The sequence below is a fragment of the Treponema parvum genome, from assembly GCF_017893965.1.
In the GTDB taxonomy this organism is placed as follows: domain Bacteria; phylum Spirochaetota; class Spirochaetia; order Treponematales; family Treponemataceae; genus Treponema_D; species Treponema_D parvum.
Genome location: NZ_CP054142.1, coordinates 576,002 through 691,344, shown reverse-complemented (window position 1 = coordinate 691,344; position 115,343 = coordinate 576,002). Strand labels below are relative to the sequence as shown.

Here is a 115,343-nt window from a genome sequence, read left to right as displayed (position 1 = left end):
TTAACTACATAACAAATGTCTACACGCACTTTTCAACACACATGGAATTTGATATTGAGGGTATCACTCAAAAAATCAAAGATCTGTGCACGTTCATAGACGATAACGGCAAATATATCCTGCGGATAACGCAGAGAAAAGACGCGCCTTCAAGAACTTATCTCGTAAATCATGCTATGCGATGCATAGTCCTGTCTCTCGCAATAGGCTTGCAGTTAAGAATGTCGCTTCAAAAACTTGTCGAATTGGGCGTTACGGCCATGTTGCATGAAATAGGAATGCTCCGCATTCCTCCTCAGCTTTATTTAACGGACAAACCTCTAAAGCCCAAGGACAAGAACCAGCTTATGACGCACCCACTGCTCGGCTTTCAGATATTAAAAGATTCCAATTTTCCTTTAAGTATTCAGCTCGGAACACTTGAACACCATGAACGCGAAAACGGAACGGGATATCCGCGGGCGCTTACAGGTGAAAAAATATCTCTTTACGGAAAGATAGTTTCCGTTACCTGCGTTTACGACGCGATAGTTTCGCCGCGAACATACAAAATACAAAAAACTTCGCATCAAGCCATACTTGAACTGCTTCGTAACGAATCCCGCCAGTTTGACCCGACAATCATAAAAGCCCTTTTGTTCTGCCTGTCTTTGTACCCCATAGGCACTTACGTCTTTATGGAAAACGGAAAGATCGCCATGGTTACGGACGCAAATCCTCTAAACTTCAAAAACCCTGTAGTTCAGATCGTAGGGGAAACAGACCAGCAAGGCAACCCGCTTACAATCCAGACAAACGAAAACATGAAAATAAGCCGAGTTTTGACGGACAAGGAAATAGAAGATTTAAAAGACGCCGCTAAATAGGCGCGGCGCTTTTAACTTCGGGTTTCCCTTTGGGAAACCTGTTTATAACTGTGCGCAGAGTGCGCACGAATGCGGCATTTTCGAAAATCGATATTTTTTGCAATGCCGCATTTTATAAGAAGATTTAACTTCGGCCGCTGGAATATCGCGGCCTAGTTGAAAAAATCACTTAAACGCTTTAATTCCGCTTTGAAGTTGTCGTCTATGACAGGCGGATGCGAGGCAAAGTAAAGGATCTGTTGCAATTCGCTGCTGGTGCGTACGCCCCATACGGGAACCACGTTTTCAAATTGATATAAAAACCCGAACGCCAGCGAGATATTTTGCACAAGCCCCGAAAAAAGCGGCTTCATGGCTATAAACCCTACGTCACGTTCTTCACAGTTTTTAACTATTCCGGATGCGGTGTCGCCGAGCAATAAGTTAAAAGGATACTGCAAAGTTTCAAAAAGGGAACTTTCGGCGATCATCCTTGAAGCCACAGCCTCTGTCTGAGTGGTAAGTCCTATGTTTAAGATTTTTCCCGCCGAACGAAATTTTTCCAATTCGTCGTAAATTCCGTCGGCGCCGTCCGGAGAAGGAATGAGACTTTCCGTTTCATACTGAAAAAGATCTATGTAGTCGGTATGCAGAGCGTCAAGGCTTTCTTCAAGATCGCGCGCAAGCTGTCTGGCGTTCAAAGCGGAACTTTTAGTTGCAAGGATGACGTCCTGCCTTATGCCGTGCAGACAGTCTCCCAAGAGCTTTTCGCTCTCCGGCGCCGAGTGCGACGTGTCGAAAAAATTTACGCCGGCCTCGTACGCTTGACGGACAAGAATGGCGGCGCTCTCTTCGTCGCCGACATCTTTTAAAGACATTGCGCCGAAGGCTGTGCGGCTTACCATCAAATTCGATCTGCCTAAAGCTATGTAGTCCATTTATTTACGGTCAACTCAATAATTGCGTACGAATTTGTACGATTTTATCGCTTTAAACAATTCGTTTACCAAATCCTGCCTTTTTACACGAATCTGTTCCATAGAATCTCGGAAGCGGATCGTTACGGTATCGTCGTCCTTTGTCTGATAGTCGACCGTTATACAAAAAGGCGTTCCTACTTCATCCTGCCGGCGGTAGCGTTTTCCGATCGTTCCGCTTTGATCGTAATCGGTTACAAAATCTTCTTTAAGCTCATGCTGAATTTCTTTTGCTATTTCCGCAAGTCCGTCTTTTTTCATTATAGGAAGAACCGCAACGGTTATGGGCGCAAGGCGCGGGTCAAGGTGAAGGACCGTCCTGTAGTCTTCCGTTCCGTCGGATGCGACGTTCTGCTCTTCATACGCTTCGCACAAAAACATTAGAAAGTTGCGGTTTAATCCGGCGGAAGTTTCAATTACATAGGGAATAAAGCGCTCGTTGCCGTTATCCTGATCGATATAAGACATATCCTTCTTGCTGTATTTTGAATGCTGCGACAAATCAAAATCCGTGCGGTTATGAATTCCTTCGATTTCTTCAAAGCCGATAGGATAATTATACTGAATATCGTAGGCGTCCTTTGCGTAATGAGCAAGTTTGTCGTGGTGATGCCACGCAAGATTTTTTTCCGAAATGCCGTATTTTAAATAAAAATTCCAGCGGTCGCGCCGCCAGCGTTCAAAAGTCTCTTCATCCGTTCCGGCCTTGCAAAAATATTCCATTTCCATCTGCTCGAATTCACAGGTACGGAAAATAAAATTTTTAAAAATGATTTCATTGCGAAACGACTTGCCGACCTGCGCCACACCGAAAGGTATTTTCATGCGGTTAGACTGGACGATATTCTTAAAATCTACAAAAATTCCCTGACAGGTTTCAGGACGAAGATAAACTATGCTGGTGTCGTTTTGAACCGGGCCGAGATGGGTTTTAAACATAAGGTTGAATTCCCGAACATCGGTGTAATTCTGTTTGCCGCAAATGGGACAAGTGATTTTATTATCTTCGATAAAGGCTTTCATCTCTTCGTGGAGCATGGTATCTACCGGTTTTGAAGGAGAAATGGCGTTTTTGCTGCAATATTCTTCGATGAGTTGATCCGCACGGAAGCGCGACGAACATTCTTTGCAGTCGATCATCGGATCCGAAAAATGCGCTACGTGCCCTGACGCTTCCCAAGTCGTGTGATGCATAAAGATTGCGGAATCCAAGCCTACGACATCGTCGTGCAGCTGCGTCATTTCTTTCCACCACGCCGTCTGAATGTTTTTCTTTAATTCCACTCCCAAAGGTCCGTAGTCCCATGCTCCGGCTTGACCGCCGTAAATTTCGGAAGACTGGTAAACAAAGCCGCGTCTTTTGCAGAGACTTATGATCTTATCTAACGTGCATTTGTGTTCATCATCTTTTGCCATATCATTCACTCCTATAACCTTTAGACAACCTTTAGGCCGATCGCATATAAAAAAGGTTAGTTAAAATAAACTTTTTAGGGTTGTAAGACTTTATCATAAAAAAGAGACGATGTATAGCGATTTTTTCACGAATGGATTCAGCCCAGTATCATTCAGTCATCGGCAAGCGATTTTTCGCAACGGATTTTTTTTGACAGCGGTTTTCTCGCGCCGGCAAGCGATTTTTCGCGCTTTAAAACTAAAAACGGCGCAAATTGTATGTGTGCGTTGCACGGACGGCGCGCCGCAAAAACAAAAATGCGCGACAAAAGCCTTTCAGCCCAATATCATCCTGTCGTTGGCAAAGCCGCCGCCGCTTACGGTTTCGAATTTTTTAAGAAGATCCGCAACTTCAAGTTTTTTCTTTTCTTCCCCGCGAACATCGTAAATTATACGGCCTTCATTCATCATGATAAGCCTGTTTCCTAAACGTATAGCATCTCGCATATTGTGCGTAACCATAAACGCGGTAAGTTTATCTTCCAAAATAAAGGACTCTGTCAGTTCCAAAACCTTACGAGCGGTCTTAGGGTCAAGGGCAGCGGTGTGTTCGTCAAGCAAGAGCAGTTTCGGCCGCTGCAAGGTAGCCATAAGAAGCGTAAGCGCCTGTCTTTGGCCGCCGGACAAAAGACCTACCTTATTTTTCATTCGGCTTTCAAGACCCAGCCCCAAAAGAGAAAGCTTTTCTTTGTACAAATTGCGTTCGCTCGATCGTATTCCCCAAGCAAGACCGCATCTTTTTCCGCGGCGCATGGCCATAGCAAGGTTCTCTTCGATCTCCATATTGGCGGCCGTTCCCATCATAGGATCCTGAAAAACACGGCCGAGATATTTCGCCCTTATATGCTCCTTTACCACGGTTATATCAATACCGTCAAGAATTATGGATCCGGAATCCGCAAAATGGACTCCCGCTATGAGATTAAGAAGCGTAGACTTGCCTGCCCCGTTGCCGCCGATCACGGTAACAAAATCTCCGTCTTCAATCGTAAGGTTTATTCCGCTAAGCGCGTTTTTTTCGGTGATCGTTCCTTTTCCGAAAGTTTTTGAAATATCTTTGAGAACAAGCATCACATACCCTCCTGCGAGGAGGAGATATTCTTTGCGCGTTTTTTTACATTAGAGCCTATAACCGGAAGAGCAAGAGACGAGGCGACTATAACGGCCGTGAGGAGCTTGAGGTCCGTAGATTTAAGACCGAGCTGCAAAACTACCGCAATTATGATTCTGTACACAACGGAACCGAGCACGACGGAAATCAAATAACTGTAAAATGAAATATGCCGTCCGCGCAAAACTTCGCCGATGATGATGGAAGCGAGCCCTATCACTATTGTTCCGGTTCCCATGCCTACATCGGCATATCCTTGACTTTGCGCTACGAGCGCGCCGGAAAGAGAAACCAAACCGTTGGCAATCATAAGCCCGAGAATTTTCATCAAATCCGTGTCTATGCCGAGCGCGCGCACCATATTTTCATTGTTTCCGGTTGCCCGTATGGCGCTGCCTATTTCGGTGCCGAAAAACCAGTATATTATTCCGATGATGAAAATACAAAAAATTATTCCGACCAATAACGACGCCGTATTCGGAGAAAGGCCGAACTTTTCCTGCAGACCGTTCATAATCGTAGGAACCCCTATGATCGGAGTGTTCGCCCTGCCCATTATACGAATGTTGATCGAATACAAGGCTATCATGGAAAGAATACCCGAAAGTATGACGGGAATTTTCAATTTGGTGTGCAACAGTCCCGTGCAAAGCCCTGTGATCATTCCAACGGCAAACACAAATACAAGCGAAAACAGCGGATTCATTCCCCGCACGATCAAAACCGCAGTTACCGCCCCGCCGGTGGCAAAGCTGCCGTCAACCGTCATGTCGGCTATGTTAAGAATTCTAAAAGTTAGAAGGACCCCCAGAGTCATAATTCCCCATAGAACGCCCTGAGCGACGGCCCCCTGCATTGCAAGTAAGATTCCCATACCGTATCCTATTTATAGAGACAAATTTAAAACTAATTAGCCCTAACTTTTAATTTTCGGGCGGCTTTTTGCGATAAAATCGCAAAAACCAGGCTTTTCGGGGCTACGGCTTTCGCCTCCGAACAAACGCATAGCGTTTGTTTTCGCTCCGCTCACCCCTCCAATCCTTGCCGCATTTGCCGCACACGGAAAATTTTGCGGCCTCTCAAAAGCGCCGTTCGGCAAAGACTACTTTAAATCCGCAGGAACGGTTATTCCTATTTTCTTGGCAGTCTCTTGATTTATTTTAAGATCGCATACTGAAAGATACTGAATCGGCATTTCATCGGGCTTTTTCCCGTTTTTTAAAATATCTACGGCCATCAAAGCAGTCTGCTTGCCGAGTTCATAATAATTTATTCCGTAAGTGGCAAGTCCGCCCGCGTCGACCATTCCTTCTTCCCCGCAGATAGTGGGAATTTTATTTTGGTTTGCAACCATCGCAACGGTCGCCATTCCCGCAGAGACCATATTGTCCGTAGGAATGTAGATCACGTCAACCTTTCCCGCAAGACTTTGCGCTACCTGCTGAATTTCATTCGAATTTGAAACCGTCCCGTCAATGTATTTCAATCCGAGTTCATCGCATGCGGCTTTTGCAATGGCAATTTGAAAGAAAGAATTCTGTTCGTTTGAAGAATACATCATACCGACGGTCTTTGCGTCGGGTACAATTTTTTTAAGAAGTTCCATTTGGGCTGCGCACGGAGTAAGATCGGACGTTCCCGTCACATTAGTGCCGGGCGAAGCGTTCGATTTTACAAGCTTTGCGCTTTCAGGATCCGTTACGGCCGTCACCAAAATCGGAATTGTCTTTGTCAGATTCGCTACAGCTTGCGCGGCGGGAGTCGCAATTGCAAGGATCAAATCATCTTTGTCGTTGATGAGTTTTTGCGCAATGGTTACGCAGTTGGCCTGTTCCCCCTGCGCGTTATGATGATCGATTTTTATATTCCGTCCGTCGACAAAACCGGCCTCTGAAAGTCCGTCGACGAATCCCTTATAAGAAGCGTCAAGAGCCGGATGTTCCACAAGCTGAATTATACCTATTTTGATCACTTTTTCACCGGAAGAAGCCTTGCAGCCGGCTGCAAATAAAAGAGCCGCAGCGACCGTCAAGCAAACCAACGAAACCTTTTTTTTCATATACACTCCCATTACCGCGTTTCAGCAGCGGCTTTCATACTCTATTTAAAATTGCGTCGCCGCAGAAAGCTTTCGGCTTTTTAGGCTTAACCGCAACCAACAATAACTATACATGAATAAAAAAGCCTGCGTCAATAAGACGGGCCGACGTACAAGGCGCAGGCAGAGCCTTGACGTTGCGCGGAAAATAAAAAAGACTCCGGCAGCGTCCGCCGTTTATATGAGGAACTTGGGGCTGGCTTAAAAGACGGTTACTTTTTGGACAGTCGCCCTAATCACACTTTAAACTTTCCGACTTCTGTCGCCAAGCTTTGAATGCTAGTTTTATTTTTTTGAGAGATCTCGTTTACTTCCTGTACGGCGTTGTTTATCTGAATGGCGCCTGCAGCCATCTCGTTCATGCTCTCCGTGATAACTCTTGTCATTTCTTCCAGTTTTCTCATCTCCTGAGCGACCCCTTCCCCTCCTTTAAGCATCTCCTCAGAGCCCTGTTTTACCTCTATCGTTACGGTATTTATGTTTCGGATTGCGGCAAGCATTTCTTTGCTGCCGTTTTCCTGTTCGCGCATAGCTTCCGTTACGCGGTAGCTCATAGACTTTACCTGTTCGGTCAGGTTGAAAATGGTATTGAACTTTTCTTCCGCCGTTTTGGCAGAATCTGATAAAGCTTCAATTTCACCTGAGAGGTTTTTAAGAGTGTTCGTTATCGTTTTACCGTGTTCTGCAGAATCTTCGGCGAGCTTTCTTATTTCGTCCGCGACGACTGCAAAGCCTTTCCCTGCATCTCCTGCGTGAGCGGCTTCGATCGCTGCGTTCATCGCAAGTAAATTTGTCTGTGAAGCTATGTTCTGAATAACCGTACTTGCTTCGATCAGACCGCCGGATTCTTCTGCGATCTTTTGGGTTATGCTGTTTGCACTGACGACGGTACTTTTACCGTCAGCCGTTGCGTCTGCAAGAGTTTTAACCACGTTGTCGGTTTTTTCAAGCGTCTGCCCTATGGACGCAATGTTGCCCACCATCTGCTCGATTGCCGAAGACGATTCTGCGACGCTCGCCGCCTGATTTTCAATACTTCCATTTAATTGGTTTATCGTGCGGACTATTTCTTCGATCGTAGCGGCGGTTTCCGTAACGCTTGCGGACTGTGTCAGAGCCTGCTGTTTTACGCCGTCAATATTGGAGCTGATTTCGTGTACCGCGCTTGCGGTTTCGGTCATGTCGCTGGCAAGTTCAGTTCCTATCTCTTCCATAATGTTACTGTTTTCACCTACCGTTTTAATTGACGAGCCGATCTTTTCGATTGTTTGATTGAAGTAGTTGGAGAGATCCGTAACTTCGTCATTGCCGTGCAATGGAAGGCGGACTGTTAAATCTCCTTCGCCCTGCGCGATGTTTTTAAGAGCGGAAACGACAACTTGTACCGGCCGCACCATTGCGCGGGCGATAAAGTAGACGATGATGAGAGCGACGGCTAAAATTATTGCGCCGATAATAATCATTTCAAGCCGCAATGCGTTTACGGCTCCCAAAAACTCTTCTTCGGGGGCAGTTATGATAACTGTCCAATCGGTGGTTTTCATCGTGGCATACGAGGCGATTTTGTTCACACCCTTGTACGTATAAAAACCGATGGAAGGTTCATCGATTTCTACCGCCATTTTTTCGAAAGCAGCAAGGGATTCCAAACTTGTATCGGTTTTTGCCATCTCTTGTGCATTTTCCATTTTTTCAACTCGAGTAAACTCTTTTGCCGCAACGGTAGTACCCGTACGTCCCAAAATGTAACAATAGCCGGTTTTGCCCACGACTATATCTGCAATTTCTTCGGAAAGCTTTTGGGCAAAAAGATCGGTAGCCAATACTCCCACGATTTTACGATTGTTATCATAAATGGGAACGGCAAAAGTAGCCGAAAGACTGCCGTCTGCACGGGATACCATAGGTTCGGTTATAAATGTTTTACCTTTAATTGCAGACTGAAACCATTCACGGTCCGTTATCGATACAGTTTCAGTAACGGATACATAGGCGTTACCGTTTGTATCACAGAACACAAAGTTCTTTATAAGAGGATTAAAAGCCTCTTCTTTCTTTAACATAGCGATTTTATCCGCATAAGACCTCGCAGGGTCTGTTAAAACGGGCATACGTGCGATGCCTTCCAAAAATTGACATATGGTGTTTGCTCTTCCGTCAATTATTTCCGCCGTATCAGTCGCCTTGTCGATAAGATGTGTTTCCACCTTTTCAATGACCGCTTTGTGAGCCGAAAATACTGCAAGCGTGATTTCAACCGACGATGACACGGCGATTAAAAGACCGAAGATAATGATGAGTTTGTAACGCAAGGAAAATCTCTTTTTCATATAAAGCCTCCAAAACGAAAATTCCTATATTTTTAAGTAATTATCATTTAAATTTGCATATGCATATTTCAGTTTGATCATCTGATAAGTGACGATATTGGATGGGTTTTTCTTTTGTATTTATGGTGTTTACGGTAAAAAATTGCCGTTTGTAGATAGAAAGGCAGGAATTGATAAGATCCTTGTTTTTTAATAAAAGCTCTTGATATTTTGTTAGAAGATCGTTGTATTTATAAATTAAGGATTTATAATTTTTTAATAAATGGGTGCAAGAGTAAATTAAATCATCATAGCTTTGTACCGTGCTGTTGACAGTAACTGGCTCATTTTTCGGGGGGGGGGGGGGGTAAATATATTACCAAGCAATTTGGAAAATTTCAATTGTATTCTCCTAATCTCACAATAGTATACCACATAATATATGATTATGGAAAAGAATTTGTTTGTTTTTACAAAGCATAAAAGCGTTTTTACGAGGTTTGCTTTTATGCAGCGATATATATAGCGGCGGAGCTTAAAACGAATAGGGAATAAAATCTATCCCCGAAGTTTCTTCAAATCCGAACATCAAATTCATATTCTGCACGGCCTGCCCCGAAGCACCTTTGACCATATTGTCAAGGGTCGAAATTATTTCAAGCATCTTTGAATCGTTTACGGTATAGACTTGAATGTCGCAAAAATTGGTAAAACGCACGTTTTTGCTTTGCGGATCCGTGCCGGGCGGCAGAATGCGCACAAATGGTTCCTTTGCAAAAAAATCCCTGTACATATTACGTACGACGTCTGCAGCGCCTATGCCCGCGGTTTTTGCCTGAAGCGCGATGCGTTCCGAAGCCGGCACGGTAAAATTTGCATAAACGGTGCTTACGATACCGCGACTCATGGGCACAAGATGCGGAGTAAAAATTATGTTTACTTCTTTGTTTGCGGCGAAAGAACAATTACGCTCGATTTCAGGCTTGTGCCGGTGAGAGCCTATTTTATAAGCGCTTAGCGATTCGCCGCAGGAAGAAAAATTATTCGTATCCGTAGGAGTCCGTCCGGAACCGGTAACCCCGCTCTTGCTGTCAACAATTACGGCCGAAGTATCGATAATGCCCGCCTTTAACGCGGGAAGCAAAGCCAGCGTAGCCGACGTTACATAACAGCCCGGATTTCCGATGATCCTAGCGTTTTTTATTTCTTCCCTGTTCATTTCCGGAAGCCCGTAAACGCTTTCCTTATGAACTTCAGGAAATTTCCAGTCTTCTTTGTACCACTTTTTAAAAGTTTCTTCGTCCGTTCCAAATCTGAAATCGGCGCTTAGATCTATAAGTTTTTTTCCGTTTTTTACACAGTAGTCGGCATATTTTTCTGCAATTCCGTGCGGCAGGGCCGTAAACACTATGTCGGATCTTTCAGCAACTTCTTCGGGAGTGAGCAAAAGTCCGTCCGTCTTGTTCCTGTACCGTCCTATAAGAGCCGGATACACATCCGTTAAATTTTTGCCTTCAAAGTTCACGGAACCTGTAAATATTTTTTCAACCTCAGGATGACCTAAAAGTATGCGGACAAGTTCTATTCCCGCATATCCTGTCGCTCCGATAACGCCTGCTTTTATCATTGTTTCCCCTTCGCTTCAAACATATCATGCATATTGGAAAAATCAATATCACCTTGAAACAGAAGCAGGGTAATGTTACACTACCGGCATGAAACTTGCAATATTTAACAAAAAAATCACTATGTGCCTTGCGGCGGTCGCAACGTTTTTTTTGACCGCGGCATGCAGATCAACGCCCGTTATCATAGACAGCTCAATGACTTCACAGGAATTGATACAAAAAGGTCAGGATTCTTATCAAAACGGAAAGTATAAGGCTGCATTTAAATATTACCAGGCCGTTATCGACATGTACGGCAGCGACAACGCTTCTTACGTGGAAGCCAGATACGAAATAGGCCACCTTTATATGAAGAAAAAAGATTTCAAGTCGGCAAAACCGATATTTGAAGAGATAGTAGAGATTTTCAAAAACTCTATTCCGGGCACGCTGCCGGCAGCGTATAACAAGCTTGCAGAAATTGAGCTTGCAAAAATCCCGGTTAAAGCCGCTCCTTCGGAAAAAACACAATACGAATAATATGTCGGATCTGTTTGACAGCGCAAAAAAAAGCAAAGAACCGCTTGCCGCTCGCATGAGACCGCGGAACCTTGACGAATACATCGGACAAGACCACATCGTAGGCAAGGGAAGGCTTTTACGAAGAGCGATAGCGGCGGATCAGCTTTCGTCGGTAATATTTTACGGTCCTCCGGGATCGGGGAAAACAACTCTCGCGCGGGTCATTGCAAATCACACGAAAAGCAATTTTATTACACTCAACGCTGTTCTTACAGGCGTTCAGGATATCAGGGTAGCGATAAAACAGGCGGAAGAGTACTATAAATTGTACAACCGCCGCACAATCTTATTCGTCGACGAAGTTCACCGCTGGAACAAATCGCAACAGGACGCTCTTTTACCGTGGGTTGAAAACGGCACTATAATACTTGTAGGAGCGACGACGGAAAATCCTTTTTTTGAAGTAAATAAGGCGCTTGTAAGCAGAAGCCGCGTCTTTCAGCTCAAACCTTTAACAAAGGAAGATCTTGCGCATGCGGCGAAAATGGCGCTCGAAGATGTGGAACGCGGTTACGGCCACTGGAAGATCCAATTCGAACAGGGAGCTTTGGAGCATCTTATCGACACGGCAAACGGAGACGCAAGAAGCCTTCTTAACGCCCTTGAACTTGCGGTAGAGACCACCCCTGAAAAATGGCAGCCTGAAGCCGATCCTCCGGTTCCCGCATGGGGATCTACAATATATATCAGCAAGGAAGCGGCGGAAGAATCGATACAAAAAAAAGTCGTATTGTATGACCGGGACGGGGACTATCACTATGACATAATAAGCGCCTTTATAAAGAGCCTTCGCGGGCGCGACCCCGACGGCGCCATGTACTGGCTTGCACGCATGGTAAGGGCGGGAGAAGATCCTGCCTTTATCTTTAGGCGCATGCTTATTTCCGCCTGCGAAGATACGGGACTCGCCGATCCTAACGCAATTACGGTAGTGGTAAGCTCTGCCGAAGCCTTTGACCGGGTAGGACTTCCGGAGGGGCGGTACCATTTGGCGCACGCCGCCTTGTATTTGGCGACTGCGCCTAAATCAAACAGCAGCATGGCGTTCTTTGACGCGCTTTCCTCCGTAGAAAAAGACGGAGCGGAAGTTCCCAATCACTTAAAAGATCCCAGCAGAGACGAAGAAGGATTCGGACACGGCAAAGGATATTTATATCCGCACGCATACCGCGATCACTGGGTTGCCCAGCAATACTTACCCGACGCGCTTGTCGGCCGGATATTTTACACGCCGAGCGATCAAGGCTATGAAAAAATAATAAAAAACGAAGTGCTTTCACGAAGAGAACTTCAGATAGCTTCAATTTTGGGCGGTAACAATGCGCAAAATGCGTCAACCGCCGATACACATGCCGAATCTGTGTCAGATCATTCCAGCGGAAAATCCGGCGGAGAAAAAGAAAAACTTTTTAAAGCCGATTTAAACGAATGGTGGATATCAGGTCAGCCTAAAAACGTCAGAAGCAAGAGCGAAGAAAATCTTACCTATACTCCGCCGGACAGCCACAAAGAAACGGCTCTGGACAAAGCCGACATGGCATGGCGGCAGCGGCTGGATTCAAACCGGGCTGAAAACCTGCTTGGGATCCGCGACACAATGACGTCTCTTGCAGAACTATCACGCCATCACCGCTGCCTTATCTGGGACGCCGACGACGGACTTTTACTCTGGGAAATAGCGCGCAAAACGCCCGAAGGAGTTACGTGCGGAGTTTGCAGAAACAAGCAGGGAAAAGAAATTCTTGAACAATACGCGCGAACTCTCGACAACCTTGACAAGCCTGTTTTGGATTACCGCCCCGAAACCGATTCCCGCGATCCTATAGACCCCAAAGCGTTTAAAGACATTTTTTTACGTTTCCAATACAACGGGGCTATTTTTGACAGAGTTTTTTTTAGAGATCCTTTTACGAGCGTAAAAGCGATAAAATCCCTCGCCGATTCTTTTAAAGCTCTTTTATCCGCCCCCTCCGATGCGTCGCCTGACGGCAAAAAAACGGAAAGTCCTCTGGCGCCCATGTGGAAGGCGATCGTCGCGCAGCGTATTCCCTGCAGTTCGCAGCACATAGGAAAACTTGTGGAAAGACAGGTTCTCACTTCGTCCGGTGCGGAATCGTTCAGAGAAATTCTTGTGAAAATGGAAAAGGCTGAAACGGAATTCTTTAGCGACAAAGAAAACCCGCTTTTTAACTGGAACGCGAATACGATTTCACAAATATTCGGAGAAAAAGGATTCCTAACAACTTCGGATTCCCGCGTCATAAGCGAAAAGCGCCGCATTTCACAACAGGAAATACAAAGCTGGTTTAACGCCGAAAATTCGGCTTACGGCTCTTACATATCGAATGCGATAGGAAAAGTTGACGCGGATAAAATAAAAAATCTTCTGGAAACGGCGGCAAAAACCACGATTTTTAACTGGGAAACGGAAACTGCGTTTTTTACGATAAGTTCTGTCCGATGAACCTTTGCCGTTTGATTAACCGCCGAATTTGACAGCACGGTTCAATTTGCCGGCTTGAAATTTCAGCCTGAAATTTTTACTTGAATTTTCCACTGCAAGGCTTATACTTTAATTTATGTCAATAATAAGCAATTCAAATAATTTTATCTGTGAATTCCGTTTTATTTTCCGTGAAAATAATATACTGCTTGAAACGCAAAAAAACGTCCCCTTGCAGGAACAAACAGCGAACGGCACGGTCATGCCGTCGGAAAAGATTTTCAGAAAATGCATTGAATTTCAGGCTGCGACGGACTGGTTCAGCGAACCCGAATATAATTTTTCCGCCATGCAGCTTGAAAGCTCATCCCCCGCTCCGGCCGGCTGCGAGTTTATTCCGCTAAGAGATTTTTTTAATATGAGCGACGAAAAACACATACTGCTTTCCACCCGAGCGAAGGGGCTTCTTGCATGGCGCGAAAAGATGCGTTTTTGCCCGCGTTGTTCTACAAAACTTGCAGACGACCAAACCATGAGCGCAAAAATCTGCCCGAAGTGCGGCCACCAATATTTTCCGCAGATCGAACCGGCCGTCATAGTCTTAGTGAGCGACAAAGACAAGTATCTTCTTGTGCGGCACGCACAGCGAATCCAGAATCTTTATGCATGTATTTCCGGCTTTGTTGAAATAGGCGAAACCGCAGAACAAAGCGTAGTCCGTGAAGTAAAAGAAGAAAGCGGAGTGGACATAAAAAATATACGGTATGTGGGAAGCCAGTCATGGCCGTTTCCGGACCAGCTTATGCTTGCCTTCCGCGCCGAATATGCCGGCGGGGAAATAAAAATACAGCCGGAAGAAATAAGCGAGGCCGCATGGTTTGACAAAGACGATTTGCCGACCATTCCGCAGCCCGGCTCAGTCGCGCACAATCTCATAACCGGCGTGTTCGGATAACCGGGAACCTTCACCGAGCACTGCCGGCCAAGCGCCTGCCGCCCACACATTCTCCCGCAGCAGCCTTCAATATCTGTTGCCGCGCACCGCCGCCCAGGCGCCTGTCGTCGCCGCTATCTATCCGCACTATCTTGCAACTTTTTGCAGAATTCGCTAGATTATTATGCATAAATATGCAATTTTAACGGCACACGAATTCAACAGTCTCCAAAATTGATATTTTGTTCCACTGTTGAATTTAAATGAGGAAGGAATTTTATGGCGAAAGACAAGGTAGTATTGGCGTATTCCGGCGGACTTGACACAACGGTTATCATTCCGTGGCTTAAAGAAAATTATAATTACGACGTAATAGCCGTATGCATAGACGTCGGTCAAGGAGACGACTGGAAGGCGATTAAAGACCGCGCGCTTCGTACGGGAGCCGCAGCCTGTTATGTCGTAGACGCAAGAGAAGAATATATCGAAGAATACATATGGCCGGCTCTGAAAGGTAACGCAATTTACGAAGACAGGTATCTCTTGGGTACTTCTACCGCCCGGCCGCTCATAGGAAAGATTTTAGTCGAATATGCACGGCAGGAAAAAGCCATAGCGATCTGCCACGGGGCTACGGGAAAAGGCAACGACCAGGTTCGTTTTGAACTTGCCATAAAAGCCTTCGCGCCGGATCTCAAAGTGATCGCCGCATGGAGAGACGACAAATGGACTCTAAAAAGCCGAGAAGATGAAATCAAATACCTTGAAGACCGTAATATTCCGGTTCCGGTAAAAAAATCTTCTTCTTACAGTGCGGATGAAAATATCTGGCACATAAGCCACGAAGGGCTTGAACTTGAAGAAACAAAGAACGAGCCGGATTGGCAAAACATGCTTAAAAACACCGTCCGCCCCGAAGACGCTCCCGATAAGGCCGAATACGTAAAAATCGAATTTGAAAAAGGAATTCCCGTAGCTTTAAACGATAAAAAAATGAGCGGCCTTGAAATCATAACGGAACTCAATAAGATCGGCGGAAAAAACGGCATAGGCCTCGTGGATCTCGTTGAAAACCGCTGCGTAGGAATGAAAAGCAGGGGCATTTACGAAACTCCGGGCGGAACGATTTTGTATTACGCTCACGAGCAGATGGATCATCTTTGCCTCGACCGAGACACATATCACTTTAAACAGCAAGTCGCGCTTAAACAGGCGGAACTTATTTACAACGGGCTTTGGTTTACCGCGCTCATGGACGGAATCAAAGCTTTCAACGACAAGATCGAAGAAAACGTTACGGGCTGGGTAAGGTTAAAACTGTACAAGGGGACTATACACGGCGCGGGAGCCGACTCAAAATACAGTTTGTACAATGAAAGCATTGCAAGTTTTACTACGGGGGAATTGTACGATCACAAGGACGCACAAGGCTTTATAACGCTTTTCGGATTGCCGCTTAAAGTGCGTGCCATGATGGAACAAAGCACGGGCAAGGGACAGGCGGTTCTCGACAGCAAAAGCTTAAAAAAACGCCCGACAGAATAAGAGACGGCATTGCTTTTTTAAGCTTTAAGGGCAAGTGTACGGCGAATGAAAAAGCTATCGTTTCATAAGCTGCGATTTTTATTTACGGTCTTTATTATATTCCGTTATCAAGTTGCCCAATGCTTTTATAAAAATTTCCGAATCGGTTTTCATTTCTTTCGTTATATTGAAGCAAAAATATTTATCAAGATCCGTATTTGTTAATGTCTTAGGTTTTTTATTTCTTTCGGCATAACTATATGGATCGGATGTGAGCATTAAATAAACGTCAAATTCCGCCTCATTATCATTATTTCTACGCCACCACTGAAAGTAACGGCTTTTATATTCAAAATCGATATTAATTCCCTCATAGAAGTTTACATTTTTAAGTTTTGAATCGGTCTTAATTTTTTCATTTGTAAGCAGCTTGTTTCTTATATGACCTATAACAACATTTCCCCGAACCGGATTTCCATAAGTTTGGGTTACGCAGCCTGAAGTTCCCCACAAGACAAAGGAATCTCCGTATTTAGTTACAATCTTACCGTCTTCACGGCTGTTATTCAGCAAATCCGTTGAACATAAATCATTGATCCAAGGAATTTTAGATCTTTTTATTTTATCGCTTTCAATCAGCTGGAAAGTTTTAAATAAATCTTCCGTCAATAACCTTTTCCAATTATTGTCCGTTCTTTTTAAGGCTAAACGCTTGGTTAGCGACTTATCTTCATAATATGAAAGCAATACTTTTACAAAATGATATTCGTCATTATTTTCATAAATCTTAATCAACAAATCCAACCTGTCCGAAAAATCCTTGTACGTCGTTTTTTCTCCGTGAATAAACAGAACATTGATTTTCCCCTTAAGTAAAGCAAACCCTTCCGCTTCGATTATCCTAGTTTTCCAATCTCTGCCATTTCTTGAAAGAATTTTTTCAGCTTTCAGTTTTTCTTCCGAAACTTGAATTTTCCCCGCAAAATCGTTCGGAAGGTTTATATCCCCATAGTGATCGGCTAATCCGTCAATAATTGAATTTGAAAAAACACTCAAAGCCTTTACGACTCGCAAAGCGGCATTATAAGGCATTTCGCTATCGATCGTAGTGTTCTCTAAATAATTCCATATAATGCGCATCCATTCTTTTAATTGTTTAATTTCATAATTTCTATTAAAGAATAAAACCATTGCATAAAATGCGACTCTCGATTTGTATGTTTCTTGGGTGTCTTTGTCTTTTTTCCCTTGTAACGGATTCCAATTTTCCTTTTCTTCCCAGCTAGTTTTGCATGTATTTATGATATTTTCATAATTTATAAGCAGCGCATCAAAAAAATTAAAAATCGGTTCCACAGTATTTTTCAACGTACAATTATCAAAAATATTTTTATATAAATCCCAACTGATAAAATTTTCATCCGTCGGATATAGTAAAAAATCCGTATCTATTTGAGATTTTAATCGTACTACGGCGTCTTGAAATAACCGTTCTTCATTGCTCAGTCTCTTCAGTTCCGATTTTGTCTTTGCGTTTTCCGAATACCAAATATTCCACGCATTGATAAAATGCCTATTCATTATGCTCTGAATAAGGGAATCGGGAATTTCTTGATTATTCTTATTAAAGAAGAATTCCATCCATTGTCCGTCAATCCCTGAATAAATTCCTTTTTCTTTAATATATTCGCCTTTAAAACGATGATACAATTTATCATCCTTTGTTTCCAAATAATCTTCCAAGCTGGCTTTAAAATTTTCAAAGCTTGTTAAGGATTTGCCTCTGGCATTCATTTTGATATAAGTTTCATCCGGAAGTTTGTTAACTCCCATGTCGACAAAATGAAAAGTAATACAGTCGTCGGAAAGCAAGGAATCTTTTATAAAATTACAGTCGACTGAGGCGTCACTGTCAATTTGTCTTTGTATTTCATCCAAAACGACAAGCATGCCTTCAACAGTCGCATCGCAAGTCCATTCTGCAAAGTACCAGCTCTGATCTTTAATGAACGACGAAATATCTCCGGTTTTTGGAATAATATTGTTTTTTACAATTGCTTCGCAAAATTCTTTGGAAGAAAGACGTGTTTTATATGAAAAATCCAACAACCTATTTACTTCCGGAAAACCGGTTTTTTTAAAAACAAAAAGATGAAATAAGAACAATGTAGTCAATCGCTGTTGACCGTCAAAGGGAATAAAAATTTTATCTTCCGACATCTTTCCGTATGTAAAATCCAAAAATAATGTTTTTCCGGAACTTTTAGTGCATTCGATAAGGGATGCTATAAATGATTTTCTGATATCATGCGCTCTTACATCTTTTCTGCCCTGTGCATATTCGCGTTGAATTACAGGAATTTGGATTTTATATTTTGATATAAGTTTATAAAAAGTATATATGTCGCTCATATTATGCCTTAATTTTTAACCCATAGTTAAATTGCTCACTATCTTTTGGTGAAAGGAGAGCCTCCGCACCTATATAATTTGCTATTACTTTTGTCATGGCAGATACATATTCTATTCCCGCTTCTTTATCCCACATAAGACAATTTGTAGAAGAAGGAGAATAATGTTTAAAAAATACATTGCGGGTACAGATGGGTACGAAGTAAGTGCGTCTTTCGGCATTTTCATATTCTGCAAGAATATTTTTTTTCTCCGGATAAACCTTATTGTTAAAAGCCGCATTTTTATCACCTTGCAAAAGAGCCATATTCATCAATGAATCGTCTTTAGAAAAATCCGAATTAAAAACAATGGTTCCGTCATCATGTTTTTCCATAGTTACAGCTTCGCCCATAAATGCGCCGATAATGGCATTATAGACACCTTCGTCTTTTATAGTATTACCGTCAATGTAATCTCCGAGTTCGGAAATATTGGCAGCCGTAAGGTTTTTAAGATAGGCCTTTAATTTAGAAATTTCCTCGTCACTCCATTCAGCCTTTCTTTCATTCTGTGCGTGAATATGTTCCAAAGACCATTTGGATTTTGTCGCTTGAAAATGCTGATCAAACGGGTATCTGGACATTTCGCTTATTTGATTTTGTGTCGTAGCCAAATTGAACAACAAAAGACAGTTATGAATTTGATTGTTATTTACAGGATACCTTAAATCACCTAATGAAATTTCTTTTTTATTTTCACCGAAAAGCGACTTGCGGCATTCCTGTTTTAACGTATTTTCAAAATTCGATTTGTTAAGATTTTGATACTTTTGCAATAGAGAACAAAGAACTGTCATTTTGTTTTCACCACGCCGATTAATCAGATAACCGACATAATGATAAATTGAACGATCGGTAAACCAGGTCTTAATTGTTCTGTACACATTTTGGATTTTGTGCCAAGCATTTTCCCACCCTTCATTTTTTATTAAACGGCTGTAATAAACAAAAACCAAGTGAGTTTGTACTTCCAACTTACGTTCATAATTTTCTTTTAATTCCGTTCTTACGCTTAATTCCAAAACGTAATCCATTCTTGTTGCGTTGTAAATTACGCTTTCAGGATTAGGGTTAATAAAGTACCAAAAAGGATCATCATGTAAGTTTTTTTCAATTTCGTTCCATTCCGAAGAAAGTTCCGACTGATTGAATTTATCATCTCCGGCGCTGTTGTTTTCTTTTAAGATTAAAGCCTTTACAAGTTCGGCATCGCTTAATTTTATCTTTCCGGAATTTAATCTTTTAAAAACATCGTATGCATTTTCTTTTTCGGAAATTGCATACCAAATAAAAACGGCGTTCTTTTTTTGTTTTAAAAAAAGATTTAGTATTTGAACCTTAGCAGGAGGATTTTTTTCAAACCATTTTTCTATACAGTTATAAACGTTTGAAATATGAAGAAAATCGATATTTTCTTTATTTTCCGTTGTGAACAGTTTTTTGCTAAAAAACAATTCACAATTAGGTCTGGTTTCATATTTTAATGAATATAAATTAATGGGTTGTCCCAAAACATCGGCCACAGGAGCGAGATACGATAACAAAATATAAATCGAAGTTAATCTCTGCTGACCGTCAATAACTTCAAATCCCGCATAATTAACACCTTCCGATTTCCATTCTTTTTCTTTTACGACTAAAGGCTGCAAGCAATAAAATTCGGAAGATTCTCCGCGTTCGACAAGATCGGCATATTCATACAAATCTTCCAATAAATCCGTTATTTCGTTTTTTCCCCAGCGGTATCCTCGCTGATAACTCGGAATATAAAAATTTTTTCCGAATAAATCATTAACGGATACTATACGGATACTACTACTCGCAACAGCCTTACTTTCCATATCTTTGCTATCCTTTTTGCAGCTGCAATAAAAAATGCCGGAGCCCCGACATCCCTAGCGACCGGGCTCCGGCAGTAAATCAATTTTCGCAGCGCTGCCCCCGCCCTGCGGAATAAGTCATCCTTACAAAATCATATCCACATATTCTTGCGGAGCGAGCAGTTTATCCAAATCGGAAGAAATTTTTTCTCTGTCGAGTTTCGTGCCTATGATCACGAGTTTTACCATTCGGTCGCCGTATTTTTCATCCCAATTGCTGCGCATTTTAGGATCGCCTCTTAAAACTCTATCCTGAACTTCTTTGTCTTCCGAGGCGAGCCAATTGCCGCTGTATCCGGCAGAAATTTGGTTTCCGGAAGTTTCAAACACCCATGCCATAGCCGGTTCGTCGGCAAACCACATAACGCCCTTGCAGCGTATGATGTTTTTAGGCCAAGTGTCGGCATATTTATCGAGTTTTTCACGATCGAACGGAAGCCTTCGAGAATAAACGAAGGAACCTATTCCGTATTCATCTTCATCCGCGCCTTCATGGCGATGTTCGTGGTGGTGATGTCCTTCTTCGTGGTGATGATGATGGCCGCCTTTATGGTGATGCTCGTGCTCATCATCATCGTGATCATGATGGTCGTGTTCGTGTTCTTCTTCCTCATGATCTTCATCGTCTCTATTCAATATCGAAACCCAGCCTGCGCTTTCGTAAACTTTTTCAAAATCAAACGAATCCGTACCGATAATGTCGCTTACAGGCACATTGCCTTTCGTGGTTTCAATGATTCTCGCATTAGGCTGAAGAATTTTAACTATAGCGCGGATCTTTTTAAGCTGTTCTTCGTTTACAAGGTCCGTTTTATTTATGATCAAAATATTGCAGAACTCAATTTGCTGAACGAGAAGAGATTCTATATCTTCTTCTTTCATATCCTTTTTTAAAAGTTTATTGCCGTAATCAAATTCCGTAGCAAGCCGCATGGCGTCAACTACGGCGACTACCGCATCGATCTTTCCGCCTTCGACGGTGGTCACCGCCTGCGCGATCGGCATAGGTTCGCAAACTCCGCTGGCTTCTATCAAAATATAGTCGAATTTTCCGGTACGGATCAATTTTTCAATCTGAAGAACCATATCGGACTTTAGAGAACAGCAAATGCATCCGTTTGTGAGCGGAATAAGACTGCTAGAGTCGGTTATATTTGCATCTTTTGCGATAAGATCGGCATCGACATTTATTTCGCCTATATCGTTTACGATTACGGCGACCTTGTATCCTTGCTGGTTGTTCAAAATGTGATTAAGCAGCGTTGTTTTTCCGGCGCCGAGATAACCGGTCAACAGCGTGATGGGTATAGTTTTTTTTGCAGACATTATAAAACCTCTTTTAAATAACATAACGAAAAAACGATAAAAAGAAAAGCCGTAACGTTTTTCACTTACGGCTCTTGAAAAGTGCTTTATCCGCTTTCCTCGTTGTGTCTTTTGGCAACGTTTTGCGATTGTCTCTTCCCTACCTCTTTTTGCTTTCGGCGATGACGCCCGAGCGGACCCACGCGGCAAAAACTTCAGGCCATATGACGCATTCTTTTTGAATGCGCGGAGGATCTCCGGCAGTTTCTTCATTGGCAAGGCTTAACCCGTGCAAACCTTTGGTAAAGATATGATATTCCAGAGGGATATTATGTTTTTTAAGCTCGGTCGCGAACAGTAAAGAATTTTCAACGGGAACAAGTTCATCCTCATAAGTGTGCCACATAAATACGGGCGGAACGTCGTCGTTTACATGTTTTTCAAGCGACACAAAATCCCGCATATTTTGATCATCGGCTTGAGAGCCCAAAAGACAGCGGATAGAATCGTCATGTCTGAATTCCCCCGAAGTAATTACGGGGTAGCACAAACAAAGCGCGTCGGGCCTTATTTGAGCAGGCGTCAGCGGTACGTATTTTTGAATAAAATCCTTATTCCACAATACGCCGAGATTAGCCGCCAAATGTCCCGCAGCCGAAAAACCAAGTACTATGACATTCTCAGGATCGACGAACCATTCGTCACAGTGCCCGCGGATATAGGCGACGGCCTCGCACAGATCAAGAAGCGCGGCAGGATAATCCATAGGAGCGATGCTGTAATCAAGCACGCACGCGTGAAATCCTAGCGCGTTCATACGGATCGCAATCGGTTCCGCGCCTCGCGGACTTCTCCATGAATACCCGCCGCCGGGGCATACGATAATAAGCGGACGCCTTCGGTTCGGGTCGATATATTCGCTGTTGTCAATCAAATAAGTCGTTAAATACGGGATAAAACCGTTATTTTTAATTCCTTTGGAAGCGTACCTAACCGGCAGCTCAATTTTTATGTGTTTCATATGCGTAAATTGTATCGAAGAGCCCTCATCCGGTCAACATAGCGGACAATACGGCGACATCTGTGCTATACTTTTTCGAAGGTCGTCATAACATGAATAAAACCGAACTTCACAATTCCATAATTCAAAATATAAGGTTCTCTTTTTCCCGATCGGGAGGAGCCGGCGGACAAAATGTAAACAAGGTAAACACTAAGGTCAGCGCGTCGCTTCCTTTGGCAGATCTTCACGGCCTTTCAGAGTCGGAATTCTTTGCACTCAGAAAAAATTTGCACAATATAATAAATTCCGACGACGAATTGTTCGTAAGCGTTCAAGACGAAAGAAGCCAGTCGTTAAACCGTGAAAACGCAATCGTAAGGATCGAAGCCAAAATCGCTGCAGCGGCGAAAATCCGTAAAAAAAGACATAAGACCAAACCTACCCAAGCGTCGCGCGAAAAGCGGCTCAAAGCAAAAAAGCTTCATTCCAAACTAAAAAGCATGCGCTCGCACTCATCGGAATTTGACGCACTATAAAAACACACTTTAAATAAGATCGATATTCCGTTAAATTCTTCTTGTAATTTTGTTTCACAGTGTTTATTTTTATTATAAGGGTCATTATCTGTGCGCAAAGAGCGCACAAAATTACAGGAGTTACGAATGGCACAGAGCAATGTCGTCGATCTGAAAAAACTTTCAAATTTTTTTTTAAAGCCTTCAAGGATCTTATGGATAACAGCGGCGCTCATAGCGCTTTGGGCCGCAGGCAGCTGTTTTTTTAAAGTTGATGAAACGGAACAAGCCGTTATAACGCGCTTCGGAAAATATTACGCGACGCTCGGGCCGGGACTGCAACTGAAGCTGCCGTTCGGAATCGACAAAAACTACAACGTCCCCGTAAAAGTCGTCCAAACCGAACAGTTCGGTTTTCAGACTATAAATTCCGGTATCAGAAACGAATACAAAAACAATATCACAGACGAATCCACAATGCTTACCGGCGATCTTAACATAGTCGACGTAGAGTGGATAATCCAATACAGGATAACGGATCCCCGCGCTTGGCTTTTTAACGTGCAGGACAAACGGCAGACAATCCGCGATATTTCGCGTTCCGCAATAAACGTTTTGGTAGGCGACCGCGCCATTTTGGACATAATGGGGCAAGAGCGCACGGCAATCGAAAATCTTGCAACGGAATCAATGAATCAAAAATTTAAAGATTTAGGCTTGGGAATAAACGTAAACGCCGTAAAGCTTCAGAACATCGTTCCGCCCAAAGGAGTTCAAGATGCGTTTGAAGATGTGAACAAGGCCATACAGGACATGAACAGATTTATAAACGAAGGAAAAGAAGCATACAATTCCGAAATTCCCAAAACGCAGGGACAAGCCGATCAGCAAGTGCAGATCGCGGAAGGCTATGCGTCGGAACGCGTAAACCGAGCGCGCGGCGATACGGCGCGCTTTAATTCAGTGTATTCGGAATACAGCCGCTCTCCCGTGATCACAAGAAACAGACTCTATCTTGAAACTATGGAAGAACTTTTCGACGGCGAAGACAAATCGCCCTCGCTCATAGACAAAAAGCTTCAAAACGTTCTGCCCGTAAAAACGCTGACTTCCGGTGCAGGCACCGCAAAATCAGGAGAATAATATGAAAAAGATAAAAACCGCATACAAGATTCTCATAGGACTTGCAGTCCTTGTGCTGCTGGTTATAAAGACGGGGCCCATCTTTATAGTAAACGAAGGCCAGCAAGTCGTAGTGACAAGATTCGGCCAAATCGTAAAAACGCACACGGAAGCGGGCTTGCACATTAAAATGCCTGTCATAGATACCGTCGTAACATATCCGAAATTGATCTTATCTCTTGACGGAGATTCTCAGCGCATTCCCACAAAGGAAAATCAGTTCATAATCGTCGACACCACGAGCCGCTGGAAGATCACGGAGCCGGATAAATTCTACCGCAGTTTTAAAACGCTCGAAGCGGCTTACAACCGTTTAAGCGACATAATAGATTCATCCACAAGAACGGTAATAACGCAAAACAGACTCAGCGAAATCGTCCGCTCGTCAAACATAATCAACGAAAAACCAAACGGATACAATAAAACCGAAAATGATCAGGAAATTGCCGAAATAGAATCGCTCGTAAACGTAAGCACGGTAAACGAATCCGTTTTACGCGGAAGGAACGACCTATGTTTGCAGATGACGGAAGAAGCCAACAAGTCGCTGATTGAATACGGAATAAATCTTTTAGACATTGTGCCGCGACAGATAAAATATTCAAACGAGCTTACGGAAAGCGTCTATAACAGAATGATAAAGGAACGAAATCAGGTCGCGCAGGCTTACCGCTCTTTGGGTGAAGGAAAAAAAGCCGAATGGCTCGGGCGCCTTGAAAACGAAAAACGCCGTATCCGGTCGGAAGCCTACCGCAAATCCGAAGAAACAAAGGGAAAGGCGGACGCCGAAGCCGCGCGCATTTATACGGAATCATATTCAAAAGATCCGGAATTTTATGAGTTCTGGAAGAGCATGGAGTCTTATAAAAATACAATGAAAAATTTTGACGCGACTTACAGCACGGATATGGAATACTTCAAATACCTGTACGCGCCGAACGGCAGACGCTGATGTCAACCTTTATTTCGATAAGTTCAAACGAATTGCGCATGGATTCGGGACTTACAGAATCCGCATTCGGTAAGACAAATCTTGCGCAGTTTTTAACGACCGATAAGGGACTTCTCGTAAAATTCCGCCCGAAAGTTTCGCAGCACGGCGAATGCGACGATGCCGACAAGTACGGCGGCAAACATAGCGGCGGCGAGTTTGACGACAATGCCAAATTCGGCGACAATGGCAAGTGCGGCGACTGTTATCGAACGAATAAAGCTCTCGGCACGTCTTCTGCAGAACCTGCAGCCGCTTCAGGGCTTTTTCAGGAATCGCCGGAGTTCGTAAAATTCAGTCCGTGGACGTTTTCGCACATAGAGGCGGATAAGGATTCAGGCCATGCGATATTCTGCGGACAAATTCCTTCATCAAACGAGGATCCTTTACGCAAAAATCACAATATTTTTTTGATCATCGTCGCCATGACGGAAGCATTGAAAAGATCGATAGACGTGCCTGCGGTAGGGCTCGGCGGTATATTGGCTGGCAACGACTACGTTCTTTTTTTGCCGGAAATCATATTTGAAAACTGCACGAACGCGCTCTCCAAAGAAGAAAAAGCGTTGACGGACGGGGTTTATAAATTTAAAGGACTTTTAGGAGCGAAGGCGGTATATTTTACAAGAGCCGTAATAGTCTACGAGGCCTTGGCGAAAAAACTTCCGTTCGCACGGACGGAAGAAGAGAAAAGGCAAAAAGACATCATCGACGGACTTTTTTTACCTTTGAAATATGCGGTTTTCAACATAGATAAAACTCTCGCCGCCGCAGTGGACGAAGCTTTGTCGCCGAATAAGGTTAAAAACACGGAATTTCAAGAAAATTTTCCTATTGAAATTTTAAAAAAAGAATTGGGAACGGACGGCGGTCACGGCAAACCGGACGGAAAAATCACGGAAAGCGCAAACGGCAACTGCAAACAAGAAACCGGCTCCTCAGTTTTTTCCCTCGACGATGCAGGAAACGCAGAAAGCACGGAGCTAAAAGAATTTGAGCGCGACGGCAAACTTTTTTTTGAAAAACTTAACAAAAAAATAAAATTCAAGCGCGCCGTACACAAAAATAAGGGACTTATCGCAGCAACCGCAATTGCGCTCATAGTCACGGCGTTCGCATCCGCCGATTACGCAAAAAGACTTAACGATCTGCCGACTACAAAGGGACTTACCGCTGCAGAAACCGTAAATCAGTTTTACGCAGGAATTCATTCGCTCGATTCCGAACTTATCAAACAAAGCTGCAAAGGTTCGGAACCCACGGCCGTCCTTAATTCCGTGAGCACCATTTACGTTACCGTAAAGGCTCGTTCGGCTTACGACGGCGGCGACACTTATACGCCCGAACGCTGGGTAAACATCGTCCTTAATCCGAAACACAAAGGTACCGATTGGATGTACGGGCTTTCGCACTTAGTAATGCATAACAGCAACGGCGATACGCTTCCCACGGATCTTTATCCTAAAATAATAAAAAGGAATGAAAAACCCGGCCCCGTAAAAGAAGACGGCGGTATTCCGCAGGAAGGCGCTCAAAAAAACTTTCTGGTCAGCTATTATAAAATTCTCACGTCGGGAGAAAATCCTGTTATCAATGTAGATAAAATCGAAGACCTCGTTCAGTGTTCTTTTATAAAAGACAGATGGCTCGTAACAGGGATAAGAACTGAAATTCTGGAGTCAAGCGAATTTGAAACGGCGCCGGTTATTGAAGATCTTAAAAATTCGCTTTCAAAAACGGATGACGGCAGCGTAATCGCCGACGAACAAAAAACATATCCTTGGCTTCCCGATGAAAAAACAGTATACGCCGAAAAGGAAAGAATGAAGGGTTAAAAGGCGTCGCCAAATAAGTGAGATTATAAACCGACGTACATCCGTGTACATCGATTTATGGCGGATTTCAGACAAAGCCAAAATATCGCTTTTACATATTTTGCCGCTGTTCATGGCGGTACTTGAACTTCGAGTTTGCTTTTAGACAAATGTCGTTTATTAACTGTGCGCAAAAAGCGCAGAATTTTTACTACTCCTCTACCCCGTCCCGTGTCTCTTGACAGACAAAAATACAATTTTTGTCATATTGACAAACCGTGATAAACGTCTTAAAATAAAAATCGTTGAGGTTTTACATGAAATACAATATTGAAAAACAGCATGAAAAAGGAAAACTGCACGCCATAGAGCGTATCAATGCAATATGCGACAAAGACTCGTTCAAGGAGATTTATTCCGGAGTACGCCATAATTGTACCAGCTTCGGTATGGAAAACAAGGATATTCCTTATGACGGCGTCATCACCGGATTCGGAAAGATCAACGGAAGAAAGGTCGCCCTTTACGCGCAGGACTTTACGGTTCAAGGCGGTTCTCTCGGATTAAAACACGGGCAAAAAATTGCAGAACTTATCGATATGGCGATAGAGGCGCGTTGTCCCGTGATAGGAATAAATGATTCCGGCGGAGCACGCATTCAAGAAGGCGTAGACGCGTTGTGCGGATACGGAGATCTGTTTTATCAGAACGTACGCGCCTCAGGTTCCATTCCGCAGATTTCAATTGTAGCGGGGCCTTGCGCAGGCGGCGCCGTTTATTCCCCAGGAATTACGGACTTTATTTTTACCGTCGACAAAGTAAGTCAGCTTTTTATAACGGGTCCTAAGGTCGTAAAATCCGTCATGTTCCTCGACATAAGCACTGAAGATCTCGGCGGAGCGGCGATTCACTCAAAAAAATCGGGCGTAGCGCACTTCCGCTGTGAAAATGAAAACGACTGCTACGCAAGGGTCAGACAGTTGCTGGATTACATTCCGCATTATTACGGCGATAAGCTTAAAAGCGACGAAAAACCCAAATACAATGCAAAAAGAATGCAAAAACAGATAACTGAAATCCTGCCCGACAATTCCAAAAAAGGATACGATATCCGCGAAGTTATCAAGTGCGTTGTCGACGAAGATACTTTTTTTGAAGTTATGGAAGAATTTGCGGCAAACGCAAGCGTAGGCTTCGGAAAGATCGAAGGACGAACGGTAGGAATAGTCGCAAACAATCCGGCCGGTTTAGGCGGAGTTCTCAACTGCGATGCAAGCGATAAAATCGCCCGTTTCGTTCGCTACTGCGATTCTTTTAATATTCCGCTTTTGACCTTTGTCGATGTTCCGGGGTTTATTCCCGGGCCGGAAGAAGAACAAAAGGGAATTATCCGCCACGGTGCGAAGGTTATTTTTGCATACAGCGAAGCTTCGGTTCCCAAGGTGACGGTCATAACGCGAAAAGCTTACGGCGGAGCATACATAGCGATGTGTTCCAAACACCTCGGCGCGGACTTTGTCTACGCGTGGCCGACTTCGGAAATAGCGGTTATGGGAGCGGAAGGCGCGCTCGGTATCTTATATGCAAAAGAAATGAGCGATCCGGCAAAAGCGGCCTTCGTTGCCGAAAAATCTCAGGAATATAAAGATACTATAATGACGCCTACGATAGCGGCCCAGCGCGGGTATATAAGCGAAGTAATCAATCCTGAAGAAACGCGCTCCCGTGTGGCGGAAAGCTTTGCCGTTCTTGAAAACAAAACAGCGATGGATCATCCGTTAAAAAAACACGGAAATATTCCTTTATAAAAAGCACAGAGTTAAGCTATAGACACAGACCGGCGGATTTTGCGATTACTCGCAAAATCCGCCGGTCATTTTTTGCCCCGATAAATTCTCAACATATAAACGCAAAAAAACGAAAATTCGCATAAAAAAACTTTAAAAGCATAGCGAAATAAGCGTAAGAGGCTTATACTTAGCTATCGTTGCCATAAAAAAATTTCTTCATAAATCAAATTTTGAATCGGAGAATAAGTTAAATGAAAAAGATAATTTTAATTCCTGACTCTTTCAAAGGCACCATGAGTTCCGCCGAAATATGCGAAATAATGAAAAAAAGTATTGAAAAATTCCGTCCCGAAACGCCTGTCGTGAGCATTCCCGTAGCGGACGGCGGAGAAGGCAGCGTAGAAGCCTTTCTCGCGGCCTGCGGCGGCCAAAAGAAAAACATAAGGGTAAAAGGTCCGTTTTTTGAAGACGTGCCTTCGTTTTACGGCATTTTGAACGACAAAAAAACCGCCGTCATTGAAATGGCCGCATGCGCGGGGCTCCCGCTCGTAGGAGACGCGCTCGCTCCTGAAAAGACCACAACGTACGGAGTCGGACAACTGATTATCGATGCGGTCAATAGCGGCTGTTCAAAAATAATCATGGGCCTCGGCGGAAGCGCTACAAACGACGGAGGATGCGGGGCAGCGGCGGCCTTGGGCGTAAAATTCTTTGATAAGGACAATAAAGAATTTGTTCCCACCGGAGGAAGTCTGCAGGATATCTGCAAGATAGATATGTCGTCTCTCGCGCCGGAATTGAAAAAGTGTTCGATCGTTACGATGTGCGATATCGATAATCCTCTGTACGGCGAAAACGGAGCCGCCTATGTTTTCGGACCGCAAAAAGGGGCGGATCCTGACGCTGTAAAGCGGCTCGACAAGGGGCTCAGACATCTGGCGCAAATCGTACAAAGCGCTTCAGGCGCCGACGCAGCTCTCACGCCGGGAGCGGGAGCGGCGGGCGGTATGGGCTACGGAATGAACGTATTCCTTAAATCTAAACTGCAGATGGGCATTGAAACCGTTTTGGACACCGTTAATTTCGATTCCATTCTTAAAGACGCCGAGTGTGTTTTTTCGGGCGAAGGGAAAATAGACACGCAAAGTCTTCGCGGTAAGGTGGTCATAGGTATAGCCAAAAGGACAAAAAAGGCGGACGTACCGCTCATAGCCGTGGTCGGCGATATAGGGGACGATATTGAAGAAGCGTACACAAAAGGCGTTTCTGCCATATTCAGCACAAACAGAGTCGCCGTGGACTATTCAAAAGCGAAGCTTAGGGCTAAAAAAGATATGGCGCTGACAATGGAAAATATAATGCGTTTTTCAGACTGTGTTTTACAGATGAGAAAAAAATAAAAACAGACGTAAAGAATTCAGAACGCATAAACCCCATATTTGTCCTGCCAAACGCTTCCGTCCGAGTACTTGATTTCGGACACATATAAAAAATCAATGCGGTAAGGTTCTTCGGGTACGTCGGAAATAAAGTCGTCAAGGTTTATCGCAATATCGCTTACCGATCGGGCGCCGATAATTTCCTTATTTACGGCGATAATTTGATTTGCTCCGATAAACGGATTTTCGCCGTTGTCGTCATACAACCTGAGCGAAACGGTAAATTCCGAAACGGTCTTAGGCTCGGCGTTGTAGAATGTGAAAAGAACGCCGGCAAAACGATATTTTCCCGGAGATTCTCCGTATTCGACCGAAACTTCGCCGATCACATAAGGACAATTCCTTTCAAGAAGGGTTTTGCACGACGGGAAAATCAAGAATAACAACAAACAGCATAAAAAATGTCGGACATTCAGAACGTCCTTTCGAATATTTTTAAAGAACGCCAAAATCTTCCTCTTTGTCACATGTTCCTGTGCATTGCGCTCGGAAAGTCCGTCCGCAGCTGCCTTGTCTATCTTGCCCGTCTTGCCTACTAAGGTCGCATACCTCTCTAAATCCGGCGGCGTCGATTCTGCCGTTTCTGCCGTCTTCAAAACCGCCCCGATCTTGTTATTGCCGTAAGATGACGTCGGAAACCGATTCTTTTTCGCCTTTTTCTTTATCATCGCCCGGTGAAATAACGACAAAGGGGATATTGCGCGGAGTCCTGTCGAAAATGGAAGGATTCGGAATCTGCACGCAGACGGATTCAGCGCCCCAAGCGACTTTCGATATTTTTCTTCCTGCGTATGGTTAGCCCCGGTTATCGGAAACCGGATATAGCCCGGATTTTGCCCGTAAAGATACGAAACATAGCGTAAAAACTGCTGCCGAGACAAAAGAGTAAACGTGATTTTAGGTTCCAAAGGACTTTTTTCATAGCGAAGATACGACGAAAACGCGTGAAATAAACGTAGCCTGAGCGGAGTGTCTTCCGGCCTGGTCAACCCGAAATGAATCCTGTTTCCGTCTTGCTTGATGATCGCAACTCCGTTGTAAATACAAAAGGCGGGCGACAGCATAAACGCGTGAATTTCAGTCATCGATAAACTCCGCTAAAACTTTATAATTCTTACTCGTAATCTTTAATTGTGCGGATAATAAAAAAACTGCAACTTTTTCCCGCGCAATCCGCCCTTCTTGCCTTAAAAGTCCCCACAATCTTTATTGCCCTTAAATCTTTTTTTTGATAGAATAAATGAAATCACATATCCAAAAACATGTCCGCTTTTGCGGATAAAAATTCCACAAGGGAGGTTCGTTTTATGGACAGCGGCGGTAGTCGTAGTTCAGATTATCATTTATGCAGCTTACATTGCATAAAAGCCTCTGCAGGGCTAAGCCGGAATTAAATACCGCAATGTTCTGCACGCTAATCTTCGCGTAAAAGGACATTTTTATGATCACATATTGGCAGCAAATCCACGGAAAGCTTATCCGTGTGAAAAAAGAAGATCTGGATCCTAAGCTGAAAACGTGGGTCGACGCCCGTTCCGTGACGACCGACGACATAAGCGAACTTGAAAACGATTACCTGATCGAAAACGAACACATCCTTGATATTCTCGACCCGGACGAATTGTCGCGAATAGAAGCGGCGGACGAATATACTCTCGTCATAATGCGTCTTCCTATTTTTGAAATGAATGCCGAAATCCCGTATTTTACAATTCCGCTCGGCGTTATAATAAAAGATAATTTTATCATAACCATATGCTGGACCGATTGCGAAGTGCTAAAAGATTTTTCCGCAAACAGAGTAAAAGGCGCGAGGCTTGAAGACTTTCCCGCCTTTATGATCCAAATACTAAGCCGCTCGGACATATTGTTTTTACGCTATCTGAAAGAGATAAACCGCAGGTCTGCAAGCATACAAAAAGAACTGCAGGTTTCGATCGAAAATAAAGAAATAATTCAGCTTTTAAACCTTGAAAAATCTCTTGAATTCTTTACGACCTCTTTGAGCAACAATCAGGTTCTGCTTGAGAAATTCAGAAAGACAAAGCTTCTTAAATTGGACGAAGACGACCAGGACTGGCTTGACGACGTGGACGTAGACAACAGACAGGCCATAGGCATGGCGGACACTTACAGCAACATTCTTTCGGGCATGATGGACGCCTTTGCTTCCGTAATTTCAAATAATTTAAATATAGTAATGAAAAAACTTACGATCATAAACATAATTCTTATGATTCCTACTTTTATAGTAAGTTTTTTCGGAATGAACATTCCGCTGCCCCTCCAAAATTCCGGCGGTCTCGGAATAATTGTGATCATCTTTATCTGCATAGTTTCTACCATGTTTGCGCGTATTCTTTTCGGCGACAGGTCTTCGCTCCAGCAAGTTTCTCCCGCGCTCAGAAAAAGAGCAAAAGAGCGCAAAAATAAAAAAAGACAGCGCGGAGATTCCAAATGAAAAAGCTGCGAGCGTTTTTTTTTACAATCATCCTTTTATTCTTTCCATTTCTCTCAGAGGCGCAGACGAACATTTTCATACAGGATTTCGTCCAGATCGACATGGTAAAGCTCGGCCCCGATGCGAATGCCGTTTACGATGTTTACACTATCGGGGATAACACTCAGTCTTACACCGCCGTCCGCTGGATAACGCCGTTTTTAATGAATAAGTACGAAACGTGCTATGAATTATGGTATACGGTAAGAATTTGGGCGGAAAATAACGGCTATCAATTTCAAAACCTCGGACAGGAAGGCTCCGGCGGGCGGCGCGGACAAGCGCCCACCGAAAAAAAACGTTTTCAGCCGGTCACAATGATAAGCTGGCATGATGCGGCCGTATGGTGCAACGCTTTAAGCGAAATATACGGCAAAACTCCCTGCTACACATACAAGGGCGAGGTTCTCAGGGATTCATGCGATACGGCCGTGCTGGATCTGGCGCAGTGCGGCTGGGAAGCGGACGGGTTCCGTCTACCGTCCGAAGCCGAATGGGAATATGCCGCCCGCCGGACTCAGGCAGGTTTCCAACGCGGAGACTCGGCCAGCGGACAGATCGACCGCTACGGCAACAACGACGAAAGCGTGCTCCAAAACACTGTAGCGTGGTACGACGGCAATTCAGACGGAACAAGAACCGTAGGAACTGCAGGGACGCCTTTTTCGCCCGACGCGCTCCCTGTCCCCGGAAGCGGAAACGCAAACGGATCCGGCCTTTTTGACATGAGCGGGAACGTTCTTGAGTTTTGTTGGGACTGGATGGATACGTACAAGGACATGTCTCCCGGTGAGCGCGCGGCAGGCCCTGAATACGGATTTGAGCGGACGGCGAGAGGCGGAAGCTGGTCGCCTTACACGGGATTCATATTCTGCGGAGACCGCTATTCCTACGATCCGAACGCGATATACAACTATCTGGGATTCAGGTTTTGCTCAAACGCCGAAAACACTTCGAAAAACCTTTCGGAAAATTTTTCGGAGCCTTTAGAACGATCCTTAAAATTGTCCGGCGAATAAATCTTCAGATTTTGGAGCCGGCAACAGGTGCGCTTTTTCGCGCATATGATTTGCGATGTTTCGGCTTTACCCGAAACTCGCGATTTGCAGCTTAAAAGTCGCCGCGGTTCTTTGCTTTAAAAAAATCGCCGCGAAAATTCCGCCTACAGATCTTCCATGGATCTTTGCAAAGCAAGCATTTGAGCCGGAGTCCCTATGGAAATCCTCAAAAAATCTTCAATTCCCGGCGTAGAAAATATCCTGACTAAAATTCCGTCTTCTTTTATTTTCCGATAGGCTTCCTGCCCGCTTACTCCGCTTTTTTTTGCAAATACGAAATTCGTCTGCGAGGGGAGAACTTTCCAACCGTGATTCTGCAAAAACAAAGTAAATTTTTCACGTTCTTTAACGACAGCTTTTGCGCAATTAACATAATACGCGACCGATCTGCATGCGGCGCGGCAGGCGACTTGTGTTATCGCATCTACGGGAAAATGATTCAGCGAATTTTTTACGGTCGTCACGGCTCTTACAACTTCAGGGCTTGCGACTATATAGCCGCTTCTCATTCCCGCTCCGCAAAGACTTTTGCTGAAAGTACGCACTATTATGAGATTGTTAAATTCCGAAAGCAGCGGAATGCAGCTCTCTCCTCCAAAATCCGCATACGCTTCGTCTACGACAAAGGCCTTATCCTTAGGCGCATTTAAAAGCATTTGCCTTATCTGCGAACGGGACAGTCCTACTCCGGTAGGAGCGTTCGGGTTTGCAAAAATCATTCCGGAATTCATTTTATTCGCTTCAAAAACCATCTTTTTATCGTCAACGCTCCAGTCTTCCTTTAGCGGAACGGGACAAAACGGAATATTGTAAAACCCGCAGTAAACCGGATAAAAACTGTAAGAAAATTTCGGAATTATAAGAGGCCTGTCTCCGTCGAAAAAAGCGAAAAATATAAATGAAAGCACTTCGTCGCTGCCGTTTCCCGTGTAGATCATTTCGGGAACGACGGTAAAAGGTATTTTGTCTTTTTCTGAGGGAACGCAGGAAGCGCATTCGATCGGATCGGAGGCGGCGCCGTGATCGCGTTCGGCCGCATCGGAAGAAAAAGACGTTTCCGTCCTTGAAAGAACGCCTCCCGTTTTGTTTATCATGGCGGCTATTTCCGCTCTTAAATCGCCGGAATCAGGGTCGGGATACAGCCCCAATTTTTCAGGGCTTTCGGACAAAAATTTATTTACGGCGGCAGTTACTTCAGGCGACGGGGGATAAGGATTTTCATTTGCGTTCAGTTTTATATAGTCCCTGTCCTTAGGCTGCTCGCCCGGAACATACGGATGTAAAAGGCTCATACGTTTTGACAGCATATTTTTTCCTCTTGTGTATTTTAAATATTCGGCGGGCGGCCGTCAATAATTCGGTCAACAATTTGCCATGTTACCCTTCCCTAACTCCTTGTTTATTGTTATATTAAATTTCACTTATGGCAAATAAATCTATAATTAATATATTGTTAAAATTTTACGCAAACCGTTTAAATACATCGACTGTAGATTACGATGAATTTATCAGTTATGTAAAAAAATATGCACAGATCCATGTTGAAGAGCAGCCCGATCTGGTGATGTATTTGGGAAATGCGGACGCTCAGATTGAAAAAGATCTTGAAGAACTTGAAGCCGCTCGCAAAATACTGATCATTGGCAACGATAAAAAACGTACCATTTTCGTCACAACGATATACGTACAAAAATTCGAAAAACTGTATCAGGAAATTGCAATAAAACCGACGACTCCTTTTCCGACAATATCCGATTTGCCAAAATCCGTGCCGACCGATATTTTGTACAAAAAAAATGCTTCGGACTATCTTCATGCTGCGCTGAAAAAACAAGAAACGGACGACAAAATCTTGTATTGTCTGTCTTTGCCGCATGAAATTCCGCCTATAATAGTGCCTTCGTCTTTAAAAGTTTCCACTCTCGGAGAAATTTGTATGGCAAAGATCCGCATTCTTCTTCAAAAAGAAGAATACCGCGGTTATTTTGCAAAAAAACTGCACATATCAAATCAAGGAAAAGAATTGGCCACAAAAAACTTTTTTGATAAATTCGTAAATTTTTCCAATGATATCATAAACGATCTAAAAGAACCCGGCGATAATTTTTATTTTTGGACGCAGCTGTGCTATTTTATTCGAGAAGATTACGAAAGCATAAAAGACCGTACTTCCGAAGATACAAATGTCTTGCAGGCCATATACATAGCGGAAATAATCATTTCTTTTTATAAGGATAAAATAAAACAGGAAAACCAAAAGCAGGAAGCTCTTGAATATCTGAAAAAAGCGCTCCAAAAACCTCCTTACTATTTTACGATAAACGACATTACGGGCATCGTAAATAAAAAGGGCGTGCCTCTCATAAAATTATATACTGACGAAGACCTTAAAGCGTTCCTTGAAAAAGAGACTTCAAATAATGCTGACGAAGGATCATCTCTCCTTCCGGATCTTTTGGTATTTAAGGTGCAATCGAAAACGCTCTTTTTTATTTACAAGGATAAAATTCTTCCTCTTATTGTCAGACTTTGCAACGAAGCTCACGACACGGTAGGAAAGATTATCACCGACAATTGGATAGAGTTGCTTAGGAATTTCACAAAGGTGCCTGAAATGTACAATCAGGCAAAATACGAAGAACTTTTACGTTCAAAGACTGAAAAAATGGCTCCTATTTTGTACTCCCTGCTTAATGCGAATTTCCTGCTTACTCTCACATACGAACTGCGCTCAAAAAATACGGAAATTCCGCTTTCCTTATTTGAACACGACAGGTTAGTGCCTTACAGCACGCTGCTTTTATTAAAACAACAGGATCTTTTGGCAAACGCAAAGTTCGCACTGCCTTTCTGGTACTCGCTTCCCATCGTAAGTTGGTTAATATCGCTGTTTACAAAAAAACCTGAAAAATTCAAGCAAAACCCTTCTGTGACGGCATTTCAAAAAGTCAATTACGATCAGGAAATTGCCCATGGCGCAAAACAGCCGATGAGCAAAGGCAAAGCTTTGGCACAGGCGGCACAGGCTCTTGAAAAGCACTTTGTTCAGGAAGGTTCTACGGTCGAACGCGACATGGATTCCTATGCTAAAATATGGAATAAGCTGATAGACAAAAAAAACCGCATGAATTTGGAAGAAGACGTAAACGCCCTGATCAGGGACTATATACGAAACGTATTCAGCACTCTTAACGGCATTACATTCGATGAAAACCGTCTGGAAAATCTTGCAAACACGCTGTGTAATACTCCCAACATGAAACGGATCGGAGAACCCGAGGCGCTCAACATGTATGTAAGAATGTACATACTGCATCTTCTAAAGGGACTTACATAAGACCGCCTCTAAAACTTATCTGCAATCCGCTTTAGCGAATATAATGCGTCATTTCCCGCAATTTTATTTTCCGAAATTCAACTTCACAGCAATTAATAACAGTGAGAACCTTTGGTGATCGCTGTTTTTTTTTGCACAGACTGCCGCTAATCACTTATGCAGGAGTTTTTTATCAGGAGGAAATATGAATAAACTCAATTCGACTATTTTGGAAGGGAATGCCGTAAAAAAGCCCGAGCTTAAACTCTCGCCTAAGGGCACGAGCATCTGCGTGCTGCCTCTGGCTGTAGACCGCTATTATAAAAACGCAAGCGGCGGATACGATACGGAAGTTTCATACTTCGACGTGGAAAGTTACGGTAAACTTGCGGAATTTTGCGCCGGCGCAGCCGAAAAAGGCAGAGGTGTACGCGTAGTAGGAAGGTTAAAACAAAACAGATGGAAGACGCCCGAAGGCGAAAACAGAAGCAAGATCATAGTGATCGCCGAACACATCGAGATGAAACCGCTGAAAAAAACCGACGAAATATCAAAAAACACGGAAAATAATTCGGAAGTTAAAGAGGCGAACGAAGCCGATTCCGAAATAATGCAGCTCAAAGAGGCTGGGGAGGTTACTCAGCCGGTATTTTAGCGCGGTGTAATCAACAATCTCGCCTCAGACAGCGAAGCCTCAAGCGGCAGCGAGGTATTGAAATCTCCGCACGAATACCAGACAGCCGGTCGCAATGATGATGATCGATTGGTTCCAGCTTGATCAGTCGATCGATCGGCTGTGCGTTGTGCATTCCGCCCGAAAAAAACCGCAATTGCCGATTACGGGCGGCACATGAGGCTGTCCCAAAGCTTAAGTTTTTGGACAGTTCCCGATTTCCAACAATTATTCACCTTTTACCGAAACGCGTCTTTTTTTTCTTAGAGGCGCCGTATTCAGGACGGAAGGTTCCTGCAGCATAAGCGGCCGCAACAGCCTTGCGCTCATCGATCTTTTCCTGGGAATAAAACCCGTCTTTCCAATTAAAGCGCGACGTTCCCGGCAAAACCAGATGTTTCAAATATGCATTTACAATCTGTTTAAAATCACCTTTGGAAACCCTTGTCTTCGAAAGATCGATGAGCAAGCTTTTAAAGCCTGCCGATCTGATGATTTCAGTCTTATCCAAAATCGAAAAAGGTTCTTCCGGCATGACGAACGAGCCGTCGTTCGTAGAATTCACTTTAAATTCCTTTTCTTCCTTGTCGGTAAAATATGTAAAATCATAGTCGGCGGGAAGTTTAAAACGCATTCTAAACAAGGCCGGATAGGCGAAAACGGGAACCAAAACCCTCTGCCTGAACTGCCTGTCGTAAGTAGCTTCGAGGTTTTTACGGGAATTTTCATAGGGACTTATAAAGGCGCCGATGTTTTGATTTTCAAGCCAAGATACGGCCCACCTGTTAAACGTGTAAAGATAAGGCCCTGCCACGATATTTACATTTTTCCCTCTGAGCATGGAAATGTGGGCGATATTATTGACAACCCAAACGTTAAAACCGTCATTTACAAGAAACTCGATCGTCTCTTTGAGAGTGTCGTACGTTCCTTCGGGAACAAACGGATCCAGCGACAAAAAAATCTGTTTTTTTGAAAACGGCAGAATTATCTTCTTTTCTTTAAGAGCGGATGCCGTTTCGCCGTTCAATTCCAATATAACCCTGACCGGACGGGCCGATTGAATAACAAACAAATCTTCCAATGTAGAAACTTGGACGTACAATCCTTCAGGGAAATACAAGAGCTCGCCTTTTTTTATCGGCGTCAAATCAAGGATAGGAAGCCTTCCCGCTCCCGGCTGGCGCCTGAACGATGAAATGTCGTTGGGCAAAACGCGGGAATAATGTTTTGACATGGCTTTTGTCTGAAGCAGGTAGACGCTGTCCCCCTTTGAAAAATCCGAGGGAATATCTATCCAGCGGCGCCCGTTTTTGTCTACCGTAACGAAACGCACCTTATGGCTCTTTCTGCCGGAATCGTCCTTTTTATGAAGACGTATGGAATCGCCTATTTCAGGGTCATATGTTCCCCCGCTTAAAAGGACCACATATATATCGCCTTTTTTATCATCAGCGGGAAAGTCTTTGTCTTCTCCCGATTCTCTTTCGCCCTCATTCCCGAAGTAAGGAGCCTTAATTTGGGACTTATTTTTAATCACCTTGGAAGATTCTATGGTTCCAAGAAAGATCCCCGTTCCGCCGGCCTGATCGGGATTCAGTATCGCTTTTCCGGCATTTTCCATTCCATCTTTTATGCTTTTAAAACCGTACCAATAAGAAGTTTTACTGCGCGCAAAATCGGTTGCGAGCATACGTTTCGCCGCGGCGACGGTTTCTTTTTTATTGTCTTTGTAATGATCGATCACATACCTGTAGGCGGAAACGACGCTTCCGACATATTCGGCGCTCTTCATCCGCCCTTCAATTTTAAAAGAATCCACTCCGGCTTCTATAAGTTCCGGTATCCGATCGATAAGCTGGAGATCATACGGAGAAAAATAATATCCCTGCTTGTACCCGCCCGGAACGTCGGCCGTATAAAACCTTCGGCACGCCTGAGTGCACATTCCCCTGTTAGCGGATTTGCCGCCGAGAAAACTGGAAAAAAGACACAGCCCCGACTCGCTTACGCACAAGGCCCCGTGAACAAACATCTCGAGTTCAGCGTTAGTTCTTGCCTTTATCGCGCGAATCTCTTCAAGTCCGAGTTCACGGGCGACAACCACGCGTTTTACGCCTTCCCTGCTCAAAAGGTTTACGGCGGCGGCGCTCTCGACGTTCATCTGTGTTGAAGCGTGTAAAACCATATCGGGAAAAAACTGTCTTGCCATGCGCAGCACGGCAAAATCCTGAACGATGAGACCGTCCGGCCCGACGCGATTTAAATATTCCAAAAAGCGATAAAGGCGCTCCGTCTCTCTGTCCTCGACAACGGTGTTAACTGTCACATATATTTTTTTGCCAAGGCGATGCAGAGAATACACGGCGGCTTCAAACTGATTCCATGCAAAATTTGAAGAGCGGAGCCTTGCGTTAAAACTCTTTAATCCCAAATATACTGCGTCGGCTCCTTCGCCTATCGCAGCGTCCAGCGCTTCGACATTTCCGGCGGGCGCCAATAATTCAACCATGCCGCAAAATATATCACAACAGCGAAGAATTTTCTACCTGTATTTCCGCCTGTGCGCAATCGGCTGTCTTTCGTCTACCTTCCGGGAGTTACCGAAGATGCCGTCTTTCTTTCCCAATCTTCAGGAACAACTCTTATTCCCCCTGCAGGCAGTGTTCCGGATTCTGCGGCCGAATCCAACGCAGATAAATTCTTTCGTGCAAAAATACACTGCATGGAATCGCCTGAAACTTTAAAAGCATTATCTATCGAACACCCGTTTTTCCATATGCCGCTTTCATACGCTCTTCGGGCGGCTTCTTCCAAAGGCGCTTTCATCCACTGTGTCTTTGAGTTTTTGGTATATAAAAACGCATCGATCAATGAAGAGCGGTTGCCGTCTTCGAGCAAAAGCACATCCTGCGTGGAACCCAACCGGCTGTCGGTATTAACGATCCAGATGTCGCGTGAAGAACTGCTTCCCTGAGCCGTTGAAAGCTCCAGATCGTCGCCGTATTCCGAAATACAACCGTCCCCCGAATTTCTTAAATGCACGACAACAAAATCTCCGGCATCGACTTCTACGGGCGGAAGGCAGACGTCATAGTCTTTCCCGTCGTTTGCGCTTGAAATTACAAGCCCCGACAGATTGCCCGGTTCCAACACGTAAAGCTCTATAAATTCCACACCGCCTTTTTCGGTAGATCTGTCTTGAATTTCACTGAACACGACTCTCGCCGCACGGGGATTAAATCCTATGACCGGTGAAGAAAAGGTAAGCGTATTGCCGTTTTTATCTTCTATTTCTCCGTATAAAACATATTTTCGCCCTATTTCGGTGGGCATAGCGAGATTGCATATTATGAGCCTTCCGCCTTCTTCGCTTTCTATAGAAATCGGTATCGAATTTTCAACGCCGCACGCAGCGTAAAGCGACGAGGGAAAAAATTCATTATCAGGTTCTCCGCCGAACACGGACGTCAAAGTATCGGATAAAACGGCGGACTGTTTGCTTAAAGTTAAGCCTATCACGTTTACTTCTTCGGAAAGGCTGACCCTTATCTTTTTTTCGGATTCCGCAACTATTGAAAGAATTTTAGGAGACTCGTAATCGCCTGAAAGAATTTGTATTCCTTCGGCGGATATGCGGCACGAGATATTATAAACTGAAGACAGTACCGCAACGCTCCAAAACAGAGTTTGAAAAAAAACAGAAAAGAATCTTTTTAAAAATAATTTCCGGTCTTTCGATCTTGCCGTCTTTTGCATAAGCGCCTCCGCAACAATAATTGCAGAGAAATGCAAAAACGGAAAAAAATCACCGCAAAAATGTGCAAAAATGTGCAAAACACGCGGCGGATCAAGCTTTGCTTACAAAACAGTCAAAATATTTTACAGTTTCAGTGTTTCTACCATGTATCTTATGGAAATTCCGTTTTTATCTTCGACGGTCTTTTCAATTACAAAGACAAGGCTTTTTTGATAATCGTCCCTGAGGATTTTTTCGATATTGTATCCCGATACGCCTTTACGTCTTATGTCGGGCGAACCGGCTTTATATTCTTTTATTACGCGGCCGGAGGCGTCCTGCTTTTTTACGGAAATATAAAATGAGGAACTCGCGTTATCAGCGTTTCCTGAAACGGAAGGAATCAGCTCTACAGACCATTTAACAGGCTCCGCAAGGGTGGACGCTGCAAAATCGGAAAAGACGATCTTTTCAAAACCCTTTTTATTTTCATCGGATGAAACATACAACAGATTATCCGCATTTGTCTTTTTAAGATCGTATTTTTTAAGTTTAAGAAAGTTTTTCGCTTCCAGTTTTTCAAACACGCTCAAGGCGCTTTCAGACACCGAACTCTGCCCTACTTCGCTTTTAAATATTCCGCCTGTAACAAAATCATTTTTAGCGACGTCAACGACGAAAATTTCCGCATACGGCTCAAACGAACGATCTTTTTTACCGTATTGGCCGAAAACATATATCGAACCGTCTTTTGAAAAACCTTCATCCACAAAAACGGCGGCGTCTCCTGCAAATATGTACATCCCTAAAAAGAAAGATAAAAAAGCAAACGGAATGAATTTTTTCATACATCCTCCAAATATTGAAGCGAAAAATTCGGTCATAAACATTATAAGACTTCTATTGTCAGGAGCCTTTCCTATTCCCTTTTATTTTCGGAATTTATAAGTAAGTCTTTACTAAAATAAGGCTAACTATTATGATTTTTACATGACTATAGCGACAAGAGATCGTATGTTTTTATTGCTCAGGATAGCTTCGATTATAAGCTGCGTTGCTATCGCTGTTGTTTTTTTTCTTTTTAATTTCAAGGGAAATATTCTGCTTCCTCCCGAAAGGCAGGGATCCGGCAGCCTGTTCTTATTAAGATATGAATTTTCCGCAGTGATCACTTCGATCTTTGTCTTTATGCTGTATACGATTATTACGCAGATTTTCGTATACAGCAATTTTGCAAAAACAAAGACCATTGAAATACTTTTTTTCAGCGCATTTTTGATCGGATGTCTAACGGAATCCGCAAGGCTTATCATCCCGTTGAACGGATCGTGGGCTTTTACGTCGCCTTTGGTATTGTTTGCCGGAAGGGTGATAGTTTTAGGCAGAATGCTTTGTCCTTTAAGCTTTTTATTCATAGCCTTAATGAGCGATCCTGAACAGCGTCTAAACGAAGAGCGCAATATGACTATGATCTTTTTTACGTCGATGGTATGCTGCGCCATTATTCCCATAAATTCCATACAGGTTACCCATCTGTGCACTATAAAATGGGGCTATCAGACGTTTCTTTTTATCTTCAGATTTTCAGTCTTTTTGCTTTCGGGTGTTTCGATCCTTGCAGCCGGCATACAGCAAGGATCGGAAAGGATAAGGCAAACCGCCGCCGGCTATGCAACTCTCGTCACAGGCTATTTTATCCTTTGCAATACCGACAACTATTTAAAACTTTTTGCAGGAACTTCGCTTATGGCATCAGGTACGTACTTATATCTTTCAAACCTGCACAGAAAATATCTGTGGCAGTGACGGTACGATACTGCGTAAAACACTTACGGCGAAAGGCGCGTTGCAAACTGCATCAAGACCGCAAGGCTCCCCTGCCCCCAAACCTGTAAAAACGGGACTCAAGAAAAAGACCGCAGCATAAAGATCGGTTAAAAAATTTGATTTATGATTATAAACTGGGCGATTCCGCCCAGCACAACGGGAATCACAAGGTTATCCAGATTTTTTAAAGGCAGTATTTCAATTAACATTCCGAAAACGGCTATAAAAAGAGCAGATTTAACGGAACGCAGCACTAAAAACGTAGAACAAAAAATCGCTATAAAACAGGCGAGACTTCCGGCGACGGTCTTTCCCCGTGTAAAAGGAATTTTTATGGAACCCATCAGTTTTCCTACAAGGCTTGCAAGACCGTCGCCGAACGCCAGCGCATAAATGCCGACCGCAGCGGGCACCCTTTCCCAAAGAAGCGCACACGCAATAATTCCCAAAACAAGAGTAACGGGGCCTAGTACAAATTTGTTTTCATCACGCTTTCTCGCAGCTGCGGCGGTGATTGCGGAGACAAGCGGAATTTCGCATCCTCTTATCCTCATAGATTCAAATATCAGGTACAGCGTAAGGCTCAAACACAAAAACACGATCGTAAGCACATAGGCTTTGGCAAGAAAAAAAGGAACAAACCCCGCGCATATATGGATGGATTTTCTGAACACTTCTTTTTTTAGATCAATAATATGCTGTTTTATAAGAATGCCGCTTATTCTATCGCTCATCAATAAATTCCTTTAGTCGATTCCCTTTTCTCCGCTCAATGTCCGCGGTATGTCGGGATAAACGGCCGGTTCAAAATCAGATACTGGTTTTAAAATATATCTTATATTCTCTTCTGCAAGGTTTGTACCCGGAAGCCGCGTCATCGTCACCTGATTGCGCGTAAGGGCGTCCCAAGCTCTTAAAGATTCCGAAAAGTAAACAATGGATCTGGCGTTGAGGTTACTGTTACCTGTGCGTCTTGCAAGATGATATAAGATAACGCCGAGATTATTTGAAGCTTTCATATAGAGCTCTACTATATCGGCATCGTCCGCTTCGACTTGGGGAAGAAGGATTCCGCGGTTTGCACGCAATACGTCCAAATGAGAAAGCAATTCTTCGTAATATCCCTTTGCGGCGTTATAGCTGTTTCTTTCGGAAAGGACGTTTCCCAAAGCCATAAGCAGATTATTGTCGTCCGGAACAAGCTCCGCTACGGCGATAAAAGCGCCCAAAGCTTCAGGGAAGCGGTTTTTTTCGTACAATATTGCGCCTATCCGATAGCGGATTGAAGGAGTGTCGTTTTCATTTTCAAGCGCGGCTCTGTAATATTCGTAAGCGGCGTCCGTATTATTGAACTTAAAATAATCTATGTCCGCCATATCGCTGTAAAGTTTTCCTATTATGTAATTTCCGGGCAGGGATTGGCTTTGCGTCTTATACAGTGAAATTCCTTCAGTATATGTTTCTACGGCCTTTATTATTTCATTCTGTTTTACGTAAATTTCGCCCTTCAATCTGTATGAATCTATTCTGCGGTATGCGTCGGCCTTCGTCGTCTTAGGAACGTTTTTAAAAGCTTCTATGGCGGCGTCAAGAAAATTCAAACCGGCGCTGTTGTTCGCCATATTAAGATAATAACGCGCCATATTGTACAAGGCTGTAGGATTATTGGGATCTGCTTGTATCGCCCTTTCCATAAGAGCCTTTACGTCTTCTATTTTGTCGCGAAGATATTCTTCGGCCGGCGTAAGACCGCCTTGAATTTTATCAAACATGTATCCGCTGAGTTCGGTAAGATCCTGAGCTCCTAAAGATTTTTTCTTCGGGAAGAATACGTCTTTAAGCTGCAAAACTTCGCGTAAATTGTCCGTGCGTATAAAATAACGCAGCATTCGCGAAAGATACAGATCTTTCGCTCCGTAAAGATTCATAAGCGAAGCGTAATTGATCCTGGCTTTTTCATAGTTTTCAGGCTCACCGTTATCGCCCCAGTCAAGGTAAATGTCGCCAAGCTGTAAGAGGGCGTCCGGATCGTTTACATGATATAAAAGCACGCGGTCGTTTATTATCCTTACGGCGCCTTCATAATTGGCAAGATCGCGCCATTCCATATCGGCATACTCAAGCCCCGCAGGTTTGTCGTTGTTAAAGCGCTTTAAAATGTCGTCGTACATTACCCTTGCGCGCTCGTACTGTTTGTGCGCTCTATACGCTCTCGCGTACCTGTAAAACCACTTTTTATTTTCCTTATATGTAACCGCCTCTTTAAATTTCTGTTCGGACTGGGGGTATTCTTCGGATTCCAAAAGCTCATAGCCTTGCCGGTAAAGACTTACCGCCTTAAGAGGATTGTAAACGAACTGTTTTACAGTAAAGAAAAGGAAAATCCCGATTAAGCCTAGCGCGACGCAGATCAATCCTAGGGGAATGATTTTATTTTTAAGCTGATATTCAAACGACGCTTTATACGCTTCATATTCCGCAACGGTGCGGCGCTCAAAATTCCGAGGAACAGGAAGCGAAATATCAAGCATTTTCTCAAGGTGAGAAGCCAACTGCCTGGCGGATTGTTTTTTTAATACCCTTTCTATAACTTCAAAGATCGCATCGTCTTTGAATTCTTCACTTACGATCAGTTCTTCTACGGCAAGTTTTACGTTAAGAGGATAGCCTGAAAGATTTTTTTTGAACCGCTCGTATTCGTCTTCCGTAAGAGAGTTTTCTTGAGATGCGCCGGCATCGCCTGTTTCGGAATCGGGTTCCTTTGCCGGGAAGATCTTCGATGAGACAGTCCTGTCCAGAGCCGCTTCGTCTATGTCCGAAAAACCGGGAATCGAAAAATCTTCGTCATCCATTGAATCGAAATCGTCACCCGGAGAGCCCATGCGGGCGTCGGTTTCGCTTATGTTAAGATCGTCAAGTCCTGAGCCCGTCTCAGGCTTATGCCCGCTCTCAAGCTCATGTCCCTCGCCTCCGCCGTCTTCTATTCCTGCCTTATCAAAATTCTCTTCATCGTTAAAAGAAGCCTCTCCTGCGCTCAGATCCGCAGAATCGGTGCCGGAAAGATCAATATCGTCCAAGGCCGACAGATCTATGTCGTCATCAACGGCGGTTTCATCGGTCGAAGGAGGAGTCTTTACATCCGTATCGATGTCGTCAAGGCCGAAATCTCCGCCGAACACATCCGCGCTCGAGGAAACGGAGTCTTTATCAAAATCGTCTTCGGCATGCGCCGCGCTTGCGCCCGGCGCGGAAGTACCAGTTTCTTCAAGACCGCTGTCTGAGCCGGATTCCTTATCGTTTCCGTCCGCCCCCGCCGCCGTATTTTCAGACGGAACGTCGTAATCCCAAGAAGCGGTATAATCGTCGGGAACCTCTTTCGATTCTTCGGAAATGTCGCCCGTCAAATCTATAGCGGAATCTGTACCGTCAAAATCGTCGTCGGCAAACGGATCGCCTTCCCCGCCGCCGACAGCCGTTTCCCCTCCAGCAGAAGAAGCGTCGGCTTCTGTTTTACCGCTTACCGGCGCATCATCGCCTGCACGCACTGAAGCCGCTCCAAGTTCGTCAACGGCGGGCATATAATCGGCGGACGAGGTACTTAAATTTCCGGCGTTTTCAGCCGCCGCGCCGCCTGAAGGCTCGGCACCTAAATTGCCGGTGTCTTTTGCGGGCGGAACAAGGTCTTCATCGGAAATGTTTTCCAAATCCGGAATATTGTCAAGACCGAAATCCGAAAAAGACGTATCCTGAATCGGAGAGTCAGGGCTCGTTTTTTCTTCGGAAACGGATCGAGGCGCGGAGTTCTGAGATTGGAGATTATCACCAGTCAGATCTTTACCGCGATTGCCCCCTGTTACGCTGTCTAAAAGCTGATCCAGATCTATATCGGCGCTGTCGGATTGCTTTGCGGAACCTGCCTTTCCGGCCGCATTGCCGGAAGATACTACGCCATTTAAGATAGCGTCCAAATCGGGAATATCGGAAGGTCCGGCAACGATATCTTCGCCGGGCAACGGAATGTCGGGAACAAAGGCTCCTGTGTCTCCATGGTCTTCGTTTGTTTCAGTATTTGTTTCGGATGAATCTTGAGTTTTATCTTCTTCCAGCTCTTCCGGCTCAGGCATGCCTATCACAAAGTCCTGAGAATCGTCGGTATCGGCGATATCCGGAGGAATTTCATAGATCGAAGGTTTTTCGCCGCGCGCTGCACGAACCTTAACTTCGTCGCCTATATTGAGTACGTCTGAAGAAAATTGTTGTAAGTTTGTTTTTCCAGGCATTCGACTTTGATTTTACCCCACAAAAGATACCGATACAAGGGCAATATACCCTAGTGCATCTCGAAAAACTCTCTTTTTGCTGTTTTTTCGAGATGCAGACGAGTTTTAACTCGCTGTATTATCGCAAGTTAAAACATCGCATTTTGACGGCTCATGAGCCGCAGTTACCTATAAAAACCGAAGTTTTTATAGGTTCTCCTTATATATTTCTATTAACGGATATTTTTTGTCCCTTTGTTAATAAATTCCGCATCTAAACGCCGCATAAACAAAACCGCCTTCAAAGTCGTTTTAGGGGACTTCCCGGAGTTCCGCTGACGCTACATTGGCGCCAAACCGCCATTCAGGCTATTAATTTTCTTTCGGATATTACCGATATTCAAAATATGAAGCGATCTTTATTCGTATTTTTGACAGCGGTATTGGTTTTAGCCGACTCGTTTTTTTTGTCCGCGCAGGAATTTGACAACACACATACGGCAATCACGGACGAACTTTTATCAAAAATTACAGGAGTAAACAGGCCGCAGATAATAAACGACTGCATCGTCTTTACGGCGCCCCATACGGCTCGTTCCGTAGGAATAGCATTCGACTTTGAAAATTTTAAAAAGATCCACGCATTTAAATTGCGCACCTTTACCGACATCGACGGTAAGCCCGTTGATTCATGGTTCTTTTACATTTTGGATATTCCCAAAAACGCCCTCTCCGTTTCTTACAGATTAATCATCGACGGATTATGGACAATCGATCCTCTCAATCCGGATTCCGAATACAATCTTGAAACGGGCATCCGTCTTTCAAAGGTGAACATAGACCGCACTTCACCTCCGGCAACTGAAACTTCGAAAAACAATGCCGTGCGCTTTATTTACAGAGGCGAAAGCGGACAAAAAATCCGGCTAGGCGGCTCCTTTACAAACTGGGATTCATGGATTTATACGATGGACGAAATAGAACCCGGCCTTTACGCGCTTGATCTGCACTTGCCGGAAGGCACATATTATTATTCGTTTTACAACGGACTAAAGACAATAATAGACAAAACAAATCCCGATCGCGCTTACACTGTAGACGGCAGAGTAGCTTCCGTTCTCAAGGTTCAATACAGAGCGCAAACTTATTGAACGTCTAGAATATCGCCGTTCAATTTAACTTCGAGTTTCGGACAATGCCGAAACATCGCTTATCAACTGTGCGCAAAAAGCGCACGAATTCAACAGTCTCCAAAATTGATATTTTGTTCAACTGTTGAATTTTAATTGAAAAAAATTAAAACGAACCAGGGAAACCGGCGCCCGGCATTCCGCCGGAACCGGCAAGCTGCTGCATCATCTTAGCCTGCATTCCGCGGTTTCTTCCCAGCTTTTTCATCATCAGCTTGGATTTTTCAAACTGTTTTATGAGCTTATTGACTTCCGCTACCGACGTTCCCGATCCTTTTGCAATGCGTTTACGGCGGCTTGGCCCTATTATAAGGTGATTCGCCCTTTCTTTTTTTGTCATGGAAAGAATTATAGCTTCCTGCCTTTTCATACCGCTAGTGTCTATGTCGCGGCCGCCCATCTGAGCGGCAAGCCCCGGCATCATTTCAATTAACGACTGAATCGAACCCATTTTCTTAACGTTGCGGAATTGTTCAAGCATATCGTCAAGCGTAAATTCGTTTCTGGCCATCTTTTGCTGCATCTTTTCAGCGGCGGCCGCGTCTACCGTTTCCTGCGCTTTTTCTACCAAAGAGACAATATCGCCCATGCCCAAAATACGGCTTGCGATCCGCTCCGGATGAAACACTTCAAAGTCTTCGGTTTTTTCTCCCGTACCTATAAATAAAATGGGCTTACCGGTAATGGATCTTAAAGAGAGCGCGGCTCCTCCGCGCGCATCGGAATCGAATTTCGTAAGGGCTATTCCGGTTATACCGAGCTGCTCGTCAAATGTTTTTGCAATGTCGACGGCGTTTTGCCCTGTCATCGCGTCGGCTACAAGTACGGTTTCTTCAGGATTGACGGCTTTTTTTACGGCGGCCAATTCCTTCATCATAACTTCGTCGATCTGCAGGCGGCCGGCGGTATCTATTATAATTATGTCGTGTCCGTTCTTTTTAGCAAAGGCGACTGCATTTTTTGCAACGCCGACGGCGTCTTTAGACTCTTCTTTATAAACCGGAACGCCGATCTTTTCACCTAAAATGCTGAGCTGCTCTACGGCTGCAGGGCGTACCAAGTCGCAAGCGGCCAAAAGCGGACGGCGGCCTTCTTTTTTGAATCTTGCGGCCAATTTGTGCGCGGCGGTAGTCTTACCCGAGCCCTGAAGCCCGAGAAGAAGTATGACTGATTGCGTGTCGGGGCCCTTAAGTGAAAGATCCGTCTTTGTAGAACCCAAGAGCGTGCAAATTTTATCATAAATGATCTTTACGAACTGCTGCCCGGGATCCACGGCTCGAAGAACTTTTTCACCTTTAGCTTCTTCGATCGTACTGTTTACAAAGCGGCGCACTACGCGCAGGTTTACGTCCGCTTCAAGCAGAGCCATCTTGATTTTTTCTACCGTTTCTTCAATATTTTTTTCGGTAATCGACGATTTGCCGCTTATAGTGCGCACAATGTCGCTAAAAGTATTTGTCAGTTTTTCAAGCATATTATCCTCGCATCAAAAGATTCGTTAAAAAGTCTTCAGGCTCTATTTCTCTGTTCAGTATTCTATACAAACCGTTGCATATCGTAAGACGCAGGTTATGTTTTTCCGCGATCTGTGCTACATATTTACAGGCGACGACGCCCTCAGGAAGATAGCCTATCGACGATATGTTTGTTATAAGATCGTCAAGGTTTTTGAACCTCGTGAGAATTGCATTTTTTATTATGTCGTGCCCGAAGCGACGATTCCTTCCGTATTTGCTTTTGCAGCTCACGTAAAGATCTCCCACGCCTGAAATGGAAGTAAACGTTTCTGCATGGGTGGCTCCCATTGCAAATCCTATCGTTTGAATTTCATTGAGGCCGGCGGCAAGCAAAAGAGATTCCGCGTTGTCGCCGAATACCGCAGAATCTTCGGCGATCGCATCTAAAGAACCGTAAACTACGGCTATCACGTTTTTTACCGCGGCGCAAATCTGCACGCCGATCACGTCGAAACTCGAATATACCATAAGACCCGGTACTCGAAGCAGGTCGCGGAACATAATGGAATTTTTAGGATTTTCCGATGCGGCTATGAGACCGGTAAGTTTCCCCACAGCTACCTCTTCCGCGTGACTTGGGCCTGCGACATATACCAGATTATGACGGAAAGGTTCCGGAAGAATCGATTCAAGAGTTTCCATTATCATCTTAGGCCCGGCTTCGGTTGAAAAAAAACCCTTTGTTAAAATTCCTATGTTCGTCTTGGCGCGAGATACCGACGGGACATTTAAAATACGGTTTACATTGTCAAGCAAATACAGCGAGGGACTTGCCAAAAACAGAAAATCTTTGTCGTCAGCCACTTCAGCTATATCGGTAGACGCCGTAACGTTTTTTGAAAGCACATAACCCGGAAGATATTGCAGATTTTCATGTTTATCTTTGATCGCTTCAACAAGCTCCGCACTGCGGGTATAAAGCTGAACGTGATGCCCCGCACGGGCAAGAGCCTGGGCCATCGCGGTGCCCCACGCGCCGGAACCTATTATTCCGACTTTTCTAAGTTCCATATGAGTCTACTATACTCAATAATCTTTAGGTATTCAACTCCGGTATTTTTATGTGTATTTTTTATTGCCGTCAATTTGAGATTTATTTGCCTTAGCGGCAACACGAATCCCGAAAAAACTCTAAAGGTGAGTTTTTCGAGATGTGTCTTTTAAGACGTTCCTTCACAAAGGCGATCTTCCACGGCGTCGATCATTTCATCAGGAGTGCTGGCGCCCGCCGTAATACCTACAGTCTCAAGCGAATAAAAGTCTTCGGGGATTTCTTCTGGGTTCTCTACGAGGGCCACGTGAGCGCACAGTTTTTTTGCCTTTAAAAACAGTCTTTGCGTATTTGCGGAATTTTTTCCGCCGACTACTAAAACACCGTCCACCTTGGAGCACAGTTTTGTAAGCGCGTCTTGGCGTTCCTGTGTCGCCGAACAGATCGTGTTAAACACTTCTATCCACGGGATTTTATTTTTCAAAATTTCTGCAATCGCCGTGAATTCCGCAGGGCTGAATGTAGTCTGCGCCAATAAGATGGCTTTTTCAGGCATAGGACGCCCTTCTTTAATATCTTTTGAAAACAGGTTTTCGGCTTCTTCTTTATTTTTGACAAGCAAAAAATTCTTTCCTGCAAAGCCCGCGATACCTAAAACTTCGCCGTGTCCACCGTCTCCCGCTAAAATTACCTTGTATCCTTTTTTCGAATATTCTTCCGCCCGCCTTTGACTCACTTTTACGCGCGGACAGGTGGAATCTTTTATGACAGCCTTTTTTTGCTTAAGTTTTTCATAGATGGCGGGAGGGACTCCGTGAGCGCGGATGACGACGACGCTGCCAGCTTCAAGATTATCAAGCGCTTCGTCTTTTAAGATCCCTACTCCCTGTTCTCCCATTTTTTTTAAGACGCCGGGATTGTGTATGAGCGGCCCCATCGTAAACAGTTTGGCAGTCCGGCCGGATTTTTCGTTTTCATCTACGGCCTTTTGAACACAATCCACGGCACGACAAACTCCCATGCAAAATCCGAGGACATCGGAGCGAATGATCTTCATAACCTAACATTATCCGCCGGAGAGGCTGCTGTCAAGCAAGCGCCACACAGATACAAGCGCCAATTCCCTGCAATCCGGCGAAATGATAAAACAGTTTATCAGCTGTTAAACCACTTTAACGGTACGGTTATCAATTCGGGAATAAAAATCAACGCCGCAACGAGCAAACATTGAAAGATATAATAGGGAATAACCTTCGGCAGCAGTTTATCCATTTTAACGTCGCCCGTAGCGCAAGCTACGTTCAATACCGGCCCAACCGGCGGCGAAGTCAATCCCAAAACGTTTGCCAACGTAAATACTACGCCGAAATATATTAGATCGATATGCGCCGCTTTAAGCAGAGGAAGCATTATGGGCGTCATGATAAGTATCGTAGGCGTAACGTCCACACAGGTACCCATTAAGATGATTATTATCTGCAATACGAGATTAAGCAGGGCGGGATGATGTATAAGAGGCGTCAACGATTGAGTTATCAGCTGCGGAATGCGTGAGATTGTAAGAATATACGCCGCATACTGCGCGCTCGCCGCCAAGAACATAACTACGGCGGACATTTTTGCGGCAGCTATAAAAGACTCGAATATGTCTTTCAGCTTTAATTCCCTATAGATAAAAATCCCCGTGATAAGAGTATAAACGACGGCTACCACTCCTGCTTCGGTAGCGGTAAAAACGCCTCCTCGCAAGCCGAACAATATGATGAGAGGAAGAATTAAAGCCGGCAAACCTTCAAAAAAGCTGGAAAATATCTCTTTTGCGCTCAGTTTCGGAGCGTGAGAACTGATGCCTTCAGAACGTACTACGAAGAACCACACGACACACATTATTACAGTCAGATATACCGCCGGCGCGATTCCGCCCATAAAAAGCCCCTTTACGGAAACTCCCGCCGTAACGCCGTAAATAATCATAGGTACTGAAGGGGGCATAATGGGAGCGACAAGGTTCGCACTCGCAAGAAGACCGGCAGAGGTTTCTTTACAGTATCCCGACTTTACCATCATTGGAATAAGTATTGCGCCTAAAGCTGCAGTGCTTGCTACGGCCGAACCGACGAGGCTCGCAAACATAAGACAGGCAAAAATAGTTACATAGCCCAAACCGCCGCGGAATCTTCCTACAAAGATATTACAAAAGTTTATGATGCGTTTTGTAAGACCTCCGCGATTCATTAATTCTCCTACAAGAATAAAAAACGGAAGCGCCATCATGGAAACGGAGTCCGTTCCCCGCATAACTTGAGCCGCAACAGTCTGCGCGTTCGTCGCGGAACCTCCGATCGCAAGCGCTGTGGCAGCCCCGCTCAACAGAAGAGAATACGTGATAGGCATACCTATCATAATGCTTATAATAAGAGAAGCAAGAAAAACTATAGTATAAATCGTAATCATACATATTCTCCTATTCTGCGCTGGCTAAAGGATCGTCTTCTTTTTTTACGGAAATCAATTCCGTCACCGACGCCTTAAAAACAACGAGCCGTATGATATTGATTAATGAAATTATAATTATGGAAACACCCAGAATCAAACCTGCAAAATAAACGCCCCAGATCGGAAATTGAGTCGCTACCCATTTGTCGTGTAGATTTTGAAGCATGAGTCCGAAACTGCCGAACGTGACAAGATACATAAGATATATGATCACCGCTTGAATCAACAAATACACAATTTTCTGTATATTATCGGGTAGCTTTAAAAGTACGGAATCGATAAAAAGGTGTCTGTTATCTTTTGCCGCTTCAATAGAACCTAAATACACAAGATATATAAAACTTAAACGCGCAATTTCTTCCGACCATGCAAAACCTTTGCTGAACAAATACCGCAATACTACATTCGCAAAAACCAAAGTGATCATAACCGCAAGAAAAATTGCAATTACGGCTTCAATACCTTTAAAAAGCCCATTTATAATTTTATTCAATTGCTAATATCCTCGTCTTTATATTATACCGCCGCCCAAAACTGCTTTAAGATATTCCTCAGCCGATATTACGCTTCATAGAATATATGTAATTTCAGCAAAACAGAAACCGTAAAGAGTTTCAGACAGCAGTGTCCGATATCAATAAGCCTTAATTTTTTCAGTAAGAGCCTTCGCCCAGCTCTGTTCATTTAAAAGCTTATCCGTTAACGGCTTTATCTTATTTTGGATCAAAGCCTGATCTTCAGGGGTACACGGAGTGATTGTAAGTCCCTTTGCTTTAAGACTTTCACGATCCGAATCAACGCTCTTTATATACTCCGTCCAAGCCTTTAGAGTCGTGTCTTTTGCGGCGTCGGAAACGATTTTTTGCTGTTCTTTGGTAAGTTTATCAAAACAATCTGCGCTGATAATGATTTCAAGAGTGGCGATGATATGATTGGTTTCATATATGTATTTTTGTACTTGATCGAAACTCTGGCTTATTACGGTAACCATACCGTTGTCCTGTCCGTCTACAACACCTGATTCAAGAGCTGAAAAAAGGTCTCCCAAAGGGATAACCTGAGCGCTCGCTCCCAAATTTTCGGCGATACCTACATGGATGGGATTGGACGGCATTCTGAATTTCTGTCCTACGAAGTCGGCTACGGAAGTAAGTTTTTTATTGCTTGTAAACGTTCTTGCGCTGTTCGGCCCCCATGCGAGCATGTAAACCGAGGGAAATTTTTCATGAAACTGTTTATTCAAATCGTCCGCAATTTCTCCGGTCCAAACCTTTTTTGCATGTTCCAAATCTTTATACAAAAACGGCCAATCGGAAATCATACTTACAGGCCATTCCTGATTGAACGGTGTTCCTACAACGGCCATTTCAATAGTGCCGTTACGCACTCCGTTCCAAAGATCGCCTTCGTTTCCAAGCGTTCCGTCGGAATAAACGTCAACCTTTACGGCTCCGTTCGTTTTCGATTCCACTTCAGCTTTAAAGACTTCCTGTATAGCCCTTCCCATCGGGTGAGACGATCCCCAGTTTTCCCCGACTTTGATTGTAACCGAATCGGCTGCTTTTTTGCTGCATCCGATCGTCGCCATTGCCAACACGCAGGCAAGGGCAATTAGCGATGCTGATTTTTTCATATATTCCTCCTAGCAAAATTATGAAAAAAAATAATATTTTGTTAGACAAAATCGAACTAACATATTAATATATTATCATACTTTGTTTTTGTGTCAATGTTTTTATCTTAATAAAATTTAAAAACCGGTCACAAAAACTGTATAATTATCCATGTAATGCACAGGTACGGAAAATTTTACATAAGGCTTTTAAAGAATATTTTAGCGGCCGAAGTTAAATCTAAGATTTCAGTCAATCACAAGGAGGCATTATGATTGCTGTTCAAATTTTCAAACCTAACGATTTACGAATTATCGATATTGAAAAACCGAATATCGATGATAAAAACAATGTTCTTGTAAAAATGACCGCGGCGGGACTATGCGGATCCGACGCAGGTATTTACCACGGCACAAACGCTGCGGCGACTTATCCGCGCATCATAGGACACGAAATGGTCGGGATAGTCAGCGAAACGGGAAAAGGCGTAACAAGGCTGAAGACGGGCGACAGGGTAATCGTAAATCAGGTTACCAGCTGCGGACACTGCTACCCGTGCCTGCACGGACGAGGCAATGTCTGCGATAATTTAAAAGTCAGAGGCGTACACATCGACGGCGGTTACAGAGAATTCATTGCCGTTCCGGAGTCCGACTGCTATATACTTCCCGGCTCTCTAAAAGACACTGACGCGGTGATGATCGAACCGACGACAATCGGAATACAGGGCTGTTCCCGCGCCCGGCTGGAAAAAGACGACACTCTGCTCATATTCGGAGCCGGCGCACTGGGAACTTCAATACTCAAAGTAGCCCGACTTTTTTGCGACAACATAATCATAACCGACGTAATCAATGAAAAGCTTTCAGAAGCGAAAGCGATGGGAGCCAAGCATACGATCAACGGAAAAAAAGAAAATCTGGTTGAAAAAATAAAAGAATACACAAACGGAAGGGGCGTAACCGTTTCTATCGATGCCGCCTGCATACCCGCTTCGCTCATGAGTCTTTTACAAACTACCGGCAACGCGGGACGTGTAATTACGATGGGTTTTTCAACTTCTCCCATTGAAATAAATCAATTTCTTATAACTTCAAAAGAACTCGATATTCGCGGTTCCCGTCTGCAAAATAAGATGTTTCAAAAAGCGATAGACCTCATAAAAGAAGGCAAGCTCGATTTAAACGGAAGCTGCTCCCATACGTTCAACATAAAAGATGCGCAAAAGGGGTTTGATTTTAACGACACAAAAGATCCTTCCATACGGAAGATCGTATTCACTTTTGATGAAAAATAAGGCAGAATAAAAACGGCGTCTTAAATATCGCCGTCGTAAAAGCCTGGAGATGAAAAACGCTGAAGCGTTTTTCTTTTATAAGAGGCACTCGCGATTTCTGCGCATTGCTCGAAATCGCATCGCTCTTTGAGCACAGGTGCTAAAAAAGTTTTATAGGAGTTAAACAATGAAGGCTGTAAAAATCATAAAACCGAAGGATGTCATAGTTGAAGAAGTAAAAATGCCCGTTCCAAAAGAGAACGAAGCGCTCATAAAGGTTAAGGCCGCAGGCATTTGCGGTTCGGACATAGGAGCTTTCCGCGGAACAAACGGACTGGTAACTTATCCCCGTATAATCGGCCATGAAATTGCAGGCGAAGTGGTTTCGGTCCCGAAATCAAATCCTAAAAATATAAAAGTCGGAGACAAGGTTATAGTCGATCCGTATTTATATTGCGGGCACTGCTATCCTTGCGGCATAAAGAGAACAAACTGCTGTGAAAGCCTTAAAGTATTAGGCGTTCATGTGGACGGGGGAATGTCTGAATATTTTTGTCATCCGGCAAATATGCTCATAAAAATGCCCGACGAAATGAGCTGGGTACAGGCGGCGCTTGCGGAACCGCTTACAATTTCAACGCACGGAATACACCGCGGCAAGCTCAAAGCGGGCGAATATTGCGTGATTATCGGCGCCGGCCCCATAGGAATGGCGGCGGGAATGGTCGCACAAAATTACGGAGCTCATGCCATACTGTTGGATCTTGTTCAGGAAAGGTTGGATTTCGCCCGTTCGCTTGGCATTGAACACACGATAAACATAAGCAAAGAAGATCCGGTAAAACTCATACACAAGATAACAAACGGCGTTATGGCTCAGCAAGTGATGGAATGCAGCGGTGCAAACGCAGCCATAAGGAATACGCTAGATTATGTTTCTTACGCCGGACGTATCACTTTAACGGGCTGGCCTAAAACGGAAACTTCTTTACCCACGGATATGATCACAAAAAAAGAACTGGATATAAGGGGCGCAAGAACAAGCGCTGGAGAATTTGAAGAAGCCGTCGACTTAATATGTTCTAAAAAAGTTGACATGCTTAAACTGCTGACAAAAACCGTTCCTATCGATGAGGCTGCGGACGTAATTAAAGACATAGAGCGTAATCCGCAAAATTACATGAAAGTAGTCGTGTCGATGGAATAAAATGAAAGCGGCATTTTCAGAAATTGAAATTTCCGAGAATGCCGCATTTTAAGGAACAAAAACTTCCGCTTAAAACTATGGGCTGTTTCAAAAACTGAAGTTTTTGAAACAGCCCACTATTGTTATAAATCCGGCAAATATTAAAGTTTCGGACAAGGCCGAAACATCGCTTATTTTAAGAAACGATTTACACTCTCACCCCGTCGTCGGCTGCAACCGCAGGTCTTGCGCTCACAGCCTTTCTAAAGGAATGATGCATACCCGCTTCAGGGCTCCAATTACGGCGCACAAACGATATGAACGCACTGCTTATGCATATAGACGAATAACATCCGCTTACCAAGCCTACCATCAGGGCTAGGGAAAAATCCTTTATTCCACCGGTAGTAAATATAAATAACGCAAAAACCGCAAACAATGTTGTTATCGTAGTTATGAGCGAGCGTCCCAAAGTATCGGATAAAGAAGCGTTAAGTATTTCATCAAATTTTTTAACGTCAAGCAATTTCATGTTCAATCTTACGCGGTCGAGAATAACAACGGTAGCGTTAATCGAATACCCTATAATCGTGAGCACTGCGGCCAGAGTTGTCGTGCTGAATTCAATTTGCGTCCACGAAATAAAGGTGATCATGATCAGCGCGTCGTGAATAAGGGCGATTACCGACCCAAGAGCGAAGTCCCAATGAAAACGAATCGTGGCGTAAAGCCATATAAGAAGCAGCGTAGCCAAAACCAGAACTATCGACTGCCAGACTAAGGATTGTGAAAATTGCGAAGCGATAAAGTCCGTCTTAATCACAACTACCTTATCCGCACCGAATCTGTTCTCAAGAGCTCTCTTAATGCCATCTTGGAGCGTCTTTCCCGAATCTCCGCCGCCGTTATCTCTCATACGGATCTGAAAACTTCGCGCACTTTCGGTACCCAGCGCCTTTACGGCGACGCCTTTAAATGAATCCACGGCGGAACGTACATCTTCTATCGTAGTAGTTTCCGTACCCGAAGCGTACAACCTAAACACGTTTTCCGTAATTACATTTGAAAGCGCAGAATTGACAAACAATCCGGATGAAGCTGTATTTTCTGCAATAACAATCCTTGCGCTCAATCCGTCGATCTTATTAAGATTGGAAGCAAGCGCTCCGACAGTAGGATTTTTATCATAGCTAAAGGTTTCCGTGCGGTTATCCGCGCCGGAACCGCTTATTATGACATCCATTCCGTTTTCCGCCATATCCACGGTAACCTTTGCCGAACCGCTATAAGTCAATTCCAAAGCCGGAGGAGCTATGCGAATCTCTTCAATAAGGCCTGGCTGAAAGTCAATACCGAAATTTATACCGCGCGTAAAAACACTTACCGCACCGCTTAAAATCAAAAGCGCGCTCAAGATCGAGGCGGGAAGAAACGCCTTGCTGAATTTTATGACCTTTTTCATTACTTTATCCTCCAGCTGATGCTCACCTTTTTGTAACCTGCAACGTCGGTATTCACATCAAATATCAAGCGTGAAACAAAAAGCGCCGTAAACACCGATGAAACAACGCCTATTGCCAAACTGACGGCAAAGCCCTGTATGGAACCTGTGCCCAGCTGTGAAAGGAAGATCGCCGCTATGAACGTTGTAATGTTTGAGTCCATGATAGCCCAGAATGCATTGTCAAATCCCGCGGATATGGCCGCAGCGCGGCTCTTTCCGTCGCGAAGTTCTTCTTTGATGCGCTCGAAAATGATTACGTTTGCATCTACGGCCATGCCGATCGTAAGAATCATACCGGCAATGCTTGAAAGAGTGAGCGTCAAATTAAAGGCCGACAGAACGCTGAACAAAATATATAAATTCAATATCTGTGCTACGATCGCATTGAATCCCGCGCCCTTATAATAGATAAGCATGAATACCATTACGGAAAGAAGCCCCACAAGCAGCGCGAGCATTCCCTGCCGTATAGCCTGATCTCCCAGCGACGCTCCTATGACCTGCTGACTTTCAACCAAAAGAGGAACGTTAAGCCATGCGGTTTGCAAGACCTTTTGAAGGTTGTGAGCTTCTTCAAGCCCGAAGCCTGAAATCGCTACGCGGCCGCCGGTAATTGCGCTTTCTATGCGCGCGTTGGATTTTATCTGATTGTCGCTGACAATGGCCAGATAATCGCCCACATGAGCGGAAGTAAATTCCGCAAAGATCGCGGCGCCTTCGGAATCCAGCACAAAGTCTACTTCCGGCTTATTCGTAATATTGTTTGCGCTCACCTGTGCGGAAGAAATATGCTGACCGTCAAGCGCAATTTCTTTTTTTACCGCAAGAAATCCTATCCTTTCATCAAGGCCGTAATCGTCCTTTGTGTAAAGTCCTAAAACTTCACAATCCGAAGGAATAATCGAAGGATCCGACAAGGCTCCCGATGCCGTAAAAGCGGTAGCGGAATTGGCGGCGTAATACGCTTCAAACGCCCTAGTCGCTTCCATGTCTACGAGGCGGAAATTAAGAATTCCCTTACCCATTATGATCGTGTTGATTGCATCCGCTTCGGCGGCGCCGGGTATTTCTATGTATATACGGTCTTCACCCTGCTTACGGATAACCGGCGAGGAAAGCCCGAACCTGTCTATCCTGTTCGTAAGAGTTTCAACTGCCTGAGCCATCGCGTCGGCTTTAAACTGAACAATGTTGTCGGTCGTAACCGAATCGCCTTGAGAAGCAATGGCTGCGTCAAGATCCGCTTTAACGATAATGTTCATTCCGCCTGAAAGATCCAATCCGAGTTTTACGGAATTTTGGTAGCGTTTCTTCGCAGCTAAAATATCGTCGCGGTAGCGTTCCTGTATGACAGCGGATAATTCCCGCTCGTTGTAAAAAGAACGCAGCATATCGACCACAGTCATAGGAGAAGGAACGTCTTCTCTCATCTGCTTGTAATTTTTCTTTGCAATTTTTTCAAGCCATGCATATTCGGCTCCCACGACGGCGGACGGATCGGCGTTTGCCGAAGCTTTTAGAGAGTTCACATCTTCATATGCCCGTGCGGTTGCATAGTCTTTTATCTTTTCAAGGGAACCCAGCGCCAGCGTTTGAACTTCTTTCGGGGTATACATGTACCAGCTTATAGAAGGCCATAAAAACGCAAAGCAAATCCCCAAAACAATAAGAATCAGAAGGAAACGGCTTCGCTTTTTCATTTTTTACTCCGGCTCCTTTATTTTTTTTCGGTATTTTCGGATAAAGACTCATCGGAAGACGCCGGCTGCCCGTCGGCATTTTCAGCCTTTGATTTATCGGCTTTCGCTTTTTCGGAGGACGCCGCTTTTTTACCCTTTTCGGTTGAGGCAGCCGGCTGATCCTGAACTACGGCGGAAACTGCGGAGCGGTTAAACTCTATCTTCGTATTGTCGTCAACTTTAACCACAACGGTTCTTTCTTTGACAGAAGAAATAACTCCGTGAATGCCGCCAATAGTTATTACTTTGTCGCCCTTTTTAAGCGCGTCCAACATTTTTTGCGTTTCTTTTTGTTTTTTGCTCTGCGGACGTATTATGAAAAAATAAAAAATAAGGATGATAAGAGCGAACGGTGCAAACGATACAATAGAATTTGCTCCGCCTGCTGCCTGTAAATACGGAATAAAAGACATAAATTTTCCTTCCTAAGCGTATAAGTTTAAAATCTGAAAAAAATCAGGTTCTAATAACATACCATGCTAAAAGTCTGACAGTCAAGGTGGAATTCGACATGCTTCTCGTAAATCGGCTATACGGCAATCTAGTCTGAGCCGAACATTACCGCATCTTTGTCATACGAAAACGTTTCTTTGATTTTATCGGTTTTATCGATATTTACCGAGCGCCGCCGTTCGGCTCTTTTTTGTGGGCGAGTTGTTTGTTTTTATAAAGCATTTTATCGGCTTCAGTGATAAGCTGCGTCATAGTAGTGTCAGATGAAGCGCACTTTGTGTAGCCGATACTCGCAGAAAATTTGTACTTAATATTTTCCGCCTTGACGGCAGTTTCCCAGTTTTCATATATGTCCTTTATAAAGTCTTCGGGCGTAAGATCTTTTGTATCATGCAAATTCGATCTGTATACGATGACAATAAATTCGTCCCCGCCCCAGCGCGCCGTAAACGACTGATAATTCATGCAAACCCTTTTAAGTATGTCGGCGACCAGCCGCAGAGCGCGGTCTCCTTCCGCATGACCGAAGGTGTCGTTTATGTATTTAAATGAATTTATATCGAGAATAAAAAAATAAAACGGCCTTTCCGGCACGACGGAATTGATCGATTCAATAATATACTGTTCGGCGCGCCGCCGGTTGTTAAGTCCTGTTAACGCGTCGTTGTAAATTTTCAATTCCTGCAGGGTAATAAACACGAAGAAAATCGATGAAAATATTGCGGGAGCCACGACGGGAGTCGAGCTTATAAAATTATTTATTACGGCACATATGAGAGGAAAAAAAACAAACAGAATCAGCGTCGCATATTCTTTTTTATTTATAGCCGATTTTTCTTTACGGATACGATAGAACGCATGCAAGGCGACGAAGATAGGATACATACTTATTATTACGACTGAAACCCAATAGCACGGACCGGTTTCAAATCCCGCATTCTCCGATATTGAAAAAAGTATGCCCGTCTTTATGGAAACAAGATACAATACCAACAGCAAAAGCATCGGGGCAAAAACGATCAGGTTAAAGCGTAAGGAAGTTATAAACCTGTTTTTAAGTTTTATTTCCGCAAAACAAAACCAAAAATATGAAGTCACGGCTACAAACATTATGTTTAAGATCATCACAAAATTCTTTACCATGTGCGGAGGGGAAAAAACTTTAAACTGTATCAATATCCAAATTATGTCGGAAAATAAGTAAAGCAGATATGCGTATACGAGTCTTTTAAAAAATTTTATTTCGCTCTGGCTACCTATGTCATGCGTCAGCTTATCCAAAATGGAAACGGAAAAAACCATAAAAAAGAATTCAACGGCGACGTATGAAAAAACATATTTAAAATCCAACATAATTCGACCCTCCCGTTTTTTCTGAAAATGCGCTTACAAACCGCGAGAACCCGCGTTAATTGCATTAAAAAAACGCAAAACTACGGAATTCTGCACAGATCGCCGAATACAACTTTGATGCTTTTATTAAACATGTCCGTTTTATTTTTCAATTCCAAAAGGAAAGAGTTGCTTTCTACGGAGCCTAAGACAACCGTCATTTCCTGATAATTATGATAAACCATTTTTCTAAAATAATCCGTAAAATCTTTTTGCCGAGAAGAAAGCGACGACTGATACATTTCGTCGGATACGACCGTAACGTCCGTAATAATATCCCTAAAAATTTCGGAAGTAAAATCTCCTATCGGTCTGGAATACAATTGTTCAAGAAGATATACCGAATACCTTGCTTTAAGCTCGTCGTATTCCAGTTGGCACTTGTCGTAAAATTTGTGAACTTCCTGCCAAGTTCGGACGGTGCGATTTTTTATCTTTTTAAAAAGCGCTTGAATTTCTTTTTTAGGAATTATCTGCCCGCCGACATTTTCCCATTCGGTATAAAGTTTGATACGGTTTATGCTTTCCAAATGCTCCGGTTTAAGGCTTAAAATATTTTTTCGAGCGCAGTATTCGACAAGCGTCCGCGCCGCAAAATATTTTACAACCTTTCGATAGGCTTTATATGCCTTCACCGGTTTTAAAACTATCGCGCCGTATTTTTTTTGAGCGGACATATCGGTCAGAGTAAAATCCGCGTCGGGATGCCTGTGCAGATAATCCTTTGCGGCCTGCCGCATTTTTTTGCCGCCGTCCGAAGAATCGCCGGGAATTTCATGCATATCGGAAAGAAAATAGCCGCTCAATTCAATTATGCGGTCAAGGGCCGAAAAAATTTCCTGCATAGTGTCGGGCGCAAAAGGATCGGTTTCTATGTGCTGAATTTTTACCGCGCGCCTGTCGCGTTTTAAAAATTTATCGTTATTGCGGGCTATAGCAAACATATTATACAAAAACCAAAACGCAGGTATGATCCTAATTGGCTTGTCGGGCGCTTCAGAGGCTATAAGAGAAAACGGATAAGCTATGTGAAGTTCGTGCTGATAAGAACCTTTTTCTGCGAGAGTAAAAGAAGCGAATTTTGAATTGTGTTTAAAATCCGAACAGAGCCCCGGCCAAAATCCTCTCTTAGCGAAAATTTCACCGTCGGGGCTTCGGGAATTGTGATTGCTGCCAACAGTTGCGCCGGCGGCGATATTCGATTGTCCCATAACCGTAGTGGCGATAAGAAAGGAAGAATTGTGATGCTGTTCATGAAACGGAAAAATAAGGTTGTTTAAAAGCTCGCAGCATGAAACGGTAGAATTATCGCCTAAAACGGTATTAAGAACGCGAACGCCGTATTTGAGCTGACAATTGCGTCCAATCACAAAACGCACTGCAACGGCCTGATAAAACACGCGGCTTCCGTAACCCATTATTCCGTTGACCATTTCAACTCCTTCTCCGATCTGAGAAGGTTCTTGGGCGCTCGATAAAACGGTAATGTTTTTAAGTTTAAAAGCTCCCTTAATGTAAGCCCTGCTTCCGACTTTTACGTCTTTTATGAGGGTAGTGTTTTTTATAACCGCATCGTCTTCCACGATCCCGAAAGTGTCAAGCTTTTTCGTATTGCCGTATTCGGTCATTTCAAAAAAGCGCTGCAAAAGTTCTTTATCGTCACGGTAATGCGACCATAAATACGCATCCGCAGTAATCATCTGTTCGAACGGCAGTACGGAGCGGCCGTCGTTTTCATTTGCGACGCCTATCCAAATCCTGTTTGACTCGGGTTCTCCTTCCTTCAATATTCCGTTGCCGAATTTACTGTGCAAAGTACAGTTCATTTCCTGTATGTTAAAAAGGATAACTCTGTCGTGAATATGGTAGTTTTCGAGGTAGCTTACGTTCCTTACCACACAGTCGTCGCCGAAGACAGAGTCTTTTATATAGGAATTATAAAATCCGCACTCAAGCTCGAGATCGTGATATTTAAGCTTTGCAGGCCGAAGTTTTCCGATAACGATAAAACCCGAAAATTCGCAGTTTTTTATAAGTTCGGGATCGAATTCTCCGTGCGCCTTACACACGCGAAAATTTTTCCAGCCGCACGAAGACGTACATGTATTACCGTTTTTCTTAAGAATTTCGATTTCACTTTCGGTTAACGCTCTTTTTCCGGCTTCATAAACCGAAGGAACGAGATTTTCCGTCTTTTTTGGCGATGAAAGCAGTGTTAAAGATGACATAAAGATCCTGATATAATCCGGCCGACAAGGGCTTTCGCCCTACCCGAAATCTCGAAAAATCGCTAAGGGCGAGTTTTTCGAAACGCTCACTAATATTACCTTCCGGTACGGCACTTTGTCAAACACGGCGTAGACTGATATACTTTAATGCCATGAGAGTTTTTTTTAAAAAACCGCTTAAAAAGCAGTTAAAAACGCTTTTAAGGATCGCAGCAGCAGCTTTTATATTTTTGTTCAATAATACGAATACAGGTGCGAACGCAAATACAGTTGCAAGCGCCGGTACAGATGTGAATGCCGGTACAAGTGCAAACGCCGACACGGGCGTGAGCGCCGATGGGAACGCGGATACAGATGACTACGCGGTTTTCCCTTTGGAAGAACAAAATTTCATATTTTCGCAAAAACTTCCCGACGGGTTTAGAGAATACACTCTTGAAAACGAACTGAAAGTCTTTGTGCTTGAAGACTTTTCATCGGCTCCGGTAAGGCTTGAACTTGCCGTAAGAGCGGGGTTCAGCGCGCAGACGCCTAAGACGGCGGGATTTTTTCCATTGTATACGCAGCTGTTTTCAAATGCCGGTAAGGCGGCCGCAGGCTTTTTATTCGACGGATCCGATCGATTCGATGGAAAAGAAGATTCTGAAAAATTTACGGAACGCACATGGTATTTAAACGGAGTAAACAAAGAATGCAACGCCGATTCCGCCCGTTACATAATCGTCGCCGCTCCCGCGCAAACCGAAGAAATCCTAAAACAGCTTTCATACGCTTTTTTTTCACCCGTCTTCAGCGACGTCGATCTCATGAAAGAATTTTCCGCGCTCAAAACCCAAGTCATGCAAAATGCGTTCGGAACGGCGGGCTTTATAAACAGCAGCATAGATTCGCGCGTCTTCGCCTCGGAACCGTGGAAGCAGGACTCGGGAATATACCCCGCGCTGTTCGTAAATACGCCTCTTGAAGAAGCGCGCACCATACTTACCAGCATAGGAAGAAACTATTACACGCCAAAAAATTCCGCGCTTTTTATTTCAGGGGCGATCAAAGCGGAAAACGCTCTGGAACTGGCTAAAAAATATTTTCAAAAACCGGCAGTCCCTTCAGCCGGTAATCTTTCCGACGGCGAAGCTCACATCGTACCGTCCGCAAAGAAAAAATTCGTAATGCACGACGCGCTTTTCACTTCGGAAATGTCGCAAATCGTAATTCAATATACGACTCTTTCAATGCATCAAGCCGACATCGCCGCAGCGGCGCTTAACGAATACGATTCTTCATTAAAAAAAGCGCTTACGGGCATAAAGGAGCTTGCAATCCGCGGCCAAGACTATATAAACGCGGCTTCCGCACATAAAAACGGAAGTTCGAGACTCATATTTCAATCCTTGCTTGAAAAGTCAAAATCCACGCCGGTTGTACAAGCCGAAACTTTTTTAAAAACGGTGCAAAACGCCTTTCCGCTTTACGCATCGGAAAATGACATAAGGGCGGCAAAAGAAAAACTTATAAGTCAGTACAAAACAAGATTTAAAAATTCTTCGGTATTTATGGACATGCTTTCGCAGTTTTGGGCTATAAGCGCAGTCACGCGAATTCATACCGAAAGCGTTTCTCAAGAGCTAATACGACAGCCGGACATAATAATGCGTACGCAAGGCGACAAAATTTTTACGGCCTATCAGGATGAAAATCCCTTTGTCTTTGTGCTTGTAAATTCCTCTGTATACAAAAAAAATGAAAAAGCGTTTAAAAAGGCGGGTTATGAAGAAATCACAAGCAAAAACGGCTCGTGGTTTTTACAAAAATTGTACGAAACGCTGAAAAAACAGCTTGAAGAAAGCGACGGTTATAAAAGCGAAAGCAATCCGTATGCTGAAAACGTTCCGCCTGAAAATATTCAGATAATTGCGGCCGAAGCCTTCGCAGCTGAAAATAAAAAACAATTTTCATATTTTAAACTCTCAAATGAAATTCCCGTAATAATAAAACGGAATGAAAACGCCGCGACGGCCGTAATATCGCTCGCCGTTTCCGGGGGACGATTGTCTTCGGCAAAAATAAATAACGGGCTTACGGAAATAATGACAAACGCACTTGCAAGAAACATTCAAAAAGATATTCTGCAGGCGTCGCTTGAAAAAAGAATTCAAGGGGAACCGGAAGTTCTTGCGGAGACAGGACTTGCAGGGGGAATAATAACCGTCGAATGTCTTGAAAGCGACGTACTTCCCTGCATTTCGTGTATTTCGCACGCAATAATACACGGTAACATAAAACCTGCGGAAGCCGACGGCCTAATCTACGACAGACGGTCGCAGCACCGCATACAAAGAGCGTCGGGCCAATATCAGCTTTTCAGCACGGCGATTTCGCTTCTTTACGAAAACACAGACTATCCTCTCGTATACACGCAAAAAGCGGAAATTCTTGAAAACACGCAGTACATGGAAATACTCGCTTCTTATCCTTCCCTTTTGGACGCTTCGAAATACAGCCTTGTGCTGACCGGAAATATTCCGCAAAACGGGCTTGAACGGATTCTTGAAGAAGGTCTGGGCGTCCTTGCAAAACAAACGCAAAACGTTTACCGTCTGTATAAAGAATTCCCCGCACCCGATTTCAGCCGTTTTATAAATATGAATGCGGCCGGTGTCGCACCAACAGCCGCCGGCCGCGCGGATACCGCTGCCTCTGACGGCCGCAAAAAGACATCTTCCGGCAGAAAGGTCGTCGCTCTCGAGCACCTGTTCTTTACGAATCAAAGCTCCGAGCCGGCCGGCCCTCGCCCCGAAATTCTTATTCCCACAGCGGAATTCTTGGATCCGGTACAGTTCTGGCTTCCTTCTCCGGCTCAAAACAGTCCGGAACTTATCATATTCAATTCGCTTTTATTCGAGCTGGAAGAGCGCCTTTCACAGGCGTTGGAACTGCAGGCTGAAAACGAAGGCGCATTCGTAAAAATAACGCCCGCAAGCGCGGAAATTCAGGCGGCTGTAATAACGTTCATAAACGTGCGTCATACGGACAAAATAGATTCTCTTTATAAAGAAGTCGTAAACCGATTCCTCCCGTCCTTACAAATTCAATCAGCTGCAGATTCGGTAAAAAACAGGTGGATATTGCAGTCGCTTTCAAAAACGCAGACAAACCGCGGCACAGCTCTTTTAATCCGAAGCGGCCTTGAACAAGGCCCCATAAAAGCCGCGGACAAAGACAAACATTCCGCAGAGCAGGAAGACGGACACATGGCCGAAACGCTGCCGGAGCAAAGCGAACGAACGTCGCAAGAGGCGACGGAACAAGAAGACGGGCAAACGCAATCTCCCTCGTCGCCAAAAACCGAAGACGCTTTCAACGACGCCGACCTCGACAGCGCATGGCGCTATATAACCGAATACGAATTTATTTCAAAGCTGACCGCAGAAGATATGTTCGAAACGGCTCAAAAATACATTCTTGAAGAACCTCCTCTCAGACTGTACTCAAAGGATTCCAAGCGCTAAAAACGGCCGGACGCCGCGATTACCGCAATCGATAATACCCGACTCGCTTATCACATGAGAAACATCCGCGTCAAAATCATCGTGCGGAACTTCCTGAACTATTTGAACGTCAAAACAAAAGCCGCACCTCACCGGCGGCAAAAAACGCGAAAAGTACCTGTCGTAAAATCCCTTGCCCTTTCCCATCCTGTGCCCCTCTTTTGAAAATGCAAGCCCGGGGACGAGCATAACAGCCTTTTTACCTGCAGTATCCGCAACTTCAAACCGCTTTAAAAATTCCTTCGGCTCAAGGATACCGAATATTCCCGGTTTAAGCTGGTCTTCAAAAGGCTTATCCCTTTCCAAATAGAAAAAATCCATTTCAGTATCTGTAATAACGCGGGGAACGGCGACTTCCTTCTTGTCCGAAAGCGCCTCATGCAGGATAGCCAAAGTATCGATTTCCTCTTTTGACGATACAAAGGCCATAAGTACGTCCGCTTCTTTGTAAAATTTCCAATTCAAAAAAAACTCGGCGGCTTTTTTTGCGGCTTCATGAACTTTAGAGCCGTCGTTAAAAAGATCTTTCAGAGTTTTTTTCATCTGAGTGCGCAGTAATTTTTTTTGCCCGCTGATATCGAGTGTTATAACGGATTTACACATTTGGGAAGCCGGTTTATGTTAATAATCGCCTGTCGTAACAGCTTTTCTTAAAATACTGTTTATCCTAGTCTGATAGCCTTTACCTAATGACTTAAGGGCCGCAAGGATATCCGCATCTATTTTTATGGAAATTGTTTTTTTAACGGGGATTACGTTCCAATATGCTTCATGCGCCGGTCTTAGCCTTGCAATTTGTTCCTTTGTCAGTTTTGGGCTGTCTTCATCATAACATATAGGATAATTTTTTATTTCTTCCAATCGTTCAGCCGTTAATTTTTTTGAAATAATCATAATATTCCTCCCTCAATTCCTTTTCTGCTTGCCGTGCGGATATTAACCGTATTCTTCCGTTATTTTCGGTAAAAAAAACCAACACTATCAATATTCCGTTCAAGTTTCCGATCCCATAATACCTATCTTCTTTTTCAGAATGCGCAAAATCATATCCTGTTAAAAATGCAGGGTCATCAAATACTTCCAATATTTCTTCAAAGTCTATTCCATGCTTTTCAATATTGGCACGGTTTTTCTCTTCATCCCACTCAAAACGATTATCTTTGCTTATAATTGTTTTTCCCATAGAAATAATATATATTCACAAGGATATATTGTCAAATATAGTCAGAGCCGCTGGGGCAAATGACTTATGAAAATAATTTGCTCTTTTTTTTATGCCTTCCGACGGAAGTTCATCGCGGAACATTTCCAGAATCGTGGATTTTCCGCAACGGCGGCCCCCCGTTATAATTTTTATCAGTTTTTTGTGACGCAGATTCCTTAAACGCTCCAAATATTCGCTTCTGACGATTCTTGGAAACTCTTTTTCGTACAACTTTTTCATACTGCTATTTTATTCCGAAAACTTCATAAAATTAATTACTTCTTGGAATATATTCCTAAAACTTACTAAACCAACTAAGCCCCTCCCCCAAAATTCGCCTGTTTTTTGCAAAAAATATTTTGCAGCAACCACCTAAGCAACTTTCGTGCCAAAACAAATGTCAGGGTTAAGCGGGCGTTAGAGTAAAATCTTTAAGCTGTATTTTTTATAATTTGCAATCCGAGTGTTATATGAGAAGTCAAGGTCACCATCTGCGCCTAAAATTAATTTTTATCTGACCGAACCGAAATTCGCGGAGTTTTTATCTCATGCAACAGACACTTTTGCTCTCACTCCTCCTCACAGGTTTTTGCAATCTTTTGGCCGGTCGGAGTACAGCATAGTCCTCCATAAGTTCCCTTTAAGCAAGTCGGCAACTGTCTTCCCACGCGATCTATCGTTTCAATTGTTTCATCTAAAGGTATTTCTACAGACATTTCCGTTTCTTATTTCCGCTATTTTACACTGACCTGCAATGATCCTTCAGTATTCATCCCATATTTATTTCCTTTTTTTTCTTTTCGGATAGATCTTCTTCAAGTCTTATCTTTACCGCTACCATCAGAAGAAATAAAACCAGAATCAGAAAAATGCCCGTTACGACCGACATGATTTTTACAGTTTCAATTCCACTGACTACCATAATTGCTATAGATAAAATACTGAACAGAATTGCCCAAAAAAGGCGATTCCACCTGGCCGGATCTTTCGTCGGCTCTAAATCATCTGTTGTTACCCCTGCCAGTACATATGCACACGAATCAATTGTCGTTGCCAAATATATAAAGCATACCACGCATAGAAAAATCATCATGATCCGGGACATTGGCAAGGTTTTAAGAATGGCAATTATTGCATCGCTCTGCGTTCCCTTATTCAATACGGATACCAAATCTACTTTTCCGCTCTTTTGCAGATATAACGAATACCCGCCGAAAATCATGAAACTCAGACAGCAGCCGGCCGTTCCCCAAATCAGCTGTCCCCAGACAACATTTTTTATGGTCCTTCCTCTGGATATTTTCCCGACAAACATACCCATCATAGGCATAAAGGCAATCCACCATCCCCAGTAAAATACTGTCCAGTTCCTTGTAAAGTCTCCGTCCCCAAACGGCTGCGTATATGTACTCATCCTGAAAAAATTCGAAATGTACAATCCGAGACTATTCACTTCCATTTTTAAGATTACTACAGTTGGGCCAATCAAAAAAACGGCCATCATAAACACAAATGCCATAATGATATTAATATTGCTGAGCCGTTGTATTCCCTTTTCCAGTCCAAGGAAAACACTGGTACCGAATATCATTACCCATATAACCAATATGACCATCTTTATTTCCAATTCATATTGCTGTGGGATCCCAAACACTTCCCTTATAATATTTGCCAACACAGGAGTACCGATTCCAAGCGATGTCGTGATCGAACCCACGATTCCGAATATTACAAAAATATCAATACAATATCCCGGCCATCTGTCAGTATTTTTTTTCAAGATCGGTCTACATGCGGAGCTTAATCGTATAGTTGATTCTTTTCTTACATACATCATATAAGCGACCGCTATAATGGCAGGATTATAAAAAGCCCAAGCTCCCAATCCCCAGTGAAACTGCCCATACATATGCGCATATTCATAAGCCATCTCACTCATAGGTTCTATGTTAAACGGAGGACTGCTTACGTAATAGATAGGTTCCAAAAACCCAAGTATCACAATGCTTGTACCCACTCCTGCGGTAAATAACATAGCAATCCATAAAGTATCGGAATACTGCGGTTTTTCACCGCTTTCTCCCAATTTTATATTTCCGACCTTGCTGCATGAGATCCATATCAGAAATCCGAAACAAGCAAAGCATGTCAACTGATATAACCAGCCGAATTTTTCCGTACATACATCATATAAGCGTTGAATGATACACATCGATTCCACCGAAAAAAACAGCAGCACACTGATCAATATGATCAATGTAAGACACGACGGAATGAATATTTTTAGATTAATGTTCCGGAATAATTTATTCATTTTATCCATATTCAATGATTAAACAATCCGAAATATCAACACTTTTCCCTTTCAGGTACACAAATACAGGATTAATATCCAGCAGGTTATTCGGAGTAGCATATTCGGGAAGAAAACTTTTAAGTTGTTTCAAAGTTTTCTCGCTGAAATCCGGATAATCAAGGTTATATTAAAAGCCGACATCCACACAGATTGCCGTCTATCCACAGGAAAGATTCATTGATGCAAAAGCAGCCTTTTCAGGAAGCATCGGAAGCGTTGCAAGCAACTGCGAAATCGCAATCAATTCTTCCAAATCATCTGCTCTTATCGTAACATAATTTGTTCAAAATTGCATCAAATATAGCCAGGCCCGTCACAGATGAAAATATTGAAAAATCACGGAACCTTTTATTGAAAAAATTTTCATTCCATCAGCCATTCCAGTGCATTTTTTCTGATAATTCCGTCGTAGTCAGCTTCGGGGTCGTCATCGAGTGTTAAAATCATTTTGGAGTAATTATCTTTTATCATCTTCAAGGGCTTTAGTTCGCGCTCTAATGTAGAATAATCCCTCACGCTGGCGGCAACCTGAATATAAGTGTTTCCGTTTTGATTTTGAGCAACAAAATCGACTTCAAAAGCATCAATTTTTCCGACATAAACGGAATAACCGCGCCGCAGAAGTTCAAGATAGACGACGTTCTCAAGAATATGTCCGACATCCATTGCCTTTTTTCCGAGCATAAAATTGCGCAATCCGACGTCCGCCGCATAATATTTTTCAAGGCTTTTCAGATATTCTTTTCCTTTTATGTTATAGCGGTTCGCACGATAAACGATAAAACTTTCCTCAAGCGCGCTCACATATTTTTCAATCGTTTTGGAATCGGATTTTCTGCTGCTTGAAGTGAGCGTATCGGCGATTTTTTTAGATGAAAGTTCCAGTCCGATGTTGTCAAAAAGAAACTGAGTTACGCTTTTCAAAACAAGCGTGTCGGAAATTCTTTTTCTGTCGATAATATCTTTGACTAAAATAGTGTTGTATATTCCTTCAAGGTACGAATTTATTTCTTGAGGACTTTCAAGAAGTTCTGTAACATACGGAAAAGAACTTGTCTGAATATACTGCCTGTATGCCGAATAAAGATTTGCAGCCTGATTTGTCGCTTGTGCAAATTCCTTAAACGAAAGCGGAAGCATTTTTATTTCCACATAGCGGCCGCCGATAAGAGTTGCGATTTCGTTTGAAAGAAGGGAAGAATTTGAGCCGGTAAGATATAAGTCCACATTTTTTTTGATGTAAAGACCGTCCACAACATCCGGAAAATTTTCCACACGCTGAATTTCATCAAGAAAAATATAATTTATTTCAGGAGTAAGGCGTTCTTTTATAAATGAATAAAGCAAATCCGGATTTCGTAAAGACTTGCTTTCAAAATCCTCGAAATTTATGAAAACGATCTGCTCTTTTTTTATGCCTTCAGACAGAAGTTCATCGCGGAACATTTCCAGAATCGTGGATTTTCCGCAACGGCGGATCCCCGTTACAATTTTTATCAGTTTTTTGTGCCGCAGAGTTCTTAAACGCTCAAGATATTCGTTTCTGACAATTCTTGGAAACTTTTTTTCGTCCAATTTTTCCATGCTTACATTATATTCCTAAAACTTTGTAAAATCAACAAGTTTTCGGAAACTATTCCTAAAACTTGTTAAAACAAGCAAGCCCCTCGAAAAAATTCGCCTGTTTTTTGCAAAAAATATTTTGCAGTGTCATTCTTTGACACTATAGACGATCTATAATGCAATCGTCAGGCTGGGAAAGAAGATTCTGAATGGGTAACGACAGATTTGTCGAAACTCAAAAAGAAACTCTTAAGATACTAATAAGAATTAAAACTTTTTATGGCAGGAGTTGTTTATGGCAAGACAGAACAGAAACACAGACGCTTCGATCAAACGTGAAATCATGGGGAGTGCATTTTGGGCGCACTACCAGTGCTTGGACACGGTTAGAAGAGGCGGGTGCAAGAAGGAATGTGACAGGTGCTTATTGAACGTCAGCAATTTCAAGCTGAAACCGGAAGAAGAAGCGAGCGTAATTTTCGACGCACGGAACAAATACCGGGTAGACAGAGAAAGAAAGCAATATGCCGACATCGAGTCCACAGCTCATTTTATTGTTAGCTTGCTTCTTATAAGTTTTACTCTTTTCATAGGTGCAAAAATAGTATCCTTCCTTAAAGCTGTAGGTCGTGCGATCATGTGGAATGAAACCGTGCTGGATGAGCAGTTTGAGCCGGTGACAGAAGCAGATGACGAAGTTCCGACATGGGAAATAGGTATATATAAAGACATGGAGCAGAAGAACGGGAAAATGTTTTTCTTTTTCTTGCAAGATGATTTGGACACTGTGCGTGAGTGCGTTACGGACAGGATCAAAGACGGACAGATTAACTGCATGGACTATGCAATTGCTTTTTATATCTTGGCTAACAATTCACGAGCGCCTATGGGAAGCGCAAGGATCATTGCTAATGATAAGATCAATCATGTGTTCATAGGTGTGATAATAGACGACGAATGGGTGTTCATAGAACCGCAGGCGAGAAGCGCGGGGTGGTGCCGTATGGAGCAGGTGTGGAAGGACAGGACAGACTTGGTTTATGATCCTAGATACAACTACGACGTTACCGAGTATATGTGGCACAAGTATAAGTATGACAGGTGGGACAAAACGCTGTTGGTGCGCCCGCCGATTTATAATGGGAAAGAATAAGCTATGGAACATCAAAACTGACAGGAGGAAAACTATGTTTTACGACGTTATCGACAAGAAACTGAACGAGAAATGCCACGTGAAGTTTTACAACATGGCGCCATTGATTATGGAAGAAATTATGACGCCGATGGAAAAAAAGTTATCTCGTCCTTACGAGGACACTCTCTTTGCCCGTATGGTTAAGTATATGGCAGCAGATAAGGCTGCAAAAGACCTGTTTAATTAGTGGATCCGGTATGCGGAAAGGAGGCATCCATGAACTCAAATTTGCATGACATCGTTTTTTCGACGTTCTACGGCAGCATTGCAGGCGATGCGCTCGGCGTTCCATACGAATTCGGCTGGAGAGGAAAGTTTAAAGCCGAAACAATGACCGGCTACGGCGCACACAATCAGCCGGCAGGTTCATGGTCGGACGATACTTCGTTGACGCTCTGCCTTATTAAAAATATCACCGAATACGGCGACAGTTATGACTTGATGGATAAATTTTCGGATTGGTTTGAAAAAGGCAAATACACGCCGCACGGTAAAGCGTTCGACATCGGCAGGACGACGCAACTTGCCGTTCTCAAGTATAATATGGGTGTGCCTCCCGAAATGTGCGGCGGTACGGATGAAAATTCAAATGGGAACGGTTCTTTAATGCGCATCGCCCCGATTGCATTTACGCTCCGTGCCGTCGAAGATTTCGGTAAACGCGTACAAAGGGTAAAAGCATGTTCGCGTCTAACACACGGCCATCCGCGCACCGTATTAGCATGCGTCATCTATATCGAAACGATGATCCGCCTTTTTGATACCGACGATTTGGAAGGCGCTCTGCAGAAAGCATCGCAGACCTGCCTTGACAACCTTAAAGGCACCGAATATGAAAACGAATTTCAACATTACAAGCGGATATTCGACGGAAGTATAAAAGACGCGCCGATCGACAGCATCGAGTCGAACGGCTATGTCGTGCATACGCTCGAAGCGGCGCTGTGGTCATGCTTTCAAAACGCGGGCGTAAAAGACGCAATCCTTACCGCCGTCAATCTCGGCAGGGACGCGGATACGGTAGGAAGCATCGCCGGTTCCATAGCCGGCATGCGCTGTAAAGATCCGGCTGCGCTTCCCGCCGAATGGCTTTCCGTAATCGCACGAAAAAAAGCTATCGATAAATTGCTGGACGACTTTTGCGAATGTTTGGAAATGAATTATTGATGGATGCGACAGGAATGCACCCGCTCGGAACAAGATGATTGAAGCGGGTGCTCGATGTCTTTTTAGTTACAAATTTCTATGGACAATTTTTCACAAATTCTTGCTAAAGCACCATCGTTTGTAATGAGCGTTGCATCATTTCTCCGTGCTAATACAGCATAATACATATCATAAATCGAATGATTGTTTTTAATTCCTTCCGCTAAAGATTCTTTCCATAGTTCTTTAGCATCAAGAAAATCATCAATCATATCAATTCCATCTTGAACGTATTGAATACAGTCCTTATGGGTTATTAATCCGGCTTTATAATATTTCCATAAAGCATTTGTAATTTCAGCTATAAATAAATCAGGTGCAATGATCCAACTACCCTGATTATATACGCTCTTAAATCTATCTGCTTTTTCTCTTTGAAATAGAATTTCTATTGCGGCACTTACGTCTAAAACTATAATCATTTGTCACGATCCTCTCTTATGAGAGAAACAGGATCAATTTTTTTAATTTCGGATGGAATTTGTCTTTTTTCAAGTTTCTCTATTAATCGTTTACGTCTTTCCACATTTGATTCGTGTTGATTTAAACCCTTTTCTAATAAAACCACTACTTGTTGAGCTATAGTTCTGTTTTCGCTTTTTGCAACATACGAAATTTTCTTATAAATTTCTTCAGAGCATTCTCTTACTTGTAATAAAGGCATATAATTACCTCCTGCATACAATCTACAGCTATTTGTATGTTGTATCAAGTAGTTTTGTGCCTTTGTATTTTTTTGCTCCTCTCGTCAATTCTTTTAATCCTGTAATTTTCTGACTGCACCTTCTTCTAAAAGCATACTAATCAACATTACATTCCAGCCTTCTTTTCGTCGTACCACAAAAAACACCCCGCTCAACCTATTGACAAAGGATTTATATTCTTATATGATTTTTATCACATTCTAAAAACATGCTTGCTTAGCTCAGCTGGTAGAGCAATGGACTGTTAATCCATGTGTCGCAGGTTCAAAACCTGCAGCAGGCGTAAAAAAAAGCGCTTCGGCAAACCGAAGCGCTTTTTTATTTTAAGCTACTTATTAAGTATAAATTCCACGCGCCTGTTTTTCCAGTTGTTGTTTTTATCCTGCCAATCGGCTACGAGCTGCGTTCCTCCCTTTCCCTCCGTGGTAAGACGGTCTGCCCTTATTCCGAACTTTACAAGGTAATTTTTTACATATTCGGCGCGCGCCTGTGACAGCGGAATAAGTGCAGGGCCCCAAAGACCGGGATTGTCCTGCGTTTCTTCTTCTTCATACGCCGTAGTCTTGTTTGCATGCCCCACTATCGTAACCTTATAATCGCTGAATTTTGAAAGTATGGCTTCTACACGCTTTAAAACCCGCTCGTTGTTGGCAGCTTTTTCAGGATCCAAACCGCCCTTCCCCACTTCGGCCGTCGTTTTAAAGTCCGCGTGATCGCTCCTGAATATAATGGAAGGAACCGCTATCTTAAGGACGTTGCCGTCGCGGATAACCAGAACGTCGACTCCTATAACGCCTTTTACGGTGCTGCTCATACCCAAATCGTCGGAAGCGGTAAAGACGAAGGGATAGTCCATAGCGGACTGCACTCGTTCGGCAAGACCGTTGGAATCTTTAGACACGTTGCTCAAACCGTCCCATACGATTCTTTCGGTTATAGCCGAAGTTCCGCCGGTAGTCCAGAATTTCTGCCCGTTCTGCGGGTCATTGATCGAAAAACTCCAGGATTTAAGATTGCTTTTGGTCTTTCCGGAGAGTTTTATAAACAGATCGTCGTTCGAACCGTCGTTGTCGGGACTAAAGAATTCGGGAGCGACGGAAGCCTTAAGCTCAGGCGGCGTTACCGTGCAGACAAAGGGCGCAGCTTTGGCGTGAACTTCATTTCCTTTAGCGTATATTACCTCAAGGCTACCCGTCATCATTCCTTCGGCGGGCTTCCCTTCGCCTGTCAAACCGTCCCAAACTATTTCTGCAGGAAGGTTTACGCCGTTTCCGCCGGTCCAACTTCTCACCGTCTTTCCGGCTTCATCGTTAACGTCAAATTTCCATGAAGAAATTCCTTCGGCAAGCGACGTTCTTACGGTAAACGTCTGAGTATCTTTTACACCGTCCCCGTTCGGAGAAATGCCTTCAAGCGAAGTCGTAACGTAAGCTTGAGTCGGCCGAGTATCGGGTATTATCCTGCTGATTTCGGAACGGAAAGAGTTCCCCGCAGGATCTTCGGATTTTATAACTATCGAATAGTTCCCGTACGGAACTGCATTACCCGATTCATCCGTGCCGTCCCATGTAAAACCTTCACGTCCGGACTCTTCGATCTTTCCTTTCCACGAATACGAGCGCACCGGCTTTTTATTAGCATCCAACACTTGAGCCGTCCAAAGATCTTCCGCCGTACAGTCTTTTACCGAAACCGGCAAAACGTCTTTTTTTCCGTCGCCGTCGGGCGAAAACAGCGTCCACGGAACTTCGGCCAAGAGCGACGGATACTTGGTGTCAAGAATAAACGGCTGAGTTACGGACTTCGCGGCGGAACCGCTTTCCGATCTTACGGAAAGTTCTGCAAGATAGCTTCCGTCGGAGCATATTATTCCGTTATCGCCCTTGCCGTCCCACGTAAACGACTGGGGAAGAGCCCTCGAACCGCTTACCGTCTTTACAGTCCTTCCCGACTTATCTTTTATGAGAAGATCATAGGCCGCTACGGCGCTTTTTACCTTAGACATAACTGAAAAACCGATCGTATCTTTTACGCGGTCGTTGTTAGGAGAAAATGCGGAATTTTGCGCCGTAAGTATTACTTCCGTTTTGCTAGTGTCAAGGGTGAACGCCGAAGGCGTTTCATAAACGGCGGAATTGCCGGCCAAGTCGGAGGCGCTCAAAACAAATTTATAATCGCCGTCGGGCGCAAGTTTGCCGTTAGAATCGATTCCGTCCCATTGAAGCGATGAAGGAGGAAATTCTCCCAAATCGTATTCTTTGACTACGCGCAGAGGATCGGAAGCCGAAACTATCTTTCCCTTCCAGTTTTTAACAGGTGCCCCGGTTTTAGGCGTTATCATTTGGCTTACGGTTATCGTCTCTTTTACGCCGTCTCCGTCGGGTGAAAAGATTTTGTCACCGGCGCGCACGACGGCCTGCGGCTTTGAAGTGTCCAAAACAAAAACAGGCGATTTTATGGGAGAAGGTTCATAACCGTTCAGATATTTTGCAGTAAGTCTCGCCTGATATGAGCCGTTTGAAAGCCTTTGTCCCGCGTTATCTTTACCGTCAAAGGAAAGAACCGTAGGCGGCGCTTCTATTTCCATCGGAGTAGCAGGTTTGAATTCCGTCACAGTGTTTCCTTTTTCATCGATTATGGAAATGTTCCACGCCGTAAGCTTATTGCCGGACGACTTTGCCGGAACCGGCACGGTTATGCCAAGCGTAATATCTTTCATCGGACTGTCGGTTCCCGGCGAAAAATACTTTCCTCCCAGAATAGTAATGTTTGTTACGGGTTTTTCAGCCGAGTAAATTATATTCTGTATTGAAACGGGAGCTGAAATATTACCCGCCCTGTCCTTTGCCGTTATCGAATACGAATACACTCCGTCCGCTACAAAAGAGTCTCCGTCGTTCTTGCCGTCCCAGCTGAAATTGAGCGGCTCGGATTCGACCCAACGATAAGTTTTAACCTCGTCGCCCGAAGCGTTTTTGAATTTGGCCGTCCATTCGTCTTCCTTTGTTCCGGACTGCTTGATCAAAAGCTTTGCTTTAGAGCCTTCGCCGAAGATCTTATCGTTATCCTTCATTTCGCCCAAAACCACGTTCGGCGGAGTATTGTCTACGACTACGTGATTAGGCGAAGTTTTTCTTATATCCGGAGAATAGCCTACGTTGCCGTTGTCGTCCGTGGCGGTAAAATAGTAGTAATAATCTCCGTCGGGAGCCGTTTCTCCGTTATCCAAAGCGCCGTTCCACGTAACGGTTTCGGGAATCACCACGCCCTGCTTAGGCGTAAAAAGACGCTTAAAAAAACCTTTTACGTCCATTTTATAAGGCACTTCATACTTGTTGCCTATCGTGCGGACAACGCTGCCCGAGCGGTCGGTTATTATGAGGCTCCATGCGGTTATATACCGGCGATCGTAGATCTTTAAAGGAACTGTCAGATCGTCCTGCACGCCGTCGTTATTAGGCGAAATATAGACCGTCTGTCTTTCGGCAAACGCATAAGAAGAGATAAGAAAAAGCGCGCATGCGGCGCATCTTAATATTTTTTTCATTTTAAACTCCGTTCGAATATCGTTAAAATTTCCACAGACTCCCGCCCTATTCGTCAAAAAGCTTTATCTCGGGAGCTTCGGTATCCTTCATGCCCAGTTTGAGGGTTACGCCGCCTGAAAGCGCATTTATATTTTCATACATCTTTTTCCACGCGCCCGTTATAGCGGCTTCGCTTTCCTGCCAGCCTTTCTCTTTCATAAAAGCGCTGTCCTTAGAGTTAAGCATAAACTTAAACGTAATGCCAAGAGAAGGCAACCAGCTTTCAGAGCCTTCGATCACTTCCCGCGCGTTGTATTGCCATGCGCCGCTTAATTTTAAGAAATTCCGATACATAAATTGCAAGCCCGCGTCAAGTATAAAATTTTGAGCGGAAGGGATCGTCATATCCAGTGAAAAAGCTCCTGAAAAAAGCTCGCTTTCAAACACGGTGGCCGCCGCGCCTATGCGTAAGGCAGCTATTCCAGGGAAAAAATCAGCTTCTTTACCCTTTATTCCCCATACCGTAGTATTCGTATAAGTTTTGCCGAGATTTTGTAAAGAAATTCCATAGCGCAGATTCTTCAGCCCCATGAAATCGCCCGCATTGTAGACAAAACCCAAGTCGGCGGCGACCATAAAATCGGTGTTATAGCCGTAAAAATATCCGTTCGTAAGGCCGATACCGACGGCAAGTTTTTCCGTTACGTCGCGAGAAGCAGACATCTTTAAGTTGAAACTTTTACCGACCTGCATTTCATAAAAAGGAATAACGGCTCCGTACATTTCCGCAGCTCCAACGCCCCATTTTGTAGGGACAAGCAGACCGCCCTGAAAAGCGCTTGCAAATTTCTCATCGTCGGGATCTTTTGACGCAAAAAGCGCGGTATAGCCTGCGTCAAGCATGATCCTTTGTTCAAAAGCCGGAAGCGCCGGATTAAACGCTATGGACGCGGGTGTAACGTCAAAAAAAGCGCCGCCCGCCGCGGAAGACGCGGACGTCAGTTGGGTGGGGCTTGAAATGCCGAAAAGGTTTTCACCGCCTGCAGGCGGATTATAAGCGTACAAATTCAATACGCATAAAAAAAACGCAAAAATAATAAATTTCGATTTAATTCTTTTAATCATCTAAAATCCCCTTATAAAATACACAATATCTGCCGCATTTGTCGCACACGGATGTGCGACCTACAATCAGAGTCGACAGCCTTTGAAAAAACTGTTTTTAAAATTCAATAGTCGAACAAAATATAAATTTTGGAGACTATTGAATTCTCGCGCATCTTGCACACTGATAAACTATATATTAAAACAAATAAAAAATCCAATAAGTAACACTCCGACGGCGCTCCGCAATAAAAACCGCACGAATAAAAATAACAGCTTTGCGCGCGCTTTATGTTCATATCTGTTTACGAATCTTCAATCCTTTGTTAAAATCAAAATATGAAAACGTATACATTTAAAGGCGGAATTCATCCGCCGGAAAGGAAGGAGCCGTCTAAGGATTCTCCTATAACGGAAGCTTTTCCATCGTCAAAGACTGTGGTAATACCGCTTACGATGGGCGGCGCCCCGAATGCGGCAACCGTAAAAGCGGGCGACAAAGTCGTAAAAGGACAAGTGATCGCGGATTCGCAGGAATTTATTTCGGCCCCTGTCCATGCCTCGGTTTCAGGGACGGTAAAAGAGATAGGGCTGCATCTGGTAACAGGGAATTTAAGGGTGCAGTGCGTTACGATCGAAGGCGACGGTTCAAATTCTTATTCGTACATGGAACCGTTGGATCCGTTCAAATGCAGCCGCGAAGAAGCCGTAAAACGCATAAGGGATGCGGGAATAGTCGGAATGAGCGGAGCTTCGTTTCCCACCCATGTAAAGCTGTCGCCGCCGTCCGGAGTAAAAGTAGAATATCTTATACTGAACGGAGCCGAATGCGAACCGTATTTGACTGTCGACTACAGGACGATGAAGGAATTTCCTCACAAAGTGATCGACGGACTTGCCATCGTAATGAAAATAACCGGAACACGCGGCGTTATTGCGATCGAAAACAACAAAGCCGATCTGGAAGATATTCTTAAATCGGAAATCATAAAGCAAAACAGATCGAACGAAATTGAAGTTCGAGTGATAAAGACAAAATATCCTCAGGGCTGCGAAAAAACTCTCATAAAAACCTGCACGGGAAGAGAAGTTCCTGCAGGAGGATTGCCGGCCGATATCGGATGTATAGTTTCAAACGTAGGAACTGTATGCGCCGTTTCCGACGCTTTTAGGCTGGGCAAACCCTTAATTGAGAGAGCCCTAACCTTTTCGGGAGGATCGTGTCTTACGCCCAAAAATCTTTTTTTACCCGTAGGAACGCTCGTAAGCGATCTTATCCCGGAAGCGATTTCCATAAAAGAAGATGAAACCGTCAAGATTTTAAGCGGCGGCCCCATGATGGGCGCTGCCATGTCGTCTCCGGACTTTCCTATAGAAAAAGGCACGTCGGGAATTCTTTTTTTGACAAAAGAGGAACTGTGCCTTGAAGAAGAAAAAGGATGTATCGGCTGCGGGAAGTGTATCGACGCCTGTCCGATGAATTTAACCCCTGCAATGCTCGTCCGAGCTCTTAAGGTGCGGAATACCGAAAAAGCAAAAAAATTCGGCCTTATGGACTGCATCGAATGCGGCTGCTGCGCTTACGTGTGCCCTTCAAACATTCCGATAGTACAAAAACTCCGTCTGGGAAAATCAATAGTCAAACGGCAGCTCGCACAGGAAAAAGCCAGGGCATCGGCGGCAAAGCCGGCAGGAGGTAAGGCATAATGGCAGACTTAAGTTTAACTCAGTTAAAGGTTTCTTCTTCTCCGCATATTTCGGAAGGTCTCGATGCGCAAACTCTTATGCGCTTGGTTTTAACCGCATTGCTTCCGCTGTCCATATACGGCGTAATACTCTACGGAAAGGCCGCATTGATACGGCTGCTGTTATCCGTCGTGCTTGCAGTGGCTTTTGAAGCCTTGTTTCAGCTTGCAACAAAGCAAAAAGTCACTGTAAAAGACCGTTCGGCGGCCGTCACGGGACTCCTTTTTGCCCTTACGCTGCCGCCTATGGTGCCCCTATGGCAATTGGCGATCGGGATACTGTTTTCCATCGTAGTTGCAAAAGGATTCTTCGGCGGATTGGGAGCGAACGTATACAATCCGGCGCTTGCGGGCAGAGCGTTTTTGTTCGTCAGTTTTCCGTCGTCAATGGGAGCCGTTTGGGTAAACCCTGCAACCGACGCCGTGAGTTCCGCGACGGTTCTTTCTCAAATAAAATCCGGAACGTTTGCGGCCGGCACAGAAGACTATCTTAATTTTTTCTTAGGCAAGAGAGCGGGATGCATCGGCGAAACAGGCATATTTTTGATAATAATCGCATTCGTCTTTCTTTTGGCGACAAAGGTTATCGACTGGAGGGCTACGATCGCAATGCTTGTTACCGCGTCTTTAGCAGCCTTTCTTTCAGGCGGAGACGTCCTTATGACCTTGCTTTCAGGCGGATTGCTTTTCGGCGCGGTATTTATGGCGACCGATTATGCGACCACTCCGCAGACAAAGCCCGGCCGTCTCGTTTTCGGAGCTGCGTGCGGATTCATAACCTTTTTGATCAGAAAATTCGGGGGATATCCGGAAGGCGTAATGTTTTCAATACTCATAATGAATTCTCTTACGGCCTTTTTGAACAACCTCACGGGACGCAAGTACGGCTATAAACGGATAAAAAAGGCGGAGGCAAAAAAATGAAAACCATCAAACTCGGATTGATTCTTGCAGCCTATGCGGTTGCATCCTGTTTTTGTCTTGCGCTGATAAATAACATAACTTCTCCGGTAATCGCAAAAAACAAGGCGGGAAAAGTGGCGGACATACTCAAAGTGGTTTTTGCCGACGCCGATTCTTTTGAACAGGTTTCGGATTTTAAAGCGGGAGATGGAGCCGCCGTGATCGACGCGCTCTACATCGCAAAAAAAGGGAAAAATGTTTCGGGAGCCGTCACTCAAATAACGGGAGCCACTTACGACAAGGCCACAATCCTCGTAGGACAGGACTTAAAAGGCACCGTAACCGGCGTTCAATTCCTTGAATTGAGCGATTCCCCCGGCTTCGGACAAAAGGCAAGGGATCCCGCATTTAAAGTTTCAAGCGGCAAAACCTTTTACGAGCAATTTACCGGAAAAAAAGTAAAAGACGGATTTGTGCCGGGCACCACATTCGAAGCTATAAGCGGATCTTCCATAACGTCAAAGGGAGTAGCTGCGCTGCTGTCCCAAGCGACGATAACCGCAGGCACATATCTTTCCGAAAAATACGGCGGAGAAGCCGTAGGCAATTGACAAAAGAGGTGAAATCAAATGAATAAAAATTTCGGTATTTTTAAAAACGGCATAGTCAAGGAAAACCCTCTTTTGGTGCTTTCGATAGGCTTATGCTCTTCTTTGGCGGTAACTACGAGCGTTTTTAACGGAATAGGAATGGGACTTTCCATGACCTTCGTGCTTTTGATGAGCGAAATAATCATAAGTTTGTTCCATAAGCTCATCCCTGACGCCATAAGGCTGCCCATATTCATAATAATAATCGCAGCCTTTACAACTATAGTGCAGCTGATCCTTGCGGCTTACATTCCCGCGCTGTCGGAAGCGCTGGGCGTATTTTTGCCGCTTATAGTCGTAAACTGCATAATAATGGGACGCGTAGAATCCTTTGCATCAAAGAACGGCGTCGCTCCTTCCATAATGGATTCTTTGGGAATGGGCGTAGGCTATACTTGGGTATTAGTGGCCATTTCCTTCATCCGTGAATTAGTCGGCAACGGAACCTTGTTCAATATTAAGCTGATTCCCGACACCTATACTGTGGGAATGTTCAGCAAGGCTCCGGGAGGATTTATAATTTTCGGACTCATGATCGCAATCACGGCGACGATAAGCAAGGCCGTAGAAAACAAAAAGAAAGCTGCGGCGGCCGCGGCTAAAAAATCTGCTGCAAACGGCGCGGAAGGCGGTGCAAAATGAGCGGCTTATTGAATATCTTTTTAAAATCCATGCTGGTAGATAACGTCATATTTGTGCAGTACCTTGCTTTGTGCCCGTTTATCGGAATGACAAGCGACACTGGGAAGTCAACAGGAATGGGAATTGCCACGACGTTCGTAATAATTTTGGCTACGGCTGTAACCTACCCATTGTACTACTTTGTACTCGTTCCTTTGCAGCTGGAATTCCTTCAAACACTGATATTTATCCTTGTAATAGCCTCATTGGTTCAGCTCGTGGAATTTTATCTTAAAAAATCGGCTCCAGCGCTTTACAGCGCGATGGGCGTTTATCTGGCTCTGATAACCACAAACTGCGCCGTTTTGGCGATAACGCTCAACTGCATAAGCAAAGACTACAATTACCTGCAGTCCTTAGTGTATGCGTTCGGTTCCGCAGCGGGATTTTTGATTTCAATGGTAGTAATGTCGGGTGTAAGAGAAAGACTTGACATAGCTCCCGTGCCCGATTTTCTTAAAGGAAAACCGATTTTGTTTATTGCAGCGGGTTTTTTGTCGCTTTCGTTTCTCGGATTTTCAGGATTAATTAAGTAGCGGGGTTTACGGATGAAGATCATTATTTCGACTATCATAGTCTCTTTTGTTTTGGCTTTTACATTGGGCGTTCTTCTTGGGATTTTTCAAAAGATTTTTGCAGTCAAGGTTGACGAACGTGTCGTAAAGATCCGCGCAATTTTGCCCGGCATAAACTGCGGAGGCTGCGGATTTCCTGGCTGCGACGGGTTCGCACAAGCCTGCGTTAAAGGGGAACTCGGAGGAAGAGCTTGCGCTCCGGGCGGCGCAAAAGTAAAACAGGCAATAGCGGAGATCATGGGAGCGTCTTCTCAAGGCGCATAAAAGCCAAGCATCCGCCTAAGTCCACGCTTAAAAAGCCGGCGGACTTAAAGCTGCCGGCTCACACGGATGTGCCACCATGCGGTCTCCTGTCCGGCCGGCAGTCTTTTCAGTATGGACGGCGGCTGTAGCGCAGTCGGGCCTGCGCCTGCAATATACCTCCCTGAATATGCTGATACTCAAATGACAGAAATTATCGTTCAGTCTTGACAGTCCGTTATTTTTATCCCATATTTAAATGTATGGCAGAAAACAAAACGGACAATAGGAATTTTATTCAAAAAATCATAGATTCCATCTTCGGGATCGGCGATCCTGAGGTTCTTAAAAAAAAGCAATTAAAGTCTATAGCCAAAGACCTGTCAAAGTCGCATTTCAATTTTTATAAATTTTCATCGGATGAGGTTCTCCCTTCGCTGGCAAAGTTTTTTTATCAAATCTATAAAATCATATCTCCGGCGCAAACATTGATTCAATCGATGAACAATCCGGCCGCAATAAAAAACAGCATAGTCATGTCGGCTCTTTCCGAAGATCAGCTTACGCTTTCTCAAGAGCTGTCGGAACCGGCTATAAGAGAAAAAACAAAATCCGTTCCCGTAAGTCAGCTTTCAGAACAGATACATCAGCAGATAGATCGGTTTGTTTCGTCCTTCGACATGGAAAAAATAACAAAGATCGATTTTTTATACGCTTCTTTTCAGCGCTTTCAAGCGTTCTGCATATACGACTACTTTTTCCTGCTCAAAAAATTTTGTCCTACCCTCAAGGAACACGATTTTACGGTTCAGCCCCATTTTGAATCCATTAATTCAAAATATGTAAAAGAAGACATAAAAGATTTTGTCAGCGTCGCCTTAGTGCTTGAAAAAGATGAAGATTGGTCGTCGCTCTTTTCATTTTTTAAAGATTCCAGAGGAACGGAACCTTTGCCCATGCGCAGCTGGACGCAAATTCTTTCAAGGCTGCACAACATGAAGCGCGACAGAATTTTTGAAAAACTCATAAAACTCATAGACAAGGATCCGTTTTATGAAATTTCAATCACCACGCAGACTACGAACGTCGTGGAACCGTTCATTGAAAAAGTAAAAAACGAAGCGCTGCAAACGATCCAAAAGCTTCACGGCGAGCAAAAAAAGAACCAGATAGACGGCTTGCTCACCCAGCTTTTCGGTACGGAAGCGATCGCGCGATTAAAAAACTATACTGAAGAAGCAAATTCGGATTTTATAAAGCACAAACTGCCCATGTTCGCGTACTGCCAACCGCTAAATTACCTTAAAGCGTTTTTGCTTGATTTTGTAAAAGCCGACTTTCGCGCCTTTGCGGACCTTGTGCTGGTACGCGGTCAGTGGACGTCTTCCCCGCTTTCAACACCGATGTCTGAAGCATACAACGACCTTTTGGATTATTCAAAAAAAATCACGGAATTTGACGAAAAACTTGCCGAAGACAACGAGATCGGCATAAAAATAAAGACTCTCATGCCCAGAACTTTGAGAGAACGCGATGCGTCGAACATAGCCTCAACTCTTATAGAAGACGCAAACGACGCGGCAAAGGAATTCCTTGTAGTCTGCACCCAAAACCTCATCACCATAGGCAAAACCGTAAAAACACTGCTGGAAGATTACGCAAAAATGCCTAGAGCCGAGATAATCATCAACTGGAAGGAACTTGAGCATTTTTCGGACGAACCGATCAAAGACTTCGGCGTTAGGATATATAAAAAAATATATCTGTTCACGCAGCTTATGCAGACGATGATCGGTAAAAAATGAGGCTTAAAACACGGAACGATCCAAAACGCAAATGCCGTAAAACCCAAGCGGTTCCGGCCGGAAAAACTGCAAACCGAACGCCGTCTTAATTTTAACGTTTCGATATTATCCTGTTTGAGATTTTAGTTCCCGTAAACTGTATAACTTCAACCAACACAAGAATAACAACTACGGCGGCAACCATCACTTCGGTTCTGAACCTTTGATAGCCGTAGCGGATCGCAAGGTCGCCAAGTCCGCCGCCGCCTATCGCACCCGCCATAGCCGAATACCCTATGAGGTTTATGATCGTAAGCGTGATTCCGTCGATTAAAGAAGGCATAGCTTCCGGCAGAAGAACCTTCGTTACGATCTGCATGAGCGTAGATCCCATAGAGCGCGCCGCCTGCACAACTCCGGGATCAACTTCTTTGAGAGCGGTCTCTATCACCCGAGCCACAAACGGAGCCGCAGCGATTGAAAGAGGAACTATGGTGGCTTTTGTGCCTATGCTTGTGCCGATCAAAACGCGCGACAGGGGGAACAGGAGAATCATGAGTATGATAAACGGAAAAGAGCGCAAAACGTTTACGATCCTTGTAAGAACCTGATTTAAGATCGGCCGCGGGTATATTCCCGTTTCAGGCGCCGTAATGCAAAGCAAAACGCCCAGCGGCAACCCCATAACGACGCTGAACAGCGTAGACAAAAACACCATGATCATAGTCTGCACCGTGGCGTCAAAAACAAGCGTAAACAATTTATAAAGATCCATCATATACTTTCACCTATTTTCAAATTTTATGTAGAGAATTACTTACCCGCATCCGTTTTTTCAACAAAGATGCCTTCGCTTTTAAGATAAGCGAAGGCCTTTTCCAGTTCCGCCTTTTCGCCTGTGATGTCGGTTAAAAGCGTGCCTACCTTGCCGTTTTGCAATTTTTGGATGCCGCCGGCCCTTATATTGAATTCGACATTGAATTTTTTGGAAAGGCGGCTTAAAACAGGCTCGTCGGTGAGATTGCCGCTGAAGCGGAGCAAATATGCCCCGCCGCCGGAAGACCAGCGTATCATATTGCCGTCATCCGTGCAGGCCGGCGGCTGCAAGTGCGAAAGAAATTCCTTCGTCGCCTCAGTCTTAGGATGCATAAAAATATCTTCTACGGAACCCTGTTCGACTACGGCTCCGTCGTTTAACACGGCTACATAGCTGCAGGCGTCGCGCACAACTTCCATCTGATGCGTTATCATCACAACGGTAAGGTTCATTTTTTGCTGAATCTGCCTGATCAGATCGAGAATGGAATGTGTAGTCTGCGGATCCAAGGCGCTCGTAGCTTCGTCGCAAAACAGTATGTCGGGATCGTTTGCAAGAGCGCGCGCTATGGCGATACGCTGCTTTTGCCCGCCTGAAAGAGTAGAAATCGGCGCGTCGGCTCTGTCTGCAAGGCCTACAAGTTCAAGCATTTCTTTAACGCGGCTTTTGATTTTTTCTTTTTTTACTCCGCAGATTTCAAGCGGATAGGCTATATTCTGTCCTGCCGTCCTTGAGCTGAACAAGTTGAAATTCTGAAATATCATACCTATACGGCGCCGCCGGACGATGAGCGCGGATGGCGAAAGATCGTCTACACGTTTCCCGTTGTAAAACACTTCACCCGAATCGGGACTTTCCAACAGGCTTATAAGACGCACAAGGGTGGATTTCCCCGCCCCGCTCTTGCCTATGATACCGAAAATTTTGTTTGAAGGAATAATAAGACTTACGCCGCGTACCGCGTGCACTTGCATAGAAGTTTTTCCGCCGTATGTCTTTACAAGATCTTTAAGTATTATTTCCATGGTTTTCCCCGCAAGAAGTTTTACCGATGTTTTTAAAAAGTTTTACGCGAAGTTTTATACACCGCCGGCTCTTATGTTCCGGGCTTATCGGGCAGCAATCCGGGAACCATAAATTTTTCAGGCAGACGGCAAGGCCTTCCGTTTTCTTTGTTCACGCTTGCCCACGTAACGTCGGCTTCTACGCAAACCGTGCCGTCTTCCTTGCGTATAACTTGATGCATAGTCCCCGATACGGCGCCAAGATTAACCGAACACACTTCGATCGTGAGCTTATCGTCAAGAAAGGCGGAAGCCTTGTAGTAAATATCTATATGCGTCACATAAAGGTAAAAACCTTCGGCCACTGCGGCGTTATAATCGAATCCTATCTTGTGAAGATATTCCATTCTGGCATATTCAAGATAGTTCAAGTACACCGCGTTATTAACGTGTCCGTAAGAATCGCATTCGTATGATCGCACGGTTAATTCTGCAAAATGTTTCATTGAACCTAAGTATAATAAAACAAAGGTTTTTCGGCAATCGCGCATTGACGACAAGAGGCGGGAACAGGCCGCGTACTCATCCTAAGAGAGGATTCATGTCGGGCGGCTGACGGTCAAAAGAGCACGAATATGCGCCGTCAATGTGTCCGAATCATTGACAACAAGCGGCGGGAATAAGGTCAACCGTCCTCCTGTGGGTTTTATAGTCGTAGGGGAAATTCTCCGTTGCCCACACACCCGATACACGCGGACTGATTTGCACAAGTCCGTCCATAAAGGCCGCTCCCTGCTGAATCAAATCTTTGACCGCTTTGCCGCGCAAACCGAGGATACTCAAGATGGTTTCTTTTCGGAGCTTATAAGCGTAATTTATCGAACAGACTCGGAACGGATTATTTGCGGATAATAAATCTTTATTTTAATACGGATTCTACAAGCTTTTTAAAAGACGGATCTATTTTTGTGCCCTCTGTACGAATGTTGTCGGATATTCTGAAAAGTCCGTCGTCTTCGGCAATAATGACGGCATTATTTTTATCCGCGACATTGTCGTCTTTACTCTCAGAAAGGCTTTTATCCGCTTCTTCCGCCCCAGCTATTTCCGTGATCGGCGCATTTCCGCGTGCTGCAAAGGCCGTAAAAGAAAAATCAGGAACGAACGGCCGCGAAGCTGAACCCAAAATTTCTTCAAGAGGAAAGACTTCTTCTGCAGGGGCGACGGCATTGGCCTCAGTAGAAGCGAGTTCTTTTTGCGGCATTTCGTCGTCCAAATCATCAAAATCCGGAGACGATATTTGAAAATCGGAAACATCCCCGTCCGAAACGGCACGGTTTTCTTTAGCGTCAGAATCAAAACCCGGATTTTCGTCAAGCACTGATTTTTTATCTTTATCCGGTTCGGTATCGACAGCCCCTACGGGATCCGAGGGCGTTTCGCCGGAAGGTCTGACATATGCGACCTCCGATTCCGCAGCTTTTGCCGCCGCAGGAGACTCGACCGTTGCTTCTTCGGCTTCTACCGTAGACACGGGCACTGCGACCGCTGTTTCTTCAACTTTCGCCGGCGGCTCAGGTTCTTTCATTGCAGGTTCGGCTTCGCCGACCTCTGCGGACTCGCCGGCAACATCGAGGTCTTCGACTTCGCCTATTTCCTCAAGCTCTTCGACATCCTCCGCGTCGTCTACAGCCTCGATTGGAATCTCTTCGACTTCATCGGCATCCACAGCGGGCGCAATGGAAAGTTCGTCGCCGGCGGCCTTTGCAAGAGGCTTGTCCCCGGCAATCGCACCTGAATCCGGCTCGGAAGGCGTTCTGACCGCTCCCGGTACGGCGGCAGCCTGTATCTTTATTGTGCCGCTGCCTAAAATTTCCTGCAGCATTTGTTTTATTTCGGCGGAATTTTGCAGAGCGTTATTTCTTTCTTCTGCGGCTATGGCCGCTCCTGAACGTACGTTGAGAGCCGCAAAGATTTCATCCCAGCTTTTGTTAAGCAATTCGTCAACTTCTTTTCCGTATTTTTTTACACGGTGATGCCCTAAGCTCTTCCTTATACTTTTGGAAACTTCATCCTTGCGGTTTTCGATATTTTTTACTACGGCGCTCCAGTCAACGTCCATTTTTTTATTCAAATATTCGTTTACAACCGAAAACTGAAAACGCCTTATGCGGTTTTGGATTACAACCATGTCGTCGATCTTGAGGCTGAGCAATAAAAAAACCGCAAGGAATAAGGAAATAAAAACACAAACAAGTAAAAGTATTCGAACGGACTGAGGCATAACAAAAATATTGTCGCGATAGACGCCGCTAATGACGGCGAAAGAGGATTTTCTGCTTGAAAGTAAAACCCAATATCCTACGGCCCCCTTCGATTTGCCGGTCATTTTTCCATCGATATTTTCATTGCGGACGATTTCACTGCGGGAACCGCCATCAACGCCGCCTCTTTCATCGCCGGCCGCGCCGCCGGCGTTTTTATCGTTCGCCGTTTCGAAGCCGTCTCTCCCGCCGTTTTCTTCGTACGAAACTATCCTTTCAGGGCCTTTTTCATTGCCTTTCCACCGTTCCAAAATCTGTTTTTCAAAAAAATCACGCCCTGCTACCGGAAGTCCGAAAACATATCCGTATGACGCCGTGCCGTCGGCAAAATCCAAAAGAATCCCCGTCTCGCTCAGAGTAATAAGATTTAAGGCTGAAAGCTCTCGATTAAAATCGGCCGAGCTTAAATAAAAAACGGCGGTGCCGCGGTAAGCGGTATACACGTCGTAAAAAGGAAACGAAAAAATTACACGACGATTGGCGGCGTCCGGCGTTATTTTATATTTTTCAGCGCTCCCGTCAGCGACAACGCTTCCGTCGGCGACGGAAATTCTACTGAAAGGAATTTCCTGAGTGCCGGAAGGAGCGCTTAAAGCGCCGTAGTTTTTATAAACGCGTAAATTTTCGGAATTTTGTAATAGATCGGCAGAATAAGTGCTGAAGTGGACGCTTCGACCGTTCGAATCGATTATGCGTATTCCCGAAAGCCCCGGAACGGAATTAAACAGAGCTCCGGTAATACGGCTTCTTTCGCGCACATCTTCGTCGGACGCACGCTGCGTCAAATATGAAGCTACCGGTTTTTCGGCCGTATATGCTTCAAGTTTGCCGAGCAAAGAATTTACATATAAGTCGTAGCCTGCGGCTATATCGTCAAGCTGGCGAGTAATCCCTAAAACTTTTGCAGGCTGGTAAAAACGTGTTTCTATTGCGGAAAAAAGCCCTGAAAAGGCCGCAATCGCAAACGCGGCAAACAGAAAAACGGCTACCAACAGACTGACTGCGTTTTTTTGACCAGAGGTAATTTTGTCATCCTCCACAATTTAAATTCTCGAAAAAAATCGCTAAAGGCGAGTTTTCAAGACGCCGCAAACGGCATTTCCGGAAATTGCGATTTTCCTGCATGCTGTTTTTTAAAGACGATTTTACTCTAACATTATCGGCGTAAAATGCTTATAAAAGCAGATTTAATTATATAGCAGGCGGATAATAATAGCAAAACTAAAGAAAACGAAAACCGCTTCATAAAAAAACGGCAATTAAATATACTGTGATCGTGATAGAGATTCGACAGGAAGAAGAAAGAAAAACACAGTGTTTTTTGGTGGGAAGCGCAGGCGGCGATCTGAGTGAACTTGAAAGTCTTATTTCTACGCTGGAAATGAACATCGCAGGAAAAACCTCTCTCGTGCGTCCGAATCCTACTCCTGCGTACGGCATGGGCATAGGCAAGGTGCAGGAAATAATTCAGGCGGCGGACGAAGCGGAAGCCGACTGCATAATTTTCGATTTTACGATCGAACCTACAAAACAGCGCAACTGGGAAAAACTTGCTAAAAAGCCCGTCTTCGACAGACAGGAAGTGATCTTAAGAATATTCGCCAAGCGGGCAAAGACAAGAGAAGCCTCTCTCCAAGTCGAACTCGCCCGCCTTGAATACTCTCTTCCCAGACTTGCGCATTCGTACGGAGATCTGTCGCGTCAAAGAGGCGGTAATTACGGTTCCAAGGGAAGCGGAGAAACCCAACTTGAATTAGATCAGCGCGGCGTTCGCCTTAAAATAAGGCAGCTTAAAAAAGAACTTGAAAAAGTCGTCCAAAACCGCGACATTCAGCGAAAAAGGCGGGAAAAATTTTCCATGCCTGTCTGCGCCCTTACGGGCTACACAAACGCAGGCAAGTCAAGCCTTATGAACGCGCTCACGGGAGCCGACGTGTTCGTTGAAAATAAACTTTTTGCGACGCTCGATCCGACGACAAGGCGCCTGGCATTTAAAAACGGAAATCACGTGCTCCTATCCGACACAGTGGGCTTTATAAGCAATCTTCCGCACAGTCTGGTAAACGCTTTTAAATCTACATTGGAAGAAGCGGCAAGAGCGGATCTTTTACTGCTCGTTCTTGACGCCACCGCTGAAAATATAAAAAACCAATACGATACGTGCGTAAACGTGCTTGAAGAAGTAGGCGCCTCAGAAAAACCTCGTGTCGTCGCTCTCAATAAGATAGACTGTCTTGAAAACGAGGATTTAAAATTGAGCGCGTTAAAAATAAATTTCCCCGACGCCTCTTTTATAAGCGCCAAAACGGGACAGGGACTTGAAGATCTGCTTGAAACGATCCGTAACCGCATCGATATTCACTCAATGCCGCCGTATACCGATCTAAAATAAATCTTTATAATCAAACCATGGAAAACGAAAATATTTTGAGAGCGTTTACATCTTCGGAAGACGAAAGACTGGACAGGCAGCTTAAATTCAGCGTCGAAGCCGATAAAATGACAAAAATTCTGCGAAGGACGCTTTTGACCGACGGTTCCCGCCGTGAAAACGATGCGGAGCATTCGTGGCACATAGCGCTCATGTGCATGCTTTTCAGCGAATATGCGATTGAAAAACCGGATGTCCCTCACTGCGTAAGTCTTTGCGTTGTCCACGATCTTGTTGAAATATACGCCGGCGACACATTTGCCTTTGACAAAGAAGGCTATAAAGATAAAAGCGAACGCGAAAAAAATGCGGCAAAAAAACTGTTCTCCATTCTTCCAGAAGATCAGGGGGAAAAATTTAGCGCAATGTGGCAGGAATTTGAAGCGATGGAAAGCGCCGATTCTAAATTTGCAAACTGCATGGACAGACTGCAGCCGTTTTTGCACAACACCCTCACAGGCGGACACACTTGGATTCAAGCGTCCGCGTCAAAGGAAGACGTCGAACACAGGATGGCGCTCGTAAAGCAGTTTATGCCGCGCTTGTGGCCGTGGGTGCAAAAGAACATTGAAAAAGGCCTTAAAGAAGGATGGATCCGCGGATAATTTAGTCGTAAGCCGAGGAACCTTGCAAACATGCGCGCCGAGCAAGTGCGCCATGTCTGCGTACGGATGTGCAAAACGTGCGCCGCGCGTTTAACACTGACAACGATCCGTTTATAATATAAACTGTTAATATGCAGATTTCACTGAATAAAATCTTAGCACTAATATCCGCCGCAATAGCAGGTGCAATAATCATAATAACTGCGCTGAGCTTTGCCTCAGGCAAGGCTTCTCCCGGGCAAGACATGAGAAAGGCCGATCCTGCGCCCGAATCCGTATCAAAAGAATACGCGGCCTTTACGGAACTGGGCAGGCTCCGTTCGTTTTCCAAACCCCAAAGCGGAAAAGACAGAGGAAGTCCCGTCATAATAACTCCGTGGATTTCTTACCCGGCCGGTGACAGAATTTTTTATGAAGAGCTCATCCAAAAGGCCAGAAAAATACGGTCGGTCATAACAGATTATTTTTCAAAATACACAAAGGAAGAGCTGTTAGCTATGGGTGAAAAAGAAATAAAAACCGAACTTGAGCGCCGGATCAACGCGGAACTTGTGCTCGGAAAAATAAAAGCCGTTTATTTCAGCGAATATATCTTCTTGGATTAACGCTTTTGCTCATGAGGCTGCGCGACTGATAATACAGTGCGGCATCGCCTTGCGGCATGATATTGCAACCTTATTATATTCTTGTGCGTCTAACTAATACGACGGAGGTAAAACTGTAAATATGCAAAACAGCGTAACATCGGCGGGAGCGCAGGTAGTGCTCGCCGTAATTCCCATCGTAGGAATAGTGATCGGAGGGATAATCATATTCTTTTATCTTTTATGGCATCATCATGAGATAAAGCTCCAGATCCGCACAGGCGGCTATAAACCGGCAAAATTCGACCTTAAAACATTTTCCCTGCTTGTGGGCCTTTTGCTCACGGGAACAGGTTTCGTGCTGACGCTTTTTTTTCTGCTTATGGCAGGGCTCGGCTACGCGCTCTTAGGAGGTGTAATCCCTCTCGTGTTGGGACTGTGCATGCTTGTTTTCTACAAAGTTAATCCGGATTTTAGAAACACTAATGCCGATTGACAGCGCTGCGCGCATTAAAAATAAGCTTGCAATAAAACGTGATTACGCGCTCGCCAAGGCGGCTCTCAAAGGCGACACAAAATCTTTTGCGGTGCTCATGAAACTTCATAAGCGCCGAATAGAAATACTCGGTATAAGCTTTTTTAAAAACACGGCCGACACCGAAGATTTCGTTCAGGAAGTCTTTTTGCGCGCTTACACAAAGCTTTCTTCATTTCAAGGCAAATCGCTCTTTTCAACTTGGCTCACAAGGATTGCGTACAATATGGCTGTAAATGCGGTAAACCGAAGAAAAGAATACATGCCCATAGCCGACGAAGACTCTCTCGTCGCGCCCGATCTTTCTCCGGAAGAACGTCAGATCCGTAAAACGTCGCTTGAAGCCGTGCGTCTTGCAATTAACGAGTTGCCAGAGCGCTTTGCCGTCTGCCTTGACATGTATTTTTTTTACGACATTCCGTATGCGGATATCAGCGAAATCACAGGCTTTCCTGTCAACACTATAAAGTCTCATATTTTCAGAGCTAAGCAAATTTTGCGCGATAAATTGGAGGAAGCGCACTTTGACTTTTAATATTATTGGAGGAATTATGAAAAATTATAATAAAATCATGGATGATTTTCTTTTGCTCGACAAAAACGAAAGGATCCCCCTGCACCTTACTTTGCGGCTCTTATTCTGCAAAAAATGCCGCACAGAGATAAGACTCATGACTATGGCCGAAAAACTCATGCATGGGCCGGTCAAAATACAAGTCCCGGTAACGGACGAGAGCATTGAAAAAGTCCTTAAACAGATAGATCCCGTATTTTCTGCGGAAAATATGGAAAAAAGTCCCATTTCGCTTTCACGATGGATCGCCGCAGGAATAGTGATGACGCTTTTAATGATCTGTTTCGGTATAATGACGAGGAGCGATTCATATAAAATGCTGGTGCTGCCTTTTTATTTACTGTTCGCGGGAATGATAACCGTATACTGCGCTTTTTTTGTGGGATGCAATATGGATTTTTTTGTAAAAAAAATCGAAACGCTGCGGGTTGCGGGATAATTTCATTTTAAAAGATTAAAGGGATTTACGGTTCTGCCGTTTTTAAAAACCGTAAAATGAAGGTGAGGCCCCGTGCTCAACCCGGTGTTTCCCACCCTTCCTATCACAGTTGCGGGAGAAACGCCTTGCCCTTTTAAAACAAGGGTCGCGCTCAGATGCCCGTACAGCGTTTTATACCCTGAATGATGAGAAACAATGATATAGTTGCCGTAAACATTGTTGTAACCCACAAAGGAAACCACACCGCCTAAAGCTGCGTATACGGAAGTCCCGGCAGGAGCGCACATGTCGATTCCGCTGTGAAAAGAGCGCTTGCCTGTAAACGGACTTAACCTCCATCCGTAAGCGGAAGAAATATAATAGCGTCTGACCGGCCGCATAAACAGGTCGCCGTTGATTTCCTGCCGTGTTATACGGTCAAGTTCCGCGTCGGGAACAAAAATAGTCTGCCCGTCGGAAAGGGACGAACCTTCGGAAAGATTGTTCACCAAGGCGCATTTTTTAGCGTCCACCTTGTATTTTTCGGCTACGGACAAGACCGTTTCGCCGTTGCCCTTAGCACAATACATGATACCCGGCATGTTCGGAATTTTAAGGTACTGTCCTATTTGAAGAAGCCTGGATTGACGTATGTTGTTCACACTTATAATAGTGTCCTGGGTAATTCCGAATTTTTCGGCGATGATTCCGATCATGTCGCCTTTATCAACGCGGTAAGACTGATATGTAATAACATAATCCGAATTTTCTTCTTCCGCCGATGCTGTCGGCATTTCGGGAGTTTCAAGCCCTCCCTGTCCGGAATCGGCTTTGGAAAAACTCTTTACTTCAAGCACAACCGCGGCAAAAACCACCGCAGCGCAAAAGGATATCAGAGAACGGATCAATATTTTATATGTGTTAAGCCGCATATTGTAAAAAACTCCGAACAATGAGAATTTTATTTTACACCTAATTTCTTGTTTATGCCAAGTAAATAGGTCTCAAACGATTCCGAACGGCACGCAGAAGGTTTAAAGCCGCGCGCCGAAGTAAACACATCCTTCATGGACTTTAAAAATTTCTGCTGATCGCCGTTTTGAAAAATTTTTACGGCAAAGTTTCCTCCGGTTTTAAGCACGGTTTCGCCATACCAAAGCGCCATTTCCACAAGCCCTTCGGATCGTGCGGTATCTACAGTACGGTTTCCGGTAGTTAGAGGAGCGGCGTCGCAGACTACAAGGTCGTACGGTCCCAAACTCCTTATCCTTTCCCTTATATCGGAAGAATTCAGATCTCCTTGCAGAAATACAAGGTTTTCGCCTTTTACATCCTTTGCAAGAGGATTTAGATCGCAGGAAACGACCTTTCCGCTTCCTTCCAAACTGCGAAGCAAAAACACGGTCCAGCTTCCGGGCGCAGAACCTAAGTCAAGCACCGTGTAACCCTTTTTTACCAAACCGAATTTCATATCCATTTCTTTTAATTTATAAACCGAACGCGCAGGATAACCCTCCGAAAACGCTTTGCGGGACCAAAAGTCTGGTTTTTCATATGAATTCGACGCCATACTTATAGTTTCGGCAAATTTTAAAAAAAAATCAGCGCCGAACCCATAATGTATCGCCCTGCATTTAGCCTTTGTCTTTTCTTCCGCATTCCGCTATACTTTAAGATATGGATAAAGACCGCTCCGACTCGATTAAAGAAGAATTGGCGGAAATAGAAGCCGATTTGGACAAAGCCCTGCCTCAGACATACACGCGGGAATGGAAAAACGAATCTTTTGCATCGATCCCCGATTGTGTTTCGCCTTCGCATTTAAATGCGCTGACAATTCCGTGCAGAGAACTTTTAAAACTCGGCGGCAAACGCTGGCGGCCGCTGTTGCTTATCCTGTGTGCAAAAATTACGGCGGAACATACGGCGAAAAAAGATCCTGAAGCAAAAAAAAATATTATGAAAAATGCCCGTCACATCGTTCCCCTGGTAGAATTTGTGCACACGGCAAGTCTTATCCATGACGACATTGAAGACGCCTCCGAAATGCGGCGCGGCAGACCTGCGGCGCACATTACTTTCGGAATCGACACGGCGATAAACGCTGCATCATGGCTTTATTTTGAAGCGGCGGTATGCGTTAACACCCTTCAAGCTCCGGAACACATAAAAAACAGACTGTTCCGATTATACACGCAGGAACTTCGCCGCCTGCACTTAGGACAGGCGATGGACATACTTTGGCACCGCGAGCCCGGCCTTATTCCTTCTGTCGAAGAATACAAGGCCATGGTTGAAAATAAAACGGGTACATTAGCTTCTCTTGCAGCCCAAGCGGGTATAATCGCAGCGGGAGGAGACGAATCCGACGCGGCAAAAGCCGGGAAAATTGCCGCACAGATCGGCATAGGTTTTCAAATCTTAGACGACGTTCAAAACCTTACCACCGGAAACGCAGGAAAACAAAGAGGGGACGATATTGTAGAAAACAAAAAAAGTCTTCCGGTACTGTTGCACTTGCAAAAAAATCCCCAAGACAAAGATCTTATCACCCGGTACATGGCAAGCGCGCGCAAAAACGGCATCGATGACGAATGCGTGGAAAAATGCATATCGCTGCTTGAAAAAAGCGGAGCCGTAAAAGACGCTTACGACGAAGGGAAAGACCTTGTGAATTTAAAAAGCAGGGAATTGTCGGCCTTGTATTCCGGTTTTGCCGATGACGATTCCGACATCGTAAGGCTTTTCCGAAATATGATACCGGACATAAAATGATGCGGAGAGCTTATGCTTGAAAATATTGAAACCCTAAACGCGCAGGCGATCAGACTTGCATCGCAGGGCGACTACAAGGACGCTATCGTCTGTCTCAAACGGGCAATAATAATGGAAACCACGAATCATCTCTTGTGGTTCAATTTGGGAGTAACGTACCGCGATTCCGGCGACATAAAGCAGGCGCAAGCCGCAGTAGAAAAAGCGCTTGAACTTGATCCTGAAAACACGGAATTCCTCGACACTATGGCCATACTTTGCAACACCGCAAAAGACACCGAATCGGCCATGACGTATTGCGCCAAAGCTCTGGAAATAGAACCCGAAGATCCTCATCTTTGGAATACGGCGGGCGTGATTTTTTTTAACCGGCAGGAATACACTGACGCATCGGAAGCTTTTGAACGTGCAGTCACTCTAAATCCCTATTATTACGACGCGCTCTATAATCTTCGCGACACATACGACGAGTTGGGAAACAGGGCGGGAAAAGCCGACTGCATTGAAAGAATGCGATCTCTAACAAAGGGAGGCGGCGCGGATGCATGACACGGCTTTAGTGACGGCGGTTTCAGGAAAAAAGATCACGGTTATTCCTTTAATAAAAGACGCATGTCTAAGCTGCAAAGAAGGATGCGCCAAACGCGGGCACCCTTTCGAAGCGGCAAACACGAAGGGGCTGCCTCTAAAGGAAGGCTCTATAGTTAAGATAAATTCCGCAAAAAAGCACGAAATTGCTCAAGCCGTTTTTTCGCTGCTTTTCCCGATTTCGTGCGCCGCAGGAGGATATTTTCTTGCACGGCCTACCGCAGCCGCGCTGGGCAAGACAGCCGCGGCGGAAGGCCTTCAAGCGGGTTTTGTTTTGCTGGGGTTTTCCGCCGCGGCTGCAACGGTGTTCTGGCTGAGCAGAAAAAAGATAAAACCCGCTCAGCCTGAAATAACGGAAATCTTAAGTTAAATGCTCACGCGCAAGGGCGCTTATCTCATCGGCCATTTTCGCAAGCGGAACCTGCTTTTGCACTCCGCCCAATTCCCACGCAACCTTGGGCATTCCGTATACGATGCTGGATTCTTGGTCTTGACCTAAGGTCCATGCGCCTTCTTTACGCATTTCAGCAAGCTGGGCGGCTCCGTCTTTGCCCATGCCGGTCATTATCACTCCGAGGGCGTGGTTTTTATATTCTTTGGCGACGGATTCAAAAAGATAATCTACAGAAGGTCTGTGTCCGTTTCTGTGAGGATCCTTGGAAAGACGGATTTCCGTTCCCTTAAGCCCGCGAGCTATGCACATCTGATAATCTCCGGGCGCTATATACACGTGTCCGCCTTGAACGAGGTCTCCTTCTTCGGCTTCCTTTACTTCAAGCGGGCATATGTTGTTAAGGCTTATGGCAAATTCTTTTGTAAAACCTGCAGGCATATGCTGAACCACGAGTATAGGCTGTTTTAAATGCGGGTCGATCATTTTAAATACGTCGCGGAGCGCATTCGGGCCGCCGGTAGAAATTCCTATGACAATGATATCTATGCGATCTCCATTGCGGACGGGCGTAATTGTAGCCGCGGTTTTGACTTCCGCAGGCGCCTTCCATGAAAAAGAAAACGGCTTAGCCGGTTCAGCAGGCTTTTGCGGCGCAGCGGCGGCGCCTTTTTTTTCTATGACAAGCTGTTCGGCCCTTTTTAACTTCATCTGCTGATGAAAAAAATCTACGGGATAAACTTTTTTTCCTTGTCTAGCAGCATACGGATTTCCGTAAGAAGCGAGCATTTCAACAAGGTTCTCTGCAATCCCTGAAAGATCGGCCGATATGGATCCGTTCGGTTTGGTAATAAAATCGCTTGCCCCCAACTCAAGACACTGCATGGTAACTGCGGCGCCCTTAGTCGCGACACTTGAAAGTATTATTACGGGAATATCCCAGCGGCGCGCTTTGCGTTCCTTCAAAAATTGCACGCCGTCCATCACGGGCATTTCAATATCAAGCACCATAATGTCAGGCTTCATTTCGGGAATCCGCTCAAGAGCGATCTCGCCGTTCATAGCTTTGGCGCACACTTTCATCCCTTCGGTATTATCGATAATACGCGAGATCAAATTTCTCATTAACGCTGAATCGTCACAAACAAGAACGGATATATCATCCATAATTTTAAGCCCTCTTTACAACTAAAATCTTGCTCCTTCTGTAACATAATTGCAAAGAAAAAACAAGACGACGTTAAAATTCAAGACCGCTATGCGACCCGTCCGGTGATAAGCCCGCCGGCAGGCTACATACAAATTCTCGAGTGTTTATTTTATATTTTTTTGATACAAACAAGCCCAGTCCGTTTTCAGAAATTCAAATTTTGTATCCATGCCGAACAAAGATTCCGAATGTCCTATAAAAAGATAGGAATGCGGAAGCAGGGAATTCCAAAATCGGTTTATTACGGCCAATTGCGCGGCTTCGTCAAAATATATCAAAACATTACGGCAAAAAATGACGTCGAGATTTCTCATTCCCGAATCGTTTTGCAAATTGTGATAATCGAATTTGATTTTGTCCATCAATTCTCTTTTTACCTGATAGCCCGAATCGCTTTTGGTAAAAAAACGCTCCAAGTATTTTTCAGGAACTCCCGTTATGCGGGCGTTGGAATAAAATCCCTGCTGCCCTACCATAAGCGATTTAAGGGAAATATCCGAAGCTGTAACGGCAAAGTCAAAACCGGCAGGTAAGATATCCTTCAGTATCATCGCAATGGTGTACGGTTCTTCTCCCGTAGAGCAGCCGGCGCTCCAAACTCTGATAACCTTATCGCTCGTTTTCTTTTTTTCTTCAAGAAGGTGAGGAACGACATAATGTGTAAAGGCGTCAAAGTGCGGCTGGTTACGGAAAAAACGAGTAAGGTTCGTAGTCACCGAATCCAGCATGACCTTCATAGCTTCTTTGTCCGACGTTATCAGATTATAATACGCCCCTACGCTGTCAATCTTGTGTTCGTGAAGCTGTTCCTTTATCCTGCTGTCCAAAACGGAGCGGTTCGTTTCCGAAAAAGTTATACCGCTTTGCTCGTAAATTACCTTGCGGAATTTTTCAAATTCCGCATCTGTCAATAAGTCAGCCATATCTTTTATTATAATACACATAATACAGAAAAAGTAAATCATTTTTCGGCGCTGCGTTGCAAATCTTGACTAAATACCTCTTAAATGGGAAAATTATTTTCCATGAGTAAGTATGTTCTGGTAACAAGCGGCGTGTGTTCCAGCTTGGGCAAAGGAGTAGCTTCCGCTTCGCTGGGCAGCCTTTTTGAATGCTGCGGTTATAAAGTCGCAATGATGAAATGCGATCCGTACATTAACGTGGACGCAGGAAATATAAGCCCGTATCAGCACGGAGAAGTTTTCGTAACGGAAGACGGCGCCGAAACGGATTTGGATTTGGGAAATTTCTCGCGTTTTACCGATGTAAATCTTACTTCCGCAAACTGCATAACGATCGGAAAAGTCTATAATTCCGTCATAAAAAACGAAAGAGCGGGACGTTACAACGGCCGCACGGTTCAGGTAATTCCTCACATAACGGATGAAATCAAGCGCCGCATTTTGAACCTCGGCTCGCAAAGCGGCGCCGACATAGTCCTTGTAGAAGTGGGAGGAACGGTAGGCGACATAGAAACCATACCTTTTTTGGAAGCCGTACGCCAGCTCATACGAGAACTGGGACGACAAAATACTGTCTGCATTCATTTGGCGCTGGTTCCGATCATCATAGGCGGGGAATTAAAAAGCAAACCTATACAGCATTCGGTAAAACAGCTTCAGGAAGCGGGAATACAGCCCGACATCCTTTTATGCCGCTGCGAGCAAATGCTTGACGAGGCTTTGAGAAAAAAGGTGGGACTTTTTTGCAACGTTTCTCCCGGAGCGGTATTTACGTCCACCGACGTGGAAAAATCCATATACGAATTGCCCGTCCTTTTTCATGAACAGAAAATCGACGCGAAAATCCTTGAAAAACTCGGGCTTAAACAAAAAAAATGCGATATTTCCATATGGACTGACTTTCTTGATAAGTTAAAAAGTCCGTTGCAGACCGTTACGGTCGGGATGGTCGGGAAAAAAGACTATCTTGACAACTGTTATAAATCCGTAAGGGAATCCTTGTTCCACGCGGCGGTAACTTCGCATCAGATAGATTTGAAAATAGAAAAGATAGACGCCGAAACTCTTGAAAACATCGACAGCGTAGACAAATATCTTAACTGCTTGGACGGAATCGTAGTTCCCGGAAATTACGGACAGAGGGGCTTTTTAGGGCTCTTAGCCGCCGTAAAATATGCGCGAGAACACAAGGTTCCGTATCTGGGCATCGACCTTGGAATGCAGCTTATGGCCGTAGAAACCGCCCGCTCGCTTTTAAAATGGGAAGACGCCGACAGCACGGAATTCATGCAGAACTGCAAACACGCAATTATAAGTCTGCCTGAAGAACAGGCGGGAATTACGTCTACAGGCGTTATGAAGCTGGGAGCAGCTTTAGTCAACCTGAATAAAAACACGAAGATCTTCGACATATACAAAAAAAGACAGATCAGCGAACGCCACAGAAGCAAATACACCTTCGACAAACGCTATGAAGACGATATGGCGCAAAACGGTCTTATAACTTCCGCTACGGCGGTTTCCGACTCGCAGACGGAGGCTTTTGAATGGAAGGATCATCCTTGGGGAATAGGAGTTCAGTATCATCCGGAATTCGTGTCGCGCCCTTCAAATCCTCATCCGCTGTTTATCGCCTTTATTGGAGCGGTAATAAGAAACAAACAAAAATGAAGGAACTGTCGGCGGCATTTGCTGTAATATTTATGATTTCCTTGAGCGCCTGCTCTCTCAATTATGCAAACGGTATGCCGTCTGCAGACGATTTTGTTCCCGAAATCGTTTTTACCGATGCAAAATTTTATAGAATCGAAAATTCAAAAAAAAGCCTTGACGTTTACGCGGACAAAATAGAACAGTATAAAAAAGGAGCCGTTTCCTATGCGGAAAATATAAAATTCGCGTCATACGACGGCGATGAAAAAATAAACAGCGAAGGAAGCTGCTCGCTCCTGTCCGCCGATTCCCAAAAAAAAGAATACATTTTGCTGGGAGACATAATAATAAAAAATCACCCTCAAAAAACTACAATCTCCGCTCAAAGCGTGCGCTGGAATGCCGATTCACAGCAGCTGACCGGCGGGAAAGATGAGGTTGTAACCCTTGTGCGGGACGACATAACTCTTAAGGGCAGAGGTTTTTCCGCAAGCGCCGTGAGCAACGGTTTTTCCTTCAGCGGTGAAACGGAAGGCACTATCGTTACGGGAAGCGCAACCGGAACTGCAGAGACTTCGGACGGCTTTGCAGCGGTAAACGCAGATAAAGTCGCTCCATGAATTTCATGAATTTTAACAAGATGAAGAATTTCATAACTGAAAATTTCACAAAAGCGATAAAGTTTCTTTTTTTAGCTATTATCCTGTCTCCGGCTTTTTCCGATGTCATAACATTTAGAGCCGACGGCATGACCGGAAGCACGGGCGGCAAAAACGACAGAACAAATTTGGAAGGCCACGCTTTTGTAAAAACCGATTCGATGGAAATCGCCGCCGATAAGATCGGCATAAGCGGCGATAATTTCAGATATATTCAGGCGGAAGGCAATATTTTTGTAAAAAATACCAAAACGGAGATGGATTTTACATGCGGAAGGCTCTCGTATGACAGAGAGACAAAGATCGCCGTCCTTGACACTGACGTAAATCTTACGGATACCAAAAACGGAGTTTCGGCCAAGGCCCAGATGGTAGAGTACAATCAAAACACCGAAACGGCAGTCCTCCAAATAAACATAGAACTGAGGCAAAAGGACAACGTATGCACCGGCGCCTATGCGATTTACCATAAAAACGAACAACTGCTTGAAATAAGCGGAAGCCCCAAGATAGTACAAGGCGACGATATATTCCGCGCACAGGAAATAAGTTTAAAGCTTGACACGCAAGAGATAACAATGAGCGGCCGCGTGCAAGGTTCGATAACAAGCGCTTCAAAAAACGACAAATCCGAAAATGAACCTGATGCGGACACAAACACGGCGGCGCAAGAAGACGCTGCAACTACAAAGGGCGTCGCCGCTGCAATGACGACAGGCACCGATGACCCAAACGCAGCGCACGATGATGATCCAAAATCCGCCGTTCAGAATGAAAAATCGAATCGGAACGTCGGCGGCGGTTCCTTGAAAAAAAACGCCGCATCAAACGGCCGCGCGCCTCTTTCCGGCTCGGAGCAAGGCGCATATAACGGCAAAAACGAGGCAAAGGAATCTCTGCATGACAGCTCGCCTGCCCCGGCGAAGGGAGGATCGCGTGCAAAAAAATGAAACTGCGTCTCAGACAGAACCTGTTACAAACAACAAAATTGCGCCTCGCACAACGGCTCACGAGCTATGTATTTCAAGTTTGTATAAAAATTTCGGGCGCAAAAAAGTCGTGCAGGGAATAGATTTTTCCATGAAAACCGGTGAAATCTTAGGACTTTTAGGTCCTAACGGATCGGGAAAAACGACTACATTCTACATGATAATAGGATTTTACCGTCCTACGGAAGGCGAAGTTATCTTAGACGGCAAGGTCATCACGGATCTGCCCATGTACAAGAGGGCGCAGGCAGGAATTGCATATTTGCCGCAAGAGCCGTCAATCTTCAGAAAGATGACTGTAGAAGAAAACATATGGGCTATCATAGAAACGAGAAAGGATCTCACGAAAAAAGAAAAAATTTTCCGGCTGGATAAACTTATAGAAGAGTTTTCGATAGAAAAAATCAGAAAACAGCCGGCATTTACGCTTTCAGGCGGAGAGAGACGCCGCACGGAAATAGCGCGCTCCTTAGCCATAGAGCCTAAATTTCTTATGCTCGACGAACCGTTCGCAGGTATAGATCCCATAGCCGTAGCCGACATAAAAAAAATGATCCTTCTTCTTTCCGAGCGCGGCATCGGGATCCTCATAACCGATCACAATGTGCGCGATACGCTTGAAATCACTCACAGATCAATCATCATAAACACGGGCCAGATCGTAGTTCAGGGAACAAAGCAAGAAATCCTCGATTCGCCTTTGGCGCGTGAAATATACTTGGGCAAAGACTTTTCAATGTAAACCCGGTCCGTCCGCATTTTTCATCAATACCTTAAATTGTCAACTGGTTTGACAACAATCCTTTTCATACTGTATGATATAGTAATATTAAATGAATAATTTTAATCATTAAGGAAGTTTTTTTCCTAAGGAGATTGATAATGAACATAGTTTTATTCATCATTCTCCCTGCTATTGGAATTGTTCTTGGATGGACTATTCGCTGGCTGTATGCCAGATTTCAACTATCTGCGTCTGAACAAAAGGCAGAACGTGTAAAACAGGATGCAATTAGAGAAGCTGAAGCTCAGAAAAAAGAAATTTTGCTAGAAGCAAAAGATGAACTCATTCGGGAACGTAATCAACAAGAAAGGGAGAATAGAGAACGCCGCGCAGAAATACAGCGTTACGAGTCGCGCATAAATAAGAAAGAAGAACTTCTTGACCAGCGCGCTTCAGAATATGAAAAGCGCGATAAAGAATTTGCAAACCGCGTTACGGACATGGAAAAACGCGAAGCCGTAATGGTCAAGCAGGAAGAACAATACAGGCAGGAACTTGAGCGTATTTCAGGTCTTACGGTAGAAGAAGCAAAGAGCCTTATCATAAAAAACCTTGAAAACGATGCGAAACACGACGCGCAAGCGCTCATAAACAAGATCGAACAGGAATCAAATCTAAGCGCGGAAAAAAAGGCGCGCGATATACTTGTGGCTACAATTCAGCGCATTGCAACCGAAATTACAAGCGACATTACCGTTACAACAGTTTCATTGCCGAGCGATGAAATGAAGGGTCGCATTATCGGGCGCGAAGGCCGCAATATCCGCACGCTCGAAACCATAACAGGCGTAGACATAATCATTGACGATACGCCTGAAGCCGTCGTCATATCGTGTTTTGATCCCGTGCGCAAAGAAATAGCAAAAGTTTCTTTGGAAAGACTTATTTCAGACGGGCGCATACATCCCACACGGATCGAAGAAATAGTACAAAAGGTTACGAGGGAAATACAGCAGAAAATTTACGAAGAAGGCGAAAAAGCTCTGTTTGAGCTTGGCATACACAATATGAATACCGACGGAGTTATAGCTTTAGGCAGGCTCTACTTTAGGACGAGTTACGGACAAAACGTTCTTAACCACTCAAAAGAAGTCGCACTCATAGCAGCCATGCTCGCCGCCGAAATCGGAGCGAACCGCGACGTTGCAAAACGCGCCGCCCTTCTGCACGACATAGGAAAAGGCGTAGAGAACGAAACCGAACAAAACCACGCGGAAGCCGGCGCCGAAATAGCGCGAAAGATGGGAGAAGACCCGGTGATAATAAACGCTATTGCAGCGCATCACAACGATGTTGAGCCTTCTTCCCTTGAAGCGGTAATAGTGCAAATTGCAGATGCGATTTCCGCCGCACGCCCGGGAGCCCGCCGAGAGACCGTAGACAACTACGTAAAAAGACTTGAAAATCTGGAGGCCGTCGCTGAAAATTTCCCCGGTGTGGAAAAGGCCTACGCTATCCAAGCGGGACGAGAGTTGCGCATTCTTGTAAACAATGAAAAAGTTTCCGATCAGGATGTAAAAGACCTTGCAAGAAATATAGCAAAACAAATCGAATCGGACTTAAAATACCCGGGCAGGATAAAGCTTACGATGATCCGCGAAACGCGGATCGTAGAATACGCCCGATAAACTTGACACTCTGCGATATATAATTAGGCGCTTTTACGCTCTTACAAAGATACGGGAAATTTCGCATCAGCGAAATTTCCCGTTTTTATATGCGGAATGCGATCAGCGGAAAAACAGTTTTAAATAAATGGAGAGCGTATTGTCCGAAAAAGAATTTCCTCGAGGAACGTGCCTCCAGTAAGCTCCTATGACGGGGCAAACGCCGTCTTTTCCGTACTTAATGTCATAATCAACTGCAAACTTAAATCCGTTACCCCAACTTGTGGATGAAATTACGGAATCCTGATTGTACATCTTTATAAAAGAAGTTCGTCTGCCCAGCGTATAAGCGACGCTGAACGCGAGTCCCTTTAAACCTGGATACATCTTTATGCCGCCGTTAAAAGCGTAATCGAAAAAATAGCAATGCCGGCTTCCTTTCCAAAACAGGTCGCTCATAATTTCGGAGTCGACGGTAAAAACAAGGATATCCGTAAGAGGAATAAAAAATCCGGCTTCTCCTCCGATGATGAATCTGTTAAAATCTTCGCTGTTCATAGCGGAAACCAGATCCTTCGTTTCGCTGTCGCCGTAAAAAACATATCCCGATCCTATGCCCATTTCAAATCCCGCCGAATAAACTTTTTCCGTAAACGATATAAAAAATAAAACAAAGATCACGGTGAAAACCGATATATTTTTCTTCATAAATTCCTCAAAATCCCGGTAGAAATTTTCCGACCGCAAAATTCGCGCGATCCTCTTTTATTTATCGGACAAAAAAAGCTTAATTTTAACAGGAAGATCCTGTGTGCGATAGCGGACGCACGACAAGACGCGCTCTCTATAAAAATGCGCAAAAAAAAACCGATCGTCAGCCGATCTTCCTCCTATTCCCCTGTTTAAATGTTTTAAGTATACTTACCCTTATGTTAAAAAACTATCTTTGGATTTTTTTTATTTCAATGCTGCCTCTAATAGAATTGAGGGGCGCAGTCCCCGTTTCACAGGCGTTGGGACTGCCGCTTTTAACGTCATATATAGTCTGTATCGTAGGGAATATGTTGCCCGTGCCCTTCATATATTTATTTGCGCGCCGTTTTTTGGAATGGGGGGCAAATAAAAAATTCATAGGAAAAATTTGCGCTTTCTTTTTGATAAAAGGGGAAAAAGGGGGCCGAAAACTTAAAGAAAAAGCCGGACGGGGTTTGTTCGTAGCTCTTACGCTGTTCGTAGGTATTCCTATTCCCGGAACAGGCGCATGGACAGGAACTCTCGCCGCAAGCCTTCTGGACATGAATTTTAAAGATACTGTGGCGGCCGTTACAGCAGGAGTTCTTATCGCGGGAGTGATTATGGGATTGGCCAGCGCAGGCGTATTCGGGGCAGCAGGAGCGCTATTTAACCGATCATTGCGTTTTTAATCGGTTTTGAAAAAAGCAAAAATTTGACGCGGAGCAAAAGTTTTCTTATCTTCTATGATATAGAAACTTATGCTTGCAATTTTATGGGAGTGTTTAAATTGAACGTCTAAAATAGCGCCGTTCAATTTAACTTCGAGTTTTCTTTTGAAAACTCGTTTTATAACTGTGCGCAAAAGCGCACCAAAACGGCACTCTCGGAAATCGAAATTTCCTCGCATGCCGTTTTTATGGGAGTGAATCATGGCGGAAAATTCTGAAAACTGTACGCACAGCTGCGACTCTTGCAGCGCCAACTGCGCATCCCGCGACTTTCATGTCGAAGTGCACAAGGGAAGTACGGTAAAAAAGGTTATTGCAATATTAAGCGGCAAGGGCGGCGTAGGCAAATCTTTGGTGACGAGTCTCTTAGCCGTAAAGATGAATAAATTGGGCTATAAGACGGCTATCTTGGATGCCGACATCACAGGTCCGTCTATTCCTGAAGCCTTCGGACTAGGCGATGACAGAGCAACCGGCGACGGTAAAGCGCTGAATCCTGTTGTAACCGAAAAAGGCATACAGATAATGTCCATGAATTTTCTGCTGGAAAATGAAAACGATCCTGTAATATGGCGCGGGCCCGTAATTGCCGGCGCCGTAAAACAATTTTGGACCGACGTAGACTGGAAAGATGTGGATTTTATGTTCGTCGATATGCCGCCGGGAACGGGCGATGTTCCGCTTACGGTTTTTCAATCGCTTCCGGTAGACGGAATAATTGTAGTGTCTTCGCCGCAGCAGCTTGTCAGGGTAATCGTTGAAAAAGCGGTAAAGATGGCTACGAATATGAAAATTCCTATCATAGGGATCATTGAAAACATGAGCTATGTAAAATGCCCCGATTGCGGTAAGGAGATAAAAATCTACGGAGAAAGCAATATCGATGCGATAGCGACGGCCTATAATCTTCCCGTCCTTGCACGCATCCCGATAGAACAAAGGGTAACCGCAGCCGTTGATACGGGCGACATAGAAAACCTTGACGTAGATTATATCGACGCAGCGGCGGCCTTGATCGAAAAGATATAAGCCGCACAATGCCCGGCAGTCACGGTATAGGCTGCAATGTTTTGTATTCGGCGGCGACTGCCTTATAGCCGAGGGCGGAAAAAGGCATGTTGCCGTATTCCATCCGTTTTACGGAGTATTCGGGGAAAAAATCCTCGGCTATAGCCTTATATATATGAAATTGATTTTCGGAACCGCAGATATACATGTCGATCGGCTCGCCGATTTTTTTCAAAGCCCGGGTTTTATCTTCCGTCTCATATTGAGCTTTAGGGTTTTTGTCAGATTTCCAGCCGAAAGCCGCGCTTACGGCCTGCAAAACGCCCCCGTTCAGAACTCCTTCCAAATAGCTATGCCTTTGTTCCGCAGTCGAATCCGTAAAAAGCAGTAGGGAGCGGTCTATATAGATCGCACGGTTAAAACCGTACTTTTGAAGATTCCTATAGCCGAGCCGAACCATTTCGGTATCGATCTTTTCATAGCCGCCTTCAAGAGAGGACGCCAATATCGTCTGGCTTTTTAAAGCTTTAAAAAGTTCTCCCGTAATTGTAGAAACTATGTTCACTATACTTCCGTCTTTTACCGCGGCAACCTGCGTGTGCGAACCGGGCATAACAAAGATAAAATTTCCTTTTGAAGCCGGGAAAGAACTCATTATTCCGCATATCTCGGTTTCTTCCCCGCGCATATTATTTATTTCATCCACATTTTCAGCGGTTATTTTACCTTCGGCGGGAAAACTTTTTATTCCGGGAATAAAATGAATTTCTTTTTTAAAGAACTTTTTTTCATAGAACAAAAACACGTTCAAAGCAAGTTTATGCAAATCTACAGGAATTGTGATGTGAGGAACTTCTACGATTCCGTTAGGCGAAGTTATCATTCCGCTCATCCATATTTCACCCACAGCCTCTCTGCCGATTTTAAGCTCGGCACAGCCTTTTTCCAAGAGGAGGCAGAGCTCGCGGGCAAGCAAATCTTTATCGCCGGAAAGCGCCGAATCTTTGGATCCCACCGATTTTTCAGACTTATAAACGAGTTCTTCTTTACAGTTAAATACGTACATTCTGGTATTTGTAGTTCCGGAATCAAAATAAACGTTATACATAAAGGCGGCGCCTCCTCGTCGGATATGAGTTTATCAAAAGTCTGAGGAATATGCTATAATCATGAATATTGAGTTTTGAAATTAAGAGACAATCAAAGATGTACTTCCGGCGAGAACCCGTCCGCTTAGCTTCGGTCGAGCTTTTAGGGTAGAATTCCGTAAACATAACGCTCGAAGCGTCACGCAGCCGGAACCTCGCCCTGAGTATCTCGTTTTCAAAACGCACCATTTCATTGGTAACCAACTCGGAAAACTTTTATTGACAGACGCGGATTTTACCGTCAATAATACTACAGAGGCAGGATTAAATGGACGTTCTTTCTTTTATAAAACAAAAAAAAATCGTTTCGATCGCGCGGAGAATTTCACCGGACAGAATCGTTGAGGCGGCAAAGGCCGTAAATTCAGGCGGAATCTTTTGCCTTGAGATCACATTCGATCAGTCGTCCGGCAGCTGCATTGCGGACACGGCCAAGTCTATCAGCGAAGTAAAAAAAACCTTGGGCAGTAAAATGTGCATAGGAGCCGGTACGGTAGTCTCCGTAGAGCAAGTAAGGACTGCGTTCGAAGCCGGAGCGGATTTTATACTTGCTCCGGACACAAATCCCGCCGTCATTTCAGAAGCGAAAAAGCTCGGTCTCGTTTGCGTTCCCGGCGCAATGACGCCCACGGAAATTCAAAATGCGTGGAATCTCGGCGCCGACATAGTAAAGGTTTTCCCCGCAGGATATCTGGGACTTGACTATATCAAAGCGGTTAGAGCTCCGATAAGCAACGTTCCGCTCATGGCGGTAGGCGGCGTAAATGAAAAAAATATAAAAGATTTTCTCGGTGCAGGCTACTGCAGCTGCGGTATAGGCTCGAATATAATGAAAGAAAGCCTTATCAACGAGGGAAAATTTGAAGAGCTTTCACTCCTCGCTAAAAAATTCGTATTTTAACGTATCTGTCTTCGGGAACTTTTTCAAAATATTCTAAAAGCCGCATCTGCGCTTCATCCATATCCTTGGAATTTAAAAGCTGCGTGCGGCAATAATGCGCAAAGGAAAAATTTTGGCAGTAATAGGTAAAAAATCTCTGCATCCTTGTGCGCCAAAATTCTTTCGGCTGATAAATTTTTAAGTCTTGAAGATAATCGAAAGCAAGCGCGTATAAGTCCGCCGTGGACAATGTATTTTCATACGACGTTGAAGTCCTGTCCCGACCTTCCGACGACAGGGCACGTTTTATTTCCATAAAAATCCACGGTTTTTGGACGGCCGCCCGCCCTATCATAATTCCGTCGGCAAGGGGCGCTTTTTCAAGGGCGGCCGCGGCACTTTCGGCGCCGCACACATCGCCGTTAAGTATTACCGAAACGCCTCTTTTATGCATAATTTCGGAAAGTCTTTGCACATAAGAAAAATGCGGCGCCTTCGAATACTTTTGCCTGCGGGTTCTGGGATGCAACGTGATCATTTCAACCCCTTCGTCCGAAAGCATTTCACAAAAACAAAAAAAACCGTCGTCAGAAAAACCTTCATCGCCCAACCGGATCTTCGCGCTTAGGCGCAGCCTTTTTTTGCCGCAGGCAGCCGAGCGTTCAAGAGCCTTTCTCACTCTCATGACCATGGAGCGTGTTTCTTCGGAGGGCTTTTGCATCCACGCTATTCCGGCGCCGCTTGCGACGATCTCAGGAGCAGAGCAGCCCATGTTCAGATCCAAGCCTATGCCGCCCCGCTCGGCAATCTCAAAGGCGGCTCTTTCCAAAAGATCCGCCTTGCCGCCCGTAAGCTGCCAGACCGTTTTTTCAGGCGCAGCTTCGCTTATCAGATAGTATTTTTCAAAGGGGCCGTGCGTTAAAAGAGAACCGGCGTTTATCATTTCGGTAAAATACTCGTCGCATCCGCCGAATTTTTCTATCATTCGGCGAAGGGCTTCGTGACTTAACGTAGCCATCGGAGCGCAAATTAAACGGAGCTCTTTCACAAAAATTTACAAAATACTTATCGTCTGATCGGAGGTAAAACTTTTTCCAGGCTCAAGAAAAACAAGTCCCGGCTTAATTTCCCACGCATGGCTTGTGACGGCGGGATCCGGCACGCCGTACCAGGGTTCAATACAAACAAAGCGCGGCTCTCCGGCGTTCTGCCATATCATCACATACGGATAATCTTTCGTATTTATGCGAACAAGTTTTCCGGTCGCCTTATTGCGCAGTCCTACCCAGTCGGAACTGAAAGCGGTAAAAAAATGTCCGTTGCCGAATCCTTTTTCGGTCATAGGAATAATGCCGGCGTCTTTTTCACCGTAAGGTTTTGTGTAAGGGGCGATCCCGTTTTCATCCGATGCAAGGTATCCGTCGTCGGTACACACAACGCTCGTAAGAGCTTCTTTTTTTTCAAATTCGATCACGTAATCGCTGTTTTTAGTTCCTTCCTTGTCAGTGTTTCGCGGACAGCATAGTGCCGAATGACTTCCGAGCGAAAAACTTATCTTTTCCTTATCCGTATTTGTGACCGTCGAGGTAAAAATCATATCGTTTTCCGTAAGTTTATAATTTACTTTAAGCGAAAATTTCCACGGATATTTATCCGCGGTATAATCGTTTTCGGTCAATTCAAATTCGGCGGAATCGGAAGTGTTTTTTATAAGCGTAAAATCCATATCGCGCGCAAA

The 115,343-nt window shown here is 44.4% G+C and carries 100 protein-coding genes and 1 tRNA gene (2 of these 101 running past the window's edge); 48 read left to right on the top strand and 53 right to left on the bottom strand.

Annotated elements, in window-relative coordinates:
- On the top strand, positions 1-866 hold the 3' portion of the coding sequence (locus tag HRQ91_RS03185) for an HD-GYP domain-containing protein (RefSeq protein WP_210120231.1). Its footprint begins 343 nt before the window's first position; the window shows 866 of its 1,209 coding nt (coding positions 344-1,209); its start codon lies beyond the left edge, outside the window; its stop codon occupies positions 864-866.
- A 152-nt stretch (positions 867-1,018) separates the two neighbouring features.
- On the opposite strand, the gene HRQ91_RS03180 is transcribed toward HRQ91_RS03185, so the two are convergent.
- From HRQ91_RS03180 to argC, 7 genes are all read right to left on the bottom strand, one after another.
- Positions 1,019-1,783: an aldo/keto reductase gene (locus tag HRQ91_RS03180; protein WP_210120230.1), complete on the bottom strand. Its 765-nt coding sequence runs from the start codon at positions 1,781-1,783 to the stop codon at positions 1,019-1,021.
- Positions 1,784-1,798: 15 nt separating this feature from the next.
- Entirely contained in the window at positions 1,799-3,238 is a 1,440-nt protein-coding gene (locus HRQ91_RS03175; protein WP_210120229.1) for a glycine--tRNA ligase, read from the bottom strand.
- A 315-nt stretch (positions 3,239-3,553) separates the two neighbouring features.
- Entirely contained in the window at positions 3,554-4,348 is a 795-nt protein-coding gene (locus HRQ91_RS03170) for an ABC transporter ATP-binding protein (RefSeq protein ID WP_210120228.1), read from the bottom strand.
- The gene (locus HRQ91_RS03165) at positions 4,348-5,262 is read right to left on the bottom strand and encodes an ABC transporter permease (protein ID WP_210120227.1); all 915 of its coding nucleotides are present in this window, start codon (positions 5,260-5,262) and stop codon (positions 4,348-4,350) included. Before HRQ91_RS03165 ends, HRQ91_RS03170 begins: the two co-directional genes overlap by 1 nt.
- Before the next feature lie 228 nt (positions 5,263-5,490).
- A complete protein-coding gene (locus tag HRQ91_RS03160; RefSeq protein WP_210120226.1) occupies positions 5,491-6,447 on the bottom strand; it encodes an ABC transporter substrate-binding protein in 957 nt (318 codons plus the stop codon).
- A gap of 275 nt (positions 6,448-6,722) precedes the next feature.
- Positions 6,723-8,816 (bottom strand): methyl-accepting chemotaxis protein, encoded by a 2,094-nt coding sequence (locus tag HRQ91_RS03155; protein WP_210120225.1) that lies wholly within the window; start codon positions 8,814-8,816, stop codon positions 6,723-6,725.
- A gap of 514 nt (positions 8,817-9,330) precedes the next feature.
- Complete coding sequence (argC, locus tag HRQ91_RS03150; protein WP_246473265.1) at positions 9,331-10,422, bottom strand: N-acetyl-gamma-glutamyl-phosphate reductase; 1,092 nt, start codon at positions 10,420-10,422, stop codon at positions 9,331-9,333.
- Positions 10,423-10,510: 88 nt separating this feature from the next.
- Between argC and HRQ91_RS03145 the strand changes: the two genes are divergently transcribed.
- From HRQ91_RS03145 to HRQ91_RS03130, 4 genes are all read left to right on the top strand, one after another.
- On the top strand, positions 10,511-10,942 hold the full coding sequence (locus tag HRQ91_RS03145; protein WP_210120224.1) for a tetratricopeptide repeat protein: 432 nt from the start codon (positions 10,511-10,513) through the stop codon (positions 10,940-10,942).
- A 1-nt stretch (position 10,943) separates the two neighbouring features.
- Positions 10,944-13,448 (top strand): AAA family ATPase, encoded by a 2,505-nt coding sequence (locus tag HRQ91_RS03140; protein ID WP_210120223.1) that lies wholly within the window; start codon positions 10,944-10,946, stop codon positions 13,446-13,448.
- Positions 13,449-13,563: 115 nt separating this feature from the next.
- On the top strand, positions 13,564-14,382 hold the full coding sequence (gene nudC, locus HRQ91_RS03135; protein WP_210120222.1) for an NAD(+) diphosphatase: 819 nt from the start codon (positions 13,564-13,566) through the stop codon (positions 14,380-14,382).
- A gap of 258 nt (positions 14,383-14,640) precedes the next feature.
- A complete protein-coding gene (locus HRQ91_RS03130; RefSeq protein WP_210120221.1) occupies positions 14,641-15,906 on the top strand; it encodes an argininosuccinate synthase in 1,266 nt (421 codons plus the stop codon).
- 78 nt (positions 15,907-15,984) lie between these two features.
- On the opposite strand, the gene HRQ91_RS03125 is transcribed toward HRQ91_RS03130, so the two are convergent.
- The 4 genes from HRQ91_RS03125 to HRQ91_RS03110 form a co-directional block, all read right to left on the bottom strand.
- Positions 15,985-18,297, bottom strand: a complete 2,313-nt coding sequence (locus HRQ91_RS03125) for a DUF262 domain-containing protein (RefSeq protein ID WP_210120220.1) — start codon at positions 18,295-18,297, stop codon at positions 15,985-15,987.
- A 1-nt stretch (position 18,298) separates the two neighbouring features.
- Positions 18,299-20,179, bottom strand: coding sequence for a DUF262 domain-containing protein (locus HRQ91_RS03120; RefSeq protein ID WP_210120219.1), 1,881 nt, complete (start codon positions 20,177-20,179; stop codon positions 18,299-18,301).
- Between the two features lie 123 nt (positions 20,180-20,302).
- Entirely contained in the window at positions 20,303-21,544 is a 1,242-nt protein-coding gene (locus HRQ91_RS03115; RefSeq protein WP_210120218.1) for a CobW family GTP-binding protein, read from the bottom strand.
- Positions 21,545-21,683: 139 nt separating this feature from the next.
- The gene (locus tag HRQ91_RS03110; protein WP_210120217.1) at positions 21,684-22,544 is read right to left on the bottom strand and encodes an alpha/beta hydrolase; all 861 of its coding nucleotides are present in this window, start codon (positions 22,542-22,544) and stop codon (positions 21,684-21,686) included.
- Positions 22,545-22,636: 92 nt separating this feature from the next.
- Here HRQ91_RS03110 and arfB point away from each other — a divergent pair, with 92 nt between their 5' ends.
- The 6 genes from arfB (at position 22,637) to HRQ91_RS03080 (ending at position 30,218) form a co-directional block, all read left to right on the top strand.
- Positions 22,637-23,062, top strand: a complete 426-nt coding sequence (gene arfB, locus HRQ91_RS03105; RefSeq protein WP_210120216.1) for an alternative ribosome rescue aminoacyl-tRNA hydrolase ArfB — start codon at positions 22,637-22,639, stop codon at positions 23,060-23,062.
- Between the two features lie 126 nt (positions 23,063-23,188).
- The gene (gene hflK / locus HRQ91_RS03100; RefSeq protein ID WP_210120215.1) at positions 23,189-24,184 is read left to right on the top strand and encodes an FtsH protease activity modulator HflK; all 996 of its coding nucleotides are present in this window, start codon (positions 23,189-23,191) and stop codon (positions 24,182-24,184) included.
- Between the two features lies 1 nt (position 24,185).
- The gene (gene hflC / locus HRQ91_RS03095; protein WP_210120214.1) at positions 24,186-25,175 is read left to right on the top strand and encodes a protease modulator HflC; all 990 of its coding nucleotides are present in this window, start codon (positions 24,186-24,188) and stop codon (positions 25,173-25,175) included.
- The gene (locus HRQ91_RS03090) at positions 25,175-27,049 is read left to right on the top strand and encodes a hypothetical protein (RefSeq protein WP_210120213.1); all 1,875 of its coding nucleotides are present in this window, start codon (positions 25,175-25,177) and stop codon (positions 27,047-27,049) included. Before hflC ends, HRQ91_RS03090 begins: the two co-directional genes overlap by 1 nt.
- A 296-nt stretch (positions 27,050-27,345) precedes the next feature.
- Complete coding sequence (locus HRQ91_RS03085) at positions 27,346-28,836, top strand: acyl-CoA carboxylase subunit beta (RefSeq protein WP_210120212.1); 1,491 nt, start codon at positions 27,346-27,348, stop codon at positions 28,834-28,836.
- 233 nt (positions 28,837-29,069) lie between these two features.
- Positions 29,070-30,218, top strand: a complete 1,149-nt coding sequence (locus HRQ91_RS03080; protein ID WP_210120211.1) for a glycerate kinase family protein — start codon at positions 29,070-29,072, stop codon at positions 30,216-30,218.
- 17 nt (positions 30,219-30,235) lie between these two features.
- Here the strand turns inward: HRQ91_RS03080 and HRQ91_RS03075 are convergent, their stop codons facing one another.
- Entirely contained in the window at positions 30,236-31,342 is a 1,107-nt protein-coding gene (locus tag HRQ91_RS03075; protein ID WP_210120210.1) for a hypothetical protein, read from the bottom strand.
- Between the two features lie 356 nt (positions 31,343-31,698).
- Between HRQ91_RS03075 and HRQ91_RS03070 the strand changes: the two genes are divergently transcribed.
- Both HRQ91_RS03070 and HRQ91_RS03065 read left to right on the top strand, forming a co-directional pair.
- The gene (locus HRQ91_RS03070; protein WP_210120209.1) at positions 31,699-32,718 is read left to right on the top strand and encodes a magnesium transporter CorA family protein; all 1,020 of its coding nucleotides are present in this window, start codon (positions 31,699-31,701) and stop codon (positions 32,716-32,718) included.
- Entirely contained in the window at positions 32,715-33,776 is a 1,062-nt protein-coding gene (locus HRQ91_RS03065) for a formylglycine-generating enzyme family protein (protein WP_210120208.1), read from the top strand. The genes HRQ91_RS03070 and HRQ91_RS03065 overlap by 4 nt, the downstream gene beginning before the upstream one ends.
- Positions 33,777-33,919: 143 nt before the next feature.
- Here HRQ91_RS03065 and HRQ91_RS03060 read toward each other — a convergent pair whose 3' ends face one another.
- Positions 33,920-35,122, bottom strand: coding sequence for a pyridoxal phosphate-dependent aminotransferase (locus HRQ91_RS03060; protein ID WP_210120207.1), 1,203 nt, complete (start codon positions 35,120-35,122; stop codon positions 33,920-33,922).
- A 116-nt stretch (positions 35,123-35,238) separates the two neighbouring features.
- On the opposite strand from HRQ91_RS03060, the gene HRQ91_RS03055 reads away from it, so the two are divergent.
- Together HRQ91_RS03055 and HRQ91_RS03050 are read left to right on the top strand one after the other, a co-directional pair.
- Positions 35,239-37,152 carry a hypothetical protein gene (locus tag HRQ91_RS03055; RefSeq protein WP_210120206.1) on the top strand — a complete coding sequence of 638 codons (1,914 nt, stop codon included), beginning with the start codon at positions 35,239-35,241 and terminating at the stop codon, positions 37,150-37,152.
- Between the two features lie 184 nt (positions 37,153-37,336).
- On the top strand, positions 37,337-37,786 hold the full coding sequence (locus HRQ91_RS03050; RefSeq protein WP_210120205.1) for a single-stranded DNA-binding protein: 450 nt from the start codon (positions 37,337-37,339) through the stop codon (positions 37,784-37,786).
- Between the two features lie 250 nt (positions 37,787-38,036).
- Here the strand turns inward: HRQ91_RS03050 and HRQ91_RS03045 are convergent, their stop codons facing one another.
- The 4 genes from HRQ91_RS03045 to HRQ91_RS03030 form a co-directional block, all read right to left on the bottom strand.
- Complete coding sequence (locus HRQ91_RS03045; protein WP_210120204.1) at positions 38,037-40,316, bottom strand: peptidase U32 family protein; 2,280 nt, start codon at positions 40,314-40,316, stop codon at positions 38,037-38,039.
- Positions 40,317-40,390: 74 nt separating this feature from the next.
- Positions 40,391-41,563 (bottom strand): lipoprotein TP_1001-related protein, encoded by a 1,173-nt coding sequence (locus HRQ91_RS03040; protein WP_210120203.1) that lies wholly within the window; start codon positions 41,561-41,563, stop codon positions 40,391-40,393.
- 123 nt (positions 41,564-41,686) lie between these two features.
- Complete coding sequence (locus HRQ91_RS03035) at positions 41,687-42,391, bottom strand: DUF2259 domain-containing protein (protein ID WP_210120202.1); 705 nt, start codon at positions 42,389-42,391, stop codon at positions 41,687-41,689.
- A gap of 138 nt (positions 42,392-42,529) precedes the next feature.
- A complete protein-coding gene (locus HRQ91_RS03030; protein ID WP_210120201.1) occupies positions 42,530-42,958 on the bottom strand; it encodes a hypothetical protein in 429 nt (142 codons plus the stop codon).
- A 7-nt stretch (positions 42,959-42,965) separates the two neighbouring features.
- On the opposite strand from HRQ91_RS03030, the gene HRQ91_RS03025 reads away from it, so the two are divergent.
- On the top strand, positions 42,966-43,349 hold the full coding sequence (locus HRQ91_RS03025) for a hypothetical protein (RefSeq protein WP_210120200.1): 384 nt from the start codon (positions 42,966-42,968) through the stop codon (positions 43,347-43,349).
- 128 nt (positions 43,350-43,477) lie between these two features.
- Here HRQ91_RS03025 and HRQ91_RS03020 read toward each other — a convergent pair whose 3' ends face one another.
- On the bottom strand, positions 43,478-44,104 hold the full coding sequence (locus HRQ91_RS03020; protein ID WP_210120199.1) for a diacylglycerol/polyprenol kinase family protein: 627 nt from the start codon (positions 44,102-44,104) through the stop codon (positions 43,478-43,480).
- A gap of 12 nt (positions 44,105-44,116) precedes the next feature.
- Complete coding sequence (gene flcA, locus HRQ91_RS03015) at positions 44,117-47,650, bottom strand: periplasmic flagellar collar protein FlcA (RefSeq protein WP_210120198.1); 3,534 nt, start codon at positions 47,648-47,650, stop codon at positions 44,117-44,119.
- A gap of 386 nt (positions 47,651-48,036) precedes the next feature.
- Between flcA and HRQ91_RS03010 the strand changes: the two genes are divergently transcribed.
- Positions 48,037-48,780 (top strand): glycogen-binding domain-containing protein, encoded by a 744-nt coding sequence (locus tag HRQ91_RS03010; protein WP_246473264.1) that lies wholly within the window; start codon positions 48,037-48,039, stop codon positions 48,778-48,780.
- A gap of 145 nt (positions 48,781-48,925) precedes the next feature.
- Here the strand turns inward: HRQ91_RS03010 and ffh are convergent, their stop codons facing one another.
- The 6 genes from ffh to HRQ91_RS02980 form a co-directional block, all read right to left on the bottom strand.
- Positions 48,926-50,293, bottom strand: a complete 1,368-nt coding sequence (ffh, locus tag HRQ91_RS03005; RefSeq protein ID WP_210120197.1) for a signal recognition particle protein — start codon at positions 50,291-50,293, stop codon at positions 48,926-48,928.
- 1 nt (position 50,294) lies between these two features.
- Positions 50,295-51,347, bottom strand: coding sequence for an NAD(P)H-dependent glycerol-3-phosphate dehydrogenase (locus HRQ91_RS03000; protein WP_210120196.1), 1,053 nt, complete (start codon positions 51,345-51,347; stop codon positions 50,295-50,297).
- A gap of 149 nt (positions 51,348-51,496) precedes the next feature.
- Positions 51,497-52,384: a 4-hydroxy-3-methylbut-2-enyl diphosphate reductase gene (ispH, locus tag HRQ91_RS02995; RefSeq protein WP_210120195.1), complete on the bottom strand. Its 888-nt coding sequence runs from the start codon at positions 52,382-52,384 to the stop codon at positions 51,497-51,499.
- Between the two features lie 98 nt (positions 52,385-52,482).
- On the bottom strand, positions 52,483-53,781 hold the full coding sequence (locus tag HRQ91_RS02990) for a TRAP transporter large permease (protein WP_210120194.1): 1,299 nt from the start codon (positions 53,779-53,781) through the stop codon (positions 52,483-52,485).
- A gap of 10 nt (positions 53,782-53,791) precedes the next feature.
- The gene (locus tag HRQ91_RS02985) at positions 53,792-54,316 is read right to left on the bottom strand and encodes a TRAP transporter small permease (protein WP_210120193.1); all 525 of its coding nucleotides are present in this window, start codon (positions 54,314-54,316) and stop codon (positions 53,792-53,794) included.
- Positions 54,317-54,457: 141 nt separating this feature from the next.
- Positions 54,458-55,456 (bottom strand): TRAP transporter substrate-binding protein, encoded by a 999-nt coding sequence (locus HRQ91_RS02980; RefSeq protein ID WP_210120192.1) that lies wholly within the window; start codon positions 55,454-55,456, stop codon positions 54,458-54,460.
- A gap of 251 nt (positions 55,457-55,707) precedes the next feature.
- On the opposite strand from HRQ91_RS02980, the gene HRQ91_RS02975 reads away from it, so the two are divergent.
- Complete coding sequence (locus HRQ91_RS02975; protein ID WP_210120191.1) at positions 55,708-56,733, top strand: zinc-binding alcohol dehydrogenase family protein; 1,026 nt, start codon at positions 55,708-55,710, stop codon at positions 56,731-56,733.
- Between the two features lie 166 nt (positions 56,734-56,899).
- Positions 56,900-57,919 (top strand): zinc-binding alcohol dehydrogenase family protein, encoded by a 1,020-nt coding sequence (locus HRQ91_RS02970; RefSeq protein ID WP_210120190.1) that lies wholly within the window; start codon positions 56,900-56,902, stop codon positions 57,917-57,919.
- A 187-nt stretch (positions 57,920-58,106) separates the two neighbouring features.
- Here the strand turns inward: HRQ91_RS02970 and secF are convergent, their stop codons facing one another.
- The 5 genes from secF to HRQ91_RS02945 form a co-directional block, all read right to left on the bottom strand.
- Positions 58,107-59,360, bottom strand: a complete 1,254-nt coding sequence (secF, locus tag HRQ91_RS02965; protein WP_210120189.1) for a protein translocase subunit SecF — start codon at positions 59,358-59,360, stop codon at positions 58,107-58,109.
- On the bottom strand, positions 59,360-61,102 hold the full coding sequence (gene secD / locus HRQ91_RS02960; RefSeq protein WP_210120188.1) for a protein translocase subunit SecD: 1,743 nt from the start codon (positions 61,100-61,102) through the stop codon (positions 59,360-59,362). Before secD ends, secF begins: the two co-directional genes overlap by 1 nt.
- 17 nt (positions 61,103-61,119) lie before the next feature.
- A complete protein-coding gene (gene yajC / locus HRQ91_RS02955; RefSeq protein ID WP_210120187.1) occupies positions 61,120-61,554 on the bottom strand; it encodes a preprotein translocase subunit YajC in 435 nt (144 codons plus the stop codon).
- Between the two features lie 202 nt (positions 61,555-61,756).
- Complete coding sequence (locus HRQ91_RS02950) at positions 61,757-62,947, bottom strand: GGDEF domain-containing protein (protein ID WP_210120186.1); 1,191 nt, start codon at positions 62,945-62,947, stop codon at positions 61,757-61,759.
- Positions 62,948-63,027: 80 nt separating this feature from the next.
- Positions 63,028-65,214: a DUF4954 family protein gene (locus tag HRQ91_RS02945; protein ID WP_210120185.1), complete on the bottom strand. Its 2,187-nt coding sequence runs from the start codon at positions 65,212-65,214 to the stop codon at positions 63,028-63,030.
- A 152-nt stretch (positions 65,215-65,366) separates the two neighbouring features.
- Between HRQ91_RS02945 and HRQ91_RS02940 the strand changes: the two genes are divergently transcribed.
- A complete protein-coding gene (locus tag HRQ91_RS02940; protein ID WP_210120184.1) occupies positions 65,367-68,720 on the top strand; it encodes an insulinase family protein in 3,354 nt (1,117 codons plus the stop codon).
- Here HRQ91_RS02940 and HRQ91_RS02935 read toward each other — a convergent pair.
- From HRQ91_RS02935 to HRQ91_RS02910, 6 genes are all read right to left on the bottom strand, one after another.
- Positions 68,700-69,362 carry a 5-formyltetrahydrofolate cyclo-ligase gene (locus HRQ91_RS02935; RefSeq protein ID WP_275946236.1) on the bottom strand — a complete coding sequence of 221 codons (663 nt, stop codon included), beginning with the start codon at positions 69,360-69,362 and terminating at the stop codon, positions 68,700-68,702. The genes HRQ91_RS02940 and HRQ91_RS02935 overlap by 21 nt on opposite strands.
- Before the next feature lie 18 nt (positions 69,363-69,380).
- Positions 69,381-69,653, bottom strand: a complete 273-nt coding sequence (locus tag HRQ91_RS02930; protein WP_210120182.1) for a BrnA antitoxin family protein — start codon at positions 69,651-69,653, stop codon at positions 69,381-69,383.
- Positions 69,625-69,942 carry a BrnT family toxin gene (locus HRQ91_RS02925; protein ID WP_210120181.1) on the bottom strand — a complete coding sequence of 106 codons (318 nt, stop codon included), beginning with the start codon at positions 69,940-69,942 and terminating at the stop codon, positions 69,625-69,627. The genes HRQ91_RS02930 and HRQ91_RS02925 overlap by 29 nt, the downstream gene beginning before the upstream one ends.
- 15 nt (positions 69,943-69,957) lie before the next feature.
- A complete protein-coding gene (locus tag HRQ91_RS02920) occupies positions 69,958-70,203 on the bottom strand; it encodes a hypothetical protein (protein ID WP_210120180.1) in 246 nt (81 codons plus the stop codon).
- Positions 70,204-70,732: 529 nt separating this feature from the next.
- Positions 70,733-72,277, bottom strand: coding sequence for a BCCT family transporter (locus HRQ91_RS02915; RefSeq protein WP_210120179.1), 1,545 nt, complete (start codon positions 72,275-72,277; stop codon positions 70,733-70,735).
- A 405-nt stretch (positions 72,278-72,682) separates the two neighbouring features.
- Positions 72,683-73,903 (bottom strand): ATP-binding protein, encoded by a 1,221-nt coding sequence (locus HRQ91_RS02910; RefSeq protein WP_210120178.1) that lies wholly within the window; start codon positions 73,901-73,903, stop codon positions 72,683-72,685.
- A gap of 274 nt (positions 73,904-74,177) precedes the next feature.
- Between HRQ91_RS02910 and HRQ91_RS02905 the strand changes: the two genes are divergently transcribed.
- Genes HRQ91_RS02905 through HRQ91_RS02895 form a run of 3 tightly spaced genes read left to right on the top strand, consistent with a single transcriptional unit; the run spans position 74,178 to position 76,244 of the window.
- Complete coding sequence (locus tag HRQ91_RS02905; RefSeq protein WP_210120177.1) at positions 74,178-75,035, top strand: hypothetical protein; 858 nt, start codon at positions 74,178-74,180, stop codon at positions 75,033-75,035.
- Between the two features lie 34 nt (positions 75,036-75,069).
- Positions 75,070-75,264, top strand: a complete 195-nt coding sequence (locus HRQ91_RS02900; RefSeq protein ID WP_210120176.1) for a hypothetical protein — start codon at positions 75,070-75,072, stop codon at positions 75,262-75,264.
- Positions 75,265-75,293: 29 nt separating this feature from the next.
- Positions 75,294-76,244 carry an ADP-ribosylglycohydrolase family protein gene (locus HRQ91_RS02895; protein ID WP_210120175.1) on the top strand — a complete coding sequence of 317 codons (951 nt, stop codon included), beginning with the start codon at positions 75,294-75,296 and terminating at the stop codon, positions 76,242-76,244.
- Positions 76,245-76,306: 62 nt separating this feature from the next.
- Here the strand turns inward: HRQ91_RS02895 and HRQ91_RS02890 are convergent, their stop codons facing one another.
- Positions 76,307-76,705 carry a type II toxin-antitoxin system VapC family toxin gene (locus HRQ91_RS02890; protein WP_210120174.1) on the bottom strand — a complete coding sequence of 133 codons (399 nt, stop codon included), beginning with the start codon at positions 76,703-76,705 and terminating at the stop codon, positions 76,307-76,309.
- Positions 76,702-76,947 (bottom strand): ribbon-helix-helix domain-containing protein, encoded by a 246-nt coding sequence (locus HRQ91_RS02885; RefSeq protein WP_210117016.1) that lies wholly within the window; start codon positions 76,945-76,947, stop codon positions 76,702-76,704. Before HRQ91_RS02885 ends, HRQ91_RS02890 begins: the two co-directional genes overlap by 4 nt.
- A 250-nt stretch (positions 76,948-77,197) precedes the next feature.
- Between HRQ91_RS02885 and HRQ91_RS02880 the strand changes: the two genes are divergently transcribed.
- Positions 77,198-77,270 (top strand) — tRNA-Asn (locus HRQ91_RS02880).
- Between the two features lie 45 nt (positions 77,271-77,315).
- On the opposite strand, the gene HRQ91_RS02875 is transcribed toward HRQ91_RS02880, so the two are convergent.
- Together HRQ91_RS02875 and HRQ91_RS02870 are read right to left on the bottom strand one after the other, a co-directional pair.
- Positions 77,316-80,534 (bottom strand): FlgD immunoglobulin-like domain containing protein, encoded by a 3,219-nt coding sequence (locus HRQ91_RS02875; RefSeq protein WP_210120173.1) that lies wholly within the window; start codon positions 80,532-80,534, stop codon positions 77,316-77,318.
- A gap of 46 nt (positions 80,535-80,580) precedes the next feature.
- Complete coding sequence (locus HRQ91_RS02870; RefSeq protein ID WP_210120172.1) at positions 80,581-81,639, bottom strand: PorV/PorQ family protein; 1,059 nt, start codon at positions 81,637-81,639, stop codon at positions 80,581-80,583.
- 318 nt (positions 81,640-81,957) lie between these two features.
- Between HRQ91_RS02870 and rsxC the strand changes: the two genes are divergently transcribed.
- The 7 genes from rsxC to HRQ91_RS02835 all read left to right on the top strand — a co-directional run bounded on the left by rsxC (position 81,958) and on the right by HRQ91_RS02835 (position 88,217).
- Entirely contained in the window at positions 81,958-83,325 is a 1,368-nt protein-coding gene (gene rsxC, locus HRQ91_RS02865) for an electron transport complex subunit RsxC (protein WP_210120171.1), read from the top strand.
- Entirely contained in the window at positions 83,325-84,287 is a 963-nt protein-coding gene (locus HRQ91_RS02860; protein ID WP_210120170.1) for an RnfABCDGE type electron transport complex subunit D, read from the top strand. The genes rsxC and HRQ91_RS02860 overlap by 1 nt, the downstream gene beginning before the upstream one ends.
- A complete protein-coding gene (locus tag HRQ91_RS02855) occupies positions 84,284-84,877 on the top strand; it encodes an RnfABCDGE type electron transport complex subunit G (RefSeq protein WP_210120169.1) in 594 nt (197 codons plus the stop codon). Before HRQ91_RS02860 ends, HRQ91_RS02855 begins: the two co-directional genes overlap by 4 nt.
- An 18-nt stretch (positions 84,878-84,895) precedes the next feature.
- Positions 84,896-85,558 (top strand): electron transport complex subunit RsxE, encoded by a 663-nt coding sequence (gene rsxE, locus HRQ91_RS02850; protein ID WP_210120168.1) that lies wholly within the window; start codon positions 84,896-84,898, stop codon positions 85,556-85,558.
- Positions 85,555-86,133, top strand: coding sequence for an electron transport complex protein RnfA (locus HRQ91_RS02845; protein WP_210120167.1), 579 nt, complete (start codon positions 85,555-85,557; stop codon positions 86,131-86,133). The genes rsxE and HRQ91_RS02845 overlap by 4 nt, the downstream gene beginning before the upstream one ends.
- Before the next feature lie 12 nt (positions 86,134-86,145).
- Complete coding sequence (locus HRQ91_RS02840; RefSeq protein WP_210117024.1) at positions 86,146-86,436, top strand: RnfABCDGE type electron transport complex subunit B; 291 nt, start codon at positions 86,146-86,148, stop codon at positions 86,434-86,436.
- Between the two features lie 239 nt (positions 86,437-86,675).
- Complete coding sequence (locus tag HRQ91_RS02835; protein WP_210120166.1) at positions 86,676-88,217, top strand: DUF5312 family protein; 1,542 nt, start codon at positions 86,676-86,678, stop codon at positions 88,215-88,217.
- 91 nt (positions 88,218-88,308) lie between these two features.
- Here HRQ91_RS02835 and HRQ91_RS02830 read toward each other — a convergent pair whose 3' ends face one another.
- The 5 genes from HRQ91_RS02830 to HRQ91_RS02810 form a co-directional block, all read right to left on the bottom strand.
- A complete protein-coding gene (locus HRQ91_RS02830) occupies positions 88,309-88,971 on the bottom strand; it encodes a methionine ABC transporter permease (protein WP_210120712.1) in 663 nt (220 codons plus the stop codon).
- 38 nt (positions 88,972-89,009) lie between these two features.
- Positions 89,010-90,038, bottom strand: a complete 1,029-nt coding sequence (locus HRQ91_RS02825) for a methionine ABC transporter ATP-binding protein (protein WP_210120165.1) — start codon at positions 90,036-90,038, stop codon at positions 89,010-89,012.
- Between the two features lie 71 nt (positions 90,039-90,109).
- A complete protein-coding gene (locus HRQ91_RS02820; RefSeq protein ID WP_210120164.1) occupies positions 90,110-90,523 on the bottom strand; it encodes an acyl-CoA thioesterase in 414 nt (137 codons plus the stop codon).
- A 151-nt stretch (positions 90,524-90,674) separates the two neighbouring features.
- On the bottom strand, positions 90,675-90,896 hold the full coding sequence (locus tag HRQ91_RS02815) for a DNA-binding domain-containing protein (RefSeq protein ID WP_210120711.1): 222 nt from the start codon (positions 90,894-90,896) through the stop codon (positions 90,675-90,677).
- A gap of 40 nt (positions 90,897-90,936) precedes the next feature.
- Positions 90,937-93,381 (bottom strand): type IV pilus assembly protein FimV, encoded by a 2,445-nt coding sequence (locus HRQ91_RS02810; RefSeq protein ID WP_210120163.1) that lies wholly within the window; start codon positions 93,379-93,381, stop codon positions 90,937-90,939.
- Positions 93,382-93,617: 236 nt separating this feature from the next.
- Here HRQ91_RS02810 and hflX point away from each other — a divergent pair, with 236 nt between their 5' ends.
- The 6 genes from hflX to HRQ91_RS02780 all read left to right on the top strand — a co-directional run bounded on the left by hflX (position 93,618) and on the right by HRQ91_RS02780 (position 97,509).
- Complete coding sequence (hflX, locus tag HRQ91_RS02805; RefSeq protein ID WP_210120162.1) at positions 93,618-94,733, top strand: GTPase HflX; 1,116 nt, start codon at positions 93,618-93,620, stop codon at positions 94,731-94,733.
- A 17-nt stretch (positions 94,734-94,750) separates the two neighbouring features.
- A complete protein-coding gene (locus HRQ91_RS02800) occupies positions 94,751-95,377 on the top strand; it encodes an HD domain-containing protein (RefSeq protein WP_210120161.1) in 627 nt (208 codons plus the stop codon).
- A 131-nt stretch (positions 95,378-95,508) separates the two neighbouring features.
- On the top strand, positions 95,509-95,982 hold the full coding sequence (locus HRQ91_RS02795) for a flagellar basal body-associated FliL family protein (protein WP_210120160.1): 474 nt from the start codon (positions 95,509-95,511) through the stop codon (positions 95,980-95,982).
- Between the two features lie 121 nt (positions 95,983-96,103).
- Positions 96,104-96,457: a hypothetical protein gene (locus HRQ91_RS02790; protein WP_210120159.1), complete on the top strand. Its 354-nt coding sequence runs from the start codon at positions 96,104-96,106 to the stop codon at positions 96,455-96,457.
- A complete protein-coding gene (locus tag HRQ91_RS02785) occupies positions 96,447-97,031 on the top strand; it encodes an RNA polymerase sigma factor (RefSeq protein WP_210120158.1) in 585 nt (194 codons plus the stop codon). Before HRQ91_RS02790 ends, HRQ91_RS02785 begins: the two co-directional genes overlap by 11 nt.
- Before the next feature lie 16 nt (positions 97,032-97,047).
- Positions 97,048-97,509, top strand: coding sequence for a hypothetical protein (locus HRQ91_RS02780; protein WP_210120157.1), 462 nt, complete (start codon positions 97,048-97,050; stop codon positions 97,507-97,509).
- Between the two features lie 2 nt (positions 97,510-97,511).
- On the opposite strand, the gene HRQ91_RS02775 is transcribed toward HRQ91_RS02780, so the two are convergent.
- Both HRQ91_RS02775 and HRQ91_RS02770 read right to left on the bottom strand, forming a co-directional pair.
- Positions 97,512-98,420 carry a M23 family metallopeptidase gene (locus HRQ91_RS02775; protein ID WP_210120156.1) on the bottom strand — a complete coding sequence of 303 codons (909 nt, stop codon included), beginning with the start codon at positions 98,418-98,420 and terminating at the stop codon, positions 97,512-97,514.
- Positions 98,421-98,449: 29 nt separating this feature from the next.
- A complete protein-coding gene (locus tag HRQ91_RS02770; protein ID WP_210120155.1) occupies positions 98,450-99,058 on the bottom strand; it encodes an SAM-dependent methyltransferase in 609 nt (202 codons plus the stop codon).
- Positions 99,059-99,165: 107 nt separating this feature from the next.
- Between HRQ91_RS02770 and HRQ91_RS02765 the strand changes: the two genes are divergently transcribed.
- Genes HRQ91_RS02765 through HRQ91_RS02755 form a run of 3 tightly spaced genes read left to right on the top strand, consistent with a single transcriptional unit; the run spans position 99,166 to position 101,221 of the window.
- The gene (locus tag HRQ91_RS02765; protein WP_210120154.1) at positions 99,166-100,263 is read left to right on the top strand and encodes an FPP/GGPP synthase family protein; all 1,098 of its coding nucleotides are present in this window, start codon (positions 99,166-99,168) and stop codon (positions 100,261-100,263) included.
- A gap of 12 nt (positions 100,264-100,275) precedes the next feature.
- Positions 100,276-100,812, top strand: coding sequence for a tetratricopeptide repeat protein (locus tag HRQ91_RS02760; RefSeq protein WP_210120153.1), 537 nt, complete (start codon positions 100,276-100,278; stop codon positions 100,810-100,812).
- Positions 100,805-101,221 (top strand): SoxR reducing system RseC family protein, encoded by a 417-nt coding sequence (locus HRQ91_RS02755; protein WP_210120152.1) that lies wholly within the window; start codon positions 100,805-100,807, stop codon positions 101,219-101,221. The genes HRQ91_RS02760 and HRQ91_RS02755 overlap by 8 nt, the downstream gene beginning before the upstream one ends.
- Here HRQ91_RS02755 and HRQ91_RS02750 read toward each other — a convergent pair.
- Together HRQ91_RS02750 and HRQ91_RS02745 are read right to left on the bottom strand one after the other, a co-directional pair.
- Entirely contained in the window at positions 101,213-102,409 is a 1,197-nt protein-coding gene (locus HRQ91_RS02750; protein WP_210117044.1) for a protein-glutamate methylesterase/protein-glutamine glutaminase, read from the bottom strand. The two genes, HRQ91_RS02755 and HRQ91_RS02750, sit on opposite strands and share 9 nt — an antisense overlap.
- 147 nt (positions 102,410-102,556) lie before the next feature.
- Positions 102,557-103,375: a CheR family methyltransferase gene (locus HRQ91_RS02745; RefSeq protein ID WP_210120151.1), complete on the bottom strand. Its 819-nt coding sequence runs from the start codon at positions 103,373-103,375 to the stop codon at positions 102,557-102,559.
- Between the two features lie 102 nt (positions 103,376-103,477).
- Between HRQ91_RS02745 and HRQ91_RS02740 the strand changes: the two genes are divergently transcribed.
- From HRQ91_RS02740 to rny, 5 genes are all read left to right on the top strand, one after another.
- Complete coding sequence (locus tag HRQ91_RS02740; protein ID WP_210117046.1) at positions 103,478-105,085, top strand: CTP synthase; 1,608 nt, start codon at positions 103,478-103,480, stop codon at positions 105,083-105,085.
- Positions 105,082-105,687: an LPS export ABC transporter periplasmic protein LptC gene (gene lptC, locus HRQ91_RS02735; protein WP_210120150.1), complete on the top strand. Its 606-nt coding sequence runs from the start codon at positions 105,082-105,084 to the stop codon at positions 105,685-105,687. Before HRQ91_RS02740 ends, lptC begins: the two co-directional genes overlap by 4 nt.
- Complete coding sequence (locus HRQ91_RS02730) at positions 105,684-106,676, top strand: LptA/OstA family protein (RefSeq protein ID WP_246473263.1); 993 nt, start codon at positions 105,684-105,686, stop codon at positions 106,674-106,676. The genes lptC and HRQ91_RS02730 overlap by 4 nt, the downstream gene beginning before the upstream one ends.
- A gap of 37 nt (positions 106,677-106,713) precedes the next feature.
- Positions 106,714-107,457 (top strand): LPS export ABC transporter ATP-binding protein, encoded by a 744-nt coding sequence (gene lptB, locus HRQ91_RS02725; protein WP_420832845.1) that lies wholly within the window; start codon positions 106,714-106,716, stop codon positions 107,455-107,457.
- 140 nt (positions 107,458-107,597) lie between these two features.
- Complete coding sequence (gene rny / locus HRQ91_RS02720) at positions 107,598-109,127, top strand: ribonuclease Y (protein WP_210117049.1); 1,530 nt, start codon at positions 107,598-107,600, stop codon at positions 109,125-109,127.
- A 102-nt stretch (positions 109,128-109,229) separates the two neighbouring features.
- Here rny and HRQ91_RS02715 read toward each other — a convergent pair whose 3' ends face one another.
- A complete protein-coding gene (locus HRQ91_RS02715) occupies positions 109,230-109,814 on the bottom strand; it encodes a hypothetical protein (protein WP_210120148.1) in 585 nt (194 codons plus the stop codon).
- Between the two features lie 221 nt (positions 109,815-110,035).
- Between HRQ91_RS02715 and HRQ91_RS02710 the strand changes: the two genes are divergently transcribed.
- Both HRQ91_RS02710 and HRQ91_RS02705 read left to right on the top strand, forming a co-directional pair.
- Positions 110,036-110,530, top strand: coding sequence for a COG2426 family protein (locus tag HRQ91_RS02710; RefSeq protein WP_210120147.1), 495 nt, complete (start codon positions 110,036-110,038; stop codon positions 110,528-110,530).
- Between the two features lie 240 nt (positions 110,531-110,770).
- A complete protein-coding gene (locus tag HRQ91_RS02705; protein WP_210120146.1) occupies positions 110,771-111,598 on the top strand; it encodes an Mrp/NBP35 family ATP-binding protein in 828 nt (275 codons plus the stop codon).
- A gap of 19 nt (positions 111,599-111,617) precedes the next feature.
- On the opposite strand, the gene HRQ91_RS02700 is transcribed toward HRQ91_RS02705, so the two are convergent.
- Entirely contained in the window at positions 111,618-112,685 is a 1,068-nt protein-coding gene (locus tag HRQ91_RS02700) for a 2-dehydro-3-deoxygalactonokinase (protein ID WP_210120145.1), read from the bottom strand.
- Positions 112,686-112,993: 308 nt separating this feature from the next.
- Here HRQ91_RS02700 and HRQ91_RS02695 point away from each other — a divergent pair, with 308 nt between their 5' ends.
- A complete protein-coding gene (locus tag HRQ91_RS02695; protein WP_210120144.1) occupies positions 112,994-113,626 on the top strand; it encodes a bifunctional 4-hydroxy-2-oxoglutarate aldolase/2-dehydro-3-deoxy-phosphogluconate aldolase in 633 nt (210 codons plus the stop codon).
- On the opposite strand, the gene HRQ91_RS02690 is transcribed toward HRQ91_RS02695, so the two are convergent.
- Positions 113,607-114,623 carry a tRNA-dihydrouridine synthase family protein gene (locus tag HRQ91_RS02690; RefSeq protein ID WP_210120143.1) on the bottom strand — a complete coding sequence of 339 codons (1,017 nt, stop codon included), beginning with the start codon at positions 114,621-114,623 and terminating at the stop codon, positions 113,607-113,609. The genes HRQ91_RS02695 and HRQ91_RS02690 overlap by 20 nt on opposite strands.
- A gap of 36 nt (positions 114,624-114,659) precedes the next feature.
- Positions 114,660-115,343, bottom strand: the 3' portion of a protein-coding gene (locus HRQ91_RS02685; RefSeq protein WP_210120142.1) for an aldose 1-epimerase family protein. It continues 222 nt past the right edge of the window; 684 of the gene's 906 nt are visible here — the last part of the coding sequence; the start codon falls outside the window, past its right edge — the gene reads right to left on this strand; its stop codon occupies positions 114,660-114,662.

Excerpts from the sequence above, each read along its gene's own strand:
- HRQ91_RS03110 (WP_210120217.1), bottom strand. The coding sequence starts at position 22,544 with ATGAAACACATAAAAATTGAGCTGCCGGTTAGGTACGCTTCCAAAGGA.
- HRQ91_RS02715 (WP_210120148.1), bottom strand. The coding sequence starts at position 109,814 with ATGAAGAAAAATATATCGGTTTTCACCGTGATCTTTGTTTTATTTTTT.
- HRQ91_RS02825 (WP_210120165.1), bottom strand. The coding sequence starts at position 90,038 with ATGGAAATAATACTTAAAGATCTTGTAAAGACATACGGCGGAAAAACT.
- HRQ91_RS03145 (WP_210120224.1), top strand. The coding sequence starts at position 10,511 with ATGAAACTTGCAATATTTAACAAAAAAATCACTATGTGCCTTGCGGCG.
- HRQ91_RS02835 (WP_210120166.1), top strand. The coding sequence starts at position 86,676 with ATGGCAGAAAACAAAACGGACAATAGGAATTTTATTCAAAAAATCATA.
- HRQ91_RS02855 (WP_210120169.1), top strand. The coding sequence starts at position 84,284 with ATGAAAACCATCAAACTCGGATTGATTCTTGCAGCCTATGCGGTTGCA.
- HRQ91_RS02775 (WP_210120156.1), bottom strand. The coding sequence starts at position 98,420 with ATGCGGCTTAACACATATAAAATATTGATCCGTTCTCTGATATCCTTT.
- HRQ91_RS02690 (WP_210120143.1), bottom strand. The coding sequence starts at position 114,623 with ATGGCTACGTTAAGTCACGAAGCCCTTCGCCGAATGATAGAAAAATTC.
- HRQ91_RS02925 (WP_210120181.1), bottom strand. The coding sequence starts at position 69,942 with ATGGGAAAAACAATTATAAGCAAAGATAATCGTTTTGAGTGGGATGAA.
- HRQ91_RS02765 (WP_210120154.1), top strand. The coding sequence starts at position 99,166 with ATGGATAAAGACCGCTCCGACTCGATTAAAGAAGAATTGGCGGAAATA.
- HRQ91_RS02705 (WP_210120146.1), top strand. The coding sequence starts at position 110,771 with ATGGCGGAAAATTCTGAAAACTGTACGCACAGCTGCGACTCTTGCAGC.
- HRQ91_RS02935 (WP_275946236.1), bottom strand. The coding sequence starts at position 69,362 with ATGTGTAAATCCGTTATAACACTCGATATCAGCGGGCAAAAAAAATTA.
- HRQ91_RS02780 (WP_210120157.1), top strand. The coding sequence starts at position 97,048 with ATGAAAAATTATAATAAAATCATGGATGATTTTCTTTTGCTCGACAAA.
- yajC (WP_210120187.1), bottom strand. The coding sequence starts at position 61,554 with ATGTCTTTTATTCCGTATTTACAGGCAGCAGGCGGAGCAAATTCTATT.
- HRQ91_RS03020 (WP_210120199.1), bottom strand. The coding sequence starts at position 44,104 with ATGAGCGATAGAATAAGCGGCATTCTTATAAAACAGCATATTATTGAT.
- HRQ91_RS03165 (WP_210120227.1), bottom strand. The coding sequence starts at position 5,262 with ATGGGAATCTTACTTGCAATGCAGGGGGCCGTCGCTCAGGGCGTTCTA.
- rsxE (WP_210120168.1), top strand. The coding sequence starts at position 84,896 with ATGAATAAAAATTTCGGTATTTTTAAAAACGGCATAGTCAAGGAAAAC.
- HRQ91_RS02870 (WP_210120172.1), bottom strand. The coding sequence starts at position 81,639 with ATGATTAAAAGAATTAAATCGAAATTTATTATTTTTGCGTTTTTTTTA.
- HRQ91_RS02770 (WP_210120155.1), bottom strand. The coding sequence starts at position 99,058 with ATGGCGTCGAATTCATATGAAAAACCAGACTTTTGGTCCCGCAAAGCG.
- flcA (WP_210120198.1), bottom strand. The coding sequence starts at position 47,650 with ATGCCTGGAAAAACAAACTTACAACAATTTTCTTCAGACGTACTCAAT.
- rny (WP_210117049.1), top strand. The coding sequence starts at position 107,598 with ATGAACATAGTTTTATTCATCATTCTCCCTGCTATTGGAATTGTTCTT.
- HRQ91_RS03030 (WP_210120201.1), bottom strand. The coding sequence starts at position 42,958 with ATGAATAAAAAGCTTAAAGGACAAAGCATTCTGCCTAAAACTATCACC.
- HRQ91_RS02795 (WP_210120160.1), top strand. The coding sequence starts at position 95,509 with ATGCAGATTTCACTGAATAAAATCTTAGCACTAATATCCGCCGCAATA.
- HRQ91_RS02950 (WP_210120186.1), bottom strand. The coding sequence starts at position 62,947 with ATGTTGGATTTTAAATATGTTTTTTCATACGTCGCCGTTGAATTCTTT.
- HRQ91_RS03055 (WP_210120206.1), top strand. The coding sequence starts at position 35,239 with ATGGCAAATAAATCTATAATTAATATATTGTTAAAATTTTACGCAAAC.
- HRQ91_RS02845 (WP_210120167.1), top strand. The coding sequence starts at position 85,555 with ATGAGCGGCTTATTGAATATCTTTTTAAAATCCATGCTGGTAGATAAC.
- HRQ91_RS03065 (WP_210120208.1), top strand. The coding sequence starts at position 32,715 with ATGAAAAAGCTGCGAGCGTTTTTTTTTACAATCATCCTTTTATTCTTT.
- HRQ91_RS02785 (WP_210120158.1), top strand. The coding sequence starts at position 96,447 with ATGCCGATTGACAGCGCTGCGCGCATTAAAAATAAGCTTGCAATAAAA.
- HRQ91_RS02730 (WP_246473263.1), top strand. The coding sequence starts at position 105,684 with ATGAATTTCATGAATTTTAACAAGATGAAGAATTTCATAACTGAAAAT.
- HRQ91_RS03050 (WP_210120205.1), top strand. The coding sequence starts at position 37,337 with ATGAATAAACTCAATTCGACTATTTTGGAAGGGAATGCCGTAAAAAAG.
- HRQ91_RS03140 (WP_210120223.1), top strand. The coding sequence starts at position 10,944 with ATGTCGGATCTGTTTGACAGCGCAAAAAAAAGCAAAGAACCGCTTGCC.
- secD (WP_210120188.1), bottom strand. The coding sequence starts at position 61,102 with ATGAAAAAGCGAAGCCGTTTCCTTCTGATTCTTATTGTTTTGGGGATT.
- HRQ91_RS03090 (WP_210120213.1), top strand. The coding sequence starts at position 25,175 with ATGTCAACCTTTATTTCGATAAGTTCAAACGAATTGCGCATGGATTCG.
- HRQ91_RS03085 (WP_210120212.1), top strand. The coding sequence starts at position 27,346 with ATGAAATACAATATTGAAAAACAGCATGAAAAAGGAAAACTGCACGCC.
- HRQ91_RS02820 (WP_210120164.1), bottom strand. The coding sequence starts at position 90,523 with ATGAAACATTTTGCAGAATTAACCGTGCGATCATACGAATGCGATTCT.
- HRQ91_RS03115 (WP_210120218.1), bottom strand. The coding sequence starts at position 21,544 with ATGTCTGCAAAAAAAACTATACCCATCACGCTGTTGACCGGTTATCTC.
- HRQ91_RS02990 (WP_210120194.1), bottom strand. The coding sequence starts at position 53,781 with ATGATTACGATTTATACTATAGTTTTTCTTGCTTCTCTTATTATAAGC.
- HRQ91_RS02695 (WP_210120144.1), top strand. The coding sequence starts at position 112,994 with ATGGACGTTCTTTCTTTTATAAAACAAAAAAAAATCGTTTCGATCGCG.
- HRQ91_RS03170 (WP_210120228.1), bottom strand. The coding sequence starts at position 4,348 with ATGCTTGTTCTCAAAGATATTTCAAAAACTTTCGGAAAAGGAACGATC.
- HRQ91_RS03120 (WP_210120219.1), bottom strand. The coding sequence starts at position 20,179 with ATGGAAAGTAAGGCTGTTGCGAGTAGTAGTATCCGTATAGTATCCGTT.
- HRQ91_RS02910 (WP_210120178.1), bottom strand. The coding sequence starts at position 73,903 with ATGGAAAAATTGGACGAAAAAAAGTTTCCAAGAATTGTCAGAAACGAA.
- HRQ91_RS03045 (WP_210120204.1), bottom strand. The coding sequence starts at position 40,316 with ATGGTTGAATTATTGGCGCCCGCCGGAAATGTCGAAGCGCTGGACGCT.
- HRQ91_RS02755 (WP_210120152.1), top strand. The coding sequence starts at position 100,805 with ATGCATGACACGGCTTTAGTGACGGCGGTTTCAGGAAAAAAGATCACG.
- HRQ91_RS03175 (WP_210120229.1), bottom strand. The coding sequence starts at position 3,238 with ATGGCAAAAGATGATGAACACAAATGCACGTTAGATAAGATCATAAGT.
- HRQ91_RS02885 (WP_210117016.1), bottom strand. The coding sequence starts at position 76,947 with ATGCCTTTATTACAAGTAAGAGAATGCTCTGAAGAAATTTATAAGAAA.
- hflK (WP_210120215.1), top strand. The coding sequence starts at position 23,189 with ATGGCACAGAGCAATGTCGTCGATCTGAAAAAACTTTCAAATTTTTTT.
- HRQ91_RS03130 (WP_210120221.1), top strand. The coding sequence starts at position 14,641 with ATGGCGAAAGACAAGGTAGTATTGGCGTATTCCGGCGGACTTGACACA.
- HRQ91_RS02700 (WP_210120145.1), bottom strand. The coding sequence starts at position 112,685 with ATGTATAACGTTTATTTTGATTCCGGAACTACAAATACCAGAATGTAC.
- arfB (WP_210120216.1), top strand. The coding sequence starts at position 22,637 with ATGAATAAAACCGAACTTCACAATTCCATAATTCAAAATATAAGGTTC.
- HRQ91_RS02915 (WP_210120179.1), bottom strand. The coding sequence starts at position 72,277 with ATGAATAAATTATTCCGGAACATTAATCTAAAAATATTCATTCCGTCG.
- HRQ91_RS03155 (WP_210120225.1), bottom strand. The coding sequence starts at position 8,816 with ATGAAAAAGAGATTTTCCTTGCGTTACAAACTCATCATTATCTTCGGT.
- HRQ91_RS02860 (WP_210120170.1), top strand. The coding sequence starts at position 83,325 with ATGGCAGACTTAAGTTTAACTCAGTTAAAGGTTTCTTCTTCTCCGCAT.
- HRQ91_RS02980 (WP_210120192.1), bottom strand. The coding sequence starts at position 55,456 with ATGAAAAAATCAGCATCGCTAATTGCCCTTGCCTGCGTGTTGGCAATG.
- HRQ91_RS03180 (WP_210120230.1), bottom strand. The coding sequence starts at position 1,783 with ATGGACTACATAGCTTTAGGCAGATCGAATTTGATGGTAAGCCGCACA.
- secF (WP_210120189.1), bottom strand. The coding sequence starts at position 59,360 with ATGAAAAAGGTCATAAAATTCAGCAAGGCGTTTCTTCCCGCCTCGATC.
- HRQ91_RS02905 (WP_210120177.1), top strand. The coding sequence starts at position 74,178 with ATGGCAAGACAGAACAGAAACACAGACGCTTCGATCAAACGTGAAATC.
- HRQ91_RS02920 (WP_210120180.1), bottom strand. The coding sequence starts at position 70,203 with ATGAAAAAGTTGTACGAAAAAGAGTTTCCAAGAATCGTCAGAAGCGAA.
- HRQ91_RS02840 (WP_210117024.1), top strand. The coding sequence starts at position 86,146 with ATGAAGATCATTATTTCGACTATCATAGTCTCTTTTGTTTTGGCTTTT.
- ispH (WP_210120195.1), bottom strand. The coding sequence starts at position 52,384 with ATGAAGATCATTCGCTCCGATGTCCTCGGATTTTGCATGGGAGTTTGT.
- HRQ91_RS03025 (WP_210120200.1), top strand. The coding sequence starts at position 42,966 with ATGAGCGATCCTGAACAGCGTCTAAACGAAGAGCGCAATATGACTATG.
- HRQ91_RS03080 (WP_210120211.1), top strand. The coding sequence starts at position 29,070 with ATGAAAAAGATAATTTTAATTCCTGACTCTTTCAAAGGCACCATGAGT.
- rsxC (WP_210120171.1), top strand. The coding sequence starts at position 81,958 with ATGAAAACGTATACATTTAAAGGCGGAATTCATCCGCCGGAAAGGAAG.
- HRQ91_RS02900 (WP_210120176.1), top strand. The coding sequence starts at position 75,070 with ATGTTTTACGACGTTATCGACAAGAAACTGAACGAGAAATGCCACGTG.
- HRQ91_RS02790 (WP_210120159.1), top strand. The coding sequence starts at position 96,104 with ATGCAAAACAGCGTAACATCGGCGGGAGCGCAGGTAGTGCTCGCCGTA.
- HRQ91_RS02890 (WP_210120174.1), bottom strand. The coding sequence starts at position 76,705 with ATGATTATAGTTTTAGACGTAAGTGCCGCAATAGAAATTCTATTTCAA.
- HRQ91_RS02970 (WP_210120190.1), top strand. The coding sequence starts at position 56,900 with ATGAAGGCTGTAAAAATCATAAAACCGAAGGATGTCATAGTTGAAGAA.
- HRQ91_RS02945 (WP_210120185.1), bottom strand. The coding sequence starts at position 65,214 with ATGTCATCTTTAACACTGCTTTCATCGCCAAAAAAGACGGAAAATCTC.
- HRQ91_RS02745 (WP_210120151.1), bottom strand. The coding sequence starts at position 103,375 with ATGGCTGACTTATTGACAGATGCGGAATTTGAAAAATTCCGCAAGGTA.
- HRQ91_RS03070 (WP_210120209.1), top strand. The coding sequence starts at position 31,699 with ATGATCACATATTGGCAGCAAATCCACGGAAAGCTTATCCGTGTGAAA.
- HRQ91_RS02830 (WP_210120712.1), bottom strand. The coding sequence starts at position 88,971 with ATGGATCTTTATAAATTGTTTACGCTTGTTTTTGACGCCACGGTGCAG.
- HRQ91_RS02760 (WP_210120153.1), top strand. The coding sequence starts at position 100,276 with ATGCTTGAAAATATTGAAACCCTAAACGCGCAGGCGATCAGACTTGCA.
- HRQ91_RS03035 (WP_210120202.1), bottom strand. The coding sequence starts at position 42,391 with ATGAAAAAATTCATTCCGTTTGCTTTTTTATCTTTCTTTTTAGGGATG.
- HRQ91_RS02975 (WP_210120191.1), top strand. The coding sequence starts at position 55,708 with ATGATTGCTGTTCAAATTTTCAAACCTAACGATTTACGAATTATCGAT.
- HRQ91_RS02875 (WP_210120173.1), bottom strand. The coding sequence starts at position 80,534 with ATGAAAAAAATATTAAGATGCGCCGCATGCGCGCTTTTTCTTATCTCT.
- HRQ91_RS02750 (WP_210117044.1), bottom strand. The coding sequence starts at position 102,409 with ATGGATGATATATCCGTTCTTGTTTGTGACGATTCAGCGTTAATGAGA.
- HRQ91_RS02710 (WP_210120147.1), top strand. The coding sequence starts at position 110,036 with ATGTTAAAAAACTATCTTTGGATTTTTTTTATTTCAATGCTGCCTCTA.
- nudC (WP_210120222.1), top strand. The coding sequence starts at position 13,564 with ATGTCAATAATAAGCAATTCAAATAATTTTATCTGTGAATTCCGTTTT.
- HRQ91_RS02740 (WP_210117046.1), top strand. The coding sequence starts at position 103,478 with ATGAGTAAGTATGTTCTGGTAACAAGCGGCGTGTGTTCCAGCTTGGGC.
- hflC (WP_210120214.1), top strand. The coding sequence starts at position 24,186 with ATGAAAAAGATAAAAACCGCATACAAGATTCTCATAGGACTTGCAGTC.
- ffh (WP_210120197.1), bottom strand. The coding sequence starts at position 50,293 with ATGCTTGAAAAACTGACAAATACTTTTAGCGACATTGTGCGCACTATA.
- HRQ91_RS02800 (WP_210120161.1), top strand. The coding sequence starts at position 94,751 with ATGGAAAACGAAAATATTTTGAGAGCGTTTACATCTTCGGAAGACGAA.
- HRQ91_RS03160 (WP_210120226.1), bottom strand. The coding sequence starts at position 6,447 with ATGAAAAAAAAGGTTTCGTTGGTTTGCTTGACGGTCGCTGCGGCTCTT.
- lptC (WP_210120150.1), top strand. The coding sequence starts at position 105,082 with ATGAAGGAACTGTCGGCGGCATTTGCTGTAATATTTATGATTTCCTTG.
- HRQ91_RS03010 (WP_246473264.1), top strand. The coding sequence starts at position 48,037 with ATGAAGCGATCTTTATTCGTATTTTTGACAGCGGTATTGGTTTTAGCC.
- HRQ91_RS02940 (WP_210120184.1), top strand. The coding sequence starts at position 65,367 with ATGAGAGTTTTTTTTAAAAAACCGCTTAAAAAGCAGTTAAAAACGCTT.
- HRQ91_RS02930 (WP_210120182.1), bottom strand. The coding sequence starts at position 69,653 with ATGATTATTTCAAAAAAATTAACGGCTGAACGATTGGAAGAAATAAAA.
- HRQ91_RS03075 (WP_210120210.1), bottom strand. The coding sequence starts at position 31,342 with ATGACTGAAATTCACGCGTTTATGCTGTCGCCCGCCTTTTGTATTTAC.
- HRQ91_RS03125 (WP_210120220.1), bottom strand. The coding sequence starts at position 18,297 with ATGAGCGACATATATACTTTTTATAAACTTATATCAAAATATAAAATC.
- argC (WP_246473265.1), bottom strand. The coding sequence starts at position 10,422 with ATGATAAAAGCAGGCGTTATCGGAGCGACAGGATATGCGGGAATAGAA.
- HRQ91_RS03060 (WP_210120207.1), bottom strand. The coding sequence starts at position 35,122 with ATGCTGTCAAAACGTATGAGCCTTTTACATCCGTATGTTCCGGGCGAG.
- HRQ91_RS03000 (WP_210120196.1), bottom strand. The coding sequence starts at position 51,347 with ATGGAACTTAGAAAAGTCGGAATAATAGGTTCCGGCGCGTGGGGCACC.
- HRQ91_RS02895 (WP_210120175.1), top strand. The coding sequence starts at position 75,294 with ATGAACTCAAATTTGCATGACATCGTTTTTTCGACGTTCTACGGCAGC.
- HRQ91_RS03040 (WP_210120203.1), bottom strand. The coding sequence starts at position 41,563 with ATGCAAAAGACGGCAAGATCGAAAGACCGGAAATTATTTTTAAAAAGA.